Annotated in this window: 107 protein-coding genes (2 of these 107 running past the window's edge); 43 read left to right on the forward strand and 64 right to left on the reverse strand. The window is 71.5% G+C overall.

What is annotated here, in order from left to right:
• The 3 genes in view from AB0G28_RS18230 to AB0G28_RS18240 are tightly spaced (at most 15 nt apart) and all read left to right on the forward strand, a layout consistent with a single transcriptional unit that may run on beyond the window.
• Positions 1-661, forward strand: partial view of a nicotinate phosphoribosyltransferase gene (locus AB0G28_RS18230; protein WP_361089650.1) — the 3' portion only. Its footprint begins 641 nt before the window's first position; only the last 661 of its 1,302 coding nucleotides appear in the window; the start codon falls outside the window, past its left edge; it ends in the stop codon at positions 659-661.
• Between the two features lie 15 nt (positions 662-676).
• The gene (locus tag AB0G28_RS18235) at positions 677-1,255 is read left to right on the forward strand and encodes an isochorismatase family protein (RefSeq protein WP_361089652.1); all 579 of its coding nucleotides are present in this window, start codon (positions 677-679) and stop codon (positions 1,253-1,255) included.
• The gene (locus tag AB0G28_RS18240) at positions 1,252-1,896 is read left to right on the forward strand and encodes a bifunctional 4-hydroxy-2-oxoglutarate aldolase/2-dehydro-3-deoxy-phosphogluconate aldolase (RefSeq protein ID WP_361089654.1); all 645 of its coding nucleotides are present in this window, start codon (positions 1,252-1,254) and stop codon (positions 1,894-1,896) included. The genes AB0G28_RS18235 and AB0G28_RS18240 overlap by 4 nt, the downstream gene beginning before the upstream one ends.
• 25 nt (positions 1,897-1,921) lie before the next feature.
• On the opposite strand, the gene AB0G28_RS18245 is transcribed toward AB0G28_RS18240, so the two are convergent.
• Positions 1,922-2,539, reverse strand: coding sequence for a choice-of-anchor P family protein (locus AB0G28_RS18245; protein WP_361089859.1), 618 nt, complete (start codon positions 2,537-2,539; stop codon positions 1,922-1,924).
• 210 nt (positions 2,540-2,749) lie between these two features.
• Between AB0G28_RS18245 and AB0G28_RS18250 the strand changes: the two genes are divergently transcribed.
• From AB0G28_RS18250 to AB0G28_RS18260, 3 genes are all read left to right on the forward strand, one after another.
• Positions 2,750-3,337, forward strand: coding sequence for a biotin transporter BioY (locus tag AB0G28_RS18250; RefSeq protein ID WP_361089656.1), 588 nt, complete (start codon positions 2,750-2,752; stop codon positions 3,335-3,337).
• Positions 3,338-3,443: 106 nt separating this feature from the next.
• Positions 3,444-5,495, forward strand: a complete 2,052-nt coding sequence (locus tag AB0G28_RS18255) for an ATP-dependent DNA helicase (RefSeq protein WP_361089658.1) — start codon at positions 3,444-3,446, stop codon at positions 5,493-5,495.
• A 58-nt stretch (positions 5,496-5,553) separates the two neighbouring features.
• The gene (locus tag AB0G28_RS18260; RefSeq protein WP_361089660.1) at positions 5,554-5,895 is read left to right on the forward strand and encodes a hypothetical protein; all 342 of its coding nucleotides are present in this window, start codon (positions 5,554-5,556) and stop codon (positions 5,893-5,895) included.
• A 150-nt stretch (positions 5,896-6,045) separates the two neighbouring features.
• Here AB0G28_RS18260 and AB0G28_RS18265 read toward each other — a convergent pair whose 3' ends face one another.
• From AB0G28_RS18265 to ctaD, 4 genes are all read right to left on the reverse strand, one after another.
• On the reverse strand, positions 6,046-6,447 hold the full coding sequence (locus AB0G28_RS18265; protein WP_361089661.1) for an OsmC family protein: 402 nt from the start codon (positions 6,445-6,447) through the stop codon (positions 6,046-6,048).
• Positions 6,448-6,463: 16 nt separating this feature from the next.
• Positions 6,464-7,243, reverse strand: a complete 780-nt coding sequence (locus tag AB0G28_RS18270) for a peptidyl-tRNA hydrolase (protein ID WP_361089663.1) — start codon at positions 7,241-7,243, stop codon at positions 6,464-6,466.
• Complete coding sequence (serB, locus tag AB0G28_RS18275; protein ID WP_361089665.1) at positions 7,240-8,469, reverse strand: phosphoserine phosphatase SerB; 1,230 nt, start codon at positions 8,467-8,469, stop codon at positions 7,240-7,242. Before serB ends, AB0G28_RS18270 begins: the two co-directional genes overlap by 4 nt.
• Before the next feature lie 115 nt (positions 8,470-8,584).
• Entirely contained in the window at positions 8,585-10,372 is a 1,788-nt protein-coding gene (gene ctaD, locus AB0G28_RS18280) for a cytochrome c oxidase subunit I (protein WP_361089667.1), read from the reverse strand.
• A gap of 135 nt (positions 10,373-10,507) precedes the next feature.
• On the opposite strand from ctaD, the gene AB0G28_RS18285 reads away from it, so the two are divergent.
• Positions 10,508-11,329, forward strand: a complete 822-nt coding sequence (locus tag AB0G28_RS18285; protein ID WP_361089669.1) for an aminoglycoside phosphotransferase family protein — start codon at positions 10,508-10,510, stop codon at positions 11,327-11,329.
• On the opposite strand, the gene AB0G28_RS18290 is transcribed toward AB0G28_RS18285, so the two are convergent.
• Positions 11,317-12,078: an alpha/beta hydrolase gene (locus AB0G28_RS18290; RefSeq protein WP_361089670.1), complete on the reverse strand. Its 762-nt coding sequence runs from the start codon at positions 12,076-12,078 to the stop codon at positions 11,317-11,319. The two genes, AB0G28_RS18285 and AB0G28_RS18290, sit on opposite strands and share 13 nt — an antisense overlap.
• Between AB0G28_RS18290 and AB0G28_RS18295 the strand changes: the two genes are divergently transcribed.
• Positions 12,077-12,616 (forward strand): GNAT family N-acetyltransferase, encoded by a 540-nt coding sequence (locus AB0G28_RS18295; protein ID WP_361089672.1) that lies wholly within the window; start codon positions 12,077-12,079, stop codon positions 12,614-12,616. The genes AB0G28_RS18290 and AB0G28_RS18295 overlap by 2 nt on opposite strands.
• Positions 12,617-12,676: 60 nt before the next feature.
• Here AB0G28_RS18295 and AB0G28_RS18300 read toward each other — a convergent pair whose 3' ends face one another.
• The 3 genes from AB0G28_RS18300 to AB0G28_RS18310 all read right to left on the reverse strand — a co-directional run bounded on the left by AB0G28_RS18300 (position 12,677) and on the right by AB0G28_RS18310 (position 15,534).
• Positions 12,677-12,985 carry a hypothetical protein gene (locus AB0G28_RS18300; protein WP_361089674.1) on the reverse strand — a complete coding sequence of 103 codons (309 nt, stop codon included), beginning with the start codon at positions 12,983-12,985 and terminating at the stop codon, positions 12,677-12,679.
• A gap of 251 nt (positions 12,986-13,236) precedes the next feature.
• The gene (locus tag AB0G28_RS18305) at positions 13,237-14,337 is read right to left on the reverse strand and encodes an NAD/NADP octopine/nopaline dehydrogenase family protein (RefSeq protein WP_361089676.1); all 1,101 of its coding nucleotides are present in this window, start codon (positions 14,335-14,337) and stop codon (positions 13,237-13,239) included.
• A 72-nt stretch (positions 14,338-14,409) separates the two neighbouring features.
• Positions 14,410-15,534 carry a nucleotide pyrophosphatase/phosphodiesterase family protein gene (locus AB0G28_RS18310; RefSeq protein ID WP_361089678.1) on the reverse strand — a complete coding sequence of 375 codons (1,125 nt, stop codon included), beginning with the start codon at positions 15,532-15,534 and terminating at the stop codon, positions 14,410-14,412.
• Positions 15,535-15,891: 357 nt separating this feature from the next.
• On the opposite strand from AB0G28_RS18310, the gene AB0G28_RS18315 reads away from it, so the two are divergent.
• Positions 15,892-16,101 carry a zinc ribbon domain-containing protein gene (locus AB0G28_RS18315; protein ID WP_361089680.1) on the forward strand — a complete coding sequence of 70 codons (210 nt, stop codon included), beginning with the start codon at positions 15,892-15,894 and terminating at the stop codon, positions 16,099-16,101.
• A gap of 24 nt (positions 16,102-16,125) precedes the next feature.
• Here AB0G28_RS18315 and AB0G28_RS18320 read toward each other — a convergent pair whose 3' ends face one another.
• Positions 16,126-17,244, reverse strand: a complete 1,119-nt coding sequence (locus AB0G28_RS18320) for a PLP-dependent transferase (protein WP_361089682.1) — start codon at positions 17,242-17,244, stop codon at positions 16,126-16,128.
• A gap of 58 nt (positions 17,245-17,302) precedes the next feature.
• Between AB0G28_RS18320 and AB0G28_RS18325 the strand changes: the two genes are divergently transcribed.
• Positions 17,303-17,779, forward strand: a complete 477-nt coding sequence (locus AB0G28_RS18325; protein ID WP_361089684.1) for an Lrp/AsnC family transcriptional regulator — start codon at positions 17,303-17,305, stop codon at positions 17,777-17,779.
• A gap of 2 nt (positions 17,780-17,781) precedes the next feature.
• On the opposite strand, the gene AB0G28_RS18330 is transcribed toward AB0G28_RS18325, so the two are convergent.
• Both AB0G28_RS18330 and AB0G28_RS18335 read right to left on the reverse strand, forming a co-directional pair.
• Entirely contained in the window at positions 17,782-18,306 is a 525-nt protein-coding gene (locus AB0G28_RS18330) for an adenylate kinase (protein WP_361089686.1), read from the reverse strand.
• Positions 18,290-18,754, reverse strand: coding sequence for an Lrp/AsnC family transcriptional regulator (locus tag AB0G28_RS18335; RefSeq protein ID WP_361089687.1), 465 nt, complete (start codon positions 18,752-18,754; stop codon positions 18,290-18,292). The genes AB0G28_RS18330 and AB0G28_RS18335 overlap by 17 nt, the downstream gene beginning before the upstream one ends.
• Before the next feature lie 93 nt (positions 18,755-18,847).
• Here AB0G28_RS18335 and AB0G28_RS18340 point away from each other — a divergent pair, with 93 nt between their 5' ends.
• From AB0G28_RS18340 to tsaA, 3 genes are read left to right on the forward strand one after another with little or no spacing between them, the layout of a single operon-like run.
• Complete coding sequence (locus AB0G28_RS18340; RefSeq protein WP_361089689.1) at positions 18,848-19,687, forward strand: LLM class flavin-dependent oxidoreductase; 840 nt, start codon at positions 18,848-18,850, stop codon at positions 19,685-19,687.
• Complete coding sequence (locus tag AB0G28_RS18345) at positions 19,684-20,109, forward strand: nucleoside deaminase (RefSeq protein WP_361089691.1); 426 nt, start codon at positions 19,684-19,686, stop codon at positions 20,107-20,109. Before AB0G28_RS18340 ends, AB0G28_RS18345 begins: the two co-directional genes overlap by 4 nt.
• A gap of 11 nt (positions 20,110-20,120) precedes the next feature.
• A complete protein-coding gene (gene tsaA, locus AB0G28_RS18350) occupies positions 20,121-20,516 on the forward strand; it encodes a tRNA (N6-threonylcarbamoyladenosine(37)-N6)-methyltransferase TrmO (RefSeq protein WP_361089862.1) in 396 nt (131 codons plus the stop codon).
• Here tsaA and AB0G28_RS18355 read toward each other — a convergent pair whose 3' ends face one another.
• The 11 genes from AB0G28_RS18355 to nucS form a co-directional block, all read right to left on the reverse strand.
• Positions 20,517-22,283, reverse strand: coding sequence for a 3-hydroxybutyryl-CoA dehydrogenase (locus AB0G28_RS18355; RefSeq protein WP_361089693.1), 1,767 nt, complete (start codon positions 22,281-22,283; stop codon positions 20,517-20,519).
• Between the two features lie 119 nt (positions 22,284-22,402).
• Positions 22,403-23,083, reverse strand: a complete 681-nt coding sequence (gene dhaM, locus AB0G28_RS18360) for a dihydroxyacetone kinase phosphoryl donor subunit DhaM (protein ID WP_361089695.1) — start codon at positions 23,081-23,083, stop codon at positions 22,403-22,405.
• Entirely contained in the window at positions 23,080-23,709 is a 630-nt protein-coding gene (dhaL, locus tag AB0G28_RS18365; RefSeq protein WP_361089697.1) for a dihydroxyacetone kinase subunit DhaL, read from the reverse strand. Before dhaL ends, dhaM begins: the two co-directional genes overlap by 4 nt.
• Positions 23,709-24,710, reverse strand: coding sequence for a dihydroxyacetone kinase subunit DhaK (gene dhaK, locus AB0G28_RS18370; protein ID WP_361089699.1), 1,002 nt, complete (start codon positions 24,708-24,710; stop codon positions 23,709-23,711). The genes dhaL and dhaK overlap by 1 nt, the downstream gene beginning before the upstream one ends.
• A 67-nt stretch (positions 24,711-24,777) precedes the next feature.
• Complete coding sequence (locus AB0G28_RS18375; RefSeq protein ID WP_361089700.1) at positions 24,778-25,779, reverse strand: DUF3558 domain-containing protein; 1,002 nt, start codon at positions 25,777-25,779, stop codon at positions 24,778-24,780.
• 47 nt (positions 25,780-25,826) lie between these two features.
• Entirely contained in the window at positions 25,827-26,111 is a 285-nt protein-coding gene (locus AB0G28_RS18380) for a hypothetical protein (protein ID WP_361089702.1), read from the reverse strand.
• 9 nt (positions 26,112-26,120) lie between these two features.
• A complete protein-coding gene (locus AB0G28_RS18385) occupies positions 26,121-27,818 on the reverse strand; it encodes a sodium:solute symporter family protein (protein WP_361089704.1) in 1,698 nt (565 codons plus the stop codon).
• 211 nt (positions 27,819-28,029) lie between these two features.
• Complete coding sequence (locus AB0G28_RS18390; RefSeq protein ID WP_361089706.1) at positions 28,030-28,806, reverse strand: hypothetical protein; 777 nt, start codon at positions 28,804-28,806, stop codon at positions 28,030-28,032.
• 403 nt (positions 28,807-29,209) lie between these two features.
• Complete coding sequence (locus tag AB0G28_RS18395; protein ID WP_361089708.1) at positions 29,210-30,052, reverse strand: hypothetical protein; 843 nt, start codon at positions 30,050-30,052, stop codon at positions 29,210-29,212.
• Positions 30,053-30,144: 92 nt separating this feature from the next.
• On the reverse strand, positions 30,145-30,354 hold the full coding sequence (locus tag AB0G28_RS18400) for a DUF1653 domain-containing protein (RefSeq protein ID WP_361089710.1): 210 nt from the start codon (positions 30,352-30,354) through the stop codon (positions 30,145-30,147).
• Between the two features lies 1 nt (position 30,355).
• Positions 30,356-31,015 (reverse strand): endonuclease NucS, encoded by a 660-nt coding sequence (gene nucS / locus AB0G28_RS18405; protein ID WP_285985896.1) that lies wholly within the window; start codon positions 31,013-31,015, stop codon positions 30,356-30,358.
• A gap of 37 nt (positions 31,016-31,052) precedes the next feature.
• On the opposite strand from nucS, the gene AB0G28_RS18410 reads away from it, so the two are divergent.
• Entirely contained in the window at positions 31,053-31,598 is a 546-nt protein-coding gene (locus tag AB0G28_RS18410) for an NUDIX hydrolase (RefSeq protein ID WP_361089712.1), read from the forward strand.
• On the opposite strand, the gene AB0G28_RS18415 is transcribed toward AB0G28_RS18410, so the two are convergent.
• The 4 genes from AB0G28_RS18415 to AB0G28_RS18430 all read right to left on the reverse strand — a co-directional run bounded on the left by AB0G28_RS18415 (position 31,570) and on the right by AB0G28_RS18430 (position 34,339).
• Positions 31,570-32,034: a DUF2867 domain-containing protein gene (locus AB0G28_RS18415; RefSeq protein WP_361089714.1), complete on the reverse strand. Its 465-nt coding sequence runs from the start codon at positions 32,032-32,034 to the stop codon at positions 31,570-31,572. The two genes, AB0G28_RS18410 and AB0G28_RS18415, sit on opposite strands and share 29 nt — an antisense overlap.
• Positions 32,031-32,531, reverse strand: coding sequence for a TetR/AcrR family transcriptional regulator (locus tag AB0G28_RS18420; RefSeq protein WP_361089716.1), 501 nt, complete (start codon positions 32,529-32,531; stop codon positions 32,031-32,033). The genes AB0G28_RS18415 and AB0G28_RS18420 overlap by 4 nt, the downstream gene beginning before the upstream one ends.
• A 75-nt stretch (positions 32,532-32,606) precedes the next feature.
• Entirely contained in the window at positions 32,607-33,380 is a 774-nt protein-coding gene (locus tag AB0G28_RS18425; protein ID WP_361089718.1) for an enoyl-CoA hydratase-related protein, read from the reverse strand.
• Entirely contained in the window at positions 33,377-34,339 is a 963-nt protein-coding gene (locus tag AB0G28_RS18430) for a helix-turn-helix domain-containing protein (RefSeq protein ID WP_361089720.1), read from the reverse strand. Before AB0G28_RS18430 ends, AB0G28_RS18425 begins: the two co-directional genes overlap by 4 nt.
• A gap of 70 nt (positions 34,340-34,409) precedes the next feature.
• Here AB0G28_RS18430 and AB0G28_RS18435 point away from each other — a divergent pair, with 70 nt between their 5' ends.
• Entirely contained in the window at positions 34,410-34,952 is a 543-nt protein-coding gene (locus AB0G28_RS18435; RefSeq protein ID WP_361089722.1) for a cysteine hydrolase family protein, read from the forward strand.
• On the opposite strand, the gene AB0G28_RS18440 is transcribed toward AB0G28_RS18435, so the two are convergent.
• From AB0G28_RS18440 to AB0G28_RS18450, 3 genes are all read right to left on the reverse strand, one after another.
• Entirely contained in the window at positions 34,945-36,963 is a 2,019-nt protein-coding gene (locus AB0G28_RS18440; RefSeq protein WP_361089724.1) for a protein meaA, read from the reverse strand. The genes AB0G28_RS18435 and AB0G28_RS18440 overlap by 8 nt on opposite strands.
• Positions 36,964-37,048: 85 nt before the next feature.
• On the reverse strand, positions 37,049-37,564 hold the full coding sequence (locus AB0G28_RS18445; RefSeq protein WP_361089726.1) for a hypothetical protein: 516 nt from the start codon (positions 37,562-37,564) through the stop codon (positions 37,049-37,051).
• A gap of 59 nt (positions 37,565-37,623) precedes the next feature.
• Positions 37,624-38,145 carry a PH domain-containing protein gene (locus AB0G28_RS18450; RefSeq protein WP_361089728.1) on the reverse strand — a complete coding sequence of 174 codons (522 nt, stop codon included), beginning with the start codon at positions 38,143-38,145 and terminating at the stop codon, positions 37,624-37,626.
• Positions 38,146-38,285: 140 nt separating this feature from the next.
• Between AB0G28_RS18450 and AB0G28_RS18455 the strand changes: the two genes are divergently transcribed.
• Genes AB0G28_RS18455 through AB0G28_RS18465 form a run of 3 tightly spaced genes read left to right on the forward strand, consistent with a single transcriptional unit; the run spans position 38,286 to position 40,201 of the window.
• Entirely contained in the window at positions 38,286-38,909 is a 624-nt protein-coding gene (locus AB0G28_RS18455) for a LysE family translocator (RefSeq protein ID WP_361089730.1), read from the forward strand.
• Entirely contained in the window at positions 38,909-39,535 is a 627-nt protein-coding gene (locus AB0G28_RS18460) for a LysE family translocator (protein WP_361089732.1), read from the forward strand. Before AB0G28_RS18455 ends, AB0G28_RS18460 begins: the two co-directional genes overlap by 1 nt.
• Positions 39,536-39,580: 45 nt before the next feature.
• Entirely contained in the window at positions 39,581-40,201 is a 621-nt protein-coding gene (locus AB0G28_RS18465; RefSeq protein ID WP_361089734.1) for a LysE family translocator, read from the forward strand.
• Here the strand turns inward: AB0G28_RS18465 and AB0G28_RS18470 are convergent.
• From AB0G28_RS18470 to AB0G28_RS18480, 3 genes are read right to left on the reverse strand one after another with little or no spacing between them, the layout of a single operon-like run.
• Positions 40,198-41,388, reverse strand: a complete 1,191-nt coding sequence (locus AB0G28_RS18470; protein ID WP_361089736.1) for an alpha/beta fold hydrolase — start codon at positions 41,386-41,388, stop codon at positions 40,198-40,200. The two genes, AB0G28_RS18465 and AB0G28_RS18470, sit on opposite strands and share 4 nt — an antisense overlap.
• Positions 41,385-42,203: an NAD(P)H-binding protein gene (locus tag AB0G28_RS18475; protein ID WP_361089737.1), complete on the reverse strand. Its 819-nt coding sequence runs from the start codon at positions 42,201-42,203 to the stop codon at positions 41,385-41,387. The genes AB0G28_RS18470 and AB0G28_RS18475 overlap by 4 nt, the downstream gene beginning before the upstream one ends.
• Complete coding sequence (locus AB0G28_RS18480) at positions 42,196-42,621, reverse strand: nuclear transport factor 2 family protein (protein ID WP_361089739.1); 426 nt, start codon at positions 42,619-42,621, stop codon at positions 42,196-42,198. Before AB0G28_RS18480 ends, AB0G28_RS18475 begins: the two co-directional genes overlap by 8 nt.
• Positions 42,622-42,715: 94 nt before the next feature.
• On the opposite strand from AB0G28_RS18480, the gene AB0G28_RS18485 reads away from it, so the two are divergent.
• Positions 42,716-43,309, forward strand: a complete 594-nt coding sequence (locus AB0G28_RS18485; protein WP_361089741.1) for a TetR/AcrR family transcriptional regulator — start codon at positions 42,716-42,718, stop codon at positions 43,307-43,309.
• 2 nt (positions 43,310-43,311) lie between these two features.
• On the opposite strand, the gene murA is transcribed toward AB0G28_RS18485, so the two are convergent.
• Complete coding sequence (gene murA / locus AB0G28_RS18490; RefSeq protein ID WP_361089743.1) at positions 43,312-44,586, reverse strand: UDP-N-acetylglucosamine 1-carboxyvinyltransferase; 1,275 nt, start codon at positions 44,584-44,586, stop codon at positions 43,312-43,314.
• Positions 44,587-44,647: 61 nt separating this feature from the next.
• On the opposite strand from murA, the gene AB0G28_RS18495 reads away from it, so the two are divergent.
• The gene (locus AB0G28_RS18495; RefSeq protein WP_361089745.1) at positions 44,648-45,220 is read left to right on the forward strand and encodes a cob(I)yrinic acid a,c-diamide adenosyltransferase; all 573 of its coding nucleotides are present in this window, start codon (positions 44,648-44,650) and stop codon (positions 45,218-45,220) included.
• Between the two features lies 1 nt (position 45,221).
• Here the strand turns inward: AB0G28_RS18495 and AB0G28_RS18500 are convergent, their stop codons facing one another.
• From AB0G28_RS18500 to AB0G28_RS18570, 15 genes are all read right to left on the reverse strand, one after another.
• Positions 45,222-45,368 carry a hypothetical protein gene (locus AB0G28_RS18500; RefSeq protein WP_361089747.1) on the reverse strand — a complete coding sequence of 49 codons (147 nt, stop codon included), beginning with the start codon at positions 45,366-45,368 and terminating at the stop codon, positions 45,222-45,224.
• A complete protein-coding gene (gene aroA / locus AB0G28_RS18505) occupies positions 45,368-46,606 on the reverse strand; it encodes a 3-phosphoshikimate 1-carboxyvinyltransferase (protein ID WP_361089749.1) in 1,239 nt (412 codons plus the stop codon). The genes AB0G28_RS18500 and aroA overlap by 1 nt, the downstream gene beginning before the upstream one ends.
• Positions 46,607-46,615: 9 nt before the next feature.
• Positions 46,616-46,936 carry a putative quinol monooxygenase gene (locus tag AB0G28_RS18510; protein WP_361089751.1) on the reverse strand — a complete coding sequence of 107 codons (321 nt, stop codon included), beginning with the start codon at positions 46,934-46,936 and terminating at the stop codon, positions 46,616-46,618.
• A 53-nt stretch (positions 46,937-46,989) separates the two neighbouring features.
• Positions 46,990-47,424: a DUF2550 domain-containing protein gene (locus AB0G28_RS18515; RefSeq protein ID WP_361089753.1), complete on the reverse strand. Its 435-nt coding sequence runs from the start codon at positions 47,422-47,424 to the stop codon at positions 46,990-46,992.
• Between the two features lie 25 nt (positions 47,425-47,449).
• Positions 47,450-47,815: a F0F1 ATP synthase subunit epsilon gene (locus AB0G28_RS18520; protein ID WP_003102658.1), complete on the reverse strand. Its 366-nt coding sequence runs from the start codon at positions 47,813-47,815 to the stop codon at positions 47,450-47,452.
• Positions 47,816-47,929: 114 nt separating this feature from the next.
• Positions 47,930-49,357 carry a F0F1 ATP synthase subunit beta gene (gene atpD, locus AB0G28_RS18525; protein WP_361089755.1) on the reverse strand — a complete coding sequence of 476 codons (1,428 nt, stop codon included), beginning with the start codon at positions 49,355-49,357 and terminating at the stop codon, positions 47,930-47,932.
• Entirely contained in the window at positions 49,357-50,295 is a 939-nt protein-coding gene (locus tag AB0G28_RS18530) for a F0F1 ATP synthase subunit gamma (protein ID WP_361089757.1), read from the reverse strand. The genes atpD and AB0G28_RS18530 overlap by 1 nt, the downstream gene beginning before the upstream one ends.
• A gap of 11 nt (positions 50,296-50,306) precedes the next feature.
• Positions 50,307-51,947, reverse strand: a complete 1,641-nt coding sequence (gene atpA, locus AB0G28_RS18535; protein ID WP_361089759.1) for a F0F1 ATP synthase subunit alpha — start codon at positions 51,945-51,947, stop codon at positions 50,307-50,309.
• 57 nt (positions 51,948-52,004) lie between these two features.
• On the reverse strand, positions 52,005-52,829 hold the full coding sequence (locus AB0G28_RS18540; RefSeq protein WP_361089761.1) for a F0F1 ATP synthase subunit delta: 825 nt from the start codon (positions 52,827-52,829) through the stop codon (positions 52,005-52,007).
• A gap of 6 nt (positions 52,830-52,835) precedes the next feature.
• Complete coding sequence (locus AB0G28_RS18545; RefSeq protein ID WP_361089762.1) at positions 52,836-53,387, reverse strand: F0F1 ATP synthase subunit B; 552 nt, start codon at positions 53,385-53,387, stop codon at positions 52,836-52,838.
• Between the two features lie 32 nt (positions 53,388-53,419).
• Positions 53,420-53,677 carry an ATP F0F1 synthase subunit C gene (locus AB0G28_RS18550; RefSeq protein ID WP_361089764.1) on the reverse strand — a complete coding sequence of 86 codons (258 nt, stop codon included), beginning with the start codon at positions 53,675-53,677 and terminating at the stop codon, positions 53,420-53,422.
• A gap of 55 nt (positions 53,678-53,732) precedes the next feature.
• Positions 53,733-54,518: a F0F1 ATP synthase subunit A gene (gene atpB, locus AB0G28_RS18555; RefSeq protein ID WP_361089766.1), complete on the reverse strand. Its 786-nt coding sequence runs from the start codon at positions 54,516-54,518 to the stop codon at positions 53,733-53,735.
• Positions 54,519-55,027: 509 nt separating this feature from the next.
• On the reverse strand, positions 55,028-55,471 hold the full coding sequence (locus tag AB0G28_RS18560) for a hypothetical protein (RefSeq protein ID WP_361089768.1): 444 nt from the start codon (positions 55,469-55,471) through the stop codon (positions 55,028-55,030).
• Between the two features lie 49 nt (positions 55,472-55,520).
• A complete protein-coding gene (locus AB0G28_RS18565; protein WP_361089769.1) occupies positions 55,521-56,678 on the reverse strand; it encodes an MraY family glycosyltransferase in 1,158 nt (385 codons plus the stop codon).
• Positions 56,679-56,752: 74 nt separating this feature from the next.
• Entirely contained in the window at positions 56,753-57,403 is a 651-nt protein-coding gene (locus AB0G28_RS18570) for an L-threonylcarbamoyladenylate synthase (RefSeq protein WP_361089771.1), read from the reverse strand.
• Positions 57,404-57,727: 324 nt separating this feature from the next.
• On the opposite strand from AB0G28_RS18570, the gene AB0G28_RS18575 reads away from it, so the two are divergent.
• From AB0G28_RS18575 to AB0G28_RS18610, 8 genes are all read left to right on the forward strand, one after another.
• A complete protein-coding gene (locus AB0G28_RS18575; protein WP_361089773.1) occupies positions 57,728-59,701 on the forward strand; it encodes a M6 family metalloprotease domain-containing protein in 1,974 nt (657 codons plus the stop codon).
• Between the two features lie 150 nt (positions 59,702-59,851).
• Complete coding sequence (locus AB0G28_RS18580) at positions 59,852-62,083, forward strand: glycoside hydrolase family 95 protein (protein WP_361089775.1); 2,232 nt, start codon at positions 59,852-59,854, stop codon at positions 62,081-62,083.
• Positions 62,020-62,697 (forward strand): RICIN domain-containing protein, encoded by a 678-nt coding sequence (locus AB0G28_RS18585; RefSeq protein ID WP_361089865.1) that lies wholly within the window; start codon positions 62,020-62,022, stop codon positions 62,695-62,697. The genes AB0G28_RS18580 and AB0G28_RS18585 overlap by 64 nt, the downstream gene beginning before the upstream one ends.
• A gap of 109 nt (positions 62,698-62,806) precedes the next feature.
• A complete protein-coding gene (locus tag AB0G28_RS18590; protein ID WP_361089777.1) occupies positions 62,807-64,738 on the forward strand; it encodes a histidine kinase in 1,932 nt (643 codons plus the stop codon).
• Between the two features lie 4 nt (positions 64,739-64,742).
• Positions 64,743-65,396 (forward strand): response regulator transcription factor, encoded by a 654-nt coding sequence (locus AB0G28_RS18595; protein ID WP_361089779.1) that lies wholly within the window; start codon positions 64,743-64,745, stop codon positions 65,394-65,396.
• A 146-nt stretch (positions 65,397-65,542) separates the two neighbouring features.
• Positions 65,543-66,388 carry a S1 family peptidase gene (locus AB0G28_RS18600; protein WP_361089781.1) on the forward strand — a complete coding sequence of 282 codons (846 nt, stop codon included), beginning with the start codon at positions 65,543-65,545 and terminating at the stop codon, positions 66,386-66,388.
• Between the two features lie 208 nt (positions 66,389-66,596).
• The gene (locus tag AB0G28_RS18605) at positions 66,597-67,109 is read left to right on the forward strand and encodes an SET domain-containing protein-lysine N-methyltransferase (protein ID WP_361089783.1); all 513 of its coding nucleotides are present in this window, start codon (positions 66,597-66,599) and stop codon (positions 67,107-67,109) included.
• A 3-nt stretch (positions 67,110-67,112) separates the two neighbouring features.
• Positions 67,113-71,366 carry an amino acid adenylation domain-containing protein gene (locus tag AB0G28_RS18610; protein WP_361089785.1) on the forward strand — a complete coding sequence of 1,418 codons (4,254 nt, stop codon included), beginning with the start codon at positions 67,113-67,115 and terminating at the stop codon, positions 71,364-71,366.
• 254 nt (positions 71,367-71,620) lie between these two features.
• Here AB0G28_RS18610 and AB0G28_RS18615 read toward each other — a convergent pair whose 3' ends face one another.
• The gene (locus tag AB0G28_RS18615) at positions 71,621-71,812 is read right to left on the reverse strand and encodes a hypothetical protein (protein ID WP_361089787.1); all 192 of its coding nucleotides are present in this window, start codon (positions 71,810-71,812) and stop codon (positions 71,621-71,623) included.
• Positions 71,813-72,042: 230 nt separating this feature from the next.
• Here AB0G28_RS18615 and AB0G28_RS18620 point away from each other — a divergent pair, with 230 nt between their 5' ends.
• The 7 genes from AB0G28_RS18620 to AB0G28_RS18650 all read left to right on the forward strand — a co-directional run bounded on the left by AB0G28_RS18620 (position 72,043) and on the right by AB0G28_RS18650 (position 84,957).
• Complete coding sequence (locus tag AB0G28_RS18620; protein ID WP_361089789.1) at positions 72,043-73,689, forward strand: phospholipid carrier-dependent glycosyltransferase; 1,647 nt, start codon at positions 72,043-72,045, stop codon at positions 73,687-73,689.
• 128 nt (positions 73,690-73,817) lie between these two features.
• A complete protein-coding gene (locus tag AB0G28_RS18625) occupies positions 73,818-78,533 on the forward strand; it encodes a DUF6531 domain-containing protein (protein ID WP_361089791.1) in 4,716 nt (1,571 codons plus the stop codon).
• Between the two features lie 182 nt (positions 78,534-78,715).
• Positions 78,716-79,129, forward strand: coding sequence for a cysteine/serine endopeptidase inhibitor (locus tag AB0G28_RS18630; RefSeq protein WP_361089793.1), 414 nt, complete (start codon positions 78,716-78,718; stop codon positions 79,127-79,129).
• A gap of 65 nt (positions 79,130-79,194) precedes the next feature.
• On the forward strand, positions 79,195-80,001 hold the full coding sequence (locus tag AB0G28_RS18635) for a glycoside hydrolase family protein (protein WP_361089794.1): 807 nt from the start codon (positions 79,195-79,197) through the stop codon (positions 79,999-80,001).
• 24 nt (positions 80,002-80,025) lie between these two features.
• A complete protein-coding gene (locus AB0G28_RS18640; protein WP_361089796.1) occupies positions 80,026-80,778 on the forward strand; it encodes a thaumatin family protein in 753 nt (250 codons plus the stop codon).
• A gap of 43 nt (positions 80,779-80,821) precedes the next feature.
• Complete coding sequence (locus AB0G28_RS18645) at positions 80,822-81,433, forward strand: tyrosine-protein phosphatase (protein WP_361089868.1); 612 nt, start codon at positions 80,822-80,824, stop codon at positions 81,431-81,433.
• A gap of 209 nt (positions 81,434-81,642) precedes the next feature.
• Positions 81,643-84,957, forward strand: coding sequence for a S8 family serine peptidase (locus tag AB0G28_RS18650; protein WP_361089798.1), 3,315 nt, complete (start codon positions 81,643-81,645; stop codon positions 84,955-84,957).
• Here the strand turns inward: AB0G28_RS18650 and AB0G28_RS18655 are convergent.
• From AB0G28_RS18655 to AB0G28_RS18675, 5 genes are read right to left on the reverse strand one after another with little or no spacing between them, the layout of a single operon-like run.
• Positions 84,932-85,495, reverse strand: coding sequence for a hypothetical protein (locus tag AB0G28_RS18655; protein ID WP_361089800.1), 564 nt, complete (start codon positions 85,493-85,495; stop codon positions 84,932-84,934). The two genes, AB0G28_RS18650 and AB0G28_RS18655, sit on opposite strands and share 26 nt — an antisense overlap.
• A gap of 18 nt (positions 85,496-85,513) precedes the next feature.
• Positions 85,514-85,690 carry a hypothetical protein gene (locus AB0G28_RS18660; RefSeq protein WP_361089801.1) on the reverse strand — a complete coding sequence of 59 codons (177 nt, stop codon included), beginning with the start codon at positions 85,688-85,690 and terminating at the stop codon, positions 85,514-85,516.
• The gene (locus tag AB0G28_RS18665) at positions 85,687-86,253 is read right to left on the reverse strand and encodes a hypothetical protein (RefSeq protein ID WP_361089803.1); all 567 of its coding nucleotides are present in this window, start codon (positions 86,251-86,253) and stop codon (positions 85,687-85,689) included. Before AB0G28_RS18665 ends, AB0G28_RS18660 begins: the two co-directional genes overlap by 4 nt.
• Positions 86,219-86,734: a hypothetical protein gene (locus tag AB0G28_RS18670; protein ID WP_361089805.1), complete on the reverse strand. Its 516-nt coding sequence runs from the start codon at positions 86,732-86,734 to the stop codon at positions 86,219-86,221. Before AB0G28_RS18670 ends, AB0G28_RS18665 begins: the two co-directional genes overlap by 35 nt.
• The gene (locus AB0G28_RS18675) at positions 86,731-87,378 is read right to left on the reverse strand and encodes a hypothetical protein (RefSeq protein WP_361089807.1); all 648 of its coding nucleotides are present in this window, start codon (positions 87,376-87,378) and stop codon (positions 86,731-86,733) included. Before AB0G28_RS18675 ends, AB0G28_RS18670 begins: the two co-directional genes overlap by 4 nt.
• 180 nt (positions 87,379-87,558) lie before the next feature.
• Between AB0G28_RS18675 and AB0G28_RS18680 the strand changes: the two genes are divergently transcribed.
• Complete coding sequence (locus AB0G28_RS18680; protein ID WP_361089808.1) at positions 87,559-88,056, forward strand: MauE/DoxX family redox-associated membrane protein; 498 nt, start codon at positions 87,559-87,561, stop codon at positions 88,054-88,056.
• A 2-nt stretch (positions 88,057-88,058) separates the two neighbouring features.
• Here the strand turns inward: AB0G28_RS18680 and AB0G28_RS18685 are convergent, their stop codons facing one another.
• The 3 genes from AB0G28_RS18685 to AB0G28_RS18695 all read right to left on the reverse strand — a co-directional run bounded on the left by AB0G28_RS18685 (position 88,059) and on the right by AB0G28_RS18695 (position 92,453).
• On the reverse strand, positions 88,059-89,294 hold the full coding sequence (locus AB0G28_RS18685; RefSeq protein WP_361089810.1) for a putative peptidoglycan glycosyltransferase FtsW: 1,236 nt from the start codon (positions 89,292-89,294) through the stop codon (positions 88,059-88,061).
• Between the two features lie 178 nt (positions 89,295-89,472).
• Positions 89,473-91,083: a tannase/feruloyl esterase family alpha/beta hydrolase gene (locus AB0G28_RS18690; RefSeq protein ID WP_361089812.1), complete on the reverse strand. Its 1,611-nt coding sequence runs from the start codon at positions 91,081-91,083 to the stop codon at positions 89,473-89,475.
• The gene (locus tag AB0G28_RS18695) at positions 91,080-92,453 is read right to left on the reverse strand and encodes an MFS transporter (protein ID WP_361089813.1); all 1,374 of its coding nucleotides are present in this window, start codon (positions 92,451-92,453) and stop codon (positions 91,080-91,082) included. The genes AB0G28_RS18690 and AB0G28_RS18695 overlap by 4 nt, the downstream gene beginning before the upstream one ends.
• Positions 92,454-92,621: 168 nt before the next feature.
• On the opposite strand from AB0G28_RS18695, the gene AB0G28_RS18700 reads away from it, so the two are divergent.
• Positions 92,622-94,304 carry a GAF domain-containing protein gene (locus AB0G28_RS18700; RefSeq protein WP_361089815.1) on the forward strand — a complete coding sequence of 561 codons (1,683 nt, stop codon included), beginning with the start codon at positions 92,622-92,624 and terminating at the stop codon, positions 94,302-94,304.
• Positions 94,305-94,362: 58 nt separating this feature from the next.
• On the opposite strand, the gene AB0G28_RS18705 is transcribed toward AB0G28_RS18700, so the two are convergent.
• Positions 94,363-95,751: an endo-1,4-beta-xylanase gene (locus AB0G28_RS18705; protein WP_361089817.1), complete on the reverse strand. Its 1,389-nt coding sequence runs from the start codon at positions 95,749-95,751 to the stop codon at positions 94,363-94,365.
• 405 nt (positions 95,752-96,156) lie between these two features.
• On the opposite strand from AB0G28_RS18705, the gene AB0G28_RS18710 reads away from it, so the two are divergent.
• Complete coding sequence (locus AB0G28_RS18710) at positions 96,157-99,984, forward strand: tetratricopeptide repeat protein (protein ID WP_361089871.1); 3,828 nt, start codon at positions 96,157-96,159, stop codon at positions 99,982-99,984.
• Between the two features lie 6 nt (positions 99,985-99,990).
• On the opposite strand, the gene AB0G28_RS18715 is transcribed toward AB0G28_RS18710, so the two are convergent.
• Positions 99,991-102,177 carry a 2Fe-2S iron-sulfur cluster-binding protein gene (locus AB0G28_RS18715; RefSeq protein WP_361089819.1) on the reverse strand — a complete coding sequence of 729 codons (2,187 nt, stop codon included), beginning with the start codon at positions 102,175-102,177 and terminating at the stop codon, positions 99,991-99,993.
• A gap of 66 nt (positions 102,178-102,243) precedes the next feature.
• Between AB0G28_RS18715 and AB0G28_RS18720 the strand changes: the two genes are divergently transcribed.
• On the forward strand, positions 102,244-102,870 hold the full coding sequence (locus AB0G28_RS18720) for a TetR/AcrR family transcriptional regulator (RefSeq protein ID WP_361089821.1): 627 nt from the start codon (positions 102,244-102,246) through the stop codon (positions 102,868-102,870).
• Between the two features lie 39 nt (positions 102,871-102,909).
• On the opposite strand, the gene AB0G28_RS18725 is transcribed toward AB0G28_RS18720, so the two are convergent.
• Together AB0G28_RS18725 and AB0G28_RS18730 are read right to left on the reverse strand one after the other, a co-directional pair.
• Positions 102,910-104,517, reverse strand: a complete 1,608-nt coding sequence (locus AB0G28_RS18725; protein ID WP_361089823.1) for an aminotransferase class V-fold PLP-dependent enzyme — start codon at positions 104,515-104,517, stop codon at positions 102,910-102,912.
• Positions 104,518-104,620: 103 nt separating this feature from the next.
• Positions 104,621-105,211, reverse strand: coding sequence for a TetR/AcrR family transcriptional regulator (locus AB0G28_RS18730; RefSeq protein ID WP_361089825.1), 591 nt, complete (start codon positions 105,209-105,211; stop codon positions 104,621-104,623).
• A 149-nt stretch (positions 105,212-105,360) separates the two neighbouring features.
• On the opposite strand from AB0G28_RS18730, the gene AB0G28_RS18735 reads away from it, so the two are divergent.
• Together AB0G28_RS18735 and AB0G28_RS18740 are read left to right on the forward strand one after the other, a co-directional pair.
• Complete coding sequence (locus AB0G28_RS18735) at positions 105,361-106,830, forward strand: APC family permease (protein ID WP_361089827.1); 1,470 nt, start codon at positions 105,361-105,363, stop codon at positions 106,828-106,830.
• On the forward strand, positions 106,827-108,404 hold the full coding sequence (locus tag AB0G28_RS18740; protein WP_361089829.1) for an amidohydrolase: 1,578 nt from the start codon (positions 106,827-106,829) through the stop codon (positions 108,402-108,404). The genes AB0G28_RS18735 and AB0G28_RS18740 overlap by 4 nt, the downstream gene beginning before the upstream one ends.
• A gap of 89 nt (positions 108,405-108,493) precedes the next feature.
• Here the strand turns inward: AB0G28_RS18740 and AB0G28_RS18745 are convergent, their stop codons facing one another.
• Entirely contained in the window at positions 108,494-109,885 is a 1,392-nt protein-coding gene (locus tag AB0G28_RS18745; protein WP_361089831.1) for an aspartate aminotransferase family protein, read from the reverse strand.
• Positions 109,886-110,001: 116 nt separating this feature from the next.
• Positions 110,002-110,499: an Lrp/AsnC family transcriptional regulator gene (locus AB0G28_RS18750; protein WP_361089833.1), complete on the reverse strand. Its 498-nt coding sequence runs from the start codon at positions 110,497-110,499 to the stop codon at positions 110,002-110,004.
• A 169-nt stretch (positions 110,500-110,668) separates the two neighbouring features.
• Between AB0G28_RS18750 and AB0G28_RS18755 the strand changes: the two genes are divergently transcribed.
• Positions 110,669-112,042, forward strand: coding sequence for an APC family permease (locus AB0G28_RS18755; RefSeq protein ID WP_361089835.1), 1,374 nt, complete (start codon positions 110,669-110,671; stop codon positions 112,040-112,042).
• Positions 112,043-112,238: 196 nt separating this feature from the next.
• Positions 112,239-114,392, forward strand: the 5' portion of a protein-coding gene (locus AB0G28_RS18760) for a tetratricopeptide repeat protein (RefSeq protein ID WP_361089837.1). Its footprint extends 984 nt past the window's final position; the window shows 2,154 of its 3,138 coding nt (coding positions 1-2,154); the start codon lies at positions 112,239-112,241; the stop codon falls past the right edge of the window.

A 114,392-nucleotide genomic window follows, 5' to 3' on the forward strand; every position in this document is an offset into this window, starting at 1 on the left:
GGAGGCGGCGTTCCGCGCCCAGGTGGACAAGATGGGCGCGGACACGACGCTGCTGGTCGACACCTACGACATCACCGCGGGCATCGAGACCGCCGTCCGCGTCGCCGGGCCGGAGCTCGGCGCGATCCGGATCGACTCGGGCGACGTCGGCCCGCTCGCCCGCCGCGCCCGCGAACAGCTGGACTCCCTCGGCGCCAAGGACACCCGGATCGTGGTGTCCGGCGACCTCGACGAGCACGCCATCGCGGCGCTGCGTGCGGAACCGGTGGACGCGTACGGCGTCGGCACTTCGGTCGTCACCGGCTCCGGCGCGCCGACCGCCGGGATGGTCTACAAGCTGGTCGAAGTGGACGGCAAGCCGGTCGCCAAGCGCAGCGCGCACAAGGAGTCCCGCGGCGGCCGCAAGTCCGCGCTGCGGCGCCACCGCGGCACCGGCACGGCGGTCGAGGAGGTCGTGTGGGCGACCTCGGGCGCCGCACCCGAGCCGGAAGCCAACGACCGGCCGCTGCAGATCCCGCTGATCCGCGCTGGCCGCCCGGAGCCGGACCTGCCTACGCTCGACGACGCCAGGCAGCGGCTGCGCCGTGGCCTGGTCAGCCTGCCGTGGGAGGGCCTCAAGCTCTCGCACGGCGAGCCCGCCATTCCGACGTTGTTCCTCTGAGAGGGAGTTCGACCGATGGGTACCGCGCTGATCGTGGTGGACGTGCAGAACGACTTCTGCGAAGGAGGTTCGCTCGGCCTCCCGGGCGGGGCCGCCGCGGCCGCCGCCATCTCGAAGCAGGCCGCCGAAGGCGGGTACAGCCACGTCGTGGCCACCCGGGACAACCACATCGACCCGGGTGACCACTTCAGCGAGACGCCGGACTTCAAGGACAGCTGGCCGGTGCACTGCGTCGCCGGCACGGCGGGTGCGTCGTTCCACTCCGCGCTCGACGTCGTCCCGATCGGCGAGGTGTTCTCCAAGGGCGAGTACAGCGCCGCCTACTCCGGCTTCGAAGGCGCGGCCCGCGACGGGAAGTCCCTGGAAGCCTGGCTGCGCGAGCACGACGTCACCGACGTCGACGTCGTCGGCATCGCGACGGACTTCTGCGTCCGCGCGACGGCCCTCGACGCGGCGAAGGCGGGCTTCGGCGTGCGGGTGCTGCTGGACCTGACCGTCGGCGGTTCCCAGCCGACGGTCGACGCGACGCTGAAGGACTTCGACGAGGCGGGCGTCGCGTACACCGGCACCGCCGTCGTCGGCACCGCCGCGTGAAGGATTTGCAGGCCGCGCTGGCGGAACACCGGCTCGTCGCGATCCTGCGGGCGTCGGACGCGTCGAGGTTCGCCGACGCGGCGATGGTGCTGCACGCGGCGGGCGTCCGCCTGCTCGAAGCGACCTTGACGACGCCGGGCGCGCCCGCGGCGATCACCGCGCTGCGCCTGGCGCTCGGCGAAGCCGCGCTGGTCGGCGCGGGCAGCGTCCGCGAACCGTCCGATGTGGACATCGCGGTCGGCGCGGGCGCGGCGTACCTGGTCACGCCGACGGTCGACCCGGCGGTCCTGGAGCGCGCCGCGGCCCTGGACACCCCGGTGATCTGCGGCGCGCTGACACCGACGGAGATCGACCAGGCGTGGCGGCTCGGCGCGGCCGCGGTGAAGGTGTTCCCGATCGCGGCCGTCGGCGGGCTCGCCTACCTGCGCGCGGTGCGGGCGCCGCTGCCGGACGTCCCGCTGGTCCCGACCGGCGGCGTCCACCTGGCCGACGTCGAGGGCTACCTGCGCTCGGGCGCGATCGCCGTCGCCGCCGCAACCCCCCTGCTGGGCGACGCCCTGTCCTCCGGCGGCAGCCTCCCGGACCTGGCCACCCGGGCAGGCGAGTTCGTCGCCGCCGCTTCCCGCTTCACCACCGCCTGACCCGAGCTTTCACGTGAAAGCTCCACTACCTCTTGCCGAACGGGTCGCAGAACGCCGTGCCCAGGTAGATGTCGCCGCTCGCCGGGCCGCCCTGCGGGAACAGCTTGATGTGCAGCGCGTGCGTCACCAGGCTGCCGTCGGGCGGCTGGGGTGTCACGGTCTCGTTGAGGATCACCGTCGCCAGTGCGGTGCCCGCGGCGCCGCCGGGGATGACGATCCGGTGGTTCGGCGGGATCTGCTCCGGCACGGTGACGCCCTCGACGGCGCCGATCGCCACCTCGCCGCCGCTGCCCGTCGCGGTCGTCGCGCACTTCGCGGAGTAGGTGCGCACCGTGAGCACCGGACCGCCGTAGCGCTGCAGCACGGTCGTCCGGAAGCGGCGCCCGCTCGCCTGGGCGATCGACACCTCGCCCGACCGCCCGCAGCCGGTGCTGCCGGCCCCGAACACGGCGATGTCGCCCGTGGCGCCGCCCTGCGTCCAGCCCTTGTACGGGCCGTCGACGGTGCATTTCGCCAGTTCACCGGTGACGATGTGCTCGTTGTCGGTCGTCACGTCCGCCGAACCGGAAGACGCCCATCCGGTGGACGTCACGGGGGCCGCCGCACCGAGGAGCGGGACGGCCAGCGTCATCACCGCGAGCAACCGATATGTCCTCTTCCAGGGGTTTCGCACGCTCCGGCCTCCTCGGTCCCGTGACAGATCGCAGCTCTGCCCTTCGTCATCGGCCGGTCCGGCGGCCGCCCTGATCGGGTCCACCCGGACGAGTGGCCGGTGAGGAACGCAACTCGGGAGGTCCCCGGGACGGTAACGAGCGTTAACCTCGATCGTCGCCTGTTCACCTCGGGAGGTTTCGTGTCTTCGCTGTCCTTCGCCGGCAAGCGGCCCGTGCTGGCCGACCTCGTGCCCGGCACGCTCGTGCGGGACATCGCGCTGGTCGCCGGCGGTGCCGCGCTCACCGGCGCCGCCGCGCAGCTGACGATCCCGGTGCCGGGCAGCCCGGTGCCGATGACCGGCCAGACGTTCGCCGCCCTGCTCGTCGGCGCGTCGCTCGGCATGTCGCGCGGTGCCGCCTCGATGCTCGTCTACCTGCTGGTCGGCGCCGTCGGCGTGCCGTGGTTCCAGCACGGGACGTCCGGCCTGTCCGGCGCGAGTGCCGGCTACATCGTCGGGTTCGTCTTCGCCGGTGCCCTGGTCGGCGCGCTCGCCGGGCGCGGCGGCGACCGGACGCCGGTGCGCACCGCGGGCACCATGGTGCTCGGCAACGTCGTGATCTACGCGTTCGGCGTGCCGTGGCTGATGGCCTCCACCGGCTTCGACCTGTCCACCGCGTTCGCCAAGGGCGTGACGCCGTTCCTGATCGGCGACACGCTGAAGATCGTCGTGGCCGCGGGCCTGCTGCCGCTGACGTGGAAGCTGGTTTCGCGCCGCACCGAAGACTGACGCAGGCTGACCGTGACGCCGTGGGGGACCCGCTCCCCCACGGCGCGAACGGACCGTTCGCGACGGAGCACCGATCTTTGTCGGGGGCGGCGGCTAATGTGTCGCTGTGCCCGCCCGAACTGATTTCCCCGGCGTCCTCGAACTCCTCACCCACGCGGTGGAGTCCGTCGGCGGTGCCGAACGCCCAGGGCAGGTCCGGATGGCCGACGCCGTCGGGCGCGCCATCCGCACCGGCGAGCACCTGGCCGTGCAGGCGGGCACCGGCACCGGCAAGTCACTGGCCTACCTCGTGCCCGCGATCCGCCACGCCGTCGAGAAGGAGGCCACGGTCGTGGTCTCCACGGCCACGATCGCGCTGCAGCGCCAGCTCGTCGACCGCGACCTCCCGCGCCTGGCGAAGGCGCTGAAGAAGCCGCTCGGCCGCGAACCGACGTTCGCGATCCTCAAGGGCCGGCGCAACTACATGTGCCTGCACCGGCTGGACTCCGGCGCGCCGGACGAGCCGGAGGACGCCCAGCTCTTCGACCCGTTCGCGGTGTCCCGGCTGGGCAAGGAGGTCACGCGGCTGCGGGAGTGGGCGTCGGACACCGAAACCGGCGACCGCGACGAGCTCGTCCCCGGCGTCTCCGACCAGGCGTGGCGCCAGGTTTCGGTGACGGCGAAGGAATGTCTCGGCGCTTCGCGCTGCCCGATCGGCACTGACTGCTTCGCCGAGCGCGCCCGCGCCGAGGCCGGCCGGGCCGACGTCATCGTCACCAACCACGCGCTGCTGGCGATCGACGCGCTGCAGGGCTACCAGGTCCTGCCGGACCACGACGTGGTGATCATCGACGAGGCCCACGACCTGGTCGACCGGGTCACCTCGGTCGCCACCGGCGAGCTGACCAGCGCGATGTGCGCGTCGGCCGCACGCCGCTGCGGCAAGCTCATCGACGCCGACGTCGCCGACCGCCTGCTGGAGGCGGGTGACGGGCTGGCGCTCATCGTGGACGACCTGCCCGCGGGCCGGATGGACGAGCTGCCCCGGCCGCTGAAGGGCGCGATCCCGGCGATCCGCGACGCCGCGCACGCGTGCATCACGGCGCTGGGCTCCGACCGCAAGGAGGACGTCGAGGAGGCCACGGCGCGCAAGCTGGCGCGGTCGCTGCTCGACGAGGTGCACGACACCGCGGTCCGGCTGCTGGAGGCGTTCGACGACGACCAGGCGCACCAGCGGGACGTCGTCTGGCTCTCCGGCGACAAATACGCGTCGAACCCGCGGCCGCCGGCGCTGAAGGTGGCGCCGCTCGGCGTCGCCGGGCTGCTGCGCGAGCGCGTGTTCAACCAGCACACGACGATCCTGACGTCGGCGACGCTCACCCTGGGCGGCACGTTCGACACGATGGCGCGCCAGTGGGGTCTCCCGCCGGGCGCGGCCCGCGTCGAGCAGGCGCCGGGAGCGGCGACGGAGAAGGAAGCGCCGTCGGACGCCGACTCGGGCCCGAAGTGGACCGGCCTCGACGTCGGCTCGCCGTTCGACCACCGGCGCAACGGCATCCTGTACCTGGCCAAGCACCTGCCGCCGCCGGGCCGTGACGGCCTGACGTCGTCCACAATGGACGAACTGGCCGAGCTGATCGAGGCCGCGGGCGGCCGCACGCTGGGCCTGTTCTCGTCGATGCGCGCGGCCAAGCAGGCCACCGAGGAGATGCGGGAGCGGCTGGACTTCCCGATCCTGTGCCAGGGCGACGACGCGACGTCGCTGCTGGTCCAGAAGTTCTCCGAAGACGTCCGCACGTGCTTGTTCGGCACGCTGAGCCTGTGGCAGGGCGTCGACGTGCCCGGGCCGTCGTTGCAGCTGGTCGTGGTCGACCGGATCCCGTTCCCGCGCCCGGACGACCCGGTGTCCTCGGCGCGGCAGCGCGCGGTGGAAGCCCGCGGCGGCAACGGGTTCCTCACGGTGGCGGCCACGCACGCGGCCCTGCTGCTGGCGCAGGGCACCGGGCGCCTGCACCGCGCGGTCAGCGACCGCGGGGTGGTGGCGGTGCTGGATTCGCGGCTGGCGAACGCCCGCTACGGCGGATTCCTGCGTGCGTCGCTGCCGCCGTTCTGGCCGACGATGGACCCGAAGGTGGTGCGGGAGGCACTGCGCCGGCTGGACGCTGCCGCGCCCGCGTGACGCGGCCCGCCGCCACGCCCGGTACGGTGAACCCACCGAAGCAACAAGGGAGCACCGGTTGACCCAGGATTCGTCCAGCGCCCAGTCCCGGACCGTCAGCGTCGACGACACCGGAGTGCGGCGGCGGCTCGCGGACGGCAGCGAAGAGGCCGTCACGTGGGCCGGCCTGTCGTCGGTGATGGTGCGGGTCATCCCCGACGGCCCGTGGAACGAAGACGTGTTCTTCATGCTGGTGGGCACCGACGGCAAGGGCACGGCGGTCCCGAGCGGCGACCCGGCGGCCGACGCGCTGATCGAGCGCCTGCAGGCCCTGCCCGGCTTCGACAACGAGAAGTTCATCGAGGCCATGACGACCGACGCCGACCAGGCGTACGTCGTCTGGGAATCCGCGAAGAACTAGCCACTCGCGCCCAAGGTTCGTCGGCAGCCTGCCGGAATGCGCCCCAATGTGGCGTTGGTTGCGTCTGACGCACCGAACGCCACATTGGGTGCGTTGAACGCACCGAACGCCACATTGGGGCGCTCGGCTCGACCCGAACAACGCGCGGCACTAGGCGCCGGGAAAGCTTTCCGTCACCGGAATACCCTTCTTGAGCGTCCGGCTCACCGTGCAGAGCCGCTCGATCGCCCGGTCGACGGCGCCGGCCAGCGCGTCCCGCTGATCCGCCGGCAAAGTCGACACGTCGACATCGAAAGTGACGTGCACGGCGTCCAGCTCCGAAGCGCCTTCACGCCGGTCCGCGGTGACATTCACGCGGAACTTCGCGTCGCCGACCCGCCGCGTGATCAGCTCTTCCGCCGTCACCGCGCTGCAGCCCGCCGCCGCGATCTGGAGCAGTTCGGCGGGCGAGAAAGCCCCTTCGGCGCCCTTCCGCCCCAGCCGGACCTCCGCGCCCCGCTCGTTGCGCCCGACGAACGCGTGCTCGCCCGTGCGTTCCACTTCCAGTGTCATGCCCGCTCCAACCGGGTCAGGAAGCCACTTGTTCCGGTGCCCACTGGGCGAGAACCGTGATCGTGCCCGGGTCGACCTCGGTGAACCCGGCGTCCCGGACGGCGATGACCCGGTCGCGCCGCCACGCGCCCTCGGGGTCGTCTCCCGGGTGCAGTTCCTTCCATTGCACGGCGCTCGCAGCGCGCACGGCGGTCCGGTAGCCCTGCCCGGCCCAGGCCACGCGCTGCTCGTCGTCCAGCAGCGCGGCCAGGATCATCGTGGCGTGGCCGACCTGGGCGGCGGCCTTGCCGACCGTCATCGGCACGTGCGGGTTGAGCAGCAGCAGCGGGACGCCGTCCGGGACCGGGCCCGGCTCGTCCGGCGGCAGTTCGCTGCCCGAGATCTGCAGCCGCGCGACGTCCTTGGGCGTCTCGGTCACCAGGCCGGGCAGCAGGGCCCGCGCCTCGGCGCCGTCGACCTCGACGGTGATGCCCGGCAAGTCCTGGACAGCCGCCCAGTGCGCGCCCCGCGCCCGCCGCGCGACCTTCCGGATCCGGTTGTCGAGCCACGCGTGCACCGGCTCGGCCCACTCCCCGCCGGGCTGCGAACGTTCGTCGAGGCACACGGCCAGTGCCGCCGCGGCCGCCGCCTCCAGCAACGGCGTGCGGCCGGGCGGCTCGGCCCGTTCGATGCGGAGGATGACCGGCATCGCGCGGACTTCCTCCGGGAGCTCGTCGGAGGTGTCCGAGGTGTCTTCGGCCGGGAGCCCCAGCCAGTAGGCGTAGCGGGCGCCCAGGGGGTCGAGAACGCTGCTCACGGACGCATCAGCTCGAGCCCGTCGGCGGCGTCGGCCGCTTCGACCTCGCCGCGGGTGAGGCCGAGGACGAACAGCACGGCGTCGAGGTACGGGTGCGACAGCGCGGTGTCGGCCACCTCGCGCAACGCGGGCTTCGCGTTGAACGCGACGCCCATGCCGGCGGCCGAGAGCATGTCGATGTCGTTGGCGCCGTCCCCGACCGCGACGCACTGCTCGAGCGGGATGTCGTACTCGCCGGCGAAGCGGCGAAGCACCTTCGCCTTGCCCGCGCGGTCGACGACGTCGCCGATGACCTTCCCGGTGAGTTTGCCGTCCACGATCTCGAGCTCGTTCGCCACCGCGAAGTCGAGCCCGAGCTCCTCGACCAGACCCCCGATGACCTGCGTGAACCCACCCGACACCACGCCGGTGCGGAAACCCATCCGCTTGAGCGTGCGGATCGTCGTGCGCGCCCCCGGGGTCAGCTCGATCGACGCGGCGACCTCCTCGATCGCCGTGGCCGGCAGGCCCTTCAGCAGGGCGACCCGCCGTTCCAGGGACTCGGTGAAGTTCAGCTCGCCGCGCATGGCCGCTTCGGTGATCTCGCGGATCTCCGGCTCGACCCCGGCGTGCGCGCCCAGCATCTCGATGACCTCGCCCTGGATCAGGGTCGAGTCGACGTCGAACACGACCAGCCGCTTCGCGCGGCGCATGATGCCCGCCCGTTCCACGGCGATGTCGATGCCCGCCTCGACGGCCGCGTCGGCGAGTTCGGTGCGCAGCGCGGCGTCGGCTTCGGGAGTGTCCTGGTCGACCGAGACGTACAGCTCCAGGCCGGTGACCGGGTAGTCGGCGACACTGCGGATCGCGTCGATGTTGGCCCCGAGCGAGGCCAGCCGGCGCGCCACCTCGGAGAAGCCGCGGGCGGTGACCGGACGGCCCAAGACGACGAGCACGTGGGAGGAGTCGCGGCGGCCGAGCGCGAACGGGTCGTCCCCGATCGCGCTGCCGATCTTGACGTCGACCTGCATGCCGACCGACGCCATCGCCTGCTCGACGGCCTCCTGCAGGCCCTCCGGGTCGCGGTAGACCCCGGCGAGCACGCCGAGTACCAGCTGCCCCCGGATGACGACCTGCTCGACGTCGAGCACGTCGACGTCGTGGCGCGTCAGCACGGCGAACAGCACGGACGAGACGCCCGGCTTGTCGGGGCCGGTCGTCGTGATCAGGACGGGGGTCTGGGTCACTGGTCATCCCTCGTTCGGCAACGCTGCAACGCCAGTCTGCCGGTCCGGGCTCGGACATAAGTAGAGCGCGTGCCCGGCTTCACATCAGCCGGGCACGCGCTCACTCGATCAGGGGCTACTTTTCGCCTTGCTCGCTCGCGTTGTCCTGGGAGTGGTCTCCCGGGATCACCGCTTCGGTCAGCAGCTGCGACGGCGCCGCGTGGCTGTGGACCTTCTGCTTGCCGAAGAAGCCGATCTCGCCCTCGCTGTGGATGCGCTCGATCATGTGCGGGTAGTGCAGCTCGAACGCCGGCCGCTCGGAGCGGATCCGGGGCAGCTCGGTGAAGTTGTGCCGCGGCGGCGGGCACGAGGTCGCCCACTCGAGCGAGTTGCCGTAGCCCCACGGGTCGTCCACCGTGACGATCTCGCCGTACCGGTAGCTCTTGAAGACGTTCCAGATGAATGGCAGCGTCGAGGCGCCGAGGATGTACGCGCCGATCGTGGAGATCGTGTTCAGCGTGGTGAACCCGTCGGTGGACAGGTAGTCCGCGTACCGGCGCGGCATGCCCTCGGCACCCAGCCAGTGCTGGACGAGGAACGTGCCGTGGAAGCCGATGAACGTGGTCCAGAAGTGCCACTTGCCGAGCTTCTCGTCCATCATCCGGCCGGTGATCTTCGGGAACCAGAAGTAGATGCCGGCGAAGGTGGCGAACACGATCGTGCCGTAGAGCACGTAGTGGAAGTGCGCGACGACGAAGTAGCTGTCCGACACGTGGAAGTCGATCGCCGGCGCGGCCAGCAGGATGCCGGTCAGGCCGCCGAAGAGGAACGTGACGATGAAGCCCATCGAGAAGATCATCGGCGTCTCGAAGGACAGCTGGCCCTTCCACATCGTGCCGATCCAGTTGAAGAACTTGATGCCGGTCGGGACGGCGATCAGGAACGTCATGAAGGAGAAGAACGGCAGCAGCACGGCGCCGGTGGCGTACATGTGGTGCGCCCACACCGCGACGGACAGCGCCGCGATCGCCAGCGTCGCCCAGACCAGGCTCTTGTAGCCGAACAGCGGCTTGCGGCTGAACACCGGGAAGATCTCCGACACGATGCCGAAGAACGGCAGCGCGACGATGTACACCTCGGGATGGCCGAAGAACCAGAACAGGTGCTGCCAGAGGATCACGCCGCCGTTTTCGGGGTCGAACACGTGCGCCCCGAGGTGCCGGTCCGCCAGCAGGCCCATCAAGGCCGCGGTCAGGATCGGGAAGGCGAGCAGGACCAGGATGCTCGTGACCAGGATGTTCCAGGTGAAGATCGGCATCCGGTACATCGTCATGCCCGGCGCGCGCAGGCAGACCACCGTGGTGATCATGTTGACCGCGCCGAGGATGGTGCCGAGACCACCGACGATCAGGCCGGAGATCCACAGGTCCGCGCCGACGCCCGGCGAGTGGATGGCGTCCGACAGCGGGGTGTAGGCGAACCAGCCGAAGTCGGCGGCGCCACCCGGGGTCAGGAAGCCGGACATCACGATCAGGCCACCGAAGAGGTACAGCCAGTACGAGAACGCGTTCAGCCGCGGGAAGGCGACGTCCGGCGAGCCGATCTGCAGCGGCAGCACGAAGTTCGCGAAGCCGAAGAGGATCGGGGTCGCGTACAGCAGCAGCATCACCGTGCCGTGCATGGTGAAGAGCTGGTTGTACTGCTCCTGGGACAGGAACTGCTGCCCGGGCCGCGCCAGCTCGGTGCGGATCAGCATGGCCATCGCGCCGCCCGCCATGAAGAAGGCGAACGACGTGACCAGGTACATGATCCCGATCTGCTTGTGGTCCGTCGTGCGGAACAACCGCAGCAGGTACGAACCCTTAACCGACTCGCGCGCGGGATACGGGCGCGTGGCGATCGGCTTGGGGGCTACGGCCGTCACTCCTGCCTCCAACACTGAAACCTTGTGGTGGTCATCGTCGCGCCACCGGGGCCCGGGAAGATCCGGTCCGGCGGCTTAGGGGGATCGTAGCCCTCGCTACCGACAGTCGCGCGCACCGGCTGGCAAGATCGGGGCGTGGCCGACGACTACACCCGCGAGGCGGTGCGTGCGGCCCGCGCCGTGACCGCCCGGCTCGGCCTGCCCGCCCGCGATCCCGAGGTGCTCCACGAACGGTCGAACGTGCTGGTGAGGCTGGGTCCGCTGGTCGCGCGGGTGCCGGCGACGATCCGCCTCGCCCGGACCGGACCGGCCTGGCAGGAGCGGGACGTGGCGGTGTCGCGGTTCCTCACCGAACGTGGTGTGCGCGTCGTCTCACCCACGACGGATCCCCCGGCCGGACCCCATTTCGCCGAGGGTCTTCCGGTCACGCTCTGGCAGCACACCCCGCACGATCCGGATCACCGGTACGCCCCGGACGTCGTCGCGCGCTCGCTCGCCGAGGTGCACGCGGCGCTGCGCGAGTACCCGGGCGAGCTGCCCCGCCGCGGACCGCTCGACGACCTCGAGCGCATCCTCGGCCGCTACGACCTGGACGGCGCGGCGCCCCGCCTGCGGGCCGAGTTCGCGCGGGTGGCGGCCACGCTGCCGGACGGCCCCGCGCAGCCGTTGCACGGTGACGCGCACCCCGGGAACGTGATCGCGACCGAAGACGGGCCGTGCTGGCTCGACTTCGAGGACACCTGGTGCGGGCCACTGGCCTGGGACCTCGGCATCCTGGCCCGCCAAGGCGGCCCGGACCACCTGGCCGCCTACCCCGGCTCGGTCTCCGGCGAAGCCCTTCGCGCCTACTCGGAGCTGCGCGCCCTCTATGCCGTCGTGTGGCGGTTCGTCATCGCCCGGCGGTTCCCCCACCGGCTGCCCGAGGCCCGCTCGGCGCTGGCCGGCTATTTCTCCTGAGTCGCGGGGTACCAGGACAGGATCGCCTCGACCACGCCCGCGGGGTCTTCGAGCGGCGTCAGGTGGCCGGCGTCCGGCAGCACGACGAGCGTCGAGCCCTCCATGACCCCGGCCATTTCGCTCGCCGCCGCCACCGGGGTGATCGGGTCCTCTTCGCCCACGACGACCAGCGCCGGAACCCCGCAGTCGCGCAGCAGGTCGAGCGAATCGGGCCGGCTCCGCAATGCCAGGGCCGTCCACGCAACCCCGGCGGCCGGCTGGGATTCGATGATCTCGCGGACAGTTTCGACGACCTCGGGACGCTGTTCCCGCGTCGACGCGGCCAGCAGGTTCGGCAGGTTGGCCTCGGCGAGCCAGGTCTTGATGCCTTCCCGCTCGACCCGGGCGGCGACATCCAGCCGCGTCTGCGCGGCTTCGGGCGTGTCGGGCGTGGCCTTGGTGTCGATGAGCACGAGCCCGCCGACCCGCTCGGGAGCCAGCCGCAGCACGGCCATCGCGAGGTAGCCGCCCATCGAGCAGCCGCCGAGCACGACACGGCCGAGTTCGAGCCGGTCGAGCAGGGCGACGACGTCGCGCGCGGCGTCTTCGAGGCTCGGTTCGCGCGGGGACTCCGGCAGCGGCGAGCGGCCGAGCCCGCGCTGGTCCGGCGTTATCACCCGGACGTGTGATGCCAGCGGCTCGCGCACCGCGTTCCACATGCGGGAATCCAACGGAAAGGCGTGGAGGAGGACGAGCGGCAGTTCGGTCATGCGCGTCATTTTGTCGGACCCCCTCGCTAGCTTCGCCGATGTGTTCACCGACATCGAAACCGACCGGCTGCTGCTGCGTCCGCTCCACGAGGCGGACCGGCAGGCGATGGTCGACATCCACACGGACCCGCGCACCAACCGCTTCAACCCGGACCCGCCCGACGTCCCGCGCGCGTCGGAGATGTTCTCGGGTTGGCTGGCGCACTGGTCCGAGCACGGCTTCGGCTACCCCGCGGTGCTCGAACGCGGCGGCACCGAGGTGCTCGGCCTGTGCGGCGTGCGGCTGCGCGAGTTCCACGGCGAGAAGGTGCTGAACCTCGGCTACCGGTTCCGCCCGTCGGCGTGGGGCAAGGGCTACGCGGTCGAGTCCGGGCGGGCGGTCCTGGAGTGGTGCGCCCGCGAGCTGCCGTCCGTGCCGGTGCTGGCGAGCGTGAGCATCGCGAACAAGTCATCGCTGCGAGTGGCCGAGCGCCTCGGCTTCACGGAGTACACGGAGGAGCTGTACGACGGCGCGATGTCAAGGCACTACCGGCGCTGAGCCGGACGTTGTTTGAAAACTCCAGAGCGAAACGAGCCACGCTCCGGCCACGGGCCGGGGTCACCAGCGGCGGTGCGGCCGCCGCCGCGCCCGGGCTTCCCAGCAGGCGCGGTGCCAGTGCCGCCGGTCGGCGACCGAACCGGTCTCATCGGCGGGCCAGACGACGACGTGCGGCGTACCCGGCCGGATCTCGTGGTCGCAGCCGGGACAGCGGTAGACCTTGGTGGCCTGGGCCCCCGGCACGGTCCGGACCAGCCAGTCCCCGTCGGCCCCGGACTCGGCGCGCGCCCACCCGGTGGCGGCACCGAGGTCCCGCTCGGGCGGCGGCCCGCCGTCCGGACGGCGGCCGGGACGGTTGCGTCGAGGCACGCCCGAAACGGTAGCGGCCCCACCCCGCCCACCCGTCCAGCCACCCAAGCTGACCTCCAGGCACGCGGACCGACCGCCCGGGTTGGCGAACCGACCCTCCAGGTACGCGAGTCGACCCTCCAATCACACGAGTCGACCCTCCAATCACGCGTGATGCCCCTCCAATCACGTGTCATGCCCCTCCAATCACGGGTGATGCCTCCCTGATCACCCGTGATGCCCTTCCCGTCACGGGTGACACCCACCGGGCCTCAGGCCGCGCGGCCACCCACCGCGGCCGGTCGCCCGAGTGTGCGCAGGATGGCGTCGTGGCCGAGCCCGTCCCAGCCGAGCCGGGCCAGGGTCCGGCCGGTCCGGCGGTAGTCCTCGCCGCCGAGCACCGACATGATCGTGATCGCGGCGTCGACCATCGGCGTGGCGACGCCGGCACACCGCGCGAGTGCCTGCAGCGGCACGAGCGTGGAACGGATGTCCTCGGTGAGGAAGCGGTGGTCGAGGCTGGTCGGCGCGGCGATCGTCCGGTACGGCTCCACGGTCCGCAACGCGTCGAGCAGCGTCGTGGCCGGGCAGCCGTAGTAGCGGTCGAGGACCTCGGTCATGGGCAGCAACCGGGCCCCGTAGGCCTGCGCGACGGCGGCGAACTCGGCCTCCGTCCGCTCCAGCAGGGCGATCGTGCGCGACGAAACGCCTTCGACGTAGAAGAGCAGCTCCTCCGCCCGGTCGATGGTGCCGAGGTTGGCGAGCGAGATCGGCACGTGCGCGACCGCGCCGAAGTCGTGCAAACCGCGTTCCACGGGGTTGCGCGCGACTTCCAGCATCGGGAACCACTCGCGCAGCAGCCCGGCGTGCCGTCCCACGGCGGCCGTGGTGCTGCCGGAGATCAGGTTCCAGCGCTTGACGCCGAGGACGGTCACGCCGTCGGTCCCGGACGGCCGGGCGGCGAACAGCGCGTCGGTCTCGACGACGTCGACGTCCGGTGCTCCGGCGGCGGCGAGCGCGTGGGCGAACTCGACGCTCCCGCACAGCTTGCCCGAGAACAGCACCACGACCTGCCCGGCACCCAGGTGCGGTGCGAGCCGGGCGGCGACCTCCGGGTAGGCGGTGGTCACCGTGGCGACCAGGACGACGGCGCGGCCGGCCAGGCCCGCCGGGTCCGCGGTCACCTCGCGCAGCGGGTACCGCCCGTCGAGCACCCCGCGCGCGACGATCTCCCGGCGGCGCGCGATCTCCTTCGCGGCCTCAAGATCCCGCGTGTAGAGGTGCACGGGCTGCTCAAGCGCGGCGAGGTGGGCCGCCACGGCCCGCCCCTCACCGCCCGCTCCGACGACCCCGATCCCGTCCAGCACGCTCATTCCGCCCACTCCCGTCAGTCCGGTACGCAGTGGACAGGTCGGCACGGGCGGTGGGAAAGTTCCCGGCTACGGTCAGCCTTGGGCGAGCGCCAGCGGAACCAGCTGTTCGGCGGTGGTGAGCGAACCGTGCTGCCCGACCAGCGACGTCTCCACGGCTTCCGCGAGCCCCCGCACCATCCCGAACCGGCCCCGGGCCGCGACGACGACGTCGCCGATGCGCGGCAGCACCCGGTCGCTGACCGTGTGGCCGAACCAGCCCTCGGCGACGGCTTCCTCCCGCGAGCGCACCCACGCCCGTTCGCCCAGCACCTCCCGCCAAGCCGCGAGGACGTCCGTGGCCGCGCCCGGCTCGGTGTAGACGTGCCGGGCGCGGACCTCGCCGCCGAACGTCCGGACACCCGCCAGCAGCTCCGGGGTGTCTTCGAGGTCGAGCTTGTCGTCGAGGGTGACCATCCCGTGGTCGGCGACGACGGCGAGCAGCGCACCGGAGGGCAGACCGTCCACAAGGGACTCGACGAGCCGGTCGATCTGCCGCAGCTGCATCCGCCAGGCCGCCGAACCGGGGCCGTAGACGTGGCCCAGCAAGTCGAGCTCGCTGTGGTAGGCGTAGCAGAACGTCCGGCCTTCGAGTACCGACAGCGTCCGCGCGGCGAGGTCGCCCAGCGCGTGCACCCCGGCGTACCGCGCTCCGCTCTGGGTGGCCCGCGTCAGGGCCGTGTCGGCGAACTGGGCCGAAGAAACCACCGCGGCGTCGATCCCGGCCGCGGCGGCCCGTTCGAACGTCGTTTGCAGCGGCTGCACCTCGCGGGGCGGGAGGGCGCCGCGGAGGTCGCTGCCGTCCTCGTGGCTGCGCCAGCGCAGCGCGTTGAGGACGCCCGTGCCGGGCATTTCGAACGTGTAGCCGACCATGCCGTGTTCGCCCGAAGCGAGCCCGGTGCCGATCGCGGCGACGCCGGCGGCCGTCGTCGACGGGAAGCCCACGCGCAAGGGCTCCCTGGCGAGCTCGGCCAGGACCGGGGCGTCCGCGGCGTGCTCGGCGAGCAGTTCCCAGCCGAGCCCGTCGACGAGGAGCACCCCGGCGCTGCTCGCCTCCGGCAACGCCAGCGTGTTCGCGCAGCCGGGGACCCCGAGCGTGGCCAGCAGGGACGGGACGACCTGGCCGAGGTGCGGAACGTCGGCGAGCGAAGGCGGCTGCACGCGCCCAGCTTCCCACCCGCCGGCGTTGGCTGGAGTCCGAGCCCAGCCGAGCCCAGCCGGGGTGGCCGGGGTGGCCGGGGTGGCCGGGGTGGCCGGGGTGGCACGGTAGCCCGCTCCGGTGATGAGCGCCTACTTCCCACCCGCCGGAGTCCCCGGGCGGCCGAGCCCAGACCCGGGGCCACCGAGCCGCCCGCAGGTGGCTGGGTCCGGCCGCAGGTGGCCAGGCCCAGCCGCGAGTCGCCAAACCCAGCCGCAGGGTCACCAAGCCCGGCCGCAGGTCGCCGAACCCGGCCGCGGGTCGCCGAGCCGGCAGTGGCCGGGGATGGCATGGCCGGCCGCTCCGGCGATAATCACGGTATGCCGACCTACGCCTACCGCTGCCGTGAGTGCACCGAGACCTTCGAGCTCCTGCGCCCGATGAGCGAATCGAGCGCGCCGGCGGCCTGTCCGGAGGGGCACACCGACACCGTCAAGCTGCTCACCACGGTCGCCCTCACCGGGGCCGCGAGCGGTCCCCCGGCCCCGGCGGGCGGCGGTGGCTGCTGTGGCGGCGGCTGCTGCGGCTAGCTCCGGAGCCGGCTGGATTCCGAGCTAGAGAGCCTTCAGCGCCTGCTCCAGATCCGCCCACAGGTCCTCGACATCCTCGAGGCCGACGGACATCCGGACCAGCTGGTCGGACACCCCGGCGTCGTGGCGGTCGCCCTCGTCGACGATCCGGTGGCTGATCGAGCCCGGGTGCTGGATCAGCGTGTCGACGCTGCCCAGGCTGACCGCCGGCGTGATCAGCCGGACCGCCCCGATCAGGGCGTGCGGGTCGCCGTCGATCTCGAACGCCACCAGCGGGCCGCCGATCCGCGGGTAGTGGACGGCGGTCACGGCCGGGTGCTCGCCGAGCCGGGCGGCCAGCGTCGCCGCCGTCGCGGATGCGGCGTTGACGCGCAGCGGCAGCGTGGAAAGCCCGCGCAGCAACAGATATCCGGCGAGCGGGTGCAGCACGCCGCCGGTGGCGAAGCGGATCTGCCGCAGCCGGGCGGCTTCCGGCGCGTCGCACGCGACGATGCCACCCATCACGTCGCCGTGGCCGCCGAGGAACTTCGTCGCGCTGTGCAACACCATCCGGGCGCCGTGGCGGCCCGGGCGCTGGAGCACCGGGGTCGCGAACGTGTTGTCCACCAACAGCGGCACCTCTCCGCAAGCGCGGACCAGCTCGGCGATGTCGGCCTCGGCCAGGGTCGGGTTCGCCGGTGTCTCCACGAACACCAGCCCGGTGTCCGGCCGGAGCGCGGCGGCGACGGCATCCGGCGCGGCCCAGGTGACCTCCGTGCCGAGCAGCCCGGACTCGAGCAGGTGGTCGCTGCAGCCGTACAACGGCCGCACGGCGACGATGTGGCGTTTCCCTTGCGCCACCGCGGAAAGCAGGCAGGCCGAGACGGCGGCCATGCCGCTGGCGAAGGCGACGCCGTGGTCGAAGCCCTCGAGCTCGGCGAGCGCGCGCTCGAACCGTTCGACGGTCGGGTTGCCCACCCGGCCGTAGATCGGCGGCCCGTCGAGCTCGCCGCCGGCGGCGAAGGCGTCGATCCGGGCGGCTTCGGCGGCACTGTCGCGGGACGGGTAGGTCGTGGACAGGTCGAGCGGAGCGGCGTGCACGCCGAGGTCCGTGAGATCGTCACGGCCGGCGTGGACGGCTCGCGTGCGCAGCGAGGAAGTCATGCCAGCATGGTCGAGCTTTCGCCGGACCGGGAGCAACACTCTCGGATATCATTCGGCGATGTCCGCTTCCGTCGAACTGAGTCCGGTGGACCTGGAGATTCTGCGCCTGCTGCAGAACGATGCCCGGATCACGAACAAGGACCTGGCGGCCGCGGTCGGCATCGCGCCGTCGACGTGCCTGGACCGCGTCGCCCGGCTGCGGGACACCGGCGTCATCACCGGGCAGCACGCGTCGGTCGACGCGGCCAAGCTCGGACGACCACTGGAGGCGTTCCTGTTCGTCCAGGTCCGCCCGCATCGGCGGCCGCTGGTGGACCCGTTCGTCGAGCACCTGCTCTCGCTGCCGGAGGTGCGCGCGGTCTACCACCTGACCGGGCCGGACGACTTCCTCGCGCACGTCGCGACCAGCTCGGCCGGCGAGCTGCAGCGCCTGGTCCTCGACGAGCTGACCGCGCGCGACGAGGTCGCCCGCGTCCACACGAACCTCGTCTTCCAGCACTGGAGCGGTGGCCCGCTGCTGCCGCCGGAGGCTTGACTTCAGAGGGTCTCGAGCCAGTGGCGAGTCTCGCGCGGGGACGTCAGCCGGACGACGACCGGGCCCGGCGACTCCACCTCCCACGCCCGGATGCGGGCCCGTTTGCGCGCGAAGGACCGGAAGTGCCAGCGGATGATCGAGTCCGCGGAGAACACCTGCCGGAACGACTCGACGTTGCCGTTGCAGATCCGGCGGCGGGTCACCGCCCGCGCGAACGTCCGGCGCACCAAGCGGCCCAGCGAAAGCCAGCGCGGGTAGTCGAGGCCCACGACGAGCTGGGTGCGCGGCAGGACGATGTCCTGCCACTTGCTGTAGACGGCGTCGAGGACCCAGCGGTCCCCCGCGCACACCTCGGCGATCCGGCGGCGCTGTTCCTCGTCCGGAGTGCCGATCCAGCCCGGTTGCCAGCCGATGTCGTCCGCGGAGTGGAAGGGCAAGCCGGTCCGCTCGGCGATCCGGGCGGCGAGCGTCGACTTGCCCGAGCCGGTCACGCCGACGACGACGATGCGCTCAGGGCTCGAGGTCATGGGCGGGCTCCCGCGGTCCGCGGTAGGGCAGGGTCTGGCTGTAGACGACGTTGGTGGTCGTGCTGCCGAACTGGGCCAGCTCGTCCATCGTGCGCTCGAGGTGGGCCATGGAGGCGGCGGCGACCTTGAGCGTGTAGCAGTCGTCGCCGGTGGTGCGCAGGCATTCGAGGATCTCGGTGCGCTCGCCGAGCAGCTTGTGCAACGGCTCGTGCCGGCTGCCGGGGTACTTGAGCCGGACCACGGCGAGCACCGGGTAGCCGACCTTGCCGAGGTCGATTTCCGCGCGGTAGCCGGTGATCACGCCGGTGGCCTCGAGCCGGCGGAGACGTTCGGTCGCCGCGGACGCGCTGAGGTTCACCCGGCGGCCCAGCTCGGTGAGCGGCAGCCGGGCGTCGCGCTGGAGCTCGGCCAGGATGGCCCAGTCCGTCGGATCGAGACTCTCGGTCATTCGCCGAACATACCGTGGGATCCACGGCCCAAGGCCCGGAACGCCGTGATCATTGCCTTCCGGATCCGGGCAAAACGTCGATAGCCTTTTGCGGTGAAGATCGGCGTGAACGTCCCCAACTTCGGCCCCGGCACGAACCCGGGCGTCCTGCGCGCCTGGGCGCAGACGGTGGAAGGCCTCGGCTACGACCTGCTGATGGTGTCCGACCACGTCGCCATCACGCCGGACGTCGCCGGGCAGTACCCCGCGCCGTTCTACGAGCCGTTCACGACGTTGGCGTGGCTCGCAGGGGTGACACGGCGGGTGCGGCTGGGCACCACCGTGCTGGTGGTCCCGTACCGGCATCCCCTGCTGGTGGCGCGGATGGCGGCGAACCTCGGCGAGCTCAGCGGCGGACGGCTCGTGCTCGGCGCCGGCATCGGCTGGGCGAAGCAGGAGTTCGCCGCGCTGGGCGTGCCGTTCGAGCAGCGCGGCAAGCTCACCAGCGAGTACCTGCGGGCGATCCGCGCCGCCTGGGCCGAACAGGACGACTACCGAGCGGGCCCGATCCCGCTCTGGCTCGGCGGGCACAGCGACGCCGGGCTGCGCCGCGCGGTGGAGCTCGGCGACGCGTGGCACCCGCTGCGGCTGACGATGGCCGGGTTCCGGGACGGGCTGGCATGCCTCGAAAGGCTGGCCGGCAACCGGCCGGTGCCCGCCTTCGCGCCGCGGATCCTGCTGCGGGTGACCACGGCGCCGGTGACCGGGCCGGACCGGCGCGCCGGCGAAGGCACGCTCGACCAGGTCGTCGACGATCTGGTGCGGTTGCGGGCCCTGGGGGCGGACACCGTCGTGCTCGACCCGTTCGACTCGGACCCGGCCGAAACACTGCGCCCGGAGGTGGCGTGGCGTGACCTCGCGGCGGTGGCCGCGTCCTGGAGGGAGAACCTGTGAAGGACACCGAAGAAGCCCTGCTGCGGCGGGCGATCGAGCTCGCCCGCGAAGCGCGCGAGGTACACGGCAACCCGCCGTTCGGCTCCCTGCTGGCCGACGCCGACGGCAAGATCCTGGCCGAGGATCGCAACACTTCGCTGACCGACAACGACATCACGGCCCACCCGGAGCTGAAGCTCGCCCGCTGGGCGGCGCAGAACCTGGCCCCGGAAACCGCGGCGGCCACGACGATGTTCACCAGCACGCAGCCGTGCGGCATGTGTACGGGCGCGATCGAGCGGTCCGGGCTCGGCCGCGTCGTCTATGCGCTGTCGACGGAACAGTTCCTCACGCTGCGCCCGCCGGTCACCTGGGGGTACGAGCTGGAAGGCCCGGCGTTGTTCGACGAGGCCCGCGTGCCGGTCGAGGGCTACTACCAGTGACGAGCTACGAGGTGCGCCCGGTGGCGCGCGTCGAGTCGCCGCTGACGGACCGCGCGACGGCCCCGAAGCAGGGCGACGAGGGCGCGCCGCCGTCCCGGGTGGTGTTCGCCCCGGAATTCACCCCGGCGGCGGCCGACCTCCGGCCGGGCGACCGCCTGGTGCTCCTGACGTGGCTGCACGAAGCGGATCGCGACGTCCAAGCGGTCCACCCCCGCGGCGACCGCGGCCGCCCGAGCACCGGGGTGTTTTCGACGCGCTCGCCGGACCGCCCGAACCCGATCGGCCTCCACACGGTCACGGTGACGGCGGTCGAGGGCGGCACGATCACGGTGACCGGCCTGGAAGCGATCGACGGCACGCCGGTGCTCGACGTCAAACCGGTCCTCGGCGAGGTGGACGAGCGCTGATCAGTAGTCCTTGAAGCCCTTCCCGGTCTTCCGGCCCAGCCGCCCGGCGGTCACGAGGTGCTCCAGCAACGGCGCCGGCGCGAAACCCTCTTCGCGGAACTCGTTGTACAGCGTCCGCTGGATGGCCAGGGAGACGTCCAAGCCGACGACGTCCAGCAGCTCGAACGGGCCCATCGGCAGGCCGCAGCCGACCTTCATGGCCGTGTCGATGTCGTTCGCGCCCGCGTAGTGGGCTTCCAGCATCTTCACCGCGTCGTTCAGGTACGGGAACAGCAACGCGTTGACGATGAAGCCCGCGCGGTCGCCGCAGTGCACCGCGTGCTTGCCCACCGCGGCGCAGACCGCGCTCGCCGTGGCCACGACGTCGGGCGCGGTGGCGATCGTCGACACCACCTCGACCAGCTTCATCACCGGTGCCGGGTTGAAGAAGTGGAGGCCGACCACGTCGGACGGCCGGGACGTCGACGCGGCGCACTCGATCACCGGCAGGGACGACGTCGTCGTCGCCAGGACCGCCCCCGGGCGGACCACCTCGTCCAGCGCCGCGAACACCGCCCGTTTCACCGGCAGCTCCTCGGCCACCGCCTCGATCACCAGGTCGACGTCGGCCAGGGCTTCGAAGTCGGTGACCGGGGTGATGCGGGCCAGCGCCGCGGCACCGTCCTCTTCGGACAGTTTGGCCCTGACCACGGCCTTGTCGAGCGACTTCTTGACGCGAGCCACCGACGCCTGCGCCTTCTCCAGGCTCCGGGCCCGCAGGACGACGTCGAGACCGCGCTTGGCGAACACCTCCGCGATGCCGGTGGCCATCGTCCCCGTCCCGACCACGCCGACCTTCGCCACCGGCCGTGGCGGCACCGAGTCCACTGTGGACACGGTCTCGGTGGCGACCACGTTGGGCGAATCCGGGGCGTCGTAGGTGTAGAAGCCGCGGCCGGTCTTGCGGCCCAGCAACCCCGCCGTGATCATCTGCTTCAGCAGCGGCGCCGGCGCGTGCAGGCGGTTGCGGGACTGGTGGTACATCGTGTCGAGGATCTCGTTCGCCGTGTCCAGCCCGATCAGGTCGAGCAACGCCAGCGGGCCCATCGGGTAGCCGCAGCCGAACCGCATCGCCGCGTCGAGGTCCTCGCGCGTGGCGTACCGCTGCTCGTACATCCGCACCGCGTGGTTGAGGTAGCCGAACAGCAGCGCGTTCGCGATGAACCCGGCCCGGTCGCCGATCACCACCGGCACCTTGCCGAGCCGCTCGGCGAACTCCACCACCTCGGTGATCACTTCCGGCTCGGTCACCACGGTCTTCACGATCTCGACCAGCTTCAGCACCGGCGCCGGGTTGAAGAAGTGCATGCCGACGACCTTGCCGGGACGCGTCGTGTGCACGCCGATCTCCGTGATCGACAGCGACGACGTGTTGGACGCGAACACGACTTCGGGCCGGGTGATCTTGTCCAGCTCGGCGAAGACGTCGGCCTTCAGTTCGAGGCTTTCCGGGATGGCCTCGACCACGAAGTCCACTTCGGACAGATCCGACAGCGACGTGCTGTACCGGATCCGGCCCAGCAACGCCTCGCGGCCGGGCGCGTCCAGCTTGCCGCCGGAGAGCGCCCGTTCCGTCGAGTGCTCGAGGTGCCCGCGGCCGCGCGCGACGCCGGCTTCGTCGAGTTCGACCGTGACGACGTCGAGCCCGCTGCGCGCGAGCACCTCGGCGATTCCGGCCCCCATGGTGCCCAGGCCGACCACACCGACCGTCGAGATGTCCCGCGCCATCGAGGCCTCCAGAGATGTTACTCGCTGGTAATTGGCCTCGATAGTGCCACGGGCACCACCGGAAGCCCAGACGGAATCGAGTCAGTACCGCACAAGTCACCCGGTCGGCGAAGACGGCCTCACTCGCCGAAATTGCCGTCGACCAGCTCCTTCGTCTTCTCCAGCGCGGCGGAAGCCCGCGGGCCGCGCGCCCGGACGCGGATCCGGTCACCCTGGCGGGCGCCGAGCGACATCAGGGCCAGCACGCTGTGGCCGTCGGCTTCCTGGTCGCCGAGCCGGACGGTGACCTCGGCGTCGAACTCGCTCAGCGCGCGCACGAGCAACGCGGCGGGCCGCGCGTGCAACCCGACGTCGTTGCGCAGCTCCAGCTCGATTTCCACGCTGTCGGTGCGGTCGGCCAGGTCCTCGGCGGGCGCCAGGTCCTCGGGGATGCCGGCCGTCGCGGCGGCCTCCGCCACCGCCTTGCGGTCCTGCCCGGCCTGCGCCGCGACCGCCGCGGCGATCGCGCCCTCGACCAGCGGGCCGTCGGCGACGATGGCCGCCGACGGGTCGGCCAGCGACTCGACGGCGAGTTCGGCGGTCATCTGCGCGCTGCCGAGGTCGTAGAGGAGCACGACCCCGTCGCCGTGGTCGGCGCGCTGGGTGGCCGCGACGACCTCGTCGTAGTCGGTGCCGATCGACCCGTCCGCAAGGCCGCCGGCGGGCACGATGGTGACGTCCGGCGCCATCTGGGCGGCCAGCTCGGCCAGCCCCTCGGCGAGCTTCGCACTGTGCGACACGAGCACGATTCCCACGCTCACCGGGCGGCCTCCGCGAACGCCCGCAGCAGCAGCGCCGACGAACGGGCGCCGGGGTCCATGTGCCCGACCGCGCGCTCGCCGAGATAGGACGCGCGGCCCTTCCGCGGCACCAGGTCCACTGTGGACTCCGCGCCGCCGTCGGCCGCGTCGGCGGCGGCGGTCAGCACCGCGGCGACGTCACCGCCGTCCTCGGCCGCCTTCTCCGCGGCCGACACCGCGGGAATCAGGGCATCGACCATCGTCGCGTCGCCGCCCACGGCCTTCCCCCGGGCCTGGACGCCTTCGAGGCCGGCGCGCAGCGCGTCCAGCAGCGCCGGGACGTCAAGGTCGTCCGCCGTGCCGAGCTTGGCCGAGGCACGCAGGAAAGCCGTGCCGTACAACGGGCCCGCGGCGCCGCCGACCTTGGAGATCAACGTCGTCGCGACGAGCTTCAGCACTCCGCCCGGTGTGTCCGGAACAGCGGAGTCGAGCGCCGCCACCACGGCCGCGAACCCGCGGTTCAGGTTCTCGCCGTGGTCGCCGTCGCCGATGGCGCGGTCGAGGTCGATCAGCTCCACGCGGTGCTCGGCGACCACCGCCGCGGCGGCGCGCACGGCCGCCGCGACCCCCTCGGTCGTGCAGGTCATCAGCACCCCCACCGCAGCGCCGCGGTGTTGACCGGGGCGTCCCAGAGCTCGGTCAGCTCGTCGTCCAGTTTGAGCACCGTCAGGCTCATCCCCTGCATCTCGAGGCTGGTGATGTACGGCCCGACCAGCCGGCGCTCGACCACGATCCCCCGGTCGGCCAGGAGCCGCTCGGCGATGCCGTGCGCCAGGTACAGCTCGACGAGCGGGGTGCCGCCCATCGAGTTGGTGAACAGCAGCACGCGGTCGCCGGATGCGAACGGCAGGTCCGAGACGACCGCCTCGACCATCCGCGCCACCAACGCGTCGGCCGGCTCGGCGGGAATCCGTTCACGGCCGGGCTCGCCGTGGATGCCGATGCCGAACTCGACTTCGCCCTCGCCGAGGTCGAAGCTCGGGGTGCCGGCGTGCGGCACGGTCGGCGCGGTGAGCGCGACGCCGATCGACCGCACCTGCCCGATCACCTTCCGCGCCAGCGCGGTCACGGCGTCGAGCGAGTCGCCTCGCTCGGCGGCGGCGCCGGTGATCTTCTCCAGCAGCACCGTCCCGCCGACCCCGCGGCGGCCCGCGGTGTACGTCGAGTCCTTGACCGCGACGTCGTCGTCGATCACGACGCTGCGGACGTCGAGGCCCTCGGCGGCGGCCAGCTCGGCGGCCGTCTCGAAGTTCAGCACGTCGCCGGTGTAGTTCTTCACGATGAGCAGGGCGCCCGCGTCGCCGGTGGTCGCGGTGACCGCGGCCTGCACGGCGTCCGGCGTCGGCGAGGTGAACACCGCGCCGGGCACGGCGGCGGCGAGCATGCCCCGGCCGACGAAACCGCCGTGCAGCGGCTCGTGCCCGGACCCGCCGCCGGAGATGACGGCGACCTTGCCCGCGACCGGCGCGTCGGCTCTGATCACGACGTCCGGGTCGTACTGGACACGGAGGACGTCGGCGTGCGCGGCGGCGAGCCCCCGCAGCGACTCGGCGACCACGTTCGCCGGATCGTTGATGATCTTCTTCACGGCAGCCTCCGGCACATCGGCGGGTGGGGTGCCCCCTTCCTACCTCCCCGCGCGGCCCGCCGCCAGATCAAGGTTTGGGGAGCTTGGTGACGACGTTCTTCGCGACGGTCACCGCCTTGCCGCACGGGTCGCCGGTGCCTCCGGACTCACCCTGGTAGTCCACCTGGGCCAGTTCGACGTCGTCGCCCTGCCACGGCCGGTGCTGCCACTGGACCCGGCACCGCGCCGAGCTCGCGGTGTCGGGCTTCTGGAACGCCGTGACGCCGTTGCCGAGGTCCACCTTGGAGTAACCGTCGCCGGCGAGCGGGGGCAGGCCCGGGAGGAACCGGACCGTCACCACCGCGCCGCCGACGCCGCCCTTCCAGTCGCAGGAGTGCAGACCCGAAGGCGCGGGCTTCGCCGACGGCACGGCGGAGGCGACCACCGCGGTGTCGGCCATCGCGCACGGGTCGGCGGTCAGCACCGTGCCCGCCGGCGTCGAGTACTTCTCCGGCGCGTTGTGCACCTTCTGCACGACGGCTTCGACCAGCGTCTGCCCGGGACGGCAGGGGTCGCCGGCGTAGGTGACCGACACCGCGAGCGCCAGGTCCGGGTTCAGCGCGGTCATCGCCGCGACCGTGCAGTCGGTGTCGCCGGTCTTGTTCACGCGCAGCGGCAGCCCGCCGGCCTGCCCGGTCGTCTTGTCCGCCCGCGGCAGCAGGGTGGCGCTGCCGATCTCGAGCTCGAGCCGCATCTCCTTGCCGCCGGGATCCTTCACCTTGTTGCTGCACGTGTCGAAGGCGATCGACGACGGCGACGGGTCGTCACCGGCCGTGCCGAGGCCCAGCGCGCCGAGGGCGTCCTTGGTGAGGAACTGGCACGGCTGGATCACGCGGAGCGCGTCCGCCGCCACCGCGGCGTCGGTGATCGGCCCGTCGGCGATCTGGCCGGTGCCGGCCGCGGCGGGCACCGTCGTCCGGGCGAAGTTGGACTTGCCGAGGTCCTGCCCGCACGCGGTCAGCGGCAGCGCGAGGGCGGTGACCAGCAGGAACAGCTTCGGGAGACGGCGGTGCCGAGCGTCGGGGAGCACGCCGAGCACGCTAGCGGCAACGTCGGCCCGCTGTCCGGACAACCCGGCTATTCGCCCGCGGTGGCGGGTGTGTCGCCGCTCTCGGGCTCGACCGGCACCACGAGCGGGCGGAGCTTCGCCCAGAGGACGAACAACGCGGCGACCACCAGCATGCCGACGCCGGCCCACAGGTTGATGTTGACGTCGGCCGACTTCTTGATCTCCTCGTCGGAGGTGAAGCCGATGCCCATGACCGTGAGGATGACGCCGTAGACGCCGATCAGCAGGGCGATGATCAGCCGGATGTCGAAAGCGCCTGCCTTGTGCGTGCGCGGCTGCGACTCGGTAGCCATTCCGGCCTCCTAGAAGATGGCGTTCAGGGCGATGGTCAGGACGAGCACGATGCCCGCGAGCAGGCCCGGCTTGCGGTACCAGCCCGCGTTCTCACCGGTCGCGTCGTGCTGGCGCGTCTCCTTCGGCGTCAGCGAGTAGACGAGGCCCACGAGCTCCTCGTCCGGCTTCGGCCGGGTCGCCATCGAGACGACCACGCTCACCACGATGTCGACGACGAACGCGGTCCCGGCGGCGACGAAGCTGATGCCCTGGCCGGTCAGGCCCAGCACCCCGGCCTTCGACAGGGCCCAGACGGTGATCGCGGACGCGGTCCCGAGCACCAGGCCGCTCCAGCCGGCGTGCGGGGTCATCCGCTTCCAGAACATGCCGAGGATGAACGTCGCGAACAGCGGCGCGTTGAAGAACGAGAACAGGTCCTGCAGGTAGTCCAGGATGTTGCCGGAGTTCGACGCGATGAAGGCCGTGCCGATCGCCGCGATCGTGCCGACCGAGGTCACCACGCGGCCGAGGTTCAGGTAGTAGTGGTCCGGCTTGTCCTTCTGGACGTAGGTCTGCCAGATGTCGTAGGTGAAGACCGTGTTGAACGAGCTCAGGTTCGCCGCCATGCCGGCCATGAAGGAGGCCAGCAGACCGGCGATGGCGATGCCGAGCATGCCGTTCGGCAGCAGGTCGCGCATCAGCAGCAAGAGGGCGTTGTTGAAGGTGACGCCGCTTTCCGCGGTGCCGCCGTCGAGCAGCACCTGCTTGTCCTTCACGTACTCGGAGACGGTGACCGCGGCGATCATGCCGGGGATGATCACGATGAACGGGACCAGCATCTTCGGGAACGCGCCGATGATCGGCGTGCGCCGGGCGGCCGACATGCTCTTCGACGCCATCGCGCGCTGGACCTCGACGAAGTTCGTCGTCCAGTAGCCGAAGGAAAGCACGAAGCCGAGGCCGAACACGATGCCCAGCACCGACAGCAGGCTGTTGCCGAACCCGGTCAGGTTGTCACCGGGCCAGGAGTGCAGCTGCGCCGACCCGCCCGGGCTGTTGGTGACCTTGTCGACCAGGCCCTGCCAGCCGCCGACCTTGACCAGGCCGATGATGGTCAGCGGCACCAGCGCGATGACGATCACGAAGAACTGCAGCACCTCGTTGTAGATCGCGGCGGACAGGCCGCCGAGCGCCGTGTAGGAGAGCACGATCGCGGCGGCGACGATGATCGACACCCACAGCGGCCAGCCGAGGAGCAGCTTGACGACACTGGCCAGCAGGAACAGGTTCGCGCCCGCGATGAGGATCTGGGCCGCGGCGAAGCTGATGCCGTTGACCAGGTGGGCCGGCTTGCCGAAGCGCCGCCGCATGAACTCGGGGACGCTGCGCACCTTGGAGCCGTAGTAGAACGGCATCATCACGATGCCGAGGAACAGCATCGCCGGGATGGCGCCGATCCAGAAGTAGTGCACGGTCGGCAGGCCGTACTTGGCCCCGTTGGCCGACATGCCCATGACCTCGACCGCGCCGAGGTTCGCCGAAATGAACGCCAGGCCCGTCACCCAGGCCGGGAGCGAACGGCCGGACAAGAAGAAGTCGAGACTGCTCGACACCTGCCGTCGCGCCAGATATCCGATGCCCAGCACGAGCGCGAAATAGAACGCCAGCTCGATGTAGTCGATCGCGTTCGCGTCGAGTCGCAGGTTCGCATCGGCCAGTACCAGCACCCGACCCACCTCCGGCAGTACGTCTTGAAACAGCACAAGTCAAGCGGGACAATAACCGACAGGAATCACCACCACCCTGTCGGATCCGGACAGTACTGCATGGATTCAGGGTCGGCACGCTGACGTGTCCACAGTGCACAGAAGGCGCGCCTTCCCGGTCTTGACCAGGGAAGACGCGCCCTCGTTCACGCGCCGCGGGAGCGGGCGCCGATCAGCGGTCGGTCGGGACGGCGATTTCGCCGTCCTCCTCGATCAGCTTGGCGAGCACCTCGTCGGGCAGGTACGTCCGGTGCGGGTAGCCCGGGCCCCACGAGTTGAGGATCGGCACGGCGCCGAGCGCGTCGGCCCGCGGGTTGGCGAGCACGGAGTGCACGTCGTCGACCGACTTCGCCCAGCGGAACGCCTTGATGCCCTGCTTGACCTCGGGGGTGTACTTCTCGCGCGCCTGCCAGTCGTCGGCGGCGTAGGAGTCGGCCCACAGGACGTGCCCGGTGTCCTTGAGCACCTGGGCCGCGGCGCGGACCGACGTGCCGTTGTCGTCACCGGGGTTGGTCTCGGGCCACTCGTCGCGCTTCTTGGCCGAGTCCCAGAGCCAGCGGGCCGCGTACTCGCTGCCGTTGTAGAGCGACATGCACCGCGACCAGCCGAAGCCGACGCAGGCCCCTTCGTGCCCCTGGTCGTAGAACGCGTACCAGGCGTCGGTGTCCGGCGTGCCACCCGGCTCGAGGCACACGCAGTGCCCGCCGCGGATGTGGCCGAGTTTCTTGACGCCGGCCTTGGCGATGAAGAACTCGCCGGAGGTCTCGTCCTGTTCCGGGCCGTCGAACGCCGAGTACCAGTTGACCCCGATCACGACGGGCGAGCGCTTCGGCCGGTGCTCCTCGGCCAGCGCGCCGAACGGATACCTTTCCACGTGCCGCCAGTCGTCCGGAACGAATCGGCCCAGGCGCGGGTCGGCCGGATCGGAACCGAGTGGGCGATAACGCATGACTTCCTCCTCCGCGGGTGGCGAAACGCGCGCACACCGGCCGGCTGGCGTGCGCACACCGAGCTCGAAGGCGGATTCCCAACGTTGGCACGACGAAGAAAGACGGCCGAGCGCACCACCCTCCGGCCACGCCGGACGCACCGGCGGAACCCCTCGACCCGAGTGTCGCACGGGTTCGGCGAATAAGATCCCGAACTCACCCGAACAGCGCAGGAATCACGGTGAAAAAAATATCTGCCACTATGCCGGGCGCTATCGGGTCAAAGAATTTCCTGGCGGAGTATTCAGCGAAGAATCAGATACATTGATTCCGGCATCGATTCGGTATCGGTGTTTCAGGCAGCCGGAGACTCCTCCGCGGGCTTCCCAGCCGTTCGCCGGCAGACACCGCCGCAGTCGCACTTCAGGTGAGCGAGGCTTCCGGAATATGCAGCAGCAGACGTTCATCGCCGCCGACATCCTCGCCCAGCTGCGCTTCAACGCCCTCGTCCCCGTCGTCCATCTGACCGTGCTGCCACCGAGGCTGATCGAGTAGCTCACCGACCGACCATTCGCGCTCTTCGCCTGCGCTGAGCACGAGTACCCGGTCTGGCCGGTTATCCCGCCCGACGATCGTCCACCACCGGACACCATCGTCCGGCCCACAGATAGTCACAACCTCCCAGAACCGTGGCCACTTCAATGGCCGCCGCGGCAGAGCTTTGCCGAACACAGTCGCCCAGTCCGGCACCCCGCCGTGAAGATGAGAATCTTTCAGGGTGAACAACGTCGCCTTCTTCACGGACGGTGCGCTCCGACCACGCGGCAAGGCAGCGGCCACCGAGCCCGCGGGCATCACGTGGAGCCAGTCACCGAACCACGCCGTCCCGGCTTGCCGCCGCCACCATTTCGGTGGTGCCGCCGAACTGCCCGGAGCGGGTGGCGAGAAGCCGGAGCGGGAGGTCAGCGGACCGGTCCAGCGCGGGGTCGGGAACACGTAGTACACCGGCAGCGGTGGGCCGGACCGCGGATACAGGTAACGCGCCAGCCGGCGGGTGTCAATTTCGAGGACGTGGTCGTCACCGCGCGCTTCGGTCGTCTTCAGCTCCAACGCCAGTGTCTTCCCTGGCGCAGATGCGGCGAGTCGGGGCAACTCGGCCAGGACGTCCTCGCCCGAGGTCGGCCACCACAGAGCACCGTTGGGAAACCGGTTGGACAGGTAGCTGCTGGCCCAGTGCTCCAGTGTCTTCTCCGGGATGGATCGCACCTGCCCATAATGTCCTCATCCGGCATCGTGACCCAATCGGCCGCTCTCCGGACACATGGCATAAGCGTCAGCGGGTTTTCAACGGTACGGCTTCAGCCCGGCGAACGCCGGAACCGCGGCACCCGGCCGTCCGGCGTCTCCACGGTCTCGGTGAACATCGTCACCGGGCGAACCCACAGCCCCATCTCGCCGTAGAGCGCGCGGTACACCACGAGCTCCTCTTCGGTCTCGCTGTGGCGGGCCACGCCGAGCACCTCGTACTCGCCGCCCTTGTAGTGGACGTACCGGCCGGGCTCGACCACGTCAGAACAGCCGGAACTCGTCGGACTCGATGCCGCGCAGCTCGTCGTAGTCCAGGGTCAGGCAGCGGATGCCGCGGTCCTCGGCCAGCGTGCGGGCCTGCGGCTTGATGATCTGCGCCGCGAACACCCCCTGCACCGGGGCCAGCAGCGGGTCGCGGTTGAGCAGCTCCAGGTAGCGCGTCAGCTGCTCGACGCCGTCGATTTCGCCACGGCGCTTGATTTCGACCGCCACCGAGCGGCCGTCGGCGTCGCGGGCCATGATGTCGACCGGGCCGATCGCCGTCGGGAATTCACGGCGGACCAGGGTGTAGCCGTCGCCGAGGGTCTTGATGTGCTCGGCCAGCAGTTCCTGCAGATGTGCTTCGACGCCGTCCTTCTGCAGGCCCGGTTCCGCGCCCAGGGCCTGGGAGTAGTCGTGGAAGACCTCCTCGATGGAGATCACCAGCTTCTCGCCCTGCTTGTTTTCGACGATCCAGAGCTTGCCGTCCTCGATCAGCCAGCACGGCGGGCTCATCCAGTTCAACGGCTTGTACGCACGGTCGTCGGAGTGCACCGACACCGAGCCGTCGGACTTGACGAGCAGCAGGCGGGTGGCCATCGGCAGGTGGGCGGTCAGCCGGCCGGCGTAGTCGACCTGGCACCGCGCGATCACGAGACGCACCCGAGGAGGGTAGGACAGAGTCGGTGATACTGGGCGCGTGGACCCCATTCAGCGTGTCGCGTCCCGCGAGGTGTACCGGAACAACTGGATGACGGTGCGGGAGGACGAGATCCGCCGCTCCGACGGCTCGCCGGGCATCTACGGCGTCATCGACAAGCCGGCCTACGCGCTCGTCATCGCCCAGGACGGCGACCGGTTCCGGCTGGTCGAGCAGTTCCGCTACCCGCTCGGCGAGCGGCGCTGGGAGTTCCCGCAGGGCACCGCGCCCGGCCTGGCCGACGTGCCGCCCGCGGAGCTGGCGGTCCGCGAACTGCGCGAGGAGACCGGGCTGCGCGCCGGCTCGATGGTCGCGCTCGGCAAGCTCGACGTCGCCGCCGGCATGAGCAGCCAGCGCGGCTGGGTGTTCCTCGCCACGGACATCACCGAAGGCGAGCCGGAGCGCGAACACGAAGAGCAGGACATGCGCAGCGCGTGGTTCTCCCGCGCGGACGTCGAGAAGATGATCCTCGCCGGCGAGATCACCGACGCGCAGTCCATCGCCGCCTGGGCCCAGCTCATGCTCGCCGAGCGGCACCGGCCTTGAGCATCCCGCGGATCACCAGGTGGTGGAACGGCTTGATCAGCGCGAAGTAGGCCGGGCCGACGCGGTTGTGGAAGTGCACGAGCGTGCCGAGCCGGAAGCCGCGCGGCACGGCTTCGACCGTCAGGTAGCCGGTCAGGTGGCTGTCGTCCACGCCGGCGACGAGGTAGCGCTCCGGATCGCCGGACCGCACTGTGAAGAACGCGACCCGGTCGCCGGGGGCGAACCCGACGTCCTCGGGCCGGAGCCGGCCGGTCCGCGGCACGGACGCGGTGTCCAGCCGCAGCGCCTTGGCGAGCACGTACCGGATGCCGAACAGGGCCTTCACCCACAGCGGCGACCAGCCGAACACGCCCGCGACGAACTCGCGCAGGCTGTTCTCGCTCTCGACCTCCTTGAACTCGACGTAGTCCGCACCCGCGGCGAATGGCTCGGTCATTTCCGTCTCCCCAGTACGAGTTCCAACGCGCTCTTGAGCTGCCGGCCGGACAGCGGCGGCACGACCTGCCCGGCCCCGACGACGATCAGGTAGAGCGCCCGCGCCAGGCCGGCGTCGCCGCTGATCTCGGTCAGGTAGGCCACCCGGGTCCGGTCGACGCGCTCCTGGACCGCCCTCGCCTCGGCGTCCTGCAGGGCCCAGGCCCGGACGGCGATCTCGAGTTCGGGGCCGGGTCCCGGCGCGAGGACGAGCTTCAGCAACGCGCTCAGCCGGTCGCCCTCCGCCGCCTCGGCCTGCTCCACGAACCGCGTGGTGCGCTCGGCCTCGAAGTGCTCCAGCAGCGCGGTGCGGTAGCCGCCCATGCCCTTGAAGTGGTGGTAGAAGGAGCCTTTCGACAGCCCGAGCCGCTCGGTCAGCCGCTCGATGGTCACCGCCGGCGCGCCCTGCTCCGCCAGCAGCACCAACCCCGCGTCCAGCCAGTCCCGCTTACCCGCCATGGCCGTACCATACCGTATGGTACGGTCGGCCCGCAGCGAGAAGCCGCACTTTCCCCGTGAAAGTGCGGCTCCGGGTCAGTCGGGCCAGGAGGGCTTGCGCTTCTCCAGGAACGCCGCCATGCCTTCGCGGGCGCCGGGCAGCTGCGACGCCGCGGCCATGACCTCGAGCGCGATCGCGTACGCGTCGGCCTCGGGCCGGTCGAGCTGGGCGTAGAGCGTCACCTTGCCCATCGACTTGCTGGCCCGGCTGCCGCGTGTCGCCCGGCCCAGCAGCTCCGCGACGGCGTCGTCGAGCCGCTCGTCCGGGACGACCCGGTTCACCAGGCCCCAGTCCAGCGCCGTGGCCGCGTCGATGACGTCGCCGGTCAGCGCCAGCTCCATGAGCCGCTTGCGGCCGATCGAGCGCGCCACCGGGACCGCCGGGGTGTGGCAGAACCAGCCGCCCTTGCCGCCCGGCAAGGCGAAGCCCGCCGACTCGGCCGCCACGGCGAGATCGCACGACGCCACCAGCTGGCAGCCCGCCGCCGTGGCCAGGCCGTGCACGCGGGCGATGACCACCTGCGGGATCGACTGCATCGTCTTCATCAGGTCCGTGCACAGCGCCAGCAGCTCGCGCACGCCCACCAGGTCACGCGCGGCGACGTCGGCGAAGTCGTGCCCGGCGGAGAACACCGGGCCGTCGCCGGCCAGCACGACGCCGGTCGCGTCGGACGTCCCCGCTTCGCGGAACGCGGCGAGCAGCTCGGCGAGGTGGTCCGCGGAGAGCGAATTGCGCCGCGCCGCCCGGTTCATGGTGATCGTGACGGTGTCACCGTCCCGCTTCACCAGGATGTGCTGGTAGTCGGTCATGCCCCGACGGTAGCCCCTCGGAATGTGCGCCGGTAGCTGTCCGGGCCGACGCCGACCTCGGCCCGCATCCGTCGTCGCAGGTTGGCCGCCGTGCCCAGGCCCGACCGCTGCGCGACCCGCTCGACCGGCAGCGACGTCGTCTCGAGCAGCCGTTGCGCGTACCGGACGCGCTGCACGCGCAACCAGCGGCCCGGCGTCACGCCCGTGGCCGCGGCGAACTCGCGGTGGAACGTCCGCTCGCTCATCCGCGCGTGCCCGACGAGGTCTTCGACGCCGATGCCGTCCCCGAGCCGTGCCAACGCCCAGTCCATTGTGGACGCCATGCCGGGCTGGGAAGCCTTCGGCGGCAACGGGTTGTCGACGTACTGACGCTGACCGCCTTCGCGTGCCGGTGGCATCACCAGGCGCCGGGCGAGAGCGGCGGCGACGTCGGCGCCGTGGTCGCGCCGGACCAGGTACAGGCAGAGGTCGAGGCCGCCGACGACACCCGCGGACGTCAGGACGCCGCCGTCGTCGGTGTAGAGCACGTCACGCTGCAAGTCCGCGCGCGGCGCCACGCGGGCGAGGGCGTCGAGGTCGCGCCAGTGCGTCGTCGCCGGGCGGCCGTCGAGCAGGCCGGCCGCGGCGAGGGTGAACGCGCCGGAGCACAGCCCGGCGACGGTCCGCCCGTCCCGGTGCGCCCGCCGCAGCGCGGTGGCCGCTGCCGCGGGCACGGCCGCCAGAGGGTCGTCGCGGCCGGGCGCCAGCACGAGGTCGCAGTCGTCGAGCCCGGCGAGCCCGTGGGTCGCGGCGACGTCGCCGAACGGCGACACGGCCGTGCGGACCCGGCCGGGGCTGCACAGCCGCACGGTGAACGGGCCGATCCCGCTGTCGGTCCGGTCCTGGCCCCAGACCTCGCCGATCACCGCGAGGTCGAACATCCGGGTGCCCGGCAGCAGCAGGACGCCGATGGTGCGCATGGCAGGAAAGTACCGCATCGCGCGTCTTCTGCCACTCCCCTTCGTGCCGGCACGCCGCGAAACTCGACGCATGACCGAAACGGCACTCATCCTGATCGACGTCCAGCGCGGGTTCGACGACCCGGACTTCTGGGGCCCGCGCAACAATCCCGGCGCCGAAGCCAACATCGAGGCACTGCTCGACGCCTGGCAGGAGCGGCGGCTCCCGGTGGTGCTCGTGCGCCACGACTCCGTGAAGCCGGACTCCCCGCTGCGCCCGGGTCAGCCGGGCAACGACTTCAAGCCCGAGCTCGACGGCGCGCGGCCGGACCTGGTGTTCGGCAAGCAGGTCAACTCGGCGTTCATCGGCGACGTCGACCTCGACGCGTGGCTGCGCCGGCGCGGCATCTCGAGCTTCGTCGTCGCCGGGATCCAGACGAACTTCTGCTGCGAAACGACCGCGCGGATGGGCGGGAACCTCGGCTACGACGTCACTTTCGCCCTCGACGCGACGTTCACCTTCGACCTGCCGGGCGTGCCCGCGGACGAGCTCTACCGGGTCACGGCGGCGAACCTGGCGAACCAGTTCGCCACCGTGAAGTCCACAAAGGACGTCCTGGCCGGGCTCAGCTGAGGCCGTTGCGCTCCCGGACCAGCGAGACGATGCCGTCCATGATTTCGGTCAGCTCGTAGTCCTTGGGCGTGAACACCCTGGCGATGCCGCGCTCGGTCAGCAGCGCGGCGTCGTCCGGCGGGATGATGCCGCCGACGATCACCGGGACGTCGCCCGCCCCCGCGGCCCGCAGGCCGTCGACGACGTGCGGGACGACCTCGAGGTGCGAACCGGAGAGCACGGAAAGCCCGACGACGTGCACGCCTTCCTGCACCGCGGCCGCGACGATCTGCTCGGGCGTCAGCCGGATGCCCTGGTAGACGACCTCGAACCCGACGTCGCGCGCCCGGACGGCGACCTGCTCGGCGCCGTTGGAGTGGCCGTCGAGGCCCGGCTTGCCGACCAGGATCCGCAGCCGCTCGCCGAGTTCGGCTTCGGTTTCCCGGACCCGCGCGCGCACCCGCTCCAGCTCGGGGTCACCCGCGCCGGCGACGGCGGACGCGGAAACCCCGGTGGGCGCCCGGTATTCGCCGAACACCTCGCGCAGCGCGCCGGCCCACTCGCCGGTGGTCACCCCGGCCCGCGCACAGTCCACAGTGGCCTCGAACAGGTTTTCCGTGGTCCGCGCCCGTTCCTTCAACGCGGCCAGCGACCGCTCGACGGCGTCGTTGTCGCGCCGGGCCCGCCAGTCCTCGATCGCGGTGACGGCGGCCTTCTCGACGGCGGGGTCGATCGTCTCGATCGCCTTGGCCCCCTCGGCCTGCAGCGGCGACGGCTCGGTCGTCTCGAACTTGTTGACGCCGACCAGGATCCGCTCGCCGTTCTCCACCCCGCGCCGGTACTCGGCCAGGGAGGTGACCAGCTGCGACTTCATGTAGCCGCTCTCGACGGCGGCGACCGCGCCGCCGAGGTCCTGGACGCGGGCGATCTCCTCGCGCGCGCCGGTCATGATCTCGTCGACCTTGGCCTGGATGACGTGCGAGCCGTCGAAGATGTCCTCGTACTCCAGCAGGTCCGTCTCGAACGCGAGCACCTGCTGCATCCGCAGCGCCCACTGCTGGTCCCACGGCCGGGGCAGGCCGAGGGCTTCGTTCCACGCGGGCAGCTGGATCGCGCGGGCGCGAGCGCCGCGGGACAGTGACACCGCGAGCATCTCGAGCACGATGCGCTGGACGTTGTTCTCCGGCTGGGCTTCGGTGAGGCCGAGCGAGTTGACCTGGACGCCGTAACGCAGGCGGCGTGCCTTCGGATCCGTTACGCCGTAACGGTCTCGCGTGAGCTCGTCCCAGAGCGCGGTGAACGCGCGCATCTTCGCCATCTCCTCGACGAACCGCACACCGGCGTTGACGAAGAAGGAGATCCGCGCGACGACCTTGGCCATGTCGGCCTCGTCGACCTGCCCGGAGTCCCGGACGGCGTCGAGCACGGCGATCGCGGTGCACAGCGCGTACGCGACCTCCTGCGTCGGCGTCGCCCCGGCTTCCTGCAGGTGGTAGCTGCAGATGTTGATCGGGTTCCACTTCGGCACGTGGTGCACGGTCCACGCGATCATGTCCGTGATCAGCCGCAGGCTCGGCCCCGGCGGGAAGATGTAGGTCCCGCGGGACAGGTACTCCTTGATGATGTCGTTCTGCGTGGTGCCGGTGAGCTTGGCCAGGACCTCGTCCACGTCCCGGCCCTCGGCTTCGGCCTGCTCACGCGCCACGGAGACGTACAACGCGAGCAGCCACATGGCCGGCGCGTTGATCGTCATCGACGTGTTGGCTTCGGCGAGCGGGATGCCGTCGAAGAGCCGCCGCATGTCGCCGATGTGCGACACCGGCACGCCGACCTTGCCGACCTCGCCGCGGGAGAGCTGGTGGTCCGGGTCGTAGCCGGTCTGGGTCGGCAGGTCGAACGCCACCGAGAGACCGGTCTGCCCTTTCGCGAGATTGCGCCGGTAGAGCTCGTTCGACGCGGCCGCGGAGGAGTGCCCCGCGTAGGTCCGCATCACCCACGGGCGGTCTCGTTCGCGGTCCGTTGGATACGGCACAGCACACCTCCGGCGGTGGACGTTTCGTCGAGTGTACCGGCCGGTAACTTAGCTGAGCAGTGGAATCGGACACGTCCGGGTGAGGTCAGGCCTGCCCGGCCTGTGCCCACGCGATCAGGTCGCGGACCCGCCCGGCCTCCGGCACGGCGACCAGGCCCGTGACCAAGAAGGAAACCGACGCGGGAGAGAACGCCACGGGGGTCCGCAAGAACCTGCCGAAGTCGATGGTTCCGCTGCCGTCCCGCCGGATCCGGGCGACCGGCGGCGGCAGCGTCCCGAGGTACACCGACGTGCGAGTCCGTCCCGAGAAGCGATCGACCAGCACGATCCGCCGGTCGGTCACGAGGTACGCGACGCCGCGCCGCGCCCGCAACCTGGCGCCGACCGGCACCCAGGCGAACGCGAGACCGCCCACCCCGACGACCCAGGCGAGGAACGACAGCGGGGCGTGCCTGGCCACCGGGACCACGATGGTCGCGATCCCCCAGAGCAGGCCGAACAGGAACTGGTACCAGTCGAACCGGGCGAGCGCGAGACGTTGTGGCCGTCCCCACCACAGCAGCCGTTCACCGGGCAACAGCCCGTCCGCCGGCAGGTCCACCGTCGCCTCCCCAGTGGTCTTTGCCGGACTCACGCCCGGCGACCCCTGGTGGTTGCCCCTCAGGCGGCCGAACTGCCGGGCTCCGGCGGGGCCTGGCGGGCCTTGGCCTCGTCGATGGCCTTGGTGAGCATGTCGCGCACCCGCTTGGGCTCGCCGATGCCCATCAGCGTCACCGTTCCCGGGCCGCCGAAGGCGATGGTGCCGGTGCGGGACGGTCCCGGCTTGAGGACCGGCGCCGGCAGGCCGGCCAGCTCGCTGGAGCGTTCCTTCTGCCGGAACAGGCCCGAACGCGCGATGATCCGGCTGTCGGTCACCGCGTAGGTCGTGCGCCCGAGCGCCAGGTAGCGGACCACGGACCGGCCGATCAGGCCGTAGCAACCGAGCACCAGCGCCACCACGGCCGCGGCCATCGTCAGGCCGCTCGGCTGCTTCGTGAGCAGGTACCAGAGCGCGGCTGCGGCGAGGACGAGTCCGGCAGGGGCGATCACCCCGTCCGCGGCGACGTAGAGCGGGCGCTGGACCGGTTCTCCCGCCCAGAGCACGCGCTCACCGGGCAAAAGATCGATTTCCCCTGCTGACATGGCCGAACAGTACTCCGCCGGGGCGCCCGCCGCCGAGTGCCACGCGCGCCGTACGGGCTCGCGCACGCTCCGTGCCGGGCCGGTCGCTGTGACCGAAATCCGCGAGACCGTACGGCGGGCGTCGTTTAGCGTGGACAGCCGTGACGTGGAGTGTGTACGGGAGTTACCTGGTCATCGTGGTCCTGATCGTGCTGGCGCCGGGACCGGACACGATGGTGATGCTGAAGAACGCCCTCTCCGGCGGGTTCCGGGGCGGGCTGCTCGCGTCGCTCGGCATCGTCACCGGGAACGCCGTGCAGGGCACCGCCGCCGCGCTCGGGCTCGGCGTCCTCATCGCACGGTCGCAGCCGCTGTTCATCACGCTCAAGTGGGTCGGCGCGGCCTACCTCGTCTTCCTCGGCATCCAGGCGCTGCGCGGCGCGTTCCGCGGCAGCTACGCGGGCATCGAGGAAGTCCAGCGGCGCCGGGGCCGGGGCTTCCGGCGGTTCCGTGAAGGGTTCCTCTCCAACGTCACCAACCCGAAGGTGCTGGTGCTGTTCCTGTCCGTGCTGCCGCAGTTCCTGACGGCCGAGTCGAGCACCGGGGACGCGCTGCTGCTGGCCTACACGGTCGCCGTGCTCGGCGGGCTGTGGCTGCTGGCGCTGCTGCTGTTCGTCCACCGCGTCCGGACGTGGCTGGGCCGCCGCCGGGTGCGCCGTACCCTGGACGGCGTCACCGGCACCGCGCTGCTCGGGTTCGGCGCCGCCCTCGCCTTGGAGTCTTGATGACGTGGAGCACGTACGCCGCTTTCACCGGCATGATGGCGTTCCTGGCCATGATGCCGGGCCCGGACACGATGGTGGTGCTCAAGAACGCCCTGACCGGCGGCGTCCGCGGCGGCGGCTGGGCGTGCGCCGGGATCTCCGCCGCGAACTTCCTGCAGGGCACGGCGGCCGCACTCGGGCTGGGAGCGGTGCTCACGCGCTCCCAGCCGGTGTTCCTGACGGTGAAGTGGCTCGGCGCGGCGTACCTGGTCTTCCTGGGCGTCCAAGCCCTGCGCGGCGCCTGGCGCGGCGATTACGAGGCGCTCGACGACGTCCGCAAGGCACGCGCGTCCCGGGGACGGCGGTTCCGCGAAGGGTTCCTGTCCAACATCACCAACCCCAAGGTGATCGTGCTGTACCTGTCGGTGCTGCCGCAGTTCCTCACCCCGGGTGTGACGGACCAGGGTGACGCGCTGCTGCTGGCGTACACCGTCGCGGCCCTGGGGCTGGTGTGGCAGGTGCTGCTGCTGTTCTTCGTCCACCGCGTCCGGGGCTGGCTGCAGCGCCGCCGGGTGCGGCGGACGATGGACGGCGCCACCGGGGTAGCACTCGTCGGGTTCGGGGCGGCGCTGGCCTTCGAAGGCTGACGCTCACGATCCGGAACCCTGTCGTCCCCGTCCTAGGCTGTGGTCATGACCTGGGGAACTTATGGCGCTTATGTGCTTTTCGTGCTGCTCGTGCTCGTCGTGCCAGGGCCGGACACGGCTGTCGTGCTCAAGAACTCGCTCGCCGGCGGGAACCGCGGCGGGGTCCTGACCGCGCTGGGGATCGGATCCGGAAACCTCATCCAGGGCCTCGCCGCCGCCCTGGGACTCAGTGCCGTCATCGTGCGGTCCGAACCCGTCTTCCTCGCCTTGAAGTGGGCCGGCGCCGCCTACCTCGGGTACCTCGGTGTGAGAGCCCTCATCGCCGCCTGGCGCGGGGACTACTCCGCGCTGACGCTCGCGCGAGCCAAGCCGAGCGGAAGCCGGCGGTGGCGTGAAGGCTTCCTCTGCAACCTCACCAACCCGAAGGGGCTCCTCTTCTACCTCGCGATGCTGCCGCAGTTCCTGACCCCGGGCTCGACGATCGCCGAGACGATGCTGCTCGTCGTCACCGTCGTGGTGCTCGCCACGCTCTGGCAATTGGTCATCGTCGCCGGCGTGCACCGGATCCGCGGCTGGCTGCAGCGGCGCCGGGTCCGCCGCACCCTCGACGGCGTCACCGGCACCGCCCTCGTCGGCTTCGGCGCCGTACTGGCCTTCGAGGGTTAGAGCGTCCGGTCCAGCCAGTCGTAGATCCGGCCGGCCGCGAGCCGCTGGGCGCCGACGTGGCAGTGCGCGTCCGCGCCTTCCTCCGCGGTGAACGTCATCAGCGTCTTAGGTGCGTTCAGGTGCGCGTACAGCCGCCGAGGCTCGGTTTCGGTCTCGCCGCCGAAGAACAGGTCGTCCGCCGCTTCGCAGACCAGCGTCGGGCACGCGATCTTCTCCGCGACGCCGTCTTCGAGCGTGTACTCCAGGTACTTCGCGACGAACTCGCGGTCGGTCGCCGCGCCCAGGACGTAACGGCCGTGGTCGCACGCCCAGCGCAGCGTCGGGCTCGCCTGCCGGCCCGCCGCGAGCAGCGCGTCGAACTCGTCGTCGTGCTCCGCCCGGGCACGGCGGGCGATCTCCTCGCGCGACCACGGCAGCGCCGACGTCACCGCGGCGCCCGCGTCGTAGACGCCGTCGACCGCGACGACCGCCGCCAGCCGGGGCTCGAACGCCGCCGCACGCGGCGCCAGCATGCCGCCGAGGCTGACGCCGAGCAGCGCGATCCGCGCCGGGTCGACGCCGTCGAGCCCGAGCGCGAAGTCCACCACCGGCGTCACCACGTGTTCCCAGTCCGGGCGGAACACCAGCTTCTCGTGCCGGATCGCGCTCGGCTGGCCCGGGCCGTCGAAGGTCAGCACGTGGTAGCCGCGTTCGGCACCCGTCGCCGCGCCCATGAAGTGGAGTTCCTCGGCGCTGCCGTCGAACCCGTTGTGCATGATCAGCACCGGCTTCGGGCCCGCACCCGGCGCGCGGTAGAGGTAGCCGCGCAAAACCGTTCCCTCGTAGGGGATTTCGACCGGCTCCGCGACCCCGGCCCGCCGGAAGCATTCGACGCTGCGGTCGTAGGCCGCCGCGATCCGCGGGTCCGCCGGGTCGCCGTGCAGGAAGAACTCCGACGAGAAGTAGTACGTCGACGCGCGCAGCAGCAGGTCCCGCGCGGTCACCGGGCCGGCGTCCGCCGCTTCCGCGTACAGGCGGTCGGCCAGGGCGCGGTAGGCGTCGTGCCAGCTGTCGTAGTCGCCGGGCGTCACGCTCGACGCCGCGGCGAGCACTTCGCCGAAGTCCGAGCCGCCGTAGGCCGCGTGGCCGAACAGGCGCAGGGTTTCGAACCAGAACTGCGTGTCCTCTTCGAACATCAGCTGCTTCATCGGATCTCCGCTTCCACAAAGGTTTCGAAGGCACGGGCGGGCCGCCCGGTGACCTGTTCGACGGCCGCGGTGACGCGGTCTTCGGAGCCGCGCCGGATGTCGTCGTCCAGCGCGGCCAGCACACGGGCGAACTCGGCGGGCAGCCCGGACCCGGTCAGCCGTGCGGCGAACTCGGCGGCCGGGACGGAACGGTGCCGTACCGTCCGGCCGAGCCGGGCGGAAACGACCGCCGCGGCTTCGGCGTAGCTGAGGGCGGCCGGGCCGGTCAGGACGTGTTCGGTGTTGTGCGGCACCGCGTCCGTCAGAGCGCGGACGGCGACCGCGGCGATGTCGCCGGCGTCGACGAACGCGACACGGGCATCACCGGTGGCGGTGACGATCTCGCCGTCGCGCACCCCTTGGGCGACCAGGTGCTCGCCGGTGAAGTTCTGCATGAACCAGCTCGGCTTCAGCACGGCCCACTCCGGCGCCGCGCGCACCAGCCGCTGCAGGTCGCCGAGCCCGGGGCTGTCCTCGGTGACGGCCGACGAGCTGAGCAGGACCACCCGCCGGACCCCCGCGTCGAACGCGTCCGCCAGGAACGGCTCCACCAGCGCCGCCGGCGCGGCCTCGCCGATCGGCGCGACGAGGTAGACGGCGGTGGCGCCGCGCACGGCGTCCGCGTGGGTGGCGCGATCTGTCCAGTCGAACCGGACCTGACCGGGTTCTCCCGGCTTGCGCGTGGCCGCCCGCGCCGCGAACCCGGCGTCACGCAGGCCCGCGACGACCCGGCGCCCGGTGGTTCCCGTGCCGCCGAGGACCAGGACGTCACCCATTGAAGGCCGCCGTCAGCTCTTCGACGCCACCGAGCACCCCGGCCGCGGCGAGCGGGCTCCAGTAGTCGCGGTAACGCCGGATCTCGCCGTCCTCGACGGTGATCACGGCGACGTACGACAGCTCGTACGGCTTCCGCGACGCCACCACGACTCCCGCGACGGTGAACTCGACGACGACCACGGCCGGGTCGGCGGTCTCGTGCACGGTCTTGGCCGTGACCTCCCGGATGTCGAGGAGGTTCGGGTGGTCGCGGAGGTACTCGCGGATCGCGTCACGGCCTTCGACCCGGGCCGGGTAGCCCGGACCGGCGAACGGGAACTCGAGGACACCGTCGGGCGCCCAGAGCCCGGCGAACCCGGCCATGTCGTGCTTCAGCAGCAGGTCGAGCGCGTGCTCGACGAGGTCCAGTGGCCGCATCGGAACTCCTTCCGCGTTTGGACGGGACGGTACCGTCCCGACGTCGACCATAGACGGGACGGTACCGTCCCGTCCACCCGCTACACTGCGACCCATGCCACGCACCCCGACCGGCGCCGCGGTCCTCCAGCCCGAAGTCACCAAGGCCATCACCGACGCCGTCATGTGGGAGCTCGCCGAACAGGGCTACGGCCGGCTCTCGATGGAAGCGGTGGCGAAACGCGCCGGCGTCGGCAAGAGCGCGCTGTACCGGCGGTGGTCGTCGAAGGACTACATGATCGCCTCGGTGGTGACGGAGTTCAGCGTCGGCCGCGCGGCCGAGGTTGACACCGGTTCACTGCGTGGCGACCTGCGCGAAACGATGCAGGCCCTGATCGACTGGCTCACGCACCCGCTGTTCTCGCGGATCCTGCCGGACCTGGTCGCGGAGGACGCCCGCAACCCGGGTTACGGCGACGGCTTGCGCGGAGCCATCGGCGGCCCTCGCCGCGAGGTCGGCGAGGCGATGCTGCGCCGCGCGATCGCGCGCGGCGAACTGCCCGAGGACCTCGACATGGAGATGGCGCTCGACGTCCTGGCGGCGCCCATCTACTGGCGTCTGGTGGTCCGGCAGGCCGAGCCGGAGCCGGACTACCTGGACCGGCTGGTGGAGTACGCCCTGCGCGCGCTCGGCGCGCAGGGCACCTGACTTCAGCTCCGGTCGGGCTCGCCGGCGACGCGCTTGATGTTCGCGCCGAGGCGGTTGAGGTTCTCGACGAAGTGCGGGTAGCCGCGGTCGATGTGGAAGACGTCCCAGACCTCGGTGACACCGTCCGCGCACAGGCCCGCCAGCACCAGCCCCGCACCTGCGCGGATATCCGATGCCCAGACCGGCGCGCTCGAGAGCTTCTCGACCCCGCGGACCACCGCGTGGTGGCCGTCCGTGCGGGCGTCGCCCGACAGCCTGACCATTTCCTCGATGAACCGGAAGCGCGCCTCGTAGACGTTCTCCGTGATCATCGACGTGCCTTCCGACACCGCCGACAGCGCGACCGCGAACGGCTGCAGGTCGGTCGCGAAGCCGGGGTACGGCAGCGTCACCCAGTCGACCGCCTTCGGGCGCTCCGGCTGGACCACGCGGAAACCCTTGTCGCCGAACGTCTCGACGTCCGCGCCGGCCAGCTCCAGCTTGTTCAGCACCAGGTCGAGGTGGTGCGGGTTGACGCCGCGGACGGTGATGTCGCCGCGGGTCATCGAGGCGGCGAACGCCCAGGTCGCGCCCACGATCCGGTCGCCGATGACGCTGTGCTGGGTCGGGTGGAGCTTCTCGACGCCGTGGACGGTCAGCGTCGACGTCCCGGCGCCCTCGATCTTCGCGCCCATCTCGGTGAGCATCGTGCAGATGTCGGCGATCTCCGGCTCGCGCGCGGCGTTGTCGATCACCGTCGTGCCCTCGGCCAGCACGGCCGCCATGAGGATGTTCTCGGTCGCGCCGACGCTCGGGAAGTCCAGCCAGATCTGCGCGCCGACCAGCGTCTCGGCCTTCGCGACGACACAGCCGTGCTCGATCGTGCTCGTCGCGCCCAGCTTGCGCAGGCCGTTCTGGTGCATGTCCAGCGGGCGCGAGCCGATCGCGTCGCCGCCCGGCAGCGCGACGACGGCCTGCTTCAGCCGGCCGACCAGCGGCCCCAGCACGCAGACGGACGCGCGCAGCTTGCCCATCGCCGACGAGTCCGCGCGGTGCGACAGCTCGGCCGGGGTGGTGATGGTGGCGGTGTCGCCCTCGATGACGACCTCGCAGCCGACGCTCCGCAGCACGTCGCCCATCAGCGGGACGTCGAGGATCTGCGGGCAGTTCGTGATGGTCGTGGTGCCCTCCGCGAGGAGGGCGGCGGCCATCAGCTTCAGCACGCTGTTCTTCGCGCCGACCACGTCGACCTCGCCGACCAGCCGGGCTCCGCCATGCACGTCGAAGTGCTCGCTCATGGCCGCCAATCATGCCCTCTCGCCCGGATTCGGCCCGGGCGGGGGCCGCTATGGTGGGTTCATGGTCGTTCGCATCAACCGCGTGTACACGAAGGTCGGCGACAACGGCACGACCGCGCTCGGCGACGGGTCCCGCGTGCCGAAGACGTCCCCGCGGCTGGGTGCGTATGCGGACACGGACGAGACGAACTCGGTGCTGGGACTGGCGATCGCGGTCGGCTCGCTGCCGGACGAAGTGGCGGACGTCCTGCGCACGGTCCAGAACGACCTCTTCGACGTCGGCGCGGACCTGTGCCTGCCGATCTCCGACGACCCGCCGTACCCGCCGCTGCGGATCACCGAGAAGTACGTCGAGCGGCTGGAAGGCTGGTGCGACGAGTTCAACGAGCGCCTGCCGAAGCTGACGTCGTTCATCCTGCCGGGCGGGACGCCGGGGGCGGCGTTCCTGCACCAGGCGCGCACGGTGGCACGCCGGGCCGAGCGGTCGGCCTGGGCCCTGCACGAGGCCGAGCCCGAGGCGACCAACCCGATCGCGGTGAAGTACCTGAACCGGCTGTCGGACCTGCTGTTCATCCTGGCGAGGCTGGCGAACCCGGACGGCGACGTCCTGTGGCAGCCGGGCGGGCAGCCCTGACTCAGCCTCCGAGGTGAGCCGACCAGTAGCGGTCCAGGTCGGCCTCTTCCGGGGTCCCGTCGAAGCCCGGGTCCACCGGCTGCGTCGTCACCATGTCCTCCGGCTTCACGCGCTCCGGCAGCTTGGCGAAGCGGTTCTCTTCGGCCATCAGATTCCCCAGCTCTCCCGCAGGGTCCCCAGCGCCTGGTGGAAGCCGGGGAAGGTCTTCTTCACGCACTCCGGATCATCCAGGGTCACGTCGTCGACGAGCAAGCCCGTGATGCTGAACGCCATCGCGATCCGGTGGTCGCGGCGGCACGCCACCAGGGTGCCCGTCGGCCGGCCCGGCTGGATCTCGATCCAGTCGCGGCCCGTTTCGACCTCGACGCCCATCGCGCGCAGGTTCTCCTCGCACGCGTCGAGCCGGTCGCACTCCTTGATGCGCGTGTTGTAGACGTCCTCGATGCGGACCGGGCCCGAAGCGAAGGGTGCGATCGCCGCCAGGGTCGGGACGGTGTCCGAGATGTCGCGCATGTTCACCGTGATGCCGCGCAGGCCGTCCGACGGCCCCGCGACCGTCACCGAGTCCGGGCCCAGCTCCACGTGCGCGCCCATCTCACGCAGCACGTCGGCGAACTTCACGTCCCCCTGGAGAGCGTCCGAACCGAGGCCCGGGATGGTCACGGTGCGGCCGGTGACCGCCGCCGCGGCCAGGAAGTAGCTCGCCGTCGACGCGTCCGGCTCCACCGGGTACTCGCACGCCTGGTACGGCTGCGCCGGCACCACGAACGTCTGCCCCTCACGACCGACGTCGACGCCGAAGCGGCGCATCATCTCCAGCGTGATCTCGACGTAGGGCACCGAGACGAGGTCGGTCACCGTGATCCGCAGGCCCTCCGCGGTCAGCGGCCCGACCAGCAGCAACGCCGTCAGGAACTGCGACGACAGCCCGGCGTCGAGGGTCAGCTCGCCGCCCTTGATGCCGTTCGCGCGGACCGTCAGCGGGTGGTGCCCCGGCTCGCCGCGGAACTCGATGTCGACGCCCAGCTCCTGCAGGGCGTCGGTCAGCGGCCCCAGCGGGCGGCGGCGCATCTGGCCGGACGCGTCGAAGCGGAACGTCCCGGTGCCGGCCGCGGCCAGCGCGGGCAGGAACCGGGCCGTCGTGGCGCCGTCCCGGCAGAAGACGTCGGCCTCGGCGACCCCCGGGCCCGACGGCCGGCCCTCGATGGTCCACGCGTCCGCCTGCCGGTCGACGCGGTAGCCGAGCTTGACCAGGCCCTCGGCGAAGCCCTCGGTGTCGTCCGAGTGCAGCGGACGGCCGAGCACGGTGGTGCCGCGCGCGGCGGCGGCCAGGAACAGGCCACGGGCGGTGACGGACTTGGAGCCGGGGATCTCGACGAGGGTCACACCCCGAGTTTAGTGCGGGGAAATCTCGGCCATCGGGCCCCAGTCGGAGGCGTCCTGGACGTTGATGATCCGCGGGTTGTCGGAGATGTACTCGCCCAGCGTCGCGACGGCCGTCTTGAAGTGCTCGGAGCTGACGTGCGCGACGGCCGCGTCCTGGCCTTCGAAGCCCTCCACCAGCACGTACGTGTTCTTGTCGTCGACGCTGCGGGACCACTCGAAGAACTTGCTGCCCGCCTCGGCGCGGGTGCTGCGCGTGAAGTCCCCGACGATGTCGAGCCAGGAGTCCGCGTACTCGGGCTTCACCGGCCACTTGACCACGATGAGAATCATGGCCTCCACGGTAAGCCCGCGAGGCACCACAGGACGTCTCGGAATGAGACAGGTCAGGAAGCGCGCGGGAGGCGTCGCCCGGGCGGGGCGGATTCGAGCCACGAAAGGAAGCCCGTCAGCGCGCCCGGGCCCATGGCGATCTCGATCGCTTCCTGGGTCTCCGACTCGCAACGCAGCACCGTCGAGCCCTCGGGAACGGCGTAGGCCTCGGTCCCGGACGGGTCGCGGCGGTCGGCGATCTGCATGCTTTCGCGCTGGAAGACGCGGTCCGGGCCGGTCCGCAGGCTCCACACCCGGTACCAGACGAACTCGTCGCCCTCGTAACGGCCGAGCCCCAGGTGCCAGCCGGCCCGCGGGTTGTCCGGACGCCACCGCAGCGCGACGCTCACGCCGCCGCCGCGGCGCATCCGGATCCACCGCTGGCCGTACCAGGCGGCCAGCACCGCGAGCACGATCAGGAGCCCTGCTACGACCACGGTGATCTTCACGGCCCGGCTCCTGCCCGTCTCGCGCTCAGGCCGACTGACCCGCTGCGCGGAGCTGGGCCGAGGCCCTCGCCCGCTCGGTCTCGTCGTCCCCGGTCAGAGCCGCCTTGGCCGCTTCGACGTCGATCTCGTCGGACAGTTCGGCGCTCTCGGCGAGGATGCTGACGCCGGTGCCGGTCACGGAGAGGAAACCCCCGTGTACGGCCGCGCACACCGTTTCGCCGTCGGTGGTCGTCACCTTGACCACGCCACCCTCGACGAGCTGCCCGAGCACGGGTTCGTGACCGGCCATGATGCCGATTTCACCCTCGGTGGTCTGGGCCACCACGAAAGTGGCAGTACCCGACCAGAGACGGCGCTCGACGGCCACCAGCTCCACGGACATCTCAGCCACGTAGCACTCCTTAACTCGGGGTGTTGCCACCGAGTGTAATAGGTCTGTCTCCGGCTACGAGAACGGCGGGGGCTTCAGTCCACATAGGACAACGCCCCCGCCGTACCCGAAAAATCACTTCTTGGTGATTTCCTTGTACTTCTTCTCGAGGTCCTCGAGGCCACCGATGCCCAGGAACGCCTGCTCCGGGTAGTGGTCGAAGTCACCCTTGGCGATGCGGTCGAACGACTCGATGGTCTCCGACAGCGGCACCGTCGAGCCCGGGATCTGCGTGAACGCCTCGGCGACCAGCATGTTCTGCGACAGGAACCGCTCGATGCGGCGCGCGCGCTGAACGGTCAGCTTGTCCTCTTCCGAGAGCTCGTCCATACCGAGGATCGCGATGATGTCCTGCAGCTCCTTGTACTTCTGCAGGATCCGGATGACCTCGGAGGCCACGCGGTAGTGGTCCTCACCGACGATGGCCGGGTCGAGGATCGTCGACGTCGACGCCAGCGGGTCCACCGCCGGGAAGATGCCCTTCTGGAACACCGACCGGGAGAGCTCGGTGGTGGCGTCCAGGTGGGCGAACGTCGTCGCCGGGGCCGGGTCGGTGTAGTCGTCCGCGGGGACGTAGATCGCCTGCATCGAGGTGATCGAGCGACCCCGGGTCGAGGTGATCCGCTCCTGCAGCTGCCCCATCTCGTCGGCCAGCGTCGGCTGGTAACCCACGGCCGACGGCATGCGGCCCAGCAGGGTCGACACCTCGGAGCCGGCCTGGGTGAACCGGAAGATGTTGTCGATGAACAGCAGCACGTCCTGGTTCTGGACGTCGCGGAAGTACTCCGCCATGGTCAGCGCGGACAGCGCGACGCGCATACGCGTGCCCGGCGGCTCGTCCATCTGGCCGAAGACCAGGGCGGTGTCGTTGATGACGCCGTCCTCGGACATCTCCAGGAAGAGGTCGTTGCCCTCACGGGTGCGCTCGCCGACACCGGCGAACACCGACGTACCACCGAAGTTCCGGGCGACGCGGGTGATCATCTCCTTGATGAGCACCGTCTTGCCCACGCCGGCACCGCCGAACAGGCCGATCTTGCCACCCTGGACGTACGGGGTGAGCAGGTCGACGACCTTGAGGCCGGTCTCCAGCATCTCCGTCTTGCCCTCGAGCTGGTCGAAGGACGGCGGGTTGCGGTGGATGCCCCAGCGCTCGAGGTCCTCGCCGTAGCCGGGCTCGTCGAGGCACTCGCCGAGGGCGTTGTAGACGTGGCCCTTGACCTTGTCGCCGACCGGGACCGTGATCGGGCCACCGGTGTCGGTGACCTCGGCGCCGCGCACCAGGCCGTCCTGCGGCTGCAGGGAGATGGTGCGGACGAGGTTGTCACCCAGGTGGCTGGCGACCTCGAGGGTCACCGTCTTGCGCAGCTGCTCGAACTCGATGTCGACCTTGAGCGCGTTGAACTGGTCGGGAACGGAACCGCGCGGGAACTCGACGTCGACGACCGGCCCGGTCACCGAGACGATGCGCCCCTTGGCGCGCGGGGCTTCAGTACTGGTCATCAGTCATCACTTCCTGCTGCGGTGAGCGCGTTCGCCCCACCGACGATTTCGGAGATCTCCTGGGTGATCTGCGCCTGGCGGGCCTGGTTCGCCTCCCGCGTCAGCGTGTTCACCAGTTCGTTCGCGTTGTCCGACGCCGCCTTCATCGCGGTCCGGCGGGCGGCCAGTTCGGACGCCGCGGACTCGAGGAAGGCCGCGTAGAGCCGCGTGTTGATGTACTTCGGCAGGAGCGCGTCCAGCAGCGTGTCGGCACTGGGCTCGAACTCGTAGCTGGGGAGCAGCCCGGCGGGCTTCTCCTCTTCTCCCTCGGAGTACTCGACCTCGAGCGGGGCGACGCGCTTGGCGGTCGGCCGCTGGGTCAGCATCGACACGAACTCGGTGTAGACGACGTGGATCTCGTCGACACCCGCGACGCCGTCGGCGTTGCCGTCCGCGTCGTCGGCGCCGCGCATGAACGACTCCACCAGGGCGTCACCGGCCTCGACCGCGTTGGCGTAGCCCGGCTGGTCGGAGAAGCCCGTCCAGCCGTCCACGACCTCGCGGCCCCGGAACCGGTAGTAGTTCAGCCCCTTGTTGCCGGTGACGTAGACCTGCGGCTCCTTGCCCTCCGAGCGGAGGAGGGCCAGCAGCTCTTCGGTCGCGCGCAGCACGTTGGAGTTGTACCCGCCGCACTGGCCCTTGTCGCTGGTCACGACCAGGACAGCGGCCCGCTTGGGGTTCGGGCGCTCGACCAGCATGGGGTGGTCGAGCGTGGTGGCCGCGCCGGCCAGCGCCGAGAGCACCTTGGTGATCTCGTCCGCGTACGGCCGGGAAGCGGCGACCCGTGCCCGCGCCTTCGTGATGCGCGCGGTGGCGATGAGCTCCATCGCCTTCGTGATCTTGCCGATCGACTTGGTCGCCTTGATGCGCGACCGGAGTTCCCGGAGTTGTGCGGCCATGAGCTACCAGCTCACTTCTTCGGGGCGGGCTTGTTGACCTTGACGGTCTCCTGCCCGACCTTGTCGGCGTCCATCGCGTCGGCGTCCGCCTCGACCAGGGACTTGCCCTCGGAGGTGGTGAACTCCTTCTTGAACTCGTTCACCGCTTCGACGACGGCGTCGCGGGTCTCCTGCGGGAACTTGCCCGACTCGCGGATGCCCTTGATGAGGTCGGCGTGCTTGCGGCGGGCCGAGTCGATGAACTCGTGGTTGAAGCGGCGGACGTCCTCGGTCGGGACCGAGTCGTAGTGGCCGTTCGTGCCCAGGTACACCGTGAGGACCTGCTCCTCGACCGGGATCGGCGAGTACTGCGGCTGCTTGAGCACCTCGTACAGCCGGGCACCGCGCTCGAGCTGCGCCTTCGACGCGTCGTCGAGGTCGGAGGCGAAGGCCGCGAAGGCCTCCAGCTCGCGGTACTGCGACAGGTCGATCCGGAGCGAGCCCGCGACGTCCTTCATCGCCTTGACCTGCGCGGCACCACCCACGCGGGACACCGAGATACCCACGTCGATGGCCGGGCGCTGGCCGGCGTTGAACAGGTCCGACTGGAAGAAGCACTGGCCGTCGGTGATCGAGATGACGTTCGTCGGGATGTAGGCCGACACGTCGTTCGCCTTGGTCTCGATGATCGGGAGACCGGTCAGCGAGCCGGCGCCCAGCTCGTCCGACAGCTTCGCGCAGCGCTCCAGCAGGCGGGAGTGCAAGTAGAAGACGTCGCCGGGGAACGCCTCGCGGCCCGGCGGGCGGCGCAGCAGCAGCGAGATCGCGCGGTAGGCGTCGGCCTGCTTGGTCAGGTCGTCGAACACGATGAGGACGTGCTTGCCCTCGTACATCCAGTGCTGGCCGATGGCCGAGCCGGTGTACGGCGCGATCCACTTGAAGCCGGCCGAGTCGGACGCGGGGGCCGCGACGATGGTGGTGTACTCCAGCGCGCCGGCGTCCTCGAGGGACTTCTTCACGGCGGCGATCGTGGAGCCCTTCTGGCCGACCGCGACGTAGATGCAGCGGACCTGCTTCTGCGGGTCGCCGGTCTCCCAGTTGGCCTTCTGGTTGATGATCGTGTCCACGGCGACGGCGGTCTTGCCCGTCTTGCGGTCACCGATGATCAGCTGGCGCTGGCCGCGCCCGATCGGCGTCATCGCGTCGATGGCGGTGATGCCGGTCTGCAGCGGCTCCGACACCGGCTGGCGCTCGACCACCGAGGCGGCCTTGAGCTCCAGCGCGCGGCGGTCGGTGGTCTCGATGTCGCCGAGGCCGTCGATCGGCTGGCCCAGCGGGTTGACGACGCGGCCGAGGTAGCCGTCGCCCACCGGCACCGACAGGACCTGGCCGGTGCGCTTGACCTGCTGGCCCTCTTCGATGCTTTCGAAGTCACCGAGGATCGCGGCACCGATGGACCGCGCGTCCAGGTTCAAGGCGACGCCGAGGACGCCGCCGGGGAACTCGAGCAGCTCGTTGGCCATGGCCGAAGGCAGACCCTCGACGTGGGCGATGCCGTCACCGGCGTCCACCACGATGCCAACTTCTTCCCGGCTCACGTCCGGGGCGTAACTCGAGACGTAGTTCTCGATCGCGCTACGGATCTCATCCGAGGAGATCGTCAGCTCGGCCATGTCTTTCCCGCTCTCGCTTCGTTCTTGCCAGTATGCAAAGTCTTGTGTGACCTGGGGCTATGCCCGGGCCAGCCGCCTGCGCAGAGCCGCCAGCTGTCCCGCCGCGCTCCCGTCGATGACCTCGTCGCCGACGCGGACGACGAGCCCGCCGCCCAGCCGCGGGTCGATCTCGACGTGCAGCGCGATCGGCCGCCCGTAGAGGTCGTTGAGCTTCGCGCCCAGCTGGGCGGTCTGCTCGTCGGACAGGGCGTTCGCGCTGGTCACGTAGGCCACCGAGCGCTGACGCCGCTCCGCGGCCAGCTTGACCAGCTTGTCGAGCCCGACGCCGACGCCGCGGCCCTTGGCCCGGCGGACGACCTGCTCGACGAGGGTCTCGGTGACGACGTCCACCTTGTCGGCGAACAGCCCGCGCACCAGCGTGCGCTTGGCGTCGGCGGAACCGGTCAGGTCCGACAGCGCGGCCTCGAGCTCCGGGTGGTTGGCCACGACCCGCGCGACCTGGAAGAGCTGGGACTCGACGGTGTCGACGTTCCCGGTCTTCTCCGCCGAGGTGAGCAGGGCCGAGCGACCGAGCGACTCGAGGCCGTCGGTCAGCTCACGGGGGCTGGACCAGCGGCTGCCCGCCACGGCGTCGAGCACCTGGCACGCCGGTTCGGAAAGCTTGCCCTCGAACAGCCGGCGCACCAGCCCGGTGCGCGCCTCCGGCGTCGTCGAAGCGTCGCTCACCGCCCGGCGCAGGCCGATCTCCCGGTCGAGCAGGTCGACGACCGAGAGCAGCTCGTCGCCGACCGTGGCCGCGTCGGCTCCCGCGTCGGCCAGAACCTCGCCGAGGCGTTCCTCGGCGAGGCCGAGCGCTTCACGGCTCGCAGCATGCAGCGTCATCTCTGGTTACTTCCCCGCTCCGTTGGAGGCACCGGCGGTCTCCAGCTCCGCCAGGAACCGGTCGACGGTGCCGCGGCGGCGCACCTCGTCCTCGAGCGACTCGCCGACGATCCGGCTGGCCAGCTCGACGGCGTTGCGGCCCATGTCGGCCCGCAGCTCGGCGATGATCTGCGCCTTCTGGGCCTGGAGCTGGGCCTGACCCTGGGCGACGATGCGCTGGGACTCGGCCTCGGCCTCGGCCCGCAGCTCCGCCTTGATCTGCTCGGCTTCGAGCCGGGCGTCGTCGCGGATCTTGGCGGCCTCGGTCCGGGCCTCCTTGAGCTGCGCCTGGTACTTCGCCAGGGCCTCTTCGGCCTGGGCCTGGGCCTTCTCGGCCTTCTCGATGCCCCCCTCGATCTTCTGCGCACGCTCTTCGTACGCGGCCTCGAAGCGAGGGACGACGTACTTCTTGAGGATGAACAGCAGGATGAGGAAGGCGACGATGCCGAGGATCAGCTCCGAAATGTCGGGGATGATCGGCAATGGCGTCTCGGACGCCACGACCAGTTCGTTCGTCACGGCAGGGCCTCCTTAAACGATGAGCGGACGACTCAGCCTGCGGAGGCGATGAAGTAGATGACGATGCCGATCAGGGCGAGCACCTCGGTCAGCACGAAGGTCGAGAAGCCGATGCCCTGCAGCTTGCCCTGCGCCTCCGGCTGACGCGCGGTGCCGTTGATGACGGCGGCGAAGATCAGGCCCACACCGATGCCCGGGCCGATCGCGCCCAGGCCGTAGCCGATCGCGGCGAGGCCGGGGTTGATGTTGGTGGCGGCTTCCGCGGCCTGGGCCAGAACGATGTTGCTCACGTGCATTTCCCTTCACTTCGGTCCACGCGCTCGCGTGGATCGGGGGCTTGTGTTCTCAGTGCTCCGACGCCAGCGCGGCGCCGATGTACCCGGCCGACAGCAGGGCGAAGATGTAGGCCTGCAGCACCTGGATGAAGGCCTCGAGGAACGTCATCCCGATGGCGAAGATCCACGCCACCAGGGAAACCGGCTTCAGCGCCCAGCCCGAGGTCTCGGTCAGCAGGAAGGTGCCGCCGAGGGTGAACACCGCCAGGATCAGGTGACCCGCGAACATGGCGGCGAAAACACGGATGGCGAGCGTGAGCGGGTTGAGGAAGAACTTCTCCGCGAACTCGATCAGCGCGAACAGCGGCAGCACCATCGGCGGCACGCCCGGCGGGGCCAGCTCCTTCTTGAAGTAGCGGCCCAGGCCGTGCCTCTTGATCCCGGCGTAGTGGTACACCGGGTAGACGACGAGCACCGACAGGGCGATCGGGAAACCGAACCGCGCCATGGTCGGGAACTGGAGGAACGGGATGATCCCGTAGAGGTTGTTCACCAGGACGAAGGTGAACAACGAGAAAACGAGCGGAATGAACCGCTTGAAGTCCTGGGAGCCGATCTGTTCGCGCGCGATGTTGTTGCGGCTGAAGTTGTAGATCGACTCGGCGACGAACTGTCCCTTGCCCGGAACGACCTGCAGCTTGCGGGTCGCCAGCAGGAAGTACGTCGCGATGATCACGACCGAGAGCACCACGAGCACCATCGGCTTGGTTACCGAGCCGAAGATCGGCGGCAAGATGAAGCTTCCGGCGCCAGGGGGCTCGAACGTCGCACCCTCGGCCAATACCAGCGCGCCCACTGGGCTCCTTCCGGTTCTCCCGGCCGGCGTTCACTCCGCCGGGGGAATCGTCACGATCTGGACTTAACGTACCCGATACGTATCGGGACGTCGGAGGCGGCTACCCCACGGTCCGCAGAACACACCTTCACGTTCTGCACACGGGGTTGTCTCGCGTGAACACTGCCCTGCTGTCTACTTCGGACCAGCGGCGGGAGGCGGAACGACACGGTCGCCACACTGCTGATCGCGGTTCGTCTGAGGGAGCGCGCGGCCGAGGCCGCCACCCTTGACGCGGACCATACCAGCAGGTCAATCAGTGCCGGACAGCCGTACTCCTAACCCACCGATCAGCCCAGGACTTAGGTCCCGGGTCGACCCGGGACCCAGGTCCGGCCCCGGCCGGGACCGCGTCCGGATCACCGCAGGCGGCGGGTCCCGGTCACCGTCCGCAATCCGCACGAAGGCGCACCTTTGTGGTCCCGGTCACACTCAGGCGGCCGCAAGCGGGTGCACGAAGAGTTACCGCGTCAGGAAGGGATGATCGTCGGGATCTTGGTCTTGCGGAAGGCCGCGAACTCGGCCGCGGCGGCCAGCAGGATCGCCACGATCATCGTGATCCCGAGCGACAGCGGGTGCAGCGCCGTGACACCCTTCAGCAACGTCAGCGCGCCGAACAGCAGGACGACCTTCACGACGTACCCGCCGAGCGCGATCACCATGACGAACATCGGGTCCTGGCCGGCGCTGAACTTCATCAAGCCCAGTGTGGACAGCGACGCGATCATGGCCAGCGCCCCGCCGACGAGCGAGCCCAGGAAGCCGTGCAGGCCGAAGAGGATGCTGAACAGCGCGATGCACACCACCACCGCGGGCGGGGTGATCAGCAGCGAGGCCTTGGTCATCGCGCGGGCCGCCTGCAGCACCACCTTGGCGTGCGGGTTCTCCTGCGCTTCGGTTTCGGTCTCGCTCACGGCTGGCTCCCTGTCCGGTTTCAGCACCGAGTGTAGAGACCCCGGCGTCCTAGGTGCCGGGCTGGTTGCGCGAGCGCAGCCGCGGGACGATCGAGACGACCACCGCGAAGACCAGGCCCGCCCCGATGATCCACAGCGCCGCGGCGTCGTCGAACAGCGTCACCGACACCGCGCCGAAGGCGAGGATCCCGGCCCACAGGTAGATGAGCAGCACCGCGCGGCGCTGCGAGTGCCCGATCTCCAGCAGCCGGTGGTGCAGGTGCATCTTGTCGGCCGCGAACGGGCTTTCGCCGCGGCGCGTGCGCCGGACGACCGCCATGATCAGGTCCAGCAGCGGCACGAACAGCACCGCCGCGACGACGACGAGCGGCGACAGCAGCGCGATCGCGTCCTTGCCGCTGAACTGCGGGTACGGCACCCGCCCGGACGCCGACGTCGTCGCGCCGGCGAGCATCAGGCCGATCATCATCGACCCGGAGTCGCCCATGAAGATCTTCGCGGGCTGGAAGTTGTACGGCAGGAAGCCCAGACACGCGCCGGCGAGCGTGGCCGCGATCAGCGCGGGCGGGTAGGTGCCGACGTCGCCGCCGGAGCTGTCGAGCAGCCCGAGCGAGAACGCGCACGTCGCGGCGGCCGCGATGAAGCCGAGGCCGCCGGCCAGCCCGTCGAGGCCGTCGACGAAGTTCATCGCGTTGACCATCACCACGACCATCACGACGGTGAGCAGCGCGCCCTGGTTCTTGTCGAGCACGAGCACCGAGCCGAACGAGCCGTCGTTGCCACCCCACGGCACCCAGAACGACACCCACTGCACGCCGAAGATGACCAGGATCCCGGCGCACATGACCTGGCCGGCCAGCTTCGTCCAGGCGTCCAGCTCGAACCGGTCGTCGAGCGCGCCGATCAGCGAGATGACCCCGGCGGCGAGCAGCACGCCGACCGAGTCGAAGGAGGCGTCGAAGCCGTGCGACAGCGCGGGCAGCTGGTGGGCGAGGCCCATCGCGCCGGCGACGCCGAGGTAGATGCCGACCCCGCCCATCCGCGGGATCGGGGCCACGTGGACGTCGCGGGCGCGGGGGTTGGCGATGGCGCCGACCCGGATCGCGATCCGGCGGACGACGCCGGTGAGCAGGTAGGTCACGGCCGTCGCGGTCAGCGCGACGAGGATGTATTCCCGGATGGGGAGAAGACCGGATGTGGGCGGCACGGGGGCTTCACGCTCGCGGGGTCGGGGTCACCCGCGACACGCTATCGTGCCGCGGAAAACGCCGTGATCCGGCTTCAGGCCAACGATTCCGCGGGCACACCGAGCACCTCCGCGACCGCCGTCTTCGCGACCGAACCCTCGCGCAGCACCACCGGCTCGGTGCCCGTGAGGTCCACAATGGTCGAGGCGACGGGCTCGCCGCTCGAACCGCCGTCGAGGTACACCGCGACGGAGTCGCCGAGCTGGTCCTGCGCCTCCTGCGCGGTGCTGGCCGGCGGGCGGCCGGAGACGTTCGCGCTCGAGACGGCCATCGGCCCGACGTCGCGCAGCAGTTCCAGCGCCACCGGGTGCAGCGGCATCCGGAGCATCACGGTGCCGCGGGCGTCGCCGAGGTTCCACTGCAGGCTCGGCGCGTGCGGCAGCACGATCGACAGGTCGCCGGGCCAGAAGGCTTCGATGAGGGCACGGGCCTGCGGCGGCACGCCGAGCACCAGACCGTCCACAGTGGACCAGGAGCCGACGAGCACGCCGACCGGCATGTCGGGGCCGCGGTTCTTCGCGCGCAGCAGCGCCTGGACGGCGCCCGCGTCGAACGCGTCGGCGCCGATGCCGTAGACCGTGTCGGTCGGCAGGACGACCAGCCTGCTCGACCGCACCGCACCCGCGGCGGCGGCCAGCCCGTCGGCCCGGGTCTCCCGCTTGCTGCAGTCGTAGACCACGCTCATGGGGGCCAAGCGTAGTCCGCGGGCGCCGGCGGGCGTTCGCCGCGTCACACCCGCGCGGCCACGTGGCCCGCACCGGCTCGGCCTGCACGGGCCGCCTTGGGGGCGCCCCCGTCTTCCACGCTACCGGCGACCACCGACAGTTTCCGGCACTCCCCGGTGCGCGCGGCCGGAGTTGTCCACAGCGCTCGGCGATGGGCGGCCAGACTTTCGTCGTGGGGCAAGCGGGTAAACCTCGCCGCGAGGCAGAACCACGACAGCGGGGCTCAATACGGTCGATCTTCGGGAACCACCAACCCCCGCGGGTTCCCAGTGAAGGAGCCGCAGATGCGCCCCAGAACCCCGAAAGCGCTCGCCCTGCTCGCCGCCGTCGCCGTCCTGTCCGGGCTCGGCACCGGCACCGCCGCGGCGGAACCGCTCACCCGTGGCTGGCCCGCCCCGATCGACGCCGCGCACTGGGAGAACCAGGACCACATGACCTGGTCCGACTACCGCAAGGTCCCCGGCACGAACTGGGCCGACCCGAACCTCAGGCCCACCCAGCGCACCTTCAAGGGCGCCGTCGTCCTCGCCGACTACCCCGACCAGGACTTCGTCGTCACGAAGCCGGCGAAGTCGACCATCTTCGGCAACCCCGGCCCCGCCGCCGCGAACATCCCGCGGGCCCAGGTCGCGCGGTACTACCAGGACTTCCTCAACAAGCCCGAAGCCCTCAACAACGGCCACACCATCAACGAGTACTGGATGGAGGACTCGGGCGGCCGGTTCGGCGTGCAGCTGACCGCGTTCGGGCCGTACCGGATGCCCGGCAAGTCCTACGAGTACGGCATGGAGTTCCAGCCGAACGCCTGCCCGCCCGGCGCGAACTGCACCCGCGACATCCGAAAGGACGCCGGGGACGCCTGGCGCGCCGACGTCGGTGACACCGCGAAGCAGTTCGACTTCGTCTTCTACCTCTCCGCCGGCCAGGACGAGAGCTCGACCTGGCAGGAGTTCGGCGAAATGAAGTTCGGCACGAAGGAGAACGTGCCCGACAGCTTCGGCCCGCCGAACCACGACCTGCCCAACTACGCGGCCACCCGGTACGTACCGTGGACGTCGTGGGCCTCGGCCGCCAGCATCTGGCCGAACGCGCAGGACGGCAGCTCGGTGCAGGCCGAAAGCTCCGGCCAGTCGACCTACGCCCACGAGTTCAGCCACATCCTGGGCATCGGCGACAACTACAACAACCCGTTCGGCATCCCGCCGTGGCGCGACTACTCCGGCGCGTGGGAGATGCTCTCGCGCGGCACGTTCAACGGGCCGGGCGGGCCGCACACGCGCTGGCAGATCCCGGCGACGCAGGGCAGCTCGATGGGTGCCCAGCACATGCTGCGCAACAAGATGAAGCTCGGCATCGTCGACCCCGCCGACGTCCTGCAGCTCGACCGGAACACACTGGCCTCGTCCGGTCCCGTGTCGGCCCGCATCACGGCTCGTGAGGCCGACGCGCAGCCCGGCGCGTTCACCGGGCTGAACATCAAGCTGACCGGCGGCGACAAGAGCCCGAAGTGCGACCGGGCGACGGACCCGTTCTGCGACGGCGGCGGCTACGACAACTACACCGTCGAGGTCGTCGACCGGATGGGCGCGGACTCGTTCGCCCCGGACTCCGGGGTGCTGATCGCGAAGACCAAGAACAAGGACAACGCGCCCTTCGAGTGGGTGATCGACGCGAACCCGCAGGACATCGGCATCACCGACTACACGAAGGCGGACGGCACGCCGGTGAAGATCACCATCGGCGACTACCGCCAGCTCAACGACGCCCTGTTCAAGGCGGGCACGGAGGCGTCGAGCCCGTACGAGTACACCGACCAGGCGAACCGCCTGCGGTTCCTGATCACCGACCTGGCCCGGGACCGCCGGGGAATCCTGTCGTACACGGTGACGGTGGCCTCGCTGGACGGCGCGGGCAGCCAGGCCCGCGGCGCGGCACTGACACCGGCCCTGCCGTCGATCGCCCGCGGCGGCCTCGCAACGTGCGACTTCGGCCTGCTCAACACGGGTTCGGCCCGGGGAGCGCAGGCACCGTACGACACGGACACGTACCGGCTGAGCGTGTCGACGGACGCCCGAGGCTGGCAGGTCCGCCTCCCGAACGAGCTGGCCACGGCGAAGTTCGGCGGCCACGCGAAGGTCCCGGCGTACGCGAAGCGCAGCGCGGGAGGTGACCTGACGGCCCGGGTGAAGCTGACGGCGACCTCGGTGAGCGACCCATCGAAGACGGCGACGGCAACCTGCACGGCATTCGGCTTCTAGCCCGAAGCGCCCCAATGTGGCGTTGGTTGCGTCCAACGCACCCAATGTGGCGTTCGGTGCGTCTGACGCACCGAACGCCACATTGGGTGCGTTGGACGCAACCAACGCCACATTGGGGCGCTTTCGCCCGCTGTCGATCGGAGGACGACGATGCCCGACCTGACCCGGCGGCAGGCGATCCGGCTCGGCGCCGCGCTGGTGCCCCTCGCGTGGACGGCGACCGCCCGGGCCGGGTCGGCCGCGCCCGCGGACGTCCGCGCGGTGAACGACCTCGCCCTGTGGTACGACAAGCAGGCGGGCACCGAGTGGCTGCGCGCGTTGCCGATCGGCAACGGCAGGCTGGGCGCCATGGTGTTCGGCAACACCGACACCGAACGCCTGCAGCTCAACGAGGACACGGTCTGGGCGGGCGGCCCGCACGACTACAGCAACACCCAGGGCGCGGGGGCACTGGCGCAGATCCGGCAGTTGGTGTTCGCCAACCAGTGGACGCAGGCGCAGTCGCTGATCGACCAGAAGATGCTCGGGACGCCGGCCGCCCAGCAGCCGTACCAGCCCGTCGGCACCCTCAGCCTCGCCCTCCCCGGCGGAAGCGCTTCTTCCTACCAGCGCTGGCTCGACCTGACCACGGCGACGACGGTCGTCACCTACGTCGCGAACAACGTGCGGTACCGGCGGGAAGCGTTCGCCAGCGCGGTGGACCAGGTGATCGTCGTGCGGCTGACGGCCGAGACACCCGGCTCGATCTCGTTCTCCGCGTCACTGGCCACCCCGCAGCGGGCGACGACGTCCAGCCCCGGCGGTACGGCCATCGCGCTGGACGGGATTTCCGCGGACAGCCGCGGGATCGCCGGTTCGGTCCGGTTCCTCGCGCTCGCCGACGCCGTCGCCGAAGGCGGGACCACCAGCAGTTCCGGCGGCACGCTGCGGGTCTCCGGTGCCGACGCCGTCACGCTGCTGATCTCGGTCGGCACCAGCTACGTCGACTACCGGACGGTGAACGGGGACTACCAGGGCATCGCCCGCGCCCGGCTGAGCGCCGCCCGGGTGCTGTCCTACGACTCGCTGCGCGGCCGGCACGTCGCCGACTACCAGAAGCTGTTCGGGCGCACCACGCTCGACCTCGGCCGCACCGCGGCGGCCGACCAGCCGACCGACGTCCGGATCGCCCGGCACAACACCGTCGACGACCCGCAGTTCTCCGCCCTGCTCTTCCAGTTCGGCCGCTACCTGCTGATCTCGTCGTCGCGGCCGGGCACCCAGCCGGCCAATCTGCAGGGCATCTGGAACGACCAGATGAACCCTTCGTGGGAGTCGAAGTACACGCTCAACGCCAACCTGCCGATGAACTACTGGCCGGCCGACGTGACGAACCTCGCCGAGTGCTACGAGCCGGTGTTCGGCATGATCGCCGACCTCGCGGTCACCGGCGCCCGCACCGCGCAGGTCGAGTACGGCGCCCGCGGCTGGGTCACCCACCACAACACCGACGGCTGGCGCGGATCGTCCATTGTGGACTTCGCGCAGGCCGGCATGTGGCAGACCGGGGGCGCCTGGCTCGCCACCATGATCTGGGACCACTACCGGTTCACCGGCGATGTCAACTTCCTGCGCTCGCGGTATCCGTTGCTGAAGGGTGCCGCCCAGTTCTTCCTCGACACCCTGGTCACCGAACCGTCCCTGGGCTACCTGGTCACCAACCCGGCCAACTCGCCGGAACTCAACCACCACGCGAACGCGTCGGTGTGCGCCGGCCCCACGATGGACATGCAGATCCTGCGCGACCTGTTCGACGGCTGCGCCGGCGCGTGCCAGGTGCTGGGCGTGGACGCCGCCTTCGCCGACCAGGTCAAGGCGGCCCGGCAGCGGCTGGCGCCGATGAAGGTCGGCTCGCGCGGGAACATCCAGGAATGGCTCTACGACTGGGTGGAGACCGAGCAGAACCACCGGCACATCTCCCACCTGTACGGCCTGTATCCCAGCAACCAGATCAGCAAGCGCGGCACGCCCCAGCTGTTCACCGCGGCCCGCCGGACGCTCGAGCTGCGCGGCGACGACGGCACCGGCTGGTCGCTGGCCTGGAAGATCAACTACTGGGCGCGTATGGAGGACGGCGGCAAGGCGCACGACCTGCTCCGGCTCCTGGTGCGGACGGACCGGCTGGCGCCCAACATGTTCGACCTGCACCCGCCGTTCCAGATCGACGGCAACTTCGGCGCGACGTCCGGCATCGCCGAGATGCTGCTGCACAGCCACAACGGCGAGCTCCACGTGCTCCCCGCGTTGCCTCGTCCTGGCCGTCCGGGAGCGTCACGGGCCTGCGCGGCCGTGGCGGCTACACCGTCGGCGCGGCCTGGAGCGGCGGCTCGGCGACGCAGCTGACCATCACGCCCGACCGCGACGGCGACGTCAAGGTCCGCAGCCGGATGTTCACCGCGGAGTACGCGCTGCTCGACACCACGACCGGCGCCGCTGTCCAGCCGGTCTCCGTCGAGACCGACTTGGTGAGCTTCGCCGGCCAGGCGGGCCACACCTACCGCGCGACTTCCACCGGCGGGCCGCCGCCGGTGGTGCAACCGGGGGTGAACTACCGGCTCGTCGCCCAGCACAGCGGCAAGCAGGCCGACATCAGCGGCGGCTCGACCGCGGCCGGGGCGGCCTTGATCCAGTGGCAGGCGACCGGCGGGCTCAACCAGCAGTTCGACTTCCTGCCCTCCGACGGTGGCTTCCACCGCATCCGGTCGCGCGGCAGCGGCCTGGTTCTCCAGGTGGCGTCCACGAGCACCGGCGCCGACATCACCCAGCAACCCGACAGCGGCGCGGCAACCCAGCAGTGGCGGGTGACCGACCAGGGCGGCGGCGTCGTGAGCCTGGTCAACCGGGCGAGCGGCCTCGCCATGGACGTCTGGAGCGCCTCGACCGCCGACGGCGCCCGCATCTCGCAGTGGACGGTGACCGGCGCCGCCAACCAGCGGTTTCTGCTTCAGCGCGTGTGACCGGCGGCGGCCTCGGCCGGGTCGGTCGTGAGTGAAAACGGTCTTCCAAACCGGTTTCTCACTCACGACCCACCCGAACCGGCGAGGGGGCGCGGTACGTGGAACGGGTATGACCGGATTCGCCGTCTCGGTGGCACCTCGGCTCGCCTCGCGGGCCGGGGTCTGCGGCCGGGAGCTGGCCGTGCTCGCGTTCGCCGGCGGGGTCACGTACTTCGCCACGCAGTACATCACCGTGACCTGGAGTCCCGCGCCGTGCGAACGGCCCGGCGTCGGCGTCCTCGTCGCCGGCGCGGCAATGCTGGCCGCGGCTGCCCGCCGCCGGTTTCCGGTGCTCGCGCTGCTCGCCGGGGCACTGCTGGTGGGGTGGTACCCGGCCGCCGGGGTCACGCTCGCCCTGACGGCGTACGGCGTGGCCGCGCGCACGCGGTCCCTCCGGTGGCGCTGTGGGGCACTGGCCGTGGCCGCGGCCACGCCGTTCGCCGTCGGGCTGGCGGGGTCGGATTTCCAGTGGCAGACCGCGCTCGCCGACTACGGGGTCGTGGCGGTGGTCTGCGTCCTCGGCCCGGTCGTGGTGCAGGTGCTGCTGGCCCAGCGGGAACGGCTGCTGGTCGCATTGCGGCAGCAGACGCGGTTCGCGGCGTCGGCCGCCCGGCTGCAGGAGCGGTCCCGGATCGCGCAGGAGATGCACGACCTCCTCGGGCACCGGCTCAGCCTCATCTCGCTCTACGCCGGCAGCCTCGAGCTCGACGCGGCGCAGCCGGCCGAGACCACCGAGCCCGCCCGGCTCATCCGCGGCACCGTCCAGACCGCGATGGACGAGCTGCGCGCGACGCTCGGCATCCTGCGCCAAGGCGAAGCCGACCTGACGCGGCCGGCGGACCGGACCGGCACCCGATCGGACGTCCAGGAGCTGGTCCGGCAGGCCAGGACGGCCGGCGTCGAGATCGACCTGACCTGGCACGGCCCGGATCTGACGGACACGGCACCACCGACCCGGCAGGCGGTGCACCGGATCGTCCGGGAGGGCCTGACCAACGCCTGCCGGCACGCCGCCGGCGCCCGGGCGGAGGTGGTCGTGGAGCGCGGGCCGGACCGCATCCGGGTCAGCGTCACCGACGACGGACGCGGCGGGGTCGGCCCGGCGGGCTCGGACCCCGGCCTGGCCGGGGTTCCGGACCGGAGCCGGGGCAGCGGCGGCAGCGACGCACCGGATTCCCGCCGCGGCCTGACCGGGGTCCCCGACCGCATCCGGCACAGCAGCAGCGACACCAGCCCGGCAGACTCCGGCCCCGACCTGACCGGCGCCCCCGGCCCGATCCGGCGCAGCGGCACCGGCTCGCCAGGCATCGGCCCCGTCCTGACCGGAATCGCGAACCGCATCCGGCGCAGCAGCAGCGGCACCGGCTCGCCAGACTCCGGTCCCGTCCTGACCGCGATCCCGGACCGCATCCGGCGCAGCGAGACCGGTTCGCCAGGCTCCGGCCGCGGTCTGGCCGGCGTCACCGGCGAGGGGCGCGGCGACACCAACCCGCCCGCCTCCGGCCTCGGCCTGGTCGGCGTCGAAGAACGGGTCCGGTTGCTGGGCGGCACCTTCCGGGCGGGCCCGGTGCCCGGCGGCGGCTTCCGGATCACCGCCGAGCTGCCCGCGGCCATCACCACCCCCGCACCGGCGCCCGGGACCGACGCGCAGCCCGACGACCGGTGGGCCCGGCTCGGTATGTCCGTCGTGCTGGCCACCGGTCTGGCCGGGGTGGCCGCGATCGTCGTGTTCGTGTTCGGCATGGTGCCGTTCGACGGCGTGGGCGATCCGTTCGGCTCGCTCGGCCTCGGCAGCCCCCGCGCGCGGGTCGCCGATCTCGCGGGCGAAGACGATCCCGTGGCCCGCCGGGCCGCGCGCGGCGCCGAACCGCCCGCGCCCACCGGCTCGGACTGCTCCTATTCCCTCACCTTCACCGAGGACGGCACATCGATGATCGAACGCTACTGCTTCCGCTCGGACCTCCTGGTCGACAAGGCCCGGTTCACCCTGCCGCGGGCCTGACGCCGTGGACCGCATCCGCGTGCTGCTCGCCGACGACGAACACCTGCTGCGGGCCGGAATCCGGCTCGTCCTGCGGCACGCCGACGACATCGAGGTCGTCGCCGAGGCCGGGGACGGCGGCGAAGCCGTCGACCTGGCCTGCCGACTCGCGCTCGACGTCGCTCTCCTGGACATCCGCATGCCCGGTGTCGACGGGCTGACCGCGGCCGAGCAGCTGGCCCGGCGGGCACCGGCGCTCAAGGTCGTCATGCTGACGACGTTCGGCGAGCCGGGCTACGTTTCGCGCGCGCTGCGGGCCGGCGCGGCCGGGTTCGTCCTCAAGGACACCGGGCCGCAGGAGCTCATCCAGGCGGTGCGGGCCGCCGCCCGCGGGGGTGCCGTCCTGTCCCCGCGCATCGCCAAGGACCTCATCGACACCTACGTCGTCACCGACGACGGCGAGGCACGCCGGCTGGTGGGCACGTTGACGGCACGGGAACACGAGGTGCTGGTCGGCGTCGGGCTCGGGATGTCGAACGCCGAGATCGCGCGGCAGCTGTTCATGGGCGAGGGCACCGTGAAGACCTACGTCAGCCGGATCCTCGGGAAGCTGGGCCGCGACAACCGGGTGCAGGCCGCGATCGTCGCGCACGAGGCGGGCATCCTGCCGGCGGGCTGAGCCGAGACGATCGGGGTCTTGACACGAGCCGATGGTCTCGGGAACGCCGGCGCCCTGAACGCACCGGCGGGGCGGTCCGTGGATCGAGGTGAGAGCCCCGATCACCGACCACGGAGGTCAGCGAAGTGCGTTCCCGGCACCGGAAGTTGAGCAGAGGCAAGATCCTGATGGCGGCCGCCGCCGTCGTGGCGGCCGGCACCGCCGCCGTCGCGCTGCCGCAGGCGGACGCCGCCGGCACGGACTCGGCCGCGCGCGCCATCACCGGCACCGCGTGGGCGGTCGACGCGCGGACCGGCGAAACGGTCGTCACGGCCGACAGCACCGTGCAGGGCGAGAAGTGGGACCGGCTGATGGCGGCGACCCGCGGACAGCCCGTCCGGGTCGAACGGACACCCGGGGTGCTCAGCCTGTTCGCCGAGGGTGGCGACGCGATCTTCACCGGCCGGGCCCGATGTTCCCTCGGCTTCAACGTCACCACCGGCAACGGGAACCCCGGCATCCTGACCGCCGGCCACTGCGCCGCCGCCGGCCGGCAGTGGTCGCTGACGCAGGGCGGGCGGCCGGTCGCCACCGTCCGGCAGGCGACGTTCCCCGGCAACGGCGACTTCTCCCTGCTCACCTACAACGACACCGCGACCGACGCCCCCAGTGTCGTCGACACCGGCGGGGGCCGGACGGTGACCATCACCCGGGCCGCCGCGGCGCGGGTGAACCAGCAGGTGCTCCGGATGGGCAGCACGACCGGGCTGCACCAGGGCCGGGTCACCGCCCTGAACGCCACGGTGAACTACCCCGAAGGCCGGGTCACCGGCCTGATCCAGACCACCGTGTGCGCCGAAGGCGGGGACAGCGGCGGGCCGCTGTTCACCCGCGACGGCAGCGCGATCGGCCTGACCTCGGGCGGCTCGGGCAACTGCCGGACCGGCGGGGTGACGTTCTTCCAGCCGGTGACCGCCGCGCTCGCCGCGGTCGGTGCCCGGATCGGCGGCTGAGGCCGCGGACCGCGCTTTTCAGCGCGGCCCGACCCGTGCGGCGCGCGGGGGATGTCCCGCGCCGCACGGGTCTCCGGCCTGCCGCGAACCGGCTCCCAGCCGTAGCAGAAGTTCGTTGAGAACGCGCTGAGAACGCTCGCGAGCGAGCGTGAACCCCGCGGCACCGCGCAGCCGTGCCCCGGTCAGCCACCCACTGAGGAGATCACGAATGACCGAGTCCACAGTCGTCACCGAGCGCCGCGCCGCCGTCGTCCGCAACGACGGCGAGTACCGGCTGGTCACCAACCAGGCCGTGCCGGCTCGCACGCTGCTGTTCACCCTCGAAGGCGAAGTCACGGTGACGCCGACGCGCTACACGGTCCAGCTCGACGCCGGCCACCACATCGACATGCCCGCGGACTGCCCGCTCGAAGCGGTGCTGGACCGCTACTCCTGGCGGTTCATGAACCACGCCTGCGAGCCGACCGCGGTCATCCGCGACCGGTCGGTGTTCAGCCTGCGCCCGATCCCGGCGTGGTCGGAGATCACCTTCCACTACGCCACCACCGAGTACGACATGGCCGAGCCCTTCACCTGCCAGTGCGGCGGCGACCGCTGCGACGGTGTCATCCAGGGCTTCCGGTACCTGCCCACGGAGCGGCGCGAGGCGTTGCGCGCGCTGCTCTCGCCGTACCTGCTGGCCGTGCTCGACGGCCGGCTCGCCGAACCCGTCGGGGCGTGAGGGGTGAGCGAAGCGTTCCAGCCGGACGTGCCGGCCCGGGGCTCCGCCGGGCCGGCACTCCTGCACCACTTCTTCGAGCAGTCGGCCCGGCGCCGGCCGGACGCGATCGCCCTCGACGTCCCGCCGTCCGGCGGCCGGCCGCGGCGCACCGTCACCTACCGCGAGCTGCTCCGGCGGTCCTCGGCCGCCGCCCGCGTGGTCCAGCAGGCGGTGCGGCGGCCGGGGATCGTCGCGATCCTGCTGTCCCGCACGACCGAGGACCTCTACCTCGCGCAGCTCGGCGTGCTGCGGGCCGGTTCGGCGTACGTCTGCGTCGACCCGTCGTTCCCCGACGAGCAGCTGGCCCACATCCTCGCCGACGCCGGGCCCGCGCTGCTCGTCACCGACCGGGCCGGGCAGGAACGGGCGGCGCGGGCCGGATACACCGGCGCGGTGCAGCGCGTCGACGGCCCGGCCGAACCCGCTGCCCGGCCGGTCTCGGCCGCTTTTCGGGGGCTCCGGGTGGCGGAGCCCCCGGCCTGGGGCGAAGCCCCGGTTGTCATTACGCCCGCGGCGCCGCCGGGACTGGCTTACGTCATCTACACCTCGGGCACCACGGGCAAGCCGAAGGGCGTGCTCGTCGGGCACCAGGGCGTGGTGAACCTGATCCGCTCGGACGTCGCCGAGTTCGGGCTCGGGCCCGGTGACCGCGTCGCCCAGGGATCTTCGCCCGCGTACGACTCCTCGGTCGAGGAGGCGTGGATGGCGTGGGCGTGCGGCGCCACCGTCGTCGTGATGGACGACGAGACGGCGCGCCTCGGCCCCGACCTCGTGCCGTGGCTGCGGAACGAGCGGATCACCGTGCTCTGCCCGCCACCGACCCTGCTGCGCGCGACCGCCTGCGAGAACCCGCGGCGGGAGCTGCCCGACCTGCGCCTGCTCTACGTCGGCGGGGAAGCCCTGCCCGACGACGTCGCCGAGCGCTGGGCCCCGGGCCGCCGGATGGTCAACGGCTACGGGCCGACCGAGTGCACGGTGACCTGCCTGCGCGCCGACGTCGAACCCGGGAAGCCGGTCGCCATCGGCAAGCCGGTGCCGGGCATGCGGGCCTGGGTCCTCGACGAGAACCTCGAGCCCGTCCAGCCGGGGCAGCACGGCGAGCTCTGCATGACCGGCGCCGGCCTCGCGCTGGGCTACCACGGCAAGCCCGAGCTGACGGCGGAGAAGTTCCCGCGGCACCCCCGGCTCGGCCGGCTCTACCGCACCGGCGACCTCGTGCACGCCGAGGCGGACGGCACGCTCTTCTACCACGGCCGCATCGACTCCCAGGTCAAGCTGCGCGGATACCGGATCGAACTGGAGGCCATCGAGGCGTCCCTGGCCCGGTTCCCCGGCGTGCGCGAGGCGGCGTGCCGGGTCCAGGGCGAGGGCGCCGGACAGGTGATCGCCGCGCACCTGATCCCCGAGGGCGCCATGCCCGACGCGGCCGCGCTCAAAGAACACCTGCGCAAAGCCCTTCCGGCGTACATGATCCCGGCGGTCTTCGGCGAGGCGGAGACCCTGCCGCGCAGCGCGGGCGGCAAGCTGCGCCGCAACGACCTGCCGGTGCTGGCGACCGGGCGGCGGCACGCGGCCAAGACCACCGCGTCCACGACCACCGGAAGCGAGACCACCGGGAACGAGACCGAGGAGTTCATCGCGGCCGCCCTCCGCGAAGTGCTGGAAACGCCGGACGTCGGTGCCGACGACGACTTCTTCGACGACCTCGGCGGCAGCTCGCTGCAGGCGGCGATGCTCATCTCGAAGCTGCGCGTCAACCCGCTCACCGAAGCCATCGCCGTCCGGGACGTCTACCGGGCCCGCACGGTGTCCGGACTGGCGAAGCTGGCCGCCCCGGTGACCCACGACGAGATCGACGCCATCGCCGCCCCGGCCCGCAGCGCCGTCTCGATCACGATGGCGCAGGCGGCCTGGCTGTTCGCCGAACTGGCGATCGCCGCGCCGATCGGCTGGTTCGCCGTGTTCGTGGCGCTGCCGTGGCTGGCCGAACGGATCGGCCTGGTGCCGTTGATCGTCCTGCTCCCGAGCGCGCTCGTCGTGATCGCCTTCGGCTGGACGCCGGTGGCCGTGTTCCTCGCCGTGCGGGCGAAACGGCTGCTCATCGGCAAGTTCGAGCCGATGCGCGTCCCGGTCTGGAGCGGGTTCCACCTGCGGCTGTGGATCGTGCGGCACCTGCTGCGGTTCGTGCCGTGGGGGACCATCGCCGGCACCGAGTTCCAGAACATGGCGCTGCGGCGGCTCGGCGCCCGGATCGGCAAGCGCGTGCACATCCACCGCGGCGTCGACATCGTCCATGGCGGCTGGGACCTGCTCGACATCGGCGACGACGCCACCATCGGCCAGGACGCCCAGCTCGGCCTGGTGCAGCTGAGCGAGGGGCACCTCACGATCGGCCGGATCACCGTCGCCGGCGGGGCCACCGTGGACGTCCGCGCGGGCATGTCCCCCAACACCCGCCTCGGCCGCGGGTCCTGGCTCGCCGCGTTGTCGTCGCTGCCGTCCGGGACCGCCGTTCCCGACGGGCGGCGCTGGGACGGCGTCCCGGCCCACGACGCGGGCCCGGCGCCCCGCGTGCCCGTCCCGGTCGTCGGCGGCAGCGTGCTGTCGCCGTTCGCGCACGGGCTCGCCACCATCGCCGCCCGCGCGCTGTTCACCTGGGTGTTCGCGCTGCCGCTGTCGATCGTCATGATCGCGCTGGTGCTGGCCTTCGACGTCACCTATCCGGCTCTGCTGGAGGCGTTCACGCGGCCGTGGGCGCACGCGGGGTTCCTGCTCGTCCTCGCCCTGGGGAGTTGCCTGTCGCTGCTGATCGGAGTCTGGGTCGAGGCGTTCTGCGCCCGGGCGCTCGGGCGGATCGAGCCGGGCGTCATCAGCCGCTGGAGTCCCGCCTACATCCGGGTGAGCCTCAAGACCGGCCTGGTCACCACGGCCGGCAACTGGCTTTCCGGCGGGCTGTTCTGGCCGGTGTGGCTGCGCTGGGCCGGGATGAAGGTGGGCCGCGGCTGCGAGATCAGCACGATCATCGACGTCGTCCCGGAACTGGTGGAGATCGGGCCGGACACGTTCTTCGCCGACGGCATCTACCTCGGCGGTCCCCGCATCCAGCAGGGCACGGTCACGCTCGCGAAAGTCCGGCTCGGGCACGACACGTTCCTCGGCAACCACGCCGTCATCCCGGGCGGGCAGCGGCTGCCACCGGACATCCTGATCGGCGTCTGCACGGTGGCCGACGACCGCGTGATGCTGCCCGGAACGTCCTGGTTCGGCCACCCGCCGATGCTGCTGCCGCGCCGCGAGGTCGTGGAGACCGACCGCAGCCTGACCCACGACCCGTCGTTCGCGCGGGTGGTCACCCGGGTGTTCTGGGAGTGGCTGCGGTTCGCGCTGCCGATCGCCCCGCTGGTGGTCATGACGGCCTGGTTCGCCGGAATCGCTTACGCCGCAAGCGTTCTGCCGCTCGCCGTGCTCATCTTCCCGGGCGCCGCCGTGGTGACGCTGGCGACCATGGCCCTGCCGTGCCTGATGGTCCTCGCGCTGAAGTGGGGGCTGCTCGGGCGGGTCAAGCCGGGTGTGCACCCGCTGTGGTCGTGCTGGTGCAGCCGGTGGGACTTCCTGTACGTCGCCTGGGGTGTCATCGCGGGCGGCGTGCTGTCGGCGCTGGAAGGCACCCTGATGCTGCCGCTGTACCTGCGCCGCATGGGCATGGACATCGGCAAGCGCGTGGTGCTCGGCGAGGGCTTCGCGCAGGTCGTCGACCCCGACATGCTGCACTTCGGCGACGGCGCGACGGTCAGCGCGATGTTCCAGGCCCACACGTTCGAGGACCGCGTGCTCAAGATCGACCACGTGTACGTCGGCGCGCATTCGACCCTGTCCCACGGCACGGTTCCGTTGTACGGAGCGGAAATCGGCGAGCACGCCTACGTCGCCCCGCACAGCGTCATCATGAAGCAGGAGCGGCTGCTGCCCAGGCTGCGCTACGCAGGCGTCCCGACGAAGGAGCAGAAGGCACCGTCGCCGCGGACGAACCCGGAGCCGATGACTCAGCCGTTGCGGCAGGCGGGACGGCAGCGGCCGGTCCCCGAACCGCCGACGCAGGCGTTCTGGCAGTTCGACCGGACCTTCGCGGTACCCGGCGAGCAACCGAGGGCGCGGTCGCTGCCGGTGGGGTGGCGCGCCGCACCGGCGGCGGCACCGCCGAGCCGAGGGGGTGCCTGAGAGGCGGGGCGGGACGCCGGCGGCGGCTGGGAGTGGGGGGCGAGCCGCCGCCGGCCCATCCCGGCGGCAGCCGAGCGGGGACTTCGGCGGTCGTCGGGTGGTCTTTCGCGGCCGGTGAGGGCCAGCCGTCGCGGGTGAAAGCCCCGACCTGGCTCCCGAGCTTTCACGTGAAAGCTCCGACCTGGGCTCCGAGCTTTCACGTGAAAGCTCGGGACTGGCGGAAGTCGGCCGGCGGGGTGGTCATTCGACGGCGGCTACGGCCGGTCGTCGTCGGTGAAGCCCACCGGCTCGCCGTAGCCCGGGTGCGCTTCGCCGCCCGCGAAAGCCATGGTGAGCCCGCCGAGCAACAAGCCACCGGCGACCGCGGTGGCCCGCTGCAGGAAGCCGCCGTCCCCGGGCTCTGCCGGCCCGGCCGGTCCGGTGCCGCGATGGTCGTCGCGTTCCATCGGTGCTCCCTTCCTCGGGGCTCTATGCTCGATGCCGAGGGCGCCCGACGGCATCGGTGAACCGGCTGGAACCGCCCGCCGGGCGGCTGGTCGCGGCCGGCCGATCGGCGGGCCCGGACCGGCGCGAAACGAACCATCGGCCTTGCCGGACGTCCTCAGGGAATGATCACTCCCGAGGAAGGGCCGTCGAATTGGCCCTCTTGACGAGCCGGCCGCCCAGCGCCGAAGCGGTGACCACCGAGACAGCTGAACGCCCGCCAGGCCGGTCGCGGCGGTGGTTGTTCGCGCTCGCCGTCGTCGCGCTGCTCGCCGAGATGGCGATCGCCATGGTCACGACGGCCGTCGAGCAGACGCCGACCATCGATGAGCCGGTCTACGTGGGCACCGCCGTGTTCTCCCTGGAGCAGCACAGCCTGCGGTACAACCCGGAGCACCCGCCGCTGGGCAAGCTGATCATCGCGACCGGGCTGGCGTTCGCCGATGTGCACGTCGACCCCGCCTTCGACGGCGACCAGACCCAGCTCGGCCGTCGTGTGCTGTACGAGTCGGGCCACGATCCGGGCACGCTGCTGCTGCTCGCCCGGCTGCCGGTGATCGTGCTGACGCTGCTGTTCGGCCTGGTCGTCTTCGCCTTCGCGCGCGACCTGACCGGTTCCGCCGGTGGGCTGGCCGCGCTGGCGCTGTACGCGTTCTCCCCCGACCTCATCGCCCACGGGTCCCTGGCCACCCTGGACGTGCCGATGGCCGGGTTCCTCCTGACGTCGGCCTGGCTGCTGTGGCGGGCCCGGCGCCGGCCCGCCCGATACCTGCCCCTCGCCGGGCTGGCTCTCGGCGCGGCCGTGGCCACGAAGATGAGCGCGCTGGCCGCCGTCCCCGTGCTGGGGCTCCTCGCCGTGCTGTCGGTCTGGCACGCCCGGCACGCTTCCGGCGACGGCCTGCGCAGGACGGTCCGGAACCTCGGGCTCGGCGCGGCGGCCGCCGCCGGCGTGGCGCTGATCGCCGTCGCCGTGGTGTGGGCGTCCTACCTCGTCGTGGATCCCCGGCTGCGGTGGACGGCGCCGCCGGGCCTCCCGCCGGTCGACGGCCTGCGGGCGCTCGCCGAGTGGCTGCCGCTCCCCCGGCCGTACCTCGACGGGATGCGCGTCCAGTTCGGCTTCGAGGACCAGGTCTGGACCACCTTCCTGTACGGCAGGCTCCACGTCGGCTCGCTCTGGTACTACCTCCCGGCCGCGCTGCTGGTGAAGACGCCGCTCGGCGCGCTGGCACTGTGGCTGGCCGGCGCCGTCGTGCTGGTGGCGGTCCCCCGGCTGCGCCCGGCGGCACCGTACGTCCTGGTCCCCTCGGCGGTGCTGCTGGCCGTCGCCATGACCGGCAGCCGCGACCTCGGCGTCCGGTACGCGGTCTTCCTGCCGATGTTCCTGGCGGTCGCGGCGGCCGGAGTGGTCGTGATCCGCCGTCGCTGGGCGCCCGTCGCCCTGGCCGCGCTGGTCACGTTTTCCGCGGTCAGCTCGCTCCGCACGTTCCCCTACTACCTGCCGTACGCCAACGAGGCGTTCGGCGGCCCGGCGGACACGCACCGGTGGCTGCACGACTCCAACGTCGACTGGGGCCAGGACCTGGGCCGGCTGGGCGACCGCCTGCGGCAGGAGTACCCCGGTCAGCGGGTTTGGCTCGTCTACAAGGGCAGCGGCGTGCCGTCCTCCTACGGCATCGACGCCGCCGACCCGTTCGCCGTGCCGCCGGACGAGGTCCGCGGCCTGCTCGTCGTCTCGGATTCCGCCGTCGCCAAGGCCGACAGCCGCCTGGCCGAGCTGATCCGCGGAAGCACCCCGATCGACGAGGTCGGCCACTCCATCACGATCTTCCGGCGACCCTGACCGAGCCGCTCGGGGCAGGGGTTCGTGGATTTTCGGGCAGCCGGGTCACGGCGCCGCCGCGCGCGGCACCGGCCCTGCTAGTTTGCCAGGCACCCTGCGGGAAAGTTTGGTGAAGAGAAGGTTGCACAGTGGCGAACCCCCTGGTCGCGGAAACGAAGGATTCGACGAAGGCGTATTCGGGGATTTCGCTGCTGGAGTCGGCGAACGACCTGAAGTCGGCGATCGAGAGCGGTGACTGGGCGTCGGTGGCGATGGGTGCCGTCGGCACGGCCCTGGACGCCTTGTCGATGGCCATGGACCCCTTCGGCGCGATCCTCGCCGCCGGCGTCGGCTGGCTGATGGAACACGTCGGGCCGCTCAAGGAAGCCCTCAACGGCTTGACCGGCAACGCCGACGAAATCGCCGCACAGTCCGAAACCTGGAAGAACATCGCCACCGAGCTGGGCAGCATCGGCGAAGACCTGACCGGCATGGTCAAAGCGGACACCGCGTCCTGGACCGGACCGGCCGGGGACGCCTACCGCCAACGCGCGCAGGACACCGTCACCCTCCTGACCACCGCCCAGAAGGGCTGCGAAGGCGCCTCCAGCGGCGTCAAAACCGCCGGCGAAGTCGTCGCCGCGGTCCGGGCGCTGGTGCGGGACATCATCGCGGAGCTGGTCGGGCACCTGATCAGCTGGGCACTGCAGGTCGTGTTCACCCTCGGCATCGGCCTGACCTGGGTGGTCCCGCAGGTCATCGGCGCGGTCGCCAAAACAGCCTCCAAGATCGCCGATCTGGTCAAGCGGCTCGTCACGGCGCTGAAGGCGCTGATGCCGCTGCTCAAGCGGGCCGGGGACCTGTTCGGTGACGCGGCGAAGGCGCTGCGGAACATCAAGCCGGGCAAGGCCGCGCCGCCGCCCAAGCACGCCGACATCAAGGGCAACCCCAAGGGCCTCGACGGCCCGCCCCCGAAGACCGACCCACCACCCAAAACGGACCCGCCGCCCAAGAGCGACCCGCCCCCCAAGGGCGATGACAGCACCACCGCGGCGGGCGCGAAGGCCGACCCGCCGCCGAAGACCGATCCCCCGCCCAAGACGGATCCGCCGCCGAAGAGCGACCCGCCGGCCGACACCCCGCCACCGCCGAAGGCCGACGCGCCGCCACCCGGCGGCACGCCGAAAGGCGGGTCCGGCGGCGGCACGCCCAAGGGCGGCCCCAAGGACGACGGCCCGCGCGACCGCGCGATGCCCTCGGACGCCAAGACGTACTGCGGGGACCCGGTGGACATCGCGACCGGCGAGGTCGTGCTGATCCAGACCGACCTGACCCTGCCGGGCGACGCGGGCGACCTGGTCCTGTCCCGCACGCACCTGTCGTCGTACCGGGCGGGCCGGTGGTTCGGCCGCTCCTGGGCGTCCACTTTGGACCAGCGGCTCGAGGCCGATCGCGACCACCTGCGGTTCTTCGCCGAGGACGGCATGGTCCTCGTGTACCCGCTGCCCGACGGCGACCAGCCGGTGCTGCCGCTCGAAGGGCCGCGCCACCCGCTGCGCCGGACCGCCGAGGGCTACCGGCTTTCGACGGGCGCGCGCGACCTGGTGTTCGCCGAGGGGCGCGGCCGGGTGCTGCCGCTGACCGTGATCGAGCAGGGCGGCTCCCGCACCACGATCGAACACGACGGAACCGGTGCCCCGCGGCTGCTGCGCCGCAACGACGGCACCGAGATCAGCATCGAGACGACCGGGCCCGGCCGGATCGCCGCGCTCGGCGTGCCCGGCGGCGCACCGGTCGTCCGGTACGGCTACAACCGGCTCGGCCAGCTGACCCAGATCGCCGGGTTCACCGGGCGGCCGGTGAACCTCGACTACGACGTCGACGACCGGATCGTCGGCTGGCAGGACCGCACCGGCACCTGGTACCGCTACGTCTACGACGCCGAAGGGCGCTGCGTCCGCAGCGTCGGCGCCGAGCGCTACCTCAACGCCACGTTCGCCTACGACGCCGAGGCCCGGACCACCCGGTACACCGACGCGCTGGGCCACACCTGGACCTACCGGATGAACGAGGCCGGCCAGCTCGTCGAGCGGACCGACCCGCTCGGGCACACCCGGCGGTACTCGTGGACCCGCTACGACGACCTGCTGTCGCAGTCCGACGAGCTCGGGCGGATCACCTTCTACGGCTACGAAAACGGCGTCCTGGCGACGGTGACGCGGCCGGACGGTTCCGTGGTGCGGCTGACGCCCACCGGAACGGGCGAGGTGGAGCTGCGGGCCGGGGACGCGCGGGCCGTGGGCCCGGCGTCCGACCCCTACGCCGCTCTCCCGGGTGTCTCGACCCGGTTGCGCGTCGACGGCCCGGCCGACGCCCTCGGCGGCGAACCGGTGATCACGGCGGCGGCGCGGCCGGGTGACCGCGACCCGTTCGGCAGGCCGCGGCTGGTGCACACCGCGTCCGGCGGCGAGGCCCGGCTGGGCTGGACGGCCGAAGGGCAGCGTTCCTGGCGGATCGGCCCGGACGGCGAGCGGGCGAGCTGGCGCCACGACGCCGAAGGCCGGGTCGTCGAGCACCGCGACGCCGCCGGGCGGACGACCCGGCGCACGTACGGCCCGTTCGGCCTGCCGGTCGAGGAGTTCGACGCCGCCGGCGCGCGCACGGCGTACGGCTACGACGCCGAGCTGCGCCTGGTCGCGGTGACCAACCCACGCGGGCAGACCTGGCGCTACACCTACGACCCGGCCGGCCGGCTCGTCGAGGAGACCGACTTCGACGCGCGCCGGCTGACCTACGCCTACGACGAGGCCGGGCAGCTGCGGCGGATGACGAACGGCCTCGGCGAAGTCACCGAGTACGCCTACGACCAGCTCGGCAACGTCGTCGAACGCCGCACGGCGACCGGCGTCACCGGGTACGCCTACGACGCACTGGGTCAGCTCGAGTACGCGGTCAACAACGAATCGGTCCTGCAGATCGTGCGCGACGAACGCGGGCGGGTGCGCGAGGAGACCGTCAACGGCGTCGGCGTGCGCTGGACCTACGACGCCGCCGGTGTCCACCGCACCACTCTGTCCGGTGTGGACAGTGAGTGGCGGTACGACGGCGAGCTCCCGGTGTCGCTGCGCGTCGCGGGTCACGAAATCGCGTTCGAGTACGACGACGCCGGCCGCGAGACCGCTCGTTCGGTCGACGGCGAAGTGGTCCTGCGCCAGGCCTTCGACGCGTCGGACCGGCTCGCCGGGCAGACGATCGCCGGCCTGGGCCGGCGCGCCTACACCTACACCCCCGACGGCAGGCTCGCGGCGATCGACGACGCCCGGCCGGTCCGGTTCGGGTTCGACCAGGCGGGCCGCGTCGCCGAGGTGCACGCGCCCGACGGCGTCGAACGCTTCGCCTACGACGCGGCGGGCAGGCTCACGCCGCCGGCCGGGACGGGCTACGGCCACGACCGGCAGGGCCGCGTGACCAGCCGGGTGCGCACCACCCCGGCGGGCCCGGAGGAATGGCGGTTCGTCTGGGACGAGCTGGACCGGCTGATCACCGTCATCGCCCCGGACGAGTCCTTCTGGACCTACCGCTACGACGCGCTCGGACGGCGGTTCGCCAAGCGGCGCTGGGTGCTCGGCGACGACGGCTCGCCGCGGCAGACCGCCGAGACGTGGTTCGTCTGGAGCGGCGGCGAGCTCGTCGAGGAGATCGAGGTCGGTGACGACGGGTCCTCGCGCGTGCTCACCTGGGAGCGTCACCCCGACGACGGCAGGCCCGTGGTCCAGGTCGAGCAGCGGGGCTCCGAGGTGCGGTTCCACACGGTGGTGACGTCGCCGGCCGGGACGCCGACCGAGCTCCTCGGCCCGGACGGGACGATCGGCTGGCAGGCGCGCACGACCTTCTGGGGCGAGCTGCTGCCCTCGACGACGGGCACCGCGCCGATGCCGCTGGCCTTCCCCGGCCAGTACCGCGACGCCGAGACGGGGTTGCACTACAACGTCTACCGCTACTACGACCCGCGGACCGGCCGCTACCTGAGCCAGGACCCGCTCGGCCTGGCCGCGGCGCCCGACCCGGTCGGGTACGTCGAGCAGCCACACCTGCAGGGCGACCCGCTCGGCCTGGTGAGCAGCCCGTGCGGCAAGCCGGGCGGCGGCCAGAAGGCCCCGGACAACCCGGCGGGCGGCGGCGATGCCGGAAAGCTCCCGCCGGGCGCCAAGAAGCCGGACGGCCTGGACGAGTTCCGCGACCCGGACGGCAAGATCCGGCCGCACAACATGACCGACGAGCAGTACGCCAAGTTCTCGAAGAAGTGGGACGAGATGATGGCGCCGGGCAAGGACAAGTCCTGGTTCTGGTCGGGCGGTCACATCAAGGACTCCGAGTTCTCCCCCACCCCGGTGTGGGGCAAGAACGCCGACCCGTCGAAACCGAACTCGCACCTTTACGACCCGGTGACCGGCAAGAACATCACGGAATCGAAGTACCACGGTTCGATCGAAGACCCGGCGATCGACATGGCGAAGAAACACGGCGGCAACACCCTCGAAGGCATCCTCAAGGACAACGGTGTCGAGATGCCCAAGTTCGCCGACAACCACCCCAACGGCGAGAAGGTCTGGAAGGACGCGTCGAAAGCGCTCGCCCACAATGCCGAAGGCGACGTCCACATCGCCCTGCCGAACACCCCCGGCAAGTCCAGCGGGTGGGCGCACCACGGCGACGAACTGGGGTCCCGCCGGCCCAACAACGTCTTCGACATGGACGAGTTCCCGATCCTGCGGCACAACCCGAAGGTGGACAAGGTCATCGCCCACGACACCGACTACCCGGACGCTCCCCCGGTGGTGATCTGGGACAAGAACACCCGCTGATCCGACGATTTCCGGAATCCGGGAGAACGATCACGCGCGATTTCCGCACTGAACACCCCCAATCCCATTGTCAACGTTGACGGCCGATCTTGTCCGGACAGTTCTTTGTCATAGCAAAGGCATTGCCCGGCGCAGTAGCATCCGGCTCGAGTACGTCGGAGAACACGAGGGAAAGGGACCGAATGCGTAAGACCACCAAGTCGCTCGGTGTGCTGGCCGCCGCTCTCGCACTTCCTTTCACGACGAGTGCGACGGCGTGGGCCGACATTCCTTTCGACCAGCCGGTCAACGGACGCGCCACGTACTACAACGACGCGGGCTTCGGCGCCTGCGGCACGCAGATCAACGCCGCCACCCAGCTGCTCGTCGCGGCCCCGGCCGCGTACTGGACGACGGCCAACCCGAACAACGACCCGCTGTGCCGCGGCGTGTCCATCCGGGTGTCCTACAACGGCCGGACCATCACCGTGCCGGTGGTCGACAAGTGCCCGAGCTGCGACAGCGCGCACATCGACCTCAGCCAGCCGGCGTTCGCCCAGCTGGCGGACACGAACCTGGGCAACATCCCGGTGACCTGGTCGTTCGTGCGCTCGTGAACCCCGCGCCGGTCTCCGGCGGCACCGCCGGAGACCGGCGCGTCACTCGCCTCGGGAGCAAGGGTATGAACAAGTTCCGGAAGATCCTCGTCCTCGCGGCCGTGGTCGTGGCCGCCCTCGGCGGCCTGGCCGCCCCGGCAAGCGCGGCCGGCACCAAGAAGGGCGTCAGCGCGGCCGCCTTTTCCGGCGTGACGACCGCACTCGCCGACGTCGGCGCCCGGTGGTTCTACACCTGGGCATCGGACACCCAGGGCATCACCGCACCGGCCGGCACGGAGTTCGTCCCGATGATCTGGGGCAGCGGCTCCGTCACGCCGGCCCAGCTGGCGCAGGCGAAGGCGGCCGGCCGCACGCTGCTCGCGTTCAACGAGCCGGACCTGGCCGGCCAGGCGAACATGTCCGTCGAGACCGCGCTGGACCTGTGGCCGCAGCTGCAGGCGACCGGCCTGCGCCTGGGCGCACCCGCGGTGGCCTACGGCGGGGACACGCCGGGCGGCTGGCTCGACCGGTTCATGAGCGGCGCGGCGGCACGCGGCTACCGCGTCGACTTCATCCCGCTGCACTGGTACGGCGGGGACTTCTCGGCCGCCGCGACCGGGCAGCTGCAGTCCTACCTGCAGGCGGTGTACAACCGCTATCACCGGCCGATCTGGCTCACGGAGTACGCGCTGACCGACTTCTCCGGCCCCACCCCGCGGTACCCGTCCGCGGCCGAGCAGGCCGGGTTCGTCACCCGGTCCACGGCGATGCTGGACGGCCTGTCGTTCGTCGAGCGCTACGCCTGGTTCTCGCTGTCGACGTCGACCACCCCGACAGGTCTCTACACGGGCACCACCCCGAACGCGAGCGGCGTCGCCTACCGCGCCGCCTGATATCCCAGAACGGAGGTCGAACCCATGTTTTCCAGGCGGTTCTTCGCCGTCGCCGCGGCGCTCGCGGCGGCGTTGACCGTGAGCTCGCCGTCGGCTCCGGCCACGGCGGCGGGCAACCACACCGTCACGTTCGTCAACCGCTCCGGCCAGACGCTCTGGCTGGGCAGCACCGTGAACGCCGACCAGTCCGTCAACTTCGCGAACCTGCCGACGCTGGCGAACGGGCAGTCGGCGACCGTGACGGTCCCGGAAACGTCGGCACCCGGGCACTGGCGGGGGAAGTTCTTCGCGCGCCAGGGTTGCACGGGCACGTCCGGCCGGGACTTCCACTGCGTGGTCGGCGACTGCGGCGTCCACGCCGACCACTGCGCGACCGGTGAACAGCCCGCGAGCCTGGCGGAGTTCAACTTCGACACCGCCGACGGCCTGGCCCCGTGGTACGACGTCAGCTACGTCAACGCGTTCTCGCTGCCGATAACGATCGAGCCGGTCAACGCGACCGTGCCACCGGGTTCGGCGTCGTGCGGCACGGCGGGCTGCCCGGAGAACCTGTTGTCGTACTGCCCGGCCGAAGACCGCCGTTACTCCCCGAGTGGCGCGCTGGTCAACTGCGTCAACCCGAACCGCGACGCGCCCACGAGCTACAGCGACGCGATCAAGGCGCACTGCCCGAAGGCGTACGCCTGGTCCAGGCAGGACACCGAGCCGGGCAACCAGACGATGTACCAGTGCGCCTCCTGCACGGGTTTCACGATCACCTTCCACAGCGGTTCCTGACGACCGGCCCGCGGCCGGAGTCCTCGGTTACGATCGCCGGGTGATGCTGACTTGGGAGGGTTGCGTCAACGACCGTGACGTCGGGGGGTTGCCCTCGTCCGACGGCCGCCGGATCCGCTTCGGCGCCCTGTTCCGGTCGGACAGCCACAGCCGGTTGACCGCCGCCGGTACAGCCGCCGTCCGCGCCGCCGGGATCAGCCGCATCGTGGACCTCCGGTGGGTGCGGGAGACCGTGGACGAGCCCAGCCCGTTCGCCGGGGATCCCGTGTACCGCAACGAGCCGTTGATCGGCGAGCTGGCGGAGCAGGGCACCACCATGCCGGACGCCTACCGGACCATGCTCGACACCAACCAGCGCCGGATCGCCGAAGTCTTCGTCCGGCTGGGCGACGCCCCACCCGGCCCGCTCGCGGTGCACTGCAGCGCCGGGCGGGACCGGACCGGGGTGCTCGTGGCGCTCGCGCTGAGCGTCGCGGGGGTGCCGCCCGCTTCGATCGCCGCGGATTACGCGCGCACGGACGGCTGCAGCGGCGACACGATCCTCCGGACACTCCACCACCTCGACAACCGGCACGGAGGCGTGCGCGCTTACCTGCTGACGGGCGGCGCGACCGGCGCCCAGCTCGCGCAGGTGCGCAACCGGCTGCTTTCCTAGCAGTTCTTCGCCCCATTTCGAATGGTATCGTGATGCGGTGAAACGCCGGGTCCGGGCGGCGCTGGTGGGCACAATTCGAGATATGTGAATTTCCGACCGTTCCGGGCCGCCGGACGATTCGTCATCGGCGGCAGCGTGACGGACATTCGTCATGCTCGCATTGGGGGCGCCATCAGGATGGGCACCGAACAAATCGGGAGGGTCCGGACATGCAGCGAAGACGGAAGACGACGGCACGCGCGCTGGCGGCCGTGGTGGTGGCGAGCCTGGCGCAGCCCGTGGCCACAGCGGCGGCGGCACCCGCCGCCGCTGTGGCCACGGCGCCCGGCGATCCCGGGCAGACGGTCACGCTCGTCACCGGCGACCGGGTCCGGGTCCTGCCGAACCCCCGCGGGGCGAGCCCCGTGGTGATCGAACCGGGCCCGGGCCGCGACCGGATCGGCTTCATCCGCGAAACGAGCACCGGCACGAAACCCGGCGACATCACCGTGGTGCCGTCGGACGCGCTGGCGCTGGTGGCGTCCGGCAGGCTGGACTCCCGGCTGTTCGACGTTTCCGAACTGCTGCGGCAGCACCTCGCCGACTCCGTGCCACAACTCCCCCTCATCGTCACCTATTCGGCCGAAACCGCCGTCAAGACCGCCCCCGCGACCACGACGGTCCGTGACCTGCCGAGCGTGCGCGGCGCGGCCCTGCGCCAGGACAAGCGCCGGGGCACGGAGTTCTGGACCTGGCTCACCCACGCGCTGCAAGCCGGCGTCGGCAAGGTGTGGCTCGACGGCCTGGCCAGGCCGTCCCTCGACGTCAGCGTGCCGCAGATCGGCGGCCCGGCCGCCTGGCAGGCGGGCTACACGGGCAGCGGCGTGACGGTCGGCGTGCTCGACACCGGCGTCCAGGCCGACCACCCGGACCTGGCCGGCAAGGTCCTCGAGGCGAAGGACTTCACCGGGACCAGGCCGGATGCGGGCGACGACCTCGGGCACGGCACGCACGTCGCCGGCATCATCGCCGGGACCGGCGCCGCCTCCGCCGGCCGCTACCGCGGGGTGGCGCCGGACGCGCGGCTGATCAGCGGCAAGGTCTGCGTCGCCTACGGCTGCCCGGAGTCCGCGGTGATCGCCGGCATGGAGTGGATCGCGCCGAAGGTGCGCGTGGTCAACATGAGCCTCGGCGGCGACGCCACCGACGGCACGGACCCGGTGTCCCAGGCGGTGAACGCGCTCACCGCGCGGTACGGCACCCTGTTCGTCGCCCCGGCGGGCAACGACCGCTCGCTCGACCTGCCCGAACCGCTGCCGGTCGTCTCCCCCGCCGCGGCGGACGCGGCGCTCGCGGTCGGCAGCGTGTCGGCCCAGGACACCACGAGTGCGTTCTCGAACCGCGGCCCCCGGCTCGGCGACTACGCCCTCAAGCCCGACCTCGCCGCACCCGGCGAGGGCATCGTGTCGGCCAGGGCCGCGGGCACCCGCGACGGCGACACCGCTCCGGTCGACGAGAACTACGCCCGGCTGTCCGGCACGTCGATGGCGGCGCCGCACGTCGCCGGTTCGGCGGCACTGGTGCTCCAGCGGCACCCGGACTGGCTCGCCGACCGGCTCAAGTCCACGCTCACGAGTACCGCCCACGCCACCGCCGACGTCGTCGAGCAGGGTGCGGGCCGGGTCGACGTGGGACGCGCGGTCACGCAGCAAGTCACGGCCACCAGCGGAAGCCTCGGCTACGGCTTCGTCGCCTGGCCGCGCACCCGGCCCGTCACGAAGACCGTGACCTACCGCAACGACGGCGACGCGGCCGTCACCCTGACGCTTGCCACGGACTCGGCGCTGTTCACGCCGTCGGCGGCGTCCGTGGTGGTCCCGCCCCACGGTGACGCCGGCATCGGCGTCACGCTCCACGCGGGCGCGGCCGGCGCCGGGCAGCACGGCGGCAGGCTGACCGCGACGGCGCCCGGGATCACCGTGCAGACCGCGCTCGGCGCCTTCCTGGAAGCGGAAAGCTACGACGTGTCCGTGCGGCTGATCGGCCGGGACGGGCGGTTCACGGCGGGCGTCGCCACGCTGGTCGACACCGGGACCGGGGCGGCTTTCGGGGTGCGGCCGTTCCGCTCCGACGGCACGGCCGTGGTGCGGGTGCCCAAAGGGCGCTACGACCTCAACGCGTTCGACGTGTCCGGTGACCCGGCGGGCCAGTCCCGGCCGGCGGCGGTGACGCTGCTGTCCCGGCCCGGTCAGCCGGTGACCGGCGATGTCGCGGTCACGCTCGACGCGCGGGCGGGCAGGCCCGTGCGCGCGGCGGTCGATCACGCGGACGCGCGGCTGCGGGGCGGCGAACTGGGCCTGGTGTCCGGAAATCCGGGCGGCAGCCGCACCAGCACGCTGGCCTGGACCGTCCAGCCGGGCAACGAGCTGTACGCGGTGGGCTCGGACCGCGAGGTCACCGACCACACCTACGCGCTGTACTTCCGGGCCACCATGGCCGCCCGGCCGCCGGACGTGGATCCGGGCGGTTACGTCTACCAGCTGGCGTTCCTCGAGCGCGGGCGCGTGCCGGCCGACCCGGTCTTCCGGGTGCGCGACCGGGACCTCGCGGTGGTCGAGGCCCGCTACCACACGCAGGGCAGACCGGCGAACGGCCTGCGCGCCGACGACTCCACGTTCGGTTTCCCCGGCGCCGACACGAGCACCTACCTGGTCTCGGCGCAGATCCTGCCGAGCCGGCGCACGGAGTACTACACCGCCGGGCCCGGCGTGAGCTGGCAGCACGTCGTGGGGGTGTACCCGACCCCGCTGACCGACGCGGAGAACAACTACTCGTACCGGACGTACCGGCCCGGCCCCTACCGGTCCGGCTGGAACCGCGCCCCGGTCGGGCCCGCCTTCGGCGCGCCGCGGGACGGCTGGGGCGTGCTGCGCGCCGGGAACCAGCTGACGTACGCGATCCCGCTCGTGTCGGGCAGCGACCCGGAGCAGTACACGGCGCCGCCGGGCGGCCTCACCGGCACGGCGACGCTGTCGCGCGACGGCGTCCGGCTGGGCACCACCGCGGACCCGGCCTACGGGGCGTTCGCCATCCCGGACGGCGCGGGCACCTACACGCTCCGGTCCGTGGCCACGCGCGGCGTGCCGTGGTCGGTGGTGGGCACCGCGGTGGACGTGGCGTGGACGTTCCACGAGCCCGGCCTGGCCGCGCCGGCGAAACCGCTGCCGTTGCTGGTGGTCCGGGCCGAGGGCGCGGTCGACGACCAGAGCCGCGCCCCGGCCGGGAAGCCGTTCGTGCTGGCGCTGACCGCGCAGCGGCAGCCCGGGGCGGGCGAGTTCCGGCTGGCGGAGCTGCGCGTCGAGACGTCCGCGGACGACGGCACGACGTGGACGCCGGTGCCCACCGTCCGCATCGGCAACGGCGGGCTCGCGGTCGTGCGCAACCCGGCGGGCGAGGGGTTCGTGTCGCTGCGGATCACCGCCCGCGACACGGAAGGCAACGCGCTCACCCAGACGGTGATCAGGGCGTACCAGACAACACCCTGACAGCGACCGCGACGAGCGGCACCACGAAGGCGGCCCCGGTCAGGAACCTCAGTTCCCGGCCGTGGGCCCGCCATTCGCCGTCCCAGCCGTGCTCGCCGTCGTAGCGCAGGTTCGCGGTCGTCATCAGGGCCCGGCCCAGCCCGAACCCCGCGCCCGCGCACAGCGCCGCGGGGACCGAAGCCGTCAGCGCCACGGCGGCCGCGGCGACGTACGGCAGGCCGCTGGGCAGGTAGGTGCGCGCGCCCGTGCCCATCTCGAACCCGAACTGCAGCGGGCCGAGGTGCCGGCCGAGGCGGAACACGGTGTCCGGCACCAGCCGCCGGTTTTCCGGCAGCCGGAACGACCAGACGCCCGCTTCCCGCGGCAGCACCGCCCCGAGCGCGACCGCCACCACGGCCCAGCGGACGAAGTCCGGAAGGGGTGCGCGCAGCAGCGATCCGGCCACGAGGAGGACCATCGCCGTCAAGGCGCCGCCGCAGACCAGGCCCGCGCAGAACGCCACCACCGGAGTGCCTCGCCAGACCGGCGAGCTCAGCACGAAGGCCGAGTTGCGGCTTCAACTGGAGCCGCTGGTGGCGAACCCCGCGGCCGCGCACAGGACGAGCCACGCGCTCGGCAGCAGCCAGCCCGGCCGCGCGAGCAGGAGAGCGCCGGTCACCCCGGCCGCGGCGAGCGCGAGCCCGGCGGCGAGCGTCAGCGGGTGCCACCGGCGCCGCGGAACCGCGCGCGTCACAGGGCGGCGCGGCAGATCGTCAGGTACGTCTGGCCGGTGTACCCGCCACCCCAGAACGTGGAGAAGCCGTCCGAGCAGCGGTAGACCTTCTGGTCCGGCGTCGTCCACCGCCAGGCGTTCTTGCCGACGATCTCGCCGCAGGTGTTGGCCACCGGCTGGTGGTCGACCTGGATGCCGCTCTCGTTCCAGGTGCCGTACTTGTGCCACCCGGCGTCGCAGTAGGTGCTCCCCCGCCAGTAACCGCCGAAGCAGGCGGCGTAGGTGTTGACGTAGGCGCCGCTGGTGTCGGTGAGTTCGGCGTAGCCGGTCGGATAGGCGTCGTGGCAGTCGTTGCGGTCGTAACCCGGCATGCCGTACGGGCTGTACTCGGCGTCCGCCCGCCGGAGGCGGGACAAGCCGGACCAGTCGAGCGCGGTCGCGCCGAGCGTCAGCGCGCCGAGCGCCACCGCTCGCAGGAACGTCCGGCGCGTGCCGCGGACCTTGAGCTTCCGCCCCGCACGGGTGCCCCCGGCGTCCGGCCCGGGCCGGTCAAGCCCGGGAATGCGCGCCAACTCCAGCGTCACCGCCATCGCCTCCTGACTTCGGGACGGCCCATTCGGCCAGTGTGGTGTCCACTTCGGCGGCCCGGACCGGGAGCAGCATCCGGCGGACGCGGCCGGTCCCGTCGAGCAGCATCAGCACCGGCGGCGAAAGGTGGGAGACCGAACGCCACGCTTCGCCGTCGCTGATCACCGGCAGGCCGTGGGCCGGCTCCGCCCACGCCGTGAGCGGTTCGTGGGTCAGCAGGGTCGCTTCCGCGCCGAGCGCGGCCAGCCGTTCGACCACCGTCAGGCACAGCGGGCAGCCGGAATCGACCGCCGCCACGATCCGGCCGGCGAACCGCGGCCCGAGGACCAGGTCCGGAGGCGCGGCCACGAACCCGTCCGCGCTTCGCGTGACCATCCCGCGCAGGAGCCGGACCTCGCGCAGGACGGCCGCCAAGCCGAAGAACAGCACGAGGATCGCCGCCCAGGTCAGGACGCTGAACGCGGTCGACGGGCTCATCGGCGGTCCCAGGCGACGTCGATCTCGTCGAGCCAGTCGAGCCGCTGCCGCTCGGTCTTCGCCGCCGTGTCCGCGAGGTGGACCTCGGCCACGCCCGCCGGGCACCCCAGGACGAACGAGCGCCCGGAATCCCCGCCGTACGCGGATTTCCAGACCTCCCCGTGCTTCGTGCGGGCGCCCGCGTGCTTCGGGATCAGGGCCGCGGCGTGCCGCGGCGCGGGGATGGACAGCGAACCGTGCTCCTTCACCACGACCACGAAGTGTTCGTTCGCCGGATCCAGCAGCGTCGCCGCGCGGGGGACGACGGTCATGCCGCCGGCGTGGTCTTCGATCCGCAGCGAGCCGAACAGGGCCAGCACGCGGTCGCGGCGGGGCGCCGGTCCGGCGTACACCGTCATCAGTTCGTGGTACGTGCCGATCAGGGTGGCCAGCGACGACTGCCCGTCGCGGGCCTCGGCGACGATCACCTCCCGGCCGTGCACGACCAGGCGTTCACGGGTTTCGGCCGGCGCGACGTACGTGCGGGCGAAGTCGTGGTAACCGCGGGACCCGATCTGGAACCCGGTGCCGAAGGAACCACCGACGAAACGGACTCCGGCCACCACGTGCGAAACGGGGGCCGCCGCGGAAAGACCCACGGTCACCCGGTCACCGCTCGGCGCGACCAATCTCAGCCGTTGTGTCGCCATCAGGCCTCCGATTCCCCCGGATTCCGCCCGGCGAGACTAGCCGACGGATTCGGGCCGCGGCCACGATCGTTCCGGAACGGTTTCCGAATTGCTCCGATCGGGGTCGGTATTTTTGTCGGCGAATACAGTGGGCCCATGACCGTTCCCTGGGCGGCGGGAATGACCGTTTTGACGGCACTCGGGGCGATTCTCCTGGCGGTGGCCGGCGTGGCGCACGCCGCGCGGCCACGGGAGCACCGGGCGGTGCTGCGGGTCCACGGCCTGCTGCCACCGGGGTGGCCGGCGCCGGCGACGGCCGGCGCGGAGATCGTCGTCGGCGTGGCCGTCCTCGCCTTCCTGCTCGCGGACCCGGCGGGCGCGACCCTGCCCGTTGCCGCCCAAACGGCGGTTTACTGCGTCTTCGCCGGCTACACCGCGGTGCTGCGGACGCGCCGGCCGGGCGTGCCGTGCGGTTGTTTCGGCGTGGGGAAGGTGTCGTGGGCCGTGGTGGCCCGGGCGGTCGTGCTCGCCGCGGGCAGCGCCGGATACGCGGCCGCCCGGGCGGTGGTGCCGGACCGGTGGTCGTGCGTGGCGGCCGCCGTGGTCCTCGCGATGGCGGGTCACCTGGTGCACGCCTGGCGCGGAACCACGTGAAATCACGGGGCCGGCAGCCGCAGCACCGTCCCGAACCGGCCGGGTCCCTGGCTCCGCAGCGCGGCGACGGCCTCGGGTTCGTGGCGCGCGCAGTTGGCGAGGATGCCGAACACCAGCATGGTGACCAGCAGCGACGAACCGCCGTAGGAGATCAGCGGCAGCGTGACGCCGGTGACCGGCAGCAGGCCGACGACGTAACCGACGTTGATCGCGGCCTGGCCGACGACCAGCAGGGTCAGCGTGCCCGAGACGATGCGGATCCAGGGATCCACGGCGCGCCGGGCGATCCGCATCCCGACGACGGCGACGCCCGCGTACAGCGACAGGACCGCGATACCGCCGACGAAGCCCAGTTCCTCGCCGATGAGCGCGAAGATGAAGTCGTTGGCCACCCCGGGCAGGTAGCCCCAGTTCGAGCTGCCCTGCCCGAGCCCCCGGCCGAACACGCCCCCGTCGGCGAGCGCGTACGACGCCTGGATCGTCTGGTACGAGCCGGAACCGGAGCCGGGGTCCGACGACAGGAACGAGAGGACGCGCGCCAGCCGGTAGTCCGCGCTCACGGCGAGCACGGTGAACCCGGCGGCCGCGCCGAGGACCAGCGCCGTGAACAGCCGCGCGGGCATGCCGGCGAACCACAGCAGGCCGAGCATGATGACGCCCAGGGTGATCGTGCCGCTGAGGTTCGGCTGCGCCATCACGAGCGCGAACATCAGCAGCGTCACCGGGACGACGGGCACCAGCAGGTGCCGCCACCGGTGCAGCAGCCGCTCCTTGGCCACGAGGACGTGCGCGCCCCACAGGGCGAGCGAGAGCTTGGCGAACTCGATGGGCTGAACGGACTGCCCGGCGACGACGAACCAGCGTTGCGCTCCGCCCCCGTCGGAGCCCAGCGGAGTCAGCACGAGCACGAGCATGACCAGCGAAACGACCATCGCCGTGCCGGACCACCGGCGGATCGTCGCGAGCGGCACGCGCAGGCCGAGCCAGAACACGGCCGCCCCCAGCGCGACGTAGGTGAGGTGCTTGCCGAACAAGCCGCCCTGGCCCCGGGTGCTCGGGTCGTAGGACGCCACCGACGACGCGCTCGACACCATCACGACCCCGACGACGGTGAGGATCCCGGCCAGGGCCAGCACCAGGTGGAACGACGCGAGCGGCCGGGTCGTCCACGCGGTCAGCCGTCCCCAGGCGGCGGCGACCGGTGGGCGCCGGACATCGGCACCTGGCTGCGTGGGCACGGCTCCTCCTTCGGTTCTCCTCCGGTCCGAGCTTGCCAGGCCCCGCTGGCAAGAAGCTGAGAAGGCGGAAGGGCCTCTTCACGGCGGCCATACCCTGGACATGCCGGGTCTCAACTGTCCACTGAGGACGCCGCCCGTCGGGCCGCGGTGATCACCACCGTCCGCGACCGCCGGCAGCTCAGCGGGTGCAGACGAAGCTCGCGGCACTGTCCGGGTCACCCGCGCGATACCGCGGCCAGCCCGGATAGGCGCACAGCGGCCGGGTGCGGTGGTGGACCAGGTCGGTCACCACCGGGTTCGCGGGTGGCTGTCCCGCTTCGGCCCACCGCTCGAGCGCCGTGAGCGAGTCCCAGCCGGCCGCGAACGCCGGCGTGCCGAAATTCGCGTGGTTCGCCCCGGGGACGACGTAGTACCGCAGGAACGCGCCGGTGGGCCCGGCCACGGCCCGGACCCGCTCGTAGTAGTCGCTCGTCGACAGCGGCGAGACCAGCTCGTCCGCGGCGCCGTGGAGCAGGATCAGCTTCCCGCCGGCGCGGGCGAACGGGCGCAGGTCCGCGTCGTTGCGATCCTCCACAGTGGACAGGTAGCTGATCCGGCCGAGCCACCGGCCGGGGCGGCGGGGATCCACTTCCAGCGGGCTGTGGCCCGGATCCCGGGTGAGGAAGTACTTGACCCACTGGTCCCAGTACTGCGTCCCGTACCCGCTCGTCACCGGCATCGGGTCGGCCGGCGCGGTGGTGCCGAAGCCGAGGAACGGGGTCCGCATGTCCGCTCCCGAAAGGAAGGGGAACCCCGGGTAGCCGGTTTCGCCGCTGGCGATCCGGTACGGCCACCGGAACGGAGTCGACATGGCCGTCACGGCCCCGATCTGCGGATCCGGCAGACAGTCCGGCCCGGTGTCGGCCCCGCCCGGGCAGCGGAGCGTGCGCGGATCGAAGCGGCAGCCACCCGGGTTCGAGACGACCTTGTCCCGGACACCGTCCTGACCATCGCACTTGGCGACGACGCTGTCATACAGCAACGTCTGCTTCTCAGGCCCGGGAAAAGCGCCGGGGCGCGAAAGAACCTGCGTCAGATAGCCCAGGTCCAGGATCTCGGCGAGGTTGTTCCACGCCGGATACGCCGAGATGACCCCGTCGAACGCGGCCGGCCACCGCTGGGCGACGACGAGTGCTTCGCGCCCGCCGGTCGACCCGCCCGCGAAGTAGACCTCGGCCGGCGTCGCCGCGTAGGCGTGCCTGATGAGGAAGAGGCTCGCGTCGCGGGTCTTCTTGAGCGCGTCGCCGGCCGCGAAGTTCCGCAAGGCCTCGTCGTTCACGCCGAACGAGCCGTCCAGTGACGGCGGGGACGCCGGGTTCTGCCGGTGGCCGGAGTCGCTCGCGAACGTGGCGTACCCGCGGGCCAGCGGCACCGGCCGGTCGGCGGGACCGAACGGCACGTTCGCCGTCAGGTCCGGGATGGTGCCGTCGAACCCGCCGCCGCCGAACATCATCGCCTTGTGGTTCCAGGCGCGCGGCAGCGCGACGCGCAGCTTGATCGCGGGCGCGGCCGGGTCGACGGGAAAGACGTCGGCGTCGGCCCGGCAGTACTCGCCGTGGACCGGATCGGACACGACCGAGACCGCCGTGACACGGCCGCCGGTGGTCGGCAGGCTCATGACCGGCGCGGGAATCCGCAGCCCGGCCAGCCCCGCGCAATCCGGCGCCGCCGAAGCCGCCGCTGCGGGTCCGGGCAGGCTCGCCGCCAGCAGCAGGGCCGTCGACACCGCGAGACGGCGTGTTCTCCTCATGACCGGCCGCGGTGGAGGTGCGCGCCCGGGAGGGCGTGCGGATCGGCACGGACCTCGGCGGGGTTCGTCTCGGGCAGGAACCAGGCGCTGGCGAACGTGATCAGGCCCATCGCCGCGATGTAGGCCGCGACCGGCAGGGTGCTCCCGGTGTTCGCGATGAGCGCCGTCATGAGGAACGGCGTGCCGCCGCTGACGACGATCGCGGACAGCTGGTAGGCCAGCGACGCGCCCGAGTAGCGGACGCCGGGGGCGAAGAGCTCGCCCAGGAAGCTCGCGATCGGGCCGTAGGTGAGGCACTGGAACACGAAACCGACCGTCACCGCGACGAAGATCAGCGGCAGCGAGGCGGTGCCGACGAGCCCGAAGTACGGGAAGGCCCAGACGGCGACGCCCAATCCACCGATCAGGATCAGCGGGCGGCGGCCGACCTTGTCCGAAAGGTGCCCGGACCACGGAATGATCGCGAGCATGGCCACCGACCCGGCCAGTACCATCGCGAGGAGCGAGTCGCGCTGGAGCTTCAGCGTGCCGGTGCCGTAGCTCAGGAGCCCGGAAATGCTGACGTAGAACAGGCTGTTGGTCGCCGACAGCAGCCCGCAGCCGAGCAGGATCGTGCCCCACCGCGTGCGGATCACCTCGGCCAGCGGGGCGCGGGCCACCGGCCTCGACACCGCCCGCTGCAGCTCGCGGAACTCCGGGGTGTCCTCGACCTTGGCCTGGATGTAGAGCACCACGCCGAACATCACGACGCTGAGCAGGAACGGGATGCGCCAGCCCCAGCTCAGGAACGCGGCGTCCGGCATCAGGCCGCTGGTCGCCACGAAGATCAGGTTCGAGAGGATGACCGCGACCGGGACGCTGGTCTGGCCGAAGGTCCCGGCGAACCCGCGCCGCTTGGGACCGGCGGACTCCGTCAGCAGCAGCACGATGCCGCCCCACTGGCCCCCGGCCGCGATCCCCTGGACGAAGCGCAGGGTGACCAGCAGGATCGGCGCCAGCGCCCCGACGGCCGCCGCGCCGGGCAGGCAGCCGATCAGGAAGGTCGCGGCGCCCATGAGCGCCAGGCAGGTGACGACCACCGGCTTGCGCCCGTACCGGTCCCCGAGGTGCCCGGCGAGCACGCCGCCGATCGGCCGTGCCACGAAACCGGCCCAGAAGGTGCTGAAGGCCAGGAGCGTCCCGGTCAGCGCGGAGGCGTGCGGGAAGAACACCTTGGGGAACACCAGCGCGGCCGCGGTGCCGTAGAGGAAGAAGTCGTACCACTCGATCGAACTGCCGATGAGGCCCGCCGCGAGCAGCTTGCGGAAGGCCCGGCGCCGGGCCGCCGTGGGTGATCCGACGCCTTCGGGTTGGGTGAGCGGGATGGCCATGGATGCCGCCTTCGTCGAGGTGCGCAGGCAGGTGATGGCGGTGATGGTAGGGCGCCGTTACGCTGCGGGCTGAGGTGTGGACCATCCACTCCTCCCGCCGGAACGGTGGGTCTTCCGCCCACCCGACGCCGACCCGATGCCGACCCGATGCCGAGGAGGACGGCTCCCGTGACCAGTGCGGCGGAACCGCGGCGGCAGCGTGAGCTGGCGTCGTTGTACGCGACCGTCAAGTCGCTGACCGCGCTCGGCGAGCTCGACGAGGTGCTGCAGTCGATCGTCCACCACGCCCACGACCTGATCGGCACGGACTTCACCTACCTCTCGCTGGTCGGGGCGGACGGCAGGCTGTCGGCCCGTGCGTCGGAAGGCACGATCTCCGCCGAGTTCCTCGCGGCGACCATCCCGGCCACCGTGGGGCTCGGCGGCAAGGTGCTGGCCTCCAAGAGCCCGCACTGGGTGCGCGACTACGCCACCTCGACGCTCATCCAGCACGACCCGGACTTCGACCGCCTGGTCGTCGCCGAGGAGCTGGGCGCGCTGCTCGGAGTGCCGCTGGTCGTCCGCGGCGAGGCGGTGGGCGCCCTGTTCGCCGCGGACCGCTCCGAACGGTCGTTCCAGGCCGAGGAGATCGCGCTGCTCAACGCGTTCGCCGACCACGCCGCGGTCGCGCTCGACAACGCGCGGCTCTACGAAGCGAGCCGCGCTGCCTTGCGGGAGCTGCGGGTCGCGTACCGCAGGATCGAGCGGGCGCAGGCGATCCACGAGGCCCTGACCGGCGTCGTGCTGGCCGGCGGGACCCCGGCCGACGTCGCGCGGCACCTCGCCGGGCGGCTGGGCGGCAGCGTCACGCTCGTCGACCGGGTGGTCGAGACCGGCCTGGCCGGCGCCGTCGAAGAGGCACGGCGTTCCGGCCGCTGCGCGGTCTCGGCAGGCGCGGACGGGACCACCCGCAGCGTGGCGGCGGTCCAGGCGGGCGACAGTTACCTCGGGGCGCTGGTGTGGAGCCGGCCGCCGGGTGTCGGCGACGACGCGGACCTGCGGACCCTCGAGCGCGCCACGCACATCCTGGGGTTGCTGATCCTCAAGGAACGGGCCGTGGCCGAGGCCGGCGAGCGGCTGAGCGGGGAGCTGCTGACCGAGCTCATGGTCGGCAGTCCCGGGATCGGCCCGGCCCAGCGCGCCCGCGCCCGGGCACGCGACATCGACGTCGACCGCCTGGACCTGGTCCTGGTCGCGGACTCCCCCGCGGCGCCGCCGGCCGACCTGGCGCGGCACCTGCACGACATCGCCCGCGAGCGCGCGGGGCTGGCCGGCGAGCACCTGGGCCGCGCCACGATGATCCTCCCCGGCGCCGACGACGAGGCGACCGTCACGGAAGTCCACAAGAGACTGCGGCGGACGCTGGGCGCGGCGGTCATCGTCGTCGGCGAACGGGCGGGCGGCCACGACTGGGCCCGGGCGTTCTCCCTGGCCGGACGCTGCGGCGCCGTACTGCGCGCGCTGGGGCACACCGACGTCGGCGCCACGACCGGCGAATACGCGTTGTACGCCACGGTCTTCGACCCCGAGCGGACCGGCGAGCTCGAGCGGTTCCTCACCGGCACCCTGGGCCCGCTCCTCGAGTACGACCGGCGGCGGGGCACCGACCTCGTCGGCACCCTCACCGCCTACTACGCCCACCGCGCGAACGTCGCCGCGACGGCCCGCGCGGTGCACCTGCACGTCAACACGCTGCTCAAGCGTCTGGACCGGGCGGGCACGGTGCTGGGCTTCGACTGGCGCCACGACAACGACCTGGAACTGCGTCTCGGGCTCCGGCTGCACCAGCTCCGGGCGACCCTCGCGACGTGAGTGACTCGTTCGCGAAGCTCCCATTCACGAACGAGTCACCCACCACCCTCCTCGTCCCTCAGGAGGTACTGCAACTGACCGTGGGCCAGTTCCGGTTTCCGTTGGTCATGATGGTGACGCCCCAGTTGTTGCCGTTGCCGTTGGGTTTCGCGATGAGGACCTGGCTGCTGGGCCAGCTGGCGTTGATGTTCCAGGTGGCGCTGATCCTCGCGGGGCTGGGCACGTTCATGGTGACCGTCCACGTAGTGGAGCCGCTGACCGAGACGTTGAGGTTGTACCGGTCGCTCCACGACTGTCCCGCCGACAGCGTGGCGGTGCAACTTCCCCCGCCCGGCGGCGTGGTCGTGGTGGTCGGTGTCGTCGTCGGACCCGTCGTCGTGGTCGTCGTCGGGCCCGTCGGCGTAGTGGGTGTTGTCGTCGGGCCGCCGGCGTTGAGGGCGTTCAGCACCGAGTTGTAGGCCGCTTTCTTGTTGCCGCCGCCGTCGAACAGGAGCGGGCTTTCGTTGGACCGCCACGAATCGCTGTCACGCACGCCCCACACGGTGATGCCCACGCAGCGCGCGACGTTCATGCACGCCTGGGTCAGCCCCGCGTACTGCGAAGTGGACGCGTTCGTGACGTCGACCTCGGTGAGCGCCACGTCGACGCCGAGCGCCGCGAAGCTGGAGATCGTGGTCTGGAAGTTGCCCGGGAGCGAGCTGCCGCCGGTGAAGTGGGCCTGCAGGCCGACGCAGTCGATCGGCACGCCGCGGGACTTGAAGTCCTGGATCATGCGGTACACGCCCTGCGTCTTGCCGTAGCTCCAGTTGTCGATGTTGTAGTCGTTGTAGCAGAGCTTGACCGACGGGTCGGCCGCCCGAGCCGTCCGGAACGCGACCTCGATCCAGTCGTTGCCGGTGGCCTGCAGGTTCGACTGGCGGCGGCTGCCGTCCTCGTTGAACGCCTCGTTGACCACGTCCCAGTACGCGAGTTTGCCCTGGTAATGGGCCATGACCTTCTGGATGTGGTTGATCATCGCGTTGCGCAGCGTGCTGCCGCTCATGCTCTGCATCCACCCCGGCTGCTGCGAGTGCCACGCGAGGGTGTGCCCGCGGACCCGGGAGCCGTGGCTGACCGCCCAGTTGTAGACCTGGTCGCCCGACGAGAAGTTGAACTGGTTCTGGTTGGGCTCGGTCGCGTCCGGCTTCATCTCGTTTTCGGGCGTCACCATGTTGAACTCGCGCGCCGCGATCGTGGTGTAGGCCGAATCCCCCAGCCGGCCGGCGGCGATCGCGGTGCCGAAGTACCGGCCGGACTGGGCGGCGGCCGCCCCCAGCGTGCTTGCCGCGGCGTCGGCGCCGGGTGCCGTCACCAGCACGACGGCCGTCGTGGCCACGGAGGCCACTCCCGCCAGCACCCGGACGGCCGGCGACCGCCACCACCGCCGTTCCGACGAACTCCCTGCCATCCGTGGTCTCCTTCCGGGCGCACGCCCAGGAGACGCCGACGGCGATCTGGACGAATCGATGAAGTTCACCTGCTCTTCAGCAGGAGAGCACGACGCCGGAGGGCCACGCAAAAAGTTTCGATCGAGTTTCGAAAGCCCGGCGGCAACGGTTTCCGCTCGGCCTCGCCGCCGCGGGCGAGCACCGGCACACTGTTCCCTGAGGCACCGCCGACGCAGCCGGGAGGTTCCGTTTCCGTGGACGACACCGTGACCGGGACCGCGGCTGCGGCGGTGCAGGCGAACACGATCCGGGGCGGGGTGCACTGGCACGTCGACGCCCCCGTCGAGTTCCCGAAGCCCCGGCAACTGCCCGCGTCCGCACGCGATTTCGTCGGGCGTGCGGCCCAGCTGGCCGAGCTGGACACGGTGCTCGCGAACGACGACCGGCCGGGGACCGTCATCGTCTCCGCGATCGACGGCGCCGCGGGGATCGGGAAGACCACGCTGGCCCTGACCTGGGCGCACCGCGCGGCGGAGCGGTTCCCGGACGGTCAGCTGTACGTCAACCTGCGCGGGTTCGAACCCGCCGGTGCGCCGATGCCGCCGGAGGAGGCGCTGCGTGGCTTTCTCGCCGCCTTCCGGATCCCCGCGGACAGCATGCCGGCCGAGCCGCAGGCGCTCTCCGCCCTGTACCGGAGCCTGGTGGCCGGGCGCCGGCTCCTGGTCGTCCTGGACAACGCCCGGGACAGCGAACAGGTCAGGCCGCTGCTGCCGGGCAGCCCGGCCTGCGCCGTCGTCATCACGAGCCGGAACCGGCTGACCGAACTGGTGGTGCGGGACAGCGCCCGGCTCGTCACCCTCGACATGCTGTCACCCGGCGACGCACGCGAGCTCCTCGCGCGGCAGCTCGGAGACGAGCGGATGACCGCCGAGCCGGAGGCGGTCTCCTCCCTCGTCCGGTCGTGTGCCGGTCTGCCGCTGGCGCTGACGATCGCCGCCGCCCGCGGCGCGGCCGATCCGCAGTTTCCCCTGACCGCCTTCGCCGACGAACTCCAGGACGAAAGAAGCAGGCTCGCCGGGCTGGAGGCCGGGGATCCCCGGACCGATCTCGAATCGGTCTTCTCGTGGTCTTACCGGGCGCTGTCGCCGCCGGCCGCCGGCCTGTTCCGCTGCCTCGGCGCGCAGCCGGGAGCCGACGCCGGTCTCGAGGCGATCAGCGCCTTGGCGGGCGGGTCGGTCAGGGAGGGGAGAGCACTGGTCGCCGAGCTCGTCCGGGCGAACCTCGCGGATCAGTACCTGCCGGGCCGGTACCGGATGCACGACCTGCTCCGCCTCTACGCCCGGCACCTGACGAGCTCCCAGGACGACGACGCGCTGAACCGGATGTGCCTCTGGTACCGCGACCGCGCGGCCGCCGCGGTTTCGTGGCTCGATCCGAGGCTGGCCGTCGACCGCCACTTCCGCACGTACGGCGAAGCGATCTCGTGGCTCGAGACGGAGCGCGGGAACTTGGTGGCGATCGTCCTGGACGAAGGAAATCCCCGGCTCTCGGCCGAACTGGCCTGCCTGCTCTCCCCGTTCTTCCACGAACGCCGCAACTTCGACGACTGGCACCGCACCTTGACGGCTGCCTTCCGGCCGGCCGACGGGGACGGCAAAATCATGGTCGGCAGCCACCTGCGGCTCATGAACGCCGTGGCGCACACGCACGTCGACCTCGGTGACGAGCGACCCGACGACGCGAACGCCCTCGTCTACCTGGCGAAGGCTCAATTGGTGTCCGGCCGGAGCCGCCAAGCACACGATACGGCGACAACGGCTTTGGCTCGCTTGCGAACGGCCGGCGACCGGCGTGCCGAAGGGTGGGCCCTGCTGGTCCTCGCCGACGTGTGCACCTACGAGCTTTTGTTCGACGAAGCGACCGACGCACTCAAGCAGGCGGCGGAGATCTGGCGGGAGCTCGGAGATCGGTGGTTCGAAGCCGAAACCCTCATGCGAAGAGCATGGGCGGATCGCTACCGCACCCAGGTCTCCGACGCCGTCGAATGGCTTGACCGCGCGTATGCGATCTACGACTCCTTCGGCGACTCGACCGGCAAGGCGAAAGCGGTCAGCCTTCGCGGCAGCATCGTGGGGCAGTACGGCGACGCAAAACAGGCCTATGAGGCCCAGTTGCTCGCCCACCGCTTCGCGATCGACGCGGCCGACCTCCGCCTCGAAGCCGACGTTCTCGACGAACTGTGCCAAGCGGCGCGGCAAGTGGGGAAGATTCCGGTGTGCCGGGATCACCATGACCGCTGGACGGCAGTCGCCGAAGCACTCGGAGATCCCGACGGGATCACCACCGCGTCGACGGCTCGGGGAACGACGTACTCCCTTCTCGGTGACCACACGCGCGCAATCTCCATCCTGCGGGAACAGCGAGAACAGGCGCGCGGCCTTCGCCTCGAAACCGAAGGATGGACGATCGGCGCCCTCGGGGAGGCCTGCTTCCGGCAGGGCCGGGTCACCGAAGCACTTCGCTGTTATGCGGAATATGAGAATCTCGTCCAAGAGCACAGCGAACTTCTCGAACGCGCGCTGCACGCACTCTTCAACCTGTACTTCGACGCCGGCAGGCTCGCCGAGGGAATCGCCTGCGCGGTACGACGCATCGAAATACTCGGCACCAGAGGAGATCCCGGCCAGGAATGCTTCGCCTGGGACAACCTGGGCTACGCCTTCTCCGACTCCGGCCGCTACCGAGAGGCCATCGCAGCGCACACCCGGGCGCTCGAAATCCGATCCACCATGGGCATCGACTCATACCGGCACGGCTGGGGTCTCGTCGATTCCGCCTACGCGTACTTCAATGCTGGAAGATTCGACGAGGGGCTCGGCAAACTTCACGAAGCTTGCTCAGTGCGTGAAAGAGCGGGAAATTCGTTCGGGACGCATCAAGTCGTGAGCATGATAGCATGTGTGCACATCACCCGTCGTGAATTCGACTCCGCTCACCCCTTCGTCGAACGGGTTCTTCAGCTGCCATCCACCGTCGACGAACCGGCAGTCGAGTCTCTGAGCGGGATTTTCCGAAGCTATTCCGGCCAGTACCGGTTCGATGACGCCGAAGTGTGCTATCGGCGAGTCTTGCCGATAGCGCGACTCCTGGGTGACCGAAAGGCGGAAACAGACCTCCGCCGCGCCGCGGCCCAGATGAGACTCAAAGCGGGGCGAAGCGCCGAAGCCCTCGAACTGCTCCGTCACGACCTCGAGGTCGCCGAAGCGTCGACGGACTTCGCGACCGCCGCGCAGCTCCGCACCGAGATCGTCACCGCGTTGACTGACCTGCGTCATCTCGGCGAGGCAGAACACGAAGTGCGGCAAGGGATCCAGGCGGCACTGGAGACGGAAAGCTTCGGCGACCATGTGCGGTTCCTGAACCTCCGCGGCCGGATTCTCCGGAAGCAGGGCCGATTCGAGAAGGCACGACGGGTCCTCGCCACCGGTATCGCCCTGGCCGATCGTCACGGCGACCTCGAGGCCAAGGCCGAACTCCTCGCGGGCCTGGCCACGACTTGCCTCGAAGCGGGCGATCCGCGAGCCGCGGCGGAGGCACAGCGTACGCGCCTCGAACTGGACCGCGCCGCGGGCGACGACCGGAAGGTCGCGGTCACCCTGGCCGAGCTGTCCAGGGCGTGCGGCGCGGCCGCCGACCGATCTTCGGCGGCCCGGTTCCTCGACGCGGCCGTGACATCGGCACGGCAGCTGGAGGACCCGCGCGCCACGGCGACCGCCCTCGGCAAGTGCGCGCGAGCCGCGCAGACCCTGGAACTGTTCGCCGACGCCGAGCAGTACCTCGTCGAACAGGGCGACCTCAGCCGGAAGATGTCCGATCTCGGCGCGCACGCGAAATCACTCTCGGACCTCGCCGAACTCCATCGCCGTACGGGTCGCCTCGCCGAGGCGCGCCGACTCCACCAGCGGAGCCTGGACGTACGCCGGGAGCTCGGCGACCCGCCCGGCATCGCCGGCCAGCTGCGCCGGCTGGGGGTGGTCGTCGCGGAGCTCGACCGGTTCGACGAGGCGGTCGAGCTGCTGAACGCCAGTTGCGCCATGGCCGGAGACCTCGGCGAGCACGCCAGGCTCGCGGACGCGTGCCAGGCACTCGCCGCCGTGTACGAGCGTCGCGGCGACACCCGGCGAGCCGGGGAACAGCTCGCCCGAAGCCGATCCCTGTACCAGCGACTGGACGGTGAGAGCCAGAACGACTGACGGCCGTCACGGCTCGGCGATGTCCACGGTGACGTCGGACAGCGGCAGGCCCACGCACGTCAGGATGTGACCGTCCGCCTTCTGCTCGGGTGTCAGGCAGTTCGGGCCGGCCATGGCGACCTCACCGCCGCGGAGCTTCACCATGCAGTCCCCGCAGTTGCCGACCGTGCACGAGTACGGCAGCGGCAGCCCCGCCGCCAGGCCGGCGTCGAGCAGCGTCTGGCCGGGCTCGACCACCAGGGAACCGACCTCGTGCGTGCCGTCCTCGACGAGCATCTTCCGCGGCACCGTCGCCACCGTGGTCACGTCCGTCCCACTGGTGTAGCGCTCGTGGTGCACGTGGTCGTCCGGCACACCGCGCTCGGTCAGGACGCCGAGGACCACGTCCGTCAACGCCTCGGGTCCGCACACGTAGTACTGGACCTCTTCCGACAGCCGCAGCCCGGCGAGCCAGTCGTGCACGCCGGCGGCGTCGAGCCGTCCCCGCTCCCGCGTCAGGATCGGCGTGACCGCCAGCCGCTCCGGATGTTCTTCCGCCAGCCGGGAAAGCTCGTCCGCGAAGATCATCTCCTCGTGGCTGCGGCTGCTGTAGAGGAGCGCGATCCGGCCGGCCGTCAGGGTGCGGATCATGCTCATCATCGGCGTGATCCCGCTGCCCGCGGCGATCAGGACGACCTCGTGCGCCGCCGCCGGGTCGACGTGGAACGCTCCCGAGGGACCGCGGACGGACAGCCGGTCGCCGGCGCGCAGGTTCCGGTGGACGTGGGTCGAGAACCGGCCGCCGTCGACCTGTTTGACCGTCACCTCCAGCCGGGGTGCCCCGGGTGCCGACGACGCCGAGTACGCTCGCCGCACCGGCCGGCCGTCGATGTCGGTCACCAGCGTGAAGAACTGCCCGGGCCGGAAGTCGAACGAGCGCCCGGGGTCTTCGAGCACGAGCGTGACCGCACTGGGCGTCTCGCGGCGCACCTCGGCGATCCGCACCTCCCGCAACGGATTCGCCGCTTCGGACTCCACAATGGACTGTCGTCCACCGATCGTGACGTCGTCGTAGCCCTCCTTCCGCAACCCGGACCGGGACGCGCGGTTGAACACCGGCCGCAGCATCCGGCCGATGCCCGGGATCCTCGTCACGGCCTTGAGCAGGCGGGCGAGCGGACCCGCGCCGGCCATGTTCGCGGCGAGGTGGTTTCCGGCCACGACCATGAGATCCGGCGCCGCGCCGGGTCCGGGACGCGCCGCGGTCCACACCCGCGAGCGCGTCAGGGCTTCATTGGCGGTCACTTCCGCGTGTTCGACGTCGATGACCAGCGCCGCGTGCGGCGGTGTCCCCCGCAACGCCATCGTCTCCAGCAGCGCGGGGTCGTCGGTGATCCAGCCCCGGCCGCGCACGTGCAGCACGCCGGTCCGGCCCGGGACGAGGGCGGCGAAGGAAAGCCGGTCGTCCCGGAGGAGGTTGTGCAGGCTGTCCGCGCGCTTGTTCCCCTTCCGGTCGGGGATGACGAGCGTGCGGCCGTCGAGGATCCGGGCGACGGCCTGCCGGTCGCCGCGCGGGCTGGTGTCCGCGCCGCCGGAGTCGTCCCAAGTGGACAGAGCGAGGAACGGGGCCGCGGCGAGGAACTCCGCCACGCCGGGGTTGCCCAGCGGGCCCGCTCCCCCGACCTCGGGCACCGCACCGGCCGGGGCGGGCGGCTGCTGGGACATCCGGGGCTCCGCCCCCGGCCGGGGGGCTCCGCCACCCGGACCCCCTGAAAACCAGAGGCGAGAGCGGATCACGGCCTGCGCGCAGTGCACGTATGCTTCCTGGACGTCGACGAACGTCTCGGCGCCCTTCCGCTTGGCCACGGAACCGTTGACGCGCAGCGCTTCCCCGACACCCGGCAGCAGGAAGACGAACGAGACCGGGCCGTGCGCCTCGCCGTCGGGCAGGGTGAACGACATCCGCGTCGGCGAGTGAACGCGCACGAATCCCGGCGCGCCGCCGATGAACGTCGTACGGCCGACGCCGCCGGCGTCGCGGTAGCCGAAGCCCGCGAGCGGGCTGTGCGCCAGGACCGCCCGGCAGCCCTCGTCGAGGGCGGCGACCGTCTTCAGCATGATCATCGACGGCGGCCTGCCCAGGATCGCCTCGATCTCGCCGACCGTCTCCAGGCGCGGGAGCGCCCTGACCAGAGTGTTGTTTTCCCAGCTCACAGCACTATTATGAGCATTAGCTCAGATACTTGCTACTCGCTTTTGCCCGCGGGGAGGAGAACCGGGATGCCCACCGGAAACCGTCGCTTGGACCCACGTCGGAAGCCCCGCCAGGTCCGCGCCGAACTCACGCGCGAGCGCATCCTGACGGCGGCTGCTCACGTTTTCGCCGACCACGGCTACGCCGCCGGCACCACCAACCGCATCGCCGAGCGCGCCCGCATCTCCATCGGCTCGCTGTACCAGTACTTCCCCAACAAGGACGCCATCCTCGCCGAGCTCCTGGTCCGGCACATCGACCGCGGCACCTGGGCCGGCGCCGACGAGCTCGACCTCTCGCCCGGGACACTGGAGGCGACGGTCCGGGCGCTGGTCCGCGACGCGATCGACAACCACGACGACGATCCGCAGCTGCTCCGGGTGATGATCGAAGAGATCCCGATGTCGCAGGAGCTGCGCGACACGATGGACCGGCACGGGAAGCTGCGCACGGCCCAGGTCCGCGACGTCCTCGTCCGGCACCCCGACGTCCACGTCGGCGACGCGGACGTCGCCGCCGACCTGATCCTGTTCACCGTCGAGATCAACACGCACAAGTTCATGGCCGCCCCGCGGGCCATCCCCGTCGAGACGTTCGAGAACGAACTCGTCGCCATGGTGACCCGCTACCTGCGCGGGGACCGGATGTCATGAACGACTCGTTCAGGTCGTCGGACGACTTGAACGAGTCGTTCAAGGCATCGCGGCAGCGGTCGCCACGCACCCCGGCGGCAGTTCGAACCACTGTGCGTCTTCGAAGCCGCCGGCCACCCGGCCGAGCCTCGGGCCGGCCGCCGCGCCGAGGATCCGGTCCGCGTCTGCGAGGTGCGCCCGCAAGGCGGCCTCCGGCAGTGCGTCCTCATCGGACGGTGGGCGCACGTCGTCCGCGGTGTACCGCAGGCCGGACAGGCTCAGCCGGGGCTCGGCCGCGCGGCAGTGGCGCCAGCGCCCGGTCGCCGGGTCGAACCGGTAGTCCGGCAGCAGCGTCCACCCCCTCGCCGCGACCTGGCGCACCGCCTCGATCACGTAGCCGGCCACCGCGTCGGACATCGTGTAGTCGAAGCTGATCCGGACCCAGCCCGGCTTGCCGCCTTCCCGGCCGGCGAGCACGTCGTCCCGGAACCGCCGCGAGCGGGCCGGGCCGATCCCGAGCAGGCGGTGCCCGTAGGGGCCGGCGCAGGAACAGCCGCCACGGGTCTGGATGCCGTACAGGTCGTTGAGCAGCGCCGCCACGTAGTTGTGGTGCAACAGCTTCCCGCTCGGCCCGTGCACCAGCAGCGACACGATGGCCAGCCGGTCGGCGTCGGAATTGCCGAGCACCTCGAGGTTCTCCTGGGCCGACCACGACTCCAGCGCGCGTCGCAGCACCGCCTGCTCCCGTTCGCGGATGGCCTCGACGCCGACCGCCCGCTGCAGGCCGAACACCAGCCCCGCCCGGACGGATTCGACGATCGCCGGCGTGCCGCCTTCCTCCCGCTGCGCGGCGTCGCCGAGGTAGTGGTGGTCCGTCGCGCTGACGAAGGCCACAGTGCCGCCGCCGGGCACGCTCGGCACCCGGTTCCGCAGGAGCGCCCGCCGCACCACCAGCACTCCCGGGGTGCCGGGACCGCCGGGGAACTTGTGCGGCGACAGGAACATCGCGTCCTTGTGCCCCATGCGCACGCCTCCGTGCGGCGCGGCCGCCGCACAGTCCCAGAACGCGAGGGCGCCGTGCGCGTGCAGGAGGTCGGTGACCGCCGCGGTGTCGGTGAGGATGCCGGTCACGTTCGACGCCGCGGAGAACGACCCGATCTTCAGGGGCCGGGCGGCGTGGCGGAGGAGTTCGTCGCGCAGGGCGGGCAGGGACACGTGGCCGTCGGCGTCCTCCGGGATCGCGACCACGTCGCAGCTCGACTCCCGCCACGGCAGCTCGTTGGAGTGGTGCTCGTAGGGGCCGAGGAAAACGACCGGCCGGTCCGGCGGCGCGACCGGAAGGCGCAGGCCGAGAACGGTGATCAGCTTGTCGATGGCTCCGGTGGAACCCGAGCCGGTGAAGATGACGACCGTGTCGTCGTCACCGCCGACGGCGTCCCGGATCACCGCACGGGCTTCTTCGCGCAGCGCCGTGGTCTGCGCCGCGGTGGCCGAAGACTCGCTGTGGGTGTTGGCGTACCAGGGAAGCACGTGGTCGCGGATGAAGTCCTCGATGAACGAGACCGCACGCCCGGAAGCGGTGAAGTCGGCATATGTCACGCGGCGGCGGCCGAAGGGGCCGGTCATCGCCAGGTCGCCCCCGATGATCGACTGCCGCACTTTTCGCATCAGCGCGTTCTCCACCACTCTTCCATTGGAGGACAAGCCACGGCCGGGCGGCAGAGGAAAACGGGCAGTTCTCGTGGCCTGACGTGCTCCGGGCCGGAGCGGATCACCCGGCGGCGAGCCGCCGGCGCAGTCCCGTCAGCAGGGCTTCCAGGCCGAGGTCGAACGCTTCGTCGGCACGGTCGCGGCCCCTCGGTGCCGCGCCGATCGCGTCGCCGAGGGTGGGCAGGTCGTCCCGCTCGAGCCGCCAGACCTCGTCCGGCGCCGCGAGATCGAGGGCCGACCCCACCGCGTAGCAGTCGAGCACGCCGATCCACAGGACGACCTCGCGCACGGGAACGCCGTTGTGGCGCAAGAGGATCGCGATGCGTTCGTAGGCGTGGAGGACCGGCCCCGCGGTCATCGTCTGCTCGTTCAGCAGCGGGATCAGGGCCGGGTGCTCGGCCAGTGCCCGCCGGTAGCCGCGCATCCACCGGGCGACCTGCTCGCCCCAGTCGCTCCCGTCCAGCGGCGCCGGTTCGATCGCCGTGGCCATCCGTTCGCGCAGGGCCTCGACGATCGCGGTCCGGCCGCTGAAGTGGTGGTAGATCGAGGACGCGCTCACGCCGAGCCGGGTGGCCAGCTCGGCCATCGTCAGCCGGCCGGTGTCGTCGATGCACGCCAGAGCGGCATCGAGGATCGCTTCGGTATCGAGCAACCGTTTTCGTCGCTGTACCACAAATCCTCCACTAGATCGGTCGCCACCGACGGTAACGGTCGACGAAATCCTTGACGACCCCGACGCGCGGGCGCATCCTTAAGCGAATGTCGTTCGGTTAAGCATCCCATGCCCGAGAGGACGCCACCATGACCGGATCTTCGCCCGCCCCCGCCCCCGACTCCCTCAAACGCGGCGTCCTCGGGACGGGCAGCCTCGTCTTCATGGTCGTGGCGGCCGCGGCCCCGCTGACCGTCATGGCCGGCGTCGCGCCGCTGGCCATCCTGGTCGGCGGGATCGGCGCCCCGGTCGCCTACCTCGCGGCCGGGATCGTGCTGACCGTGTTCGCCGTGGCGTTCACCCGGATGACCCGGTACGAGGACACCGCCGGGGCCTTCTACGCCTATATCGCGAAAGGCCTCGGCAAGAGCTGGGGATTCGCCGCCGCCCTGCTGGCGCTCATGTCGTACAACACCCTCCAGATCGGGGTCTACGGGCTCTTCGCCGCGCAGGCCAAGGCCACGCTGGCCGACGTCTTCGGGCTGGAGGTCCCGTGGCCGGTCATCGCCCTCGTCGCCGTCGCGCTCGTGCTGCTGGTCGCCTGGCTGGGGATCGACGTCGGCGCGAAGGTCCTCGGCGTGCTCCTCGTCCTCGAATCGGGAATCCTGCTGCTGATGGCGACCGGTGTCCTGGCGCACGGCGGCGCGTCCGGCGTCGACGCGAAGTCCTTCGCCCCGAGCGCCGTCTTCAGCCCGGGCATGGGCGGCGTGCTCGCCTTCGGTTTCGCCGCCTTCATGGGCTTCGAGTCCACCGTGCTGTACCGCCGCGAGGCCCGGAACCCCGAGCGCACGATTCCCCGCGCGACCTACATCGCGGTCGGCTTCATGGCCGTCTTCTACGGTTTCATCGTCTGGGCGGTCATCCAGGCGTTCGGCAGCGGCCAGGTCGTCGGCGCGGCCGCGGGCGACGTCGGCGGCCTGTTCTTCACCGCCATCGGCACCTACGTCGGATCCTGGGCCGCCACCGTCATGCACCTGCTCGTGATCAGCAGTGTCTACGCCGCGCAGCTCGCCTTCCACAACGCGATCACCCGCTACACCCACGCCCTCGCGCAGGACGGGCTCCTGCCGGCGTGGGTCGGGAAGGTCCACCCCCGGTACGGCTCGCCGTACCGCGCGAGCATCGTGCAGACCGTGCTCGCGGTCGCGGTCATCGCGGTGTTCGCGATCACCGGCGCCGACCCGTACACGAAGCTGCTGCTGTGGGTGAACACCCCGGGCGTGATCGGGATCCTGGTGCTGCAGACCCTCACCGCGATCGCCACCGTCGCGTACTTCCTGCGGCGGAACAAGGCCGCGAGCACCCCGGTCGCGCTGGGCGCCGGGATCGTCTCCTCCGTGCTCCTGGCGGTCGCGACCTACGTCCTCGTCGACAGCGTCGGCCTGCTCACCGCCGCGTCGGCGACGGTGAACGTGGTGCTCGTCAGCATCGTCCCGGCGACGATGGTGATCGGCGGCGCGGTCGCCGTCTGGCTGCGCAAGCGGCGCCCCGCCGCGTACGCGCGCATCGGCGAGGGCGACGGCGAAACCCAGGCCACCCCCGAAGGGATCCCCGCGTGAATCTCGTCGTCTGCGCCGACACCGTGCACACGCTGGCCGGCGACGGCCGGCCGGTCGAGGCCATCGCGATCACCGACGGCGTCGTCACCGCCGTCGGTGACCGCCGGGACGTCCGCGACTGGCGCGGCCCCGGCACCGAAGTCGTCGACCTGGGCGGCGCCACGGTGACCCCCGGGCTGGTCGACGGGCACCTGCACCCGGTGATGGGCTTGCAGCTCACCGCCGACGTCGACCTGTCCGCCGCCCGCTCCCTCGGCGAGGTGCAGGCCCTGCTGGCGGCCGCGGCCGCCGGACGGCCGGCGGACGCCTGGCTCCAGGCGTGGGGCCTGGACCCCAACGTCTTCGGCGACCGGCCGGTCACCAGCGCGCCGATCGAGGCCGCGGTCGGCGATCGCCCGGCCTTCGTGCGGTTGTTCGACGCGCACTCCGCCGTGGCCACCCCGGCCGCGCTGCGGATCGCCGGCGTCGACGGCCCCCGGTCGTTCGCCCAGCGATCGAGCGTGGTCTGCGACGAGCACGGGCGGCCGACCGGCCTGCTGCTGGAGGCGGCCGCCATGGAGCTGGTCGCCGGGCACGTCCCCCGGGAACCGGTGGCGGCCCGGGCGGCCCGGCTGCGCGCGCTGCTCGGCGAGATGGCCGCCACCGGGCTCACCGGCGGCCACGTCATGGACCTGCTCGGCGACAGCGCCGAGGTCGTCGCCGCGGCCGAGGACCTCGGCGACCTCCCGCTGCGCCTGCGGTTCGCCCCCTGGTGCGAACCGGGCGCCGACGCGGAGGCACTGATCCCCCTCCAGGGCCGTGGTGGCCGCCGCTGGGAGATCGCCGGCGTGAAGTTCTTCATCGACGGCACGATCGACAACGGCACGGCGTGGCTGGAGGAACCCGACGCCCACGGCGAGTCGGCCGAATGCTTCTGGACCGACCCCGCCGCGTACACGAAGGCCGTGCACCTGCTCGCCGCGGCGGGTGTCCCGACCGCGACGCATGCCATCGGCGACGCGGCCGTGCGGTACGTCCTGGAAACCCTCGACGGCCTCGGCCGTCCCGCGGCCGCGCCGCACCGCATCGAGCACATCGAGACGCTGCCGACCGAGCTGATCGGCCGGTTCCGGCGGCAGGGCGTCGTCGCGAGCATGCAGCCGAGCCACAGCCACTTCACTCGCGCCGACCACACGGACAACTGGTCGTCCCGTCTCGGCGGCGAACGCGCCGGCCGGGCGTGGCGCTGCCGCGACCTGCGTGACGCCGGGGTCCCGGTCGTCCTGGGTTCCGACTGGCCGATCGCGCCGTTCGACCCGCGCCGCATCCTCGCCGAGGCCCAGCTGCGCCGCCCGGCGGGCGAACCGGAAGTCCCGCCGGTGCGACCGGATCAGGGCCTGACGCCGCTGATGGCGTTGGAGGGCTACACGTCGCTCGCGGCTCTGGCCGCCGGCCGGACCGGCGGAATCAGAGCCGGCGCACGCGCCGACCTCACGGCCTTCACACTCGACCCGCTGCGCACGGCTCCGGACGAACTGGCCGACGCCCCCATCGCACTGACCGTCGTCGACGGCACGATCGTCCACCGGCCATAACGTCGCCAAGTGCCGTGAAGGCCCCCTTACCGGCTCTTAGCGCCGGTAAGGGGGCCTTCACGGCTTTTCGCTGCGGGCTGGGCGAGCTGTCAGAGCAGTGCCCAGGCGCGGGTCAGGGTGTCCCGCAGGATCTGCTCCATCTCGTCGAACTGCGGCTGGTCGCAGATCAGCGGCGGCGACAGCTGCACGACCGGCTCGGCGCGGTCGTCGGCGCGGCAGTACAGCCCCGCCTCGAACAGCGCCTCGGACAGGAAGCCGCGCAGGACGCGCTCCGACTCGTCCGCGCTGAACGTCTCCTTCGTCTTCTTGTCCTTCACCAGCTCGATGCCGTAGAAGAAGCCCGCGCCGCGGATGTCGCCGACGATCGGGAGGTCGGCCAGCTTGTCCAAAGTGGACCTGAAGGCCGTTTCGCGGGACAGCACGTGGCCGTAGAGGTCCTCGCGCGCGATCAGGTCGAGGTTGGCCAGCGCCACCGCGCACGAGACCGGGTGCCCGCCGTAGGTCGAGCCGTGCATGAACGTCGTCTCGCCGTGGGTGAACGGCTCCATCAGCCGCTCCGACGCCAGCACCGCGCCCAGCGGCGCGTACCCCGACGTCAAGCCCTTCGCCGTGGTGATGATGTCCGGCTGGTAGCCGTAGCGCTTGGCGGCGAAGTCGTGGCCGACCCGGCCGAACGCGCAGATCACCTCGTCCGACACCAGCAGCACGTCGTGCTTGTCGCAGATCTCGCGAACCCGGGCGAAGTAGCCGGGCGGCGGGACGAAACAGCCGCCGGTGTTCTGCACCGGCTCCAGGAACACCGCCGCGACCGTGTCCGCGCCCTCGAACTCGATGGCCTGCTCGATCTGGTCGGCGGCCCAGCGGCCGTAGGCCTCGTAGTCGTCGGCGTGCTCGGGCGCGCGGTAGAAGTTCGTGTTCGGCACGCGCAGGGTGCTCGGCACCAGCGGCTCGAAGTCGGCCTTCGCGCCCGGGATGCCGGTGATCGACAGCGCGCCCTGCGAGGTGCCGTGGTAGGCCAGCGCGCGGCTGATCACCTTGTGCTTGCCCGGTTTCCCGACGAGCTTGAAGTACTGCTTGGCCAGCTTCCACGCCGTCTCGACCGACTCGCCGCCGCTCACCGTGAAGAACACGCGGTTCAGGTCGCCGGGCGACGCGTCGGCCAGCCGTGAAGCCAGCTCGATCGCCGTCGGGTGCGCGTGGCCCCACAGCGGGAAGTAGGCGAGCTGCTTCGTCTGCCGCGCGGCGGCTTCGGCGAGCTCTTCGCGACCGTGGCCGACCTGGACCGCGAACAGCCCGGCCAGCCCGTCCAGGTAACGCTTCCCGCGGGCGTCCCAGATGTACGCGCCTTCGCCGCGCACGATCACCGGGACGTCGGTCTCGTCGTAGGCGGAGTGCCGGGTGAAGTGCATCCAGAGGTTGCTGCGGGCGGCCTTGGCCAGGCCGGCGGCGTCGGCGGAAACAGGCTCGGCGGTAGTGGTCATGGCTCGGTTATCGCACGTCACGAACCCAGATGCAAGTGATTCAGTCGTCCAGACGAACCTGTACGACTAATTCATGGCCAAGATCCCGAGCGAAGCTTCGGATTTCGTCGTCACCCTCAGCGAGTGCCCCACTGGTAGGTCTGTTTCCGCAGCTTGAGGTAGACCATCGCCTCCGCGTGCCGGACGCCGGGCAGCGCGCGGATCCGCGTCGAGATCAGCTGGAGCAGTTCCTCGTCGTCGGCGCAGACCGCCTCGCAGAGCACGTCGTAGCGCCCGGCGCAGAGGATGACGTACGCGATTTCGTCCATTTCGGCCAGCGCGTCCCCGACCGGTTCCAGCGGGCCGTCGACGGTGATCGCGATCATCGCCTGCCGGAAGAGCCCGACCTGCAAGGGATCCGAGACGGCGACGATCTGGATGACGCCGGAGTCCGACAGCCGCTGCACCCGCTGCCGGACGGCCGCCTCCGACAGGCCGACGGCCTTGCCGATGGTCGCGTAGGCGCGACGCCCGTCCTCCTGCAGCTGCGCGATGATCTGCCGCGAGATCTCGTCGAGCACCGGCGGCGCGGGCCGGTTCGGGGTGTCCTGGCTGCTGCTCACGCCCCGGATCATCCCCGACGGGCGGCGCCGGGCAAACCCGGCACGCCGTCACAACCAGTGACTAATTCCGAAGGAAGCGAGCCGCCCCCGCAACGGATTCAGTCGTCTTCGTGGCGTTGACAACACCGAAACGGTGCTGTTCCATCCGTCGCACCTTGTCCCCGGCCGGAGGGTACGCCCCATGCCCCGCACTCCCGCCCCGCCCGACGTCACCGCGGCCGCCGGCCCGGGGACCGCCCGCGCGCTGACCCGGTCCATCGGCGTCGGCGGCGGCACGCTGCTGACGCTCAGCTGCGTGACGCCGGCGTCGTCGCTGTTCGTCCTCGTGCCCCCGCTGTTCGCCGACCTCGGCACCGGCACCGCGCTCGCCATCGCCCTCGCGGTGGTGCTCTGCGTCGGGATCGCCTTCTGCTACTCCGAACTCGGCACGCTGATCCCGAGCGCCGGCGGCGAGTACGCGATGGTGACGACAGTGGCGAACCGGTTCGCCGGCTGGCTGACGTTCATGCTGTCGTTCATCGTCATCCTCGTCGTGCCCCCGATCATCGCGATCGGCGTCGCCGACTACCTCACCGTGGTCGCCGACGTGAGCCCGCCGGTCGCCGGTGCGGTCGTCATGCTCGCGTCCACCGTGATGGGGCTGCTGAACCTGCGGTCCAACGCCTGGATCACCGGGATCTTCCTGGTCATCGAGATCGTCGCGATCTTCGCCGTGTCCCTGCTCGGGTTCACCCACGCCACGCAGAGCCCGGCCGTGCTGGTCCAGCCGAGCCTCGGCACGAGCGGGATCGGGCTGATCACCGTCGTCGCCGGGCTCGCCGTCGCGTTGTTCGTGACGCAGGGCTTCAGCACCGCCGTCTACCTCGCCGAGGAGATGCGCGAGCCGCGCCGGACCGTCGCCAGGACGGTGTTCTGGACGCTCGGGATCAGCGCCGTGGTCATCCTCGTGCCGGTCGTCGCGATCACCCTCGCCGTGCCGGACACCGCCGCGCTCGCCGGCGTCGACCTCACCGCACTCGTCACCGGCTGGAGCAACTCCGGCGTCGGTGTCGCGATCAGCCTGTGCATCGCGGCGGCGATCGTGAACGCGGTGATCGTCATGGTCATCCAGAACTCGCGGGTGCTCTTCGCCTCGGCACGCGACCAGGCGTGGCCGACGCCGGTGAACCGCGCGATGAGCGTGGTGAGCGCCCGGTTCGGCTCGCCGTGGGTCGCCACCCTCGTCGTCGGGCTGTCGGAGGCCGTCCTGTGTTTCGTGCCGGTGGACACGCTCAGCGGCGTCACCGGGGTCGCCGTCGTCGCGCTCTACCTCAGCGTCGCGGCCGCCGCGCTCGGCGCCCGCCGGGCGGCGCACCGGAAACCGCACGTCTGGCGCATGCCGGCCTGGCCGGTCGTGCCGGTGCTCGCCGTCGCCGCGCTGGCCTACGTCCTGGTCGAGCAGAGCGCGCTCGACCTCGGCATCACCGCCGGGGTCCTGGTGGTGTCGGCGCTGTACTGGTGGGGCTACCTGCGACGGCGTCCCGAACGGTGGGTCGTGACCGTCCCGCCGGAATAGTGTCCATTGTGGACTGATCGGCCGGGACGGAATGTCCGGTCCCTGTCCGGGTTTCTTGCCGCTAAGATCACCGAACCGCCGGAGCCCGCCCGGCGCGGAAGGCACGTCGCCGCTCCACCGTTCGGACCAGCGACGTATCCCCCGTGCCGGGCGGGTGCTCCTCATCACGGCGGAACGTGGCTGTGCGGAGGGCCGGATGACGGGTCGGCGGGAGCCGGACATCGATCTTCGGGTGCTGGGACCGTTCGAGGCCGAGGCCGGCGGCGTCCTGCTCGATCCGGGCGGTCCCCGGCTGCGGGCGATGGTGGCGCTGCTCGCGGCGTACGCCGGACGGCCCGTGAGCGTGGCCGTCTTCGTGTCCGAGCTCTGGGGTCCCGAGCCGCCACCGGACGCCGAGCGGACGGTCCGCACCTACGTCTCGCGGCTGCGCCGGGCGCTGGCCCCGATGGCCGGGCTGATCGGCACGCGGGCACCGGGATACGTGCTGCTCGCCCCGGAGAGCGTGGACGCGGTGCGGTTCCGGCGGCTGGCCCACGACGGGCACACGGCGCTGGCCGACGGCGACACCGAAGCCGGGCGCGAACGGCTGATCGCGGCGCTCGGCCTGTGGCGGGGCACGGCGTACGCCGAGTTCGACGGGATCGCCGCGCTGGAAGCGGAACGGACGCGGCTGGCGCGCGTCCGCCTCGACGCCCTGCAGGACCGCATCGACGCCGACCTGCTCGCCGGGCTCGGCGGAGAGCTCGTCGCCGAGCTGACGGACCTGACCGCGGCCCACGCCGCGCACGAACGGCTGTGGGGACAGCTGATGACGGCCCTGTACCGCGCGGGCCGCCAGGCGGACGCGCTGGAGACATTCCGGCGCGCCCGGTACGAGCTCGTCGAAAACGCCGGGGTGGAGCCCTCCCCCGCGTTGACGGCCATCCAGCGCCGCATCCTCGCCCACGATCCCCGGCTGCTCGCCGCACCCAGACCCGGGCGGGCGCCCGTGCCGGCGCGGCCGGCCCAGCTGCCGCCCGTCGTGCCGCAGTTCACCGGGCGCCAGGCGGAACTCACGGCCCTCGACGCCGCCGCGGAGCAAGCGGGCCCGGCCGCCGTCCTCGCGGTGTGCGGAACCGCGGGGGTGGGCAAGACGGCGCTGGCGGTGCACTGGGCGCACCGCGTCGCCGCCCGCTTCCCCGACGGGCAGCTCTACGTCAACCTGCAGGGCTTCGACCCCGGCGGCGTGCTGCCGGCCGAGGAGGCGCTGCGCGGGTTCCTGATCGCGTTCGGGGTGCCCGCCGAGCACCAGCCCGACACACTGCGGACGCAGGTCGCGCTGTACCGGAGCCTGACCGCCGAAAAACGCGTGCTCGTGGTGCTCGACAACGCCCGCGACGCCGCGCACGTCCGTCCGCTGCTGCCCGGCGGGCCGGGCAGCAGCGTGGTGATCACCAGCAGGGACGACCTCGCCGGGCTGGTGGCCCGGGACGGCGCCCGCCGGGTCGCACTGGACGTGCTGGGCCCCGGCGAGGCGGTCGAGCTGCTCCGGCAGCTCGTCGGCGACGGGGTCGCCGGCCCGGCTGAGCTCGAAGACCTGGCCACGCACTGCGCCCGGCTGCCGCTGGCGCTGCGCGTCGCGGCCGAACTCGTCGTCCGGTGCGGCCGGGTGGGCCTCGATGACCTCGCCGACGAGCGACGCCGGCTGGACCTGCTGGAGGCAGGCGCCGATGCCGAAACCGCCGTGCGGGCGGTGTTCTCCTGGTCCGAACGGCACCTGCCACCCGCGGCGAACCGCCTGTTCTGGGCGCTGGGCCTGCATCCCGGCCAGGACGTCGACGCCGAGGCCGCCGCCGTGCTCGCCGGTACCGATCCCCACGGCGGCAGGCTGCTGCTCGACGTGCTGAAGGGCGCCCACCTCGTCGAGGCTTCGGGCACGGACCGCTGGACGATGCACGACCTGCTCCGGGCCTTCGCCCGGGAACGCGCCCACCAGCGGCTCACCGAGGCCGACCGGCGAAACGCGCTGAAGAACCTCTACGAGTTCTACCTGTCGGCCGCGCTGGCCGCGATGGACGTCGTGTTCCCGGAAACCGTGCGCTGGCGCCGAGACGAAGCCGAACCGGACAAGCCGTCGCCCGCGTCGGCGGCCGCCGCGAAGGCGTGGCTGGACACCGAACGGCTGACGCTGGTCGCGATCACGCGCACCGCGGACGGTGAGCTGGCGGGTTACGCCGTCAAGCTGGCGCGGGCGATCGAGCAGTACCTGAGCGTCGGCTTCCACAACGCCGACGCGTTTTCCGTCCACCGGCGCGCGCTGTCGGCGGCCGAGCGGCTCGGCGACCCGGCCGGGCAGGCCCGCGGGCTGCTG

This window comes from Amycolatopsis sp. NPDC021455 (assembly GCF_040640995.1).
In the GTDB taxonomy this organism is placed as follows: domain Bacteria; phylum Actinomycetota; class Actinomycetes; order Mycobacteriales; family Pseudonocardiaceae; genus Amycolatopsis.

Coding starts and splice junctions, on each gene's coding strand:
- AB0G28_RS18235 (WP_361089652.1), top strand. CDS start 677: ATGGGTACCGCGCTGATCGTGGTGGACGTGCAGAACGACTTCTGCGAA.
- AB0G28_RS18265 (WP_361089661.1), bottom strand. CDS start 6,447: ATGACACTGGAAGTGGAACGCACGGGCGAGCACGCGTTCGTCGGGCGC.
- AB0G28_RS18295 (WP_361089672.1), top strand. CDS start 12,077: ATGCGCGTCATTTTGTCGGACCCCCTCGCTAGCTTCGCCGATGTGTTC.
- AB0G28_RS18290 (WP_361089670.1), bottom strand. CDS start 12,078: ATGACCGAACTGCCGCTCGTCCTCCTCCACGCCTTTCCGTTGGATTCC.
- AB0G28_RS18305 (WP_361089676.1), bottom strand. CDS start 14,337: ATGAGCGTGCTGGACGGGATCGGGGTCGTCGGAGCGGGCGGTGAGGGG.
- AB0G28_RS18315 (WP_361089680.1), top strand. CDS start 15,892: ATGCCGACCTACGCCTACCGCTGCCGTGAGTGCACCGAGACCTTCGAG.
- AB0G28_RS18320 (WP_361089682.1), bottom strand. CDS start 17,244: ATGACTTCCTCGCTGCGCACGCGAGCCGTCCACGCCGGCCGTGACGAT.
- AB0G28_RS18325 (WP_361089684.1), top strand. CDS start 17,303: ATGTCCGCTTCCGTCGAACTGAGTCCGGTGGACCTGGAGATTCTGCGC.
- AB0G28_RS18330 (WP_361089686.1), bottom strand. CDS start 18,306: ATGACCTCGAGCCCTGAGCGCATCGTCGTCGTCGGCGTGACCGGCTCG.
- AB0G28_RS18335 (WP_361089687.1), bottom strand. CDS start 18,754: ATGACCGAGAGTCTCGATCCGACGGACTGGGCCATCCTGGCCGAGCTC.
- AB0G28_RS18355 (WP_361089693.1), bottom strand. CDS start 22,283: ATGGCGCGGGACATCTCGACGGTCGGTGTGGTCGGCCTGGGCACCATG.
- dhaL (WP_361089697.1), bottom strand. CDS start 23,709: ATGACCTGCACGACCGAGGGGGTCGCGGCGGCCGTGCGCGCCGCCGCG.
- AB0G28_RS18380 (WP_361089702.1), bottom strand. CDS start 26,111: ATGGCTACCGAGTCGCAGCCGCGCACGCACAAGGCAGGCGCTTTCGAC.
- AB0G28_RS18390 (WP_361089706.1), bottom strand. CDS start 28,806: ATGCGTTATCGCCCACTCGGTTCCGATCCGGCCGACCCGCGCCTGGGC.
- AB0G28_RS18415 (WP_361089714.1), bottom strand. CDS start 32,034: ATGACCGAGCCATTCGCCGCGGGTGCGGACTACGTCGAGTTCAAGGAG.
- AB0G28_RS18420 (WP_361089716.1), bottom strand. CDS start 32,531: ATGGCGGGTAAGCGGGACTGGCTGGACGCGGGGTTGGTGCTGCTGGCG.
- AB0G28_RS18425 (WP_361089718.1), bottom strand. CDS start 33,380: ATGACCGACTACCAGCACATCCTGGTGAAGCGGGACGGTGACACCGTC.
- AB0G28_RS18430 (WP_361089720.1), bottom strand. CDS start 34,339: ATGCGCACCATCGGCGTCCTGCTGCTGCCGGGCACCCGGATGTTCGAC.
- AB0G28_RS18435 (WP_361089722.1), top strand. CDS start 34,410: ATGACCGAAACGGCACTCATCCTGATCGACGTCCAGCGCGGGTTCGAC.
- AB0G28_RS18450 (WP_361089728.1), bottom strand. CDS start 38,145: ATGTCAGCAGGGGAAATCGATCTTTTGCCCGGTGAGCGCGTGCTCTGG.
- AB0G28_RS18460 (WP_361089732.1), top strand. CDS start 38,909: ATGACGTGGAGCACGTACGCCGCTTTCACCGGCATGATGGCGTTCCTG.
- AB0G28_RS18465 (WP_361089734.1), top strand. CDS start 39,581: ATGACCTGGGGAACTTATGGCGCTTATGTGCTTTTCGTGCTGCTCGTG.
- AB0G28_RS18470 (WP_361089736.1), bottom strand. CDS start 41,388: ATGAAGCAGCTGATGTTCGAAGAGGACACGCAGTTCTGGTTCGAAACC.
- AB0G28_RS18475 (WP_361089737.1), bottom strand. CDS start 42,203: ATGGGTGACGTCCTGGTCCTCGGCGGCACGGGAACCACCGGGCGCCGG.
- AB0G28_RS18480 (WP_361089739.1), bottom strand. CDS start 42,621: ATGCGGCCACTGGACCTCGTCGAGCACGCGCTCGACCTGCTGCTGAAG.
- AB0G28_RS18485 (WP_361089741.1), top strand. CDS start 42,716: ATGCCACGCACCCCGACCGGCGCCGCGGTCCTCCAGCCCGAAGTCACC.
- murA (WP_361089743.1), bottom strand. CDS start 44,586: ATGAGCGAGCACTTCGACGTGCATGGCGGAGCCCGGCTGGTCGGCGAG.
- AB0G28_RS18495 (WP_361089745.1), top strand. CDS start 44,648: ATGGTCGTTCGCATCAACCGCGTGTACACGAAGGTCGGCGACAACGGC.
- AB0G28_RS18500 (WP_361089747.1), bottom strand. CDS start 45,368: ATGGCCGAAGAGAACCGCTTCGCCAAGCTGCCGGAGCGCGTGAAGCCG.
- AB0G28_RS18510 (WP_361089751.1), bottom strand. CDS start 46,936: ATGATTCTCATCGTGGTCAAGTGGCCGGTGAAGCCCGAGTACGCGGAC.
- atpD (WP_361089755.1), bottom strand. CDS start 49,357: ATGACCAGTACTGAAGCCCCGCGCGCCAAGGGGCGCATCGTCTCGGTG.
- AB0G28_RS18530 (WP_361089757.1), bottom strand. CDS start 50,295: ATGGCCGCACAACTCCGGGAACTCCGGTCGCGCATCAAGGCGACCAAG.
- atpA (WP_361089759.1), bottom strand. CDS start 51,947: ATGGCCGAGCTGACGATCTCCTCGGATGAGATCCGTAGCGCGATCGAG.
- AB0G28_RS18540 (WP_361089761.1), bottom strand. CDS start 52,829: ATGACGCTGCATGCTGCGAGCCGTGAAGCGCTCGGCCTCGCCGAGGAA.
- AB0G28_RS18570 (WP_361089771.1), bottom strand. CDS start 57,403: ATGAGCGTGGTCTACGACTGCAGCAAGCGGGAGACCCGGGCCGACGGG.
- AB0G28_RS18575 (WP_361089773.1), top strand. CDS start 57,728: ATGCGCCCCAGAACCCCGAAAGCGCTCGCCCTGCTCGCCGCCGTCGCC.
- AB0G28_RS18580 (WP_361089775.1), top strand. CDS start 59,852: ATGCCCGACCTGACCCGGCGGCAGGCGATCCGGCTCGGCGCCGCGCTG.
- AB0G28_RS18590 (WP_361089777.1), top strand. CDS start 62,807: ATGACCGGATTCGCCGTCTCGGTGGCACCTCGGCTCGCCTCGCGGGCC.
- AB0G28_RS18605 (WP_361089783.1), top strand. CDS start 66,597: ATGACCGAGTCCACAGTCGTCACCGAGCGCCGCGCCGCCGTCGTCCGC.
- AB0G28_RS18615 (WP_361089787.1), bottom strand. CDS start 71,812: ATGGAACGCGACGACCATCGCGGCACCGGACCGGCCGGGCCGGCAGAG.
- AB0G28_RS18630 (WP_361089793.1), top strand. CDS start 78,716: ATGCGTAAGACCACCAAGTCGCTCGGTGTGCTGGCCGCCGCTCTCGCA.
- AB0G28_RS18635 (WP_361089794.1), top strand. CDS start 79,195: ATGAACAAGTTCCGGAAGATCCTCGTCCTCGCGGCCGTGGTCGTGGCC.
- AB0G28_RS18640 (WP_361089796.1), top strand. CDS start 80,026: ATGTTTTCCAGGCGGTTCTTCGCCGTCGCCGCGGCGCTCGCGGCGGCG.
- AB0G28_RS18645 (WP_361089868.1), top strand. CDS start 80,822: ATGCTGACTTGGGAGGGTTGCGTCAACGACCGTGACGTCGGGGGGTTG.
- AB0G28_RS18650 (WP_361089798.1), top strand. CDS start 81,643: ATGCAGCGAAGACGGAAGACGACGGCACGCGCGCTGGCGGCCGTGGTG.
- AB0G28_RS18670 (WP_361089805.1), bottom strand. CDS start 86,734: ATGAGCCCGTCGACCGCGTTCAGCGTCCTGACCTGGGCGGCGATCCTC.
- AB0G28_RS18680 (WP_361089808.1), top strand. CDS start 87,559: ATGACCGTTCCCTGGGCGGCGGGAATGACCGTTTTGACGGCACTCGGG.
- AB0G28_RS18690 (WP_361089812.1), bottom strand. CDS start 91,083: ATGAGGAGAACACGCCGTCTCGCGGTGTCGACGGCCCTGCTGCTGGCG.
- AB0G28_RS18695 (WP_361089813.1), bottom strand. CDS start 92,453: ATGGCCATCCCGCTCACCCAACCCGAAGGCGTCGGATCACCCACGGCG.
- AB0G28_RS18705 (WP_361089817.1), bottom strand. CDS start 95,751: ATGGCAGGGAGTTCGTCGGAACGGCGGTGGTGGCGGTCGCCGGCCGTC.
- AB0G28_RS18720 (WP_361089821.1), top strand. CDS start 102,244: ATGCCCACCGGAAACCGTCGCTTGGACCCACGTCGGAAGCCCCGCCAG.
- AB0G28_RS18725 (WP_361089823.1), bottom strand. CDS start 104,517: ATGCGAAAAGTGCGGCAGTCGATCATCGGGGGCGACCTGGCGATGACC.
- AB0G28_RS18735 (WP_361089827.1), top strand. CDS start 105,361: ATGACCGGATCTTCGCCCGCCCCCGCCCCCGACTCCCTCAAACGCGGC.
- AB0G28_RS18745 (WP_361089831.1), bottom strand. CDS start 109,885: ATGACCACTACCGCCGAGCCTGTTTCCGCCGACGCCGCCGGCCTGGCC.
- AB0G28_RS18750 (WP_361089833.1), bottom strand. CDS start 110,499: ATGATCCGGGGCGTGAGCAGCAGCCAGGACACCCCGAACCGGCCCGCG.
- AB0G28_RS18755 (WP_361089835.1), top strand. CDS start 110,669: ATGCCCCGCACTCCCGCCCCGCCCGACGTCACCGCGGCCGCCGGCCCG.